Raw genomic sequence first — 97,921 nt, forward strand, 5'->3', positions numbered from 1 at the left:
CGCGGATCGCGTCCTCGCCGACGGAGAATTCCTTCGGCTGCAGGGCATGGTCGCGGATCACCTTGGGCATCAGGTGACGCTTGGCGATCTCGATCTTCTCGTCCTCGGTGTAGCCGGCGATACGGATGATCTCCATGCGGTCCATCAGGGGCGCAGGGATGTTCAGCGTGTTCGCCGTCGTCACGAACATCACGCTCGACAGGTCGTATTCGACCTCGAGGTAATGGTCCATGAACGTCGAGTTCTGCTCGGGATCGAGCACCTCGAGCAAGGCCGATGACGGATCGCCGCGGAAGTCCTGGCCCATCTTGTCGATCTCGTCGAGCAGGAAGAGCGGGTTGGACTTCTTGGCCTTCTTCATCGACTGGATGACCTTGCCGGGCATCGAACCGATATAGGTGCGGCGGTGGCCACGGATCTCGGCCTCGTCACGGACGCCGCCAAGCGCCATGCGGATGAATTCGCGGCCGGTCGCCTTGGCGATCGATTTGCCGAGCGAGGTCTTGCCGACGCCGGGAGGGCCGACGAGGCACAGGATCGGCCCCTTCAGCTTCTTCTGGCGGCTTTGCACGGCGAGATACTCGACGATGCGGTCCTTGACCTTGTCGAGGCCGAAATGATCGGTGTCGAGCACGTTCTGCGCAAACGCCAGGTCCTGCTTGACCTTGGAGTTCTTGCCCCACGGGATCGACAGGATCCAGTCGAGGTAGTTGCGCACCACGGTCGATTCCGCCGACATCGGCGACATCGTCCGCAGCTTCTTCAACTCGGCTTCCGCCTTTTCGCGGGCCTCCTTGGAGAGCTTGGTCTTCTTGATGCGCGCCTCGATCTCGGCGGCCTCGTCGCGGCCGTCCTCGCCTTCGCCGAGCTCCTTCTGGATCGCCTTCATCTGCTCGTTGAGGTAGTATTCGCGCTGCGTCTTCTCCATCTGGCGCTTGACGCGCGAGCGGATGCGCTTCTCCACCTGCAGGACGGAGATTTCGGCCTCCATGAAGCCCATCGCCTTTTCCAGCCGTTCCTTGACGGACAGCGTGGCAAGCATCTCCTGCTTCTCGGGGATCTTGATGGCGAGGTGCGAAGCAACCGTATCGGCGAGCTTGGAATAGTCGTCGATCTGGCTGGCGGCGCCCACCACTTCAGGCGAGATCTTCTTGTTCAGCTTGACGTAGTTTTCGAAGTCGGTGACGACCGAACGGGCGAGCGCCTCGACCTCGACCTCTTCCTCCTCCGGCTCGACCAGCGCCGTGGCGGTAGCTTCGTGGAAGTCCGGACGGTCGGTGAACGAGACGATCTTGGCACGCGAAGCGCCTTCGACCAGCACCTTGACGGTGCCGTCTGGCAGCTTCAGCAATTGCAGCACATTGGCGAGCGTGCCGATGTCGAAGATCGCATCGGGCTCGGGATCGTCATCGGCGGCATTCATCTGGGTGGCAAGCAGGATCTGCTTTTCCTGACCCATAACCTCTTCCAGCGCCTTGATCGACTTTTCACGCCCGACAAAGAGCGGAACGATCATGTGCGGGAACACCACGATGTCGCGCAGTGGGAGGACTGCGAAGACGCCGTCGCTGGGAGCCTTGGATATTTTGGCCATTGTCCAACCTTTCATGTCGCGGCCGCTAATCGAGCCAACCGCGAATCTCATATTAACGACCGGGGATCGTTCCGCCTACCACCGTTTGTGACGGGAGTTTTACAGCACAGAATTCGGCACCACGGCCTTCCGATGTTAGTTGGATGCACGAGGGGCAAAGATCAAGGGTCGACACGTTCGTTCATCCACTCCGTCACAAGGATCGGTACCTCACCACAGCAAAACGGCGCCCCGCGGGCGCCGTTCCATAAAAAGGTTAGGCCAGATGCCAGATCAGGCGCTGACGTTGCCCTTCTTTTCCTTCTGCTCGGAATAGATGTAGAGCGGCCGGGCGCTGCCGGTCACCACTTCTTCCGAAATCACCACTTCGCGCACGCCTTCCAGAGCGGGCAGTTCGAACATGGTGTCGAGCAGGATCGCTTCCATGATCGAGCGCAGGCCACGGGCGCCGGTCTTGCGCTCGATGGCGCGCTTGGCGATCGCCGACAGCGCATTCTCATGGAAGGTCAGGTCGACACTCTCCATCTCGAACAGCCGCTGATACTGCTTGACCAGCGCGTTCTTCGGCTCGGTCAGGATCTGGATCAGCGCCGGCTCGTCGAGGTCTTCAAGCGTCGCCAGGACCGGCAGACGGCCGACAAACTCGGGGATGAGGCCGAACTTCAAGAGATCCTCGGGCTCGACCAGGCGGAACACGTCGCCGGTGCGACGATCCTCGGGCGAAGCCACGATGGCGCCGAAGCCGATGGAAGTCTTCCTGCCGCGATCCGAGATGATCTTGTCCAGCCCGGCGAAGGCGCCGCCGCAGATGAACAGGATATTGGCGGTGTCGACCTGCAGGAACTCCTGCTGCGGATGCTTGCGGCCGCCCTGCGGCGGCACGGAGGCAACGGTGCCTTCCATGATCTTCAGAAGCGCCTGCTGCACACCCTCGCCCGACACGTCGCGGGTGATCGATGGGTTGTCGGACTTGCGCGAAATCTTGTCGATTTCATCGATGTAGACGATGCCGCGCTGGGCGCGCTCGACATTGTAGTCGGCCGACTGCAGCAGCTTCAGGATGATGTTTTCGACGTCCTCGCCGACGTAACCGGCTTCGGTCAGCGTCGTCGCGTCGGCCATGGTGAAGGGCACGTCGATGATGCGGGCCAGCGTCTGGGCAAGCAGCGTCTTGCCGCAGCCGGTCGGGCCGATCAGCAGGATGTTGGACTTCGCCAATTCGACGTCGTTGTTCTTGCCGGCATGCGCCAGGCGCTTGTAGTGGTTGTGGACAGCCACCGACAGCACGCGCTTGGCGTAGGGCTGGCCGATGACATAGTCGTCGAGAACCTTCAGGATCTCCTGCGGGGTCGGCACGCCCTCGCGCGACTTCACCATCGAGGTCTTGTTCTCCTCGCGGATGATGTCCATGCATAGCTCGACGCACTCGTCGCAGATGAACACCGTTGGGCCGGCGATCAGCTTGCGCACCTCGTGCTGGCTTTTGCCGCAAAACGAGCAATAAAGCGTGTTCTTCGAATCACCGCTGTTGTTGCCGACTTTGCTCATTTTCCTGTCCTTTCATGGCCGCCCGCCGATGGTCTGGCTGAAAGGGCGCATATTCTATCTATCGCGGGAATTCGCCGCCGCCAGTGTCCCGGCTCCCGCAACGCATTCCGTACGAAACACAAATCAGAAAACGTCGCAATGATTCGCGCCAACCCTGCACAAAGCTAAGCCGTCGAAAATCAACATAGCCTTAACGTAGGCAATCCCATCCACCGAGGGAACAGCCAATTGTGGCCGAAATGCCGCAAATCCCAGCAAAAGCGCGTTATCCAGCCACGCAACTGCCATGCAGCGCTTATGCCGCAGCGCCTTCGACCGGCTCGCGCGACGAAATGACCTTGTCGATGAGGCCGAAATCCTTGGCTTCGTCGGCTGTCATGAAATGGTCGCGGTCAAGCGTCTTTTCAATGTCTTCGTAGCTCTTACCGGTGTGTTTGACGTAGACCTCGTTGAGGCGGCGCTTCAGCTTGATGATGTCCTGCGCGTGCCGCTCGATGTCGGAGGCCTGGCCCTGGAAACCGCCGGAAGGCTGGTGAACCATGATACGGGCGTTCGGCGTGGCAAAACGCATGTCCTTGTGGCCGGCGGTCAGAAGCAGCGAGCCCATCGACGCCGCCTGGCCGATGCACAGCGTCGACACCGCCGGCTTGATGAACTGCATGGTGTCGTAGATCGCCATGCCCGAGGTCACCACGCCGCCCGGCGAGTTGATGTAGAGATTGATCTCTTTCTTCGGGTTCTCGGCCTCGAGGAACAAAAGCTGTGCACAAACCAGCGTCGCCATACCGTCTTCGACCGGGCCGGTGATGAAAATGATGCGCTCTTTCAGCAGGCGCGAGAAAATGTCGTAGGCCCGCTCGCCGCGATTGGTCTGCTCGACCACCATCGGAACGAGGTTCATGTAGGTTTCGACGGGGTTCTTCATGGACTACCCTTTTTGGAGATGGGGATTCCGGCGCCGGGAAATCGGGCAGAATCGGTTCTTGATGGTTAGAATGTAAATAGGATGCCGGCTCACCCTAGCGCAAGGCCGCCTCTCCTAGCCATCTGGTTAAGTCGAATCAAGGTTTCCGCGCAAGGGAAGCCCGAAGGCGGCCAACGGCGTTTTTGCGGTGTAGCAATTCCTTAACCCCGTCGCTTAACGAAACGCGGCGAAACCGCTTTCCCCCGGAGAACCATCCCCTACAGTTCAACGTTGAACCTCACCTTCTCGCGTTCAAACAGGGGGAGTGCCATGATCAGGAAAACTGTTTGCCTCGCCATTTCCGGCCTTGCCGGTCTCGGCATGGTGTCCGATGCGGTTGCCGACGGCCGGGCCGCCGAATGCTATGAGCCGGTGCACAGGCCGGCGCTCTATGACACCGTCTATGAAGACGTCATGGTCAGTCCCGGCGGGCAGTTGGTCGACTATGATCCGCCGATCTATGGCACCATGGAGCGCGTCGAGCAGATCGCGCCGCCCCGAGTCACCTATGACATCGTACCGGCGAGAACCCGCACCGTTTACCGCACGGTCCAGGTCGACGATGGCGGCTATGCCTGGGAATGGCGCGTCATCCACGGCCGCAAGGTGCTGTGCAAGGTGTGGCGCAAGGCCCGCTACGCGCGTGTGGCCGAAACGGTGGTGGTTGAACCGGAGCGCACCCGCCGGGTTGTGCTGCCGGCCGAATATGAGAGCGTCGCCCATGAAGTGCTGGTGCGGCCCGAGCGGCGGCACGTCACCCAGATAGCGCCGTCATACCAGAGGATGGCGCGCCGGGTGGTGGTGCAGGAAGGCTCGACCAGCTGGCGCCGCGTGCATATTGCCAGGCATTGCGAGGATTAGACTTCGGTACTTCGCCGAGGTCCGCCTCGGTTGGCTCAATCCATAGGGCCGTCGGGTGCCAACATCCGGTCTGGCACCAAGCCGGCAAGCCGCGGTAATGGTCTGGCATGACCACATCCATGCCGCCCTACCTCGCCTTTGATCCAGCCACGCGCCGCCTGCGGCTCGATCCGCACGAACCGGCGTTTTTCCAGAACCCCTACGACGCCTATGCCGTCCTGCATGGCGCATCGAATGCCTTCTTCTGGGAGGAATTCGGCTTCTGGTGCTTTGGCGGCTTCGACGACGTCAACCGGCTGTTGCGCGACCGCCGCTTCGGCCGCCAGAACCCGGCCGGCATTCCCGACAGCCGCGGCATCGGCGAGGATCGCTCGCATTTGGCCGCTTTCGACGGCATCGAGAGCAATTCGATGCTGGAGCTGGAGCCGCCGGTGCACACCAGGCTCAGAACCCTGGTCAACCGCGCCTTCGTCTCGCGCCAGGTCGAGCGGCTGCGGCCGCGCGTGGAGGCGCTGGCCAATGAGCTGATCGACCGTTTCGAGCCGCGCCAGGTTGATCTATTGCCCAGCTTCGCCGCACCTTTTCCGATCACCATCATTGCCGAAATGCTCGGTGTGCCGGTCGAAATGGGGCCGCAACTGCTCGACTGGTCGCACCGGATGGTGGCCATGTACATGCATGGCCGGACGCGCGAGACCGAGGAAGCGGCCAATCGCGCCGCGCGCGATTTTTCCGACTTTTTGCGCGGCTATGTCACCGAGCGGCGCAAGAAGCCTAGCGACGACCTGCTGTCGCTGCTGATCGCGGCGCAGGAGGATGGCCAAAAGCTGTCGGAAGCCGAGTTGGTCTCGTCCGCCATCCTGTTGCTCAATGCCGGCCACGAGGCGACCGTCCATCAAACCGGCAACGCCGTGCGCACGTTGCTGGCGCAAGGCGGCGACCCCGGCCGTTTCTTCACCTCGCCGGAAGCAACCGCTGCGACGGTCGAGGAGTGCCTGCGCTTCGACGCGCCGCTGCACATGTTCACCCGCTACGCCTATCAGGAGGTCGAGGTGACATCCGGGGTTGTCGTACAACCGGGCGAGACGGTCGGCCTGCTGCTCGGCATGGCCAATCATGATCCGCTTGCCTTTGCCGAACCTGGCGCCTTCCGGCCCGGCCGACCAGACCAGAAGAATGTCTCGTTCGGCGCCGGTATCCATTTCTGTATTGGTGCGCCGCTGGCGCGGCTGGAATTGCAGGTGTCGCTGAAAACCCTGTTCGAGCGGCAGCCGCAACTCCATCTTGCGGAGCAGCCGCGCTTCCGCGACACCTATCATTTTCATGGGCTGGAAAAGCTCATTGTGAGCTTGTGAGGACGGCGGAGCCGACGCATGCCCGAGAAAATGAGATTCGCCTTTCTACAGGAACCACCCTTCTGCTTTATCGACGGATCGGGACGTCTGGGCGGCAGCGATGCCCACTGGCCAAGAGGGTCTGCCTGACGCTCGGGCTGGAACTTTTGCCCATCGAGACCGAGTTTGCCGAGCTGCTGCCTGGGTTTGCCGAAGATCGGTGGGACATAACCACCGGCCTGTTCATTTCCGACGACCGCCGGAAGCTGGTCGACTTCACAAGGCCGATCTGGATGCTGGCGAATGGATTGCTGGTCGCGAAAGACAATCCCCGCGCCTTCGATGGCTATCGGTCCGTCGCCAATGATCGGACGGCGCTGATCGGCGTCATATCGGGCCAGATCCAGCACCGGACGGCCCTGCAAAACGCTATTCAGCCCGAACGGCTAAGGATATTTGCCACTCAGGCCGAAGCAGCTAACGCCGTCGCGGCCGGCGTGGTGCATGCCTATGCGAGTGCAGCGCTCGCGCATCGCGGCTATCTGAGCCGGCGACCCGACGCGCCTCTCGACGTCGTCGACGTCCCGGCAGTCGAAAAACAGCCAGCGCCCGGCGCTTTCGCTCTCGCCAAAGGCAGTGCCACCCTGCTCCAGCGCGTCGATTCATGTCTCAGTGATTTGCTTGGAAGTCCCTGGCACAGGGAGATGATGAGCGGATACGGCTTTTCCGACACTGACATCGATCGGCTTTTGTGAAGTCCAAGCGCGCCGCGAGCGTCAGAGCTTGATCACATACTCCTTGCGGGTCGTTTCAAGCACTTCCCAGCTGCCCCTGAAGCCTGGCCTGAGCACGAAGCTGTCGCCGGCGCGCACCGTGCGCGCCTCGCCGCCATCCTCGGCAACCACCGAGACGCCGGACAGGATGTGGCAGAACTCCCATTCGTCATATTCGATGCGCCATTTGCCCGGCGTCGCTTCCCAGATGCCGGCATAGAGGCGGCCATCGCGCTCCTCGACATTCCAGGTGCGGAACTTCGGATCGCCCGCAATCAGACGATTCGGCGCCGGGGCGCCAATCTCGGCGTCGACGCTGTCGGTCGATATGGCCAGGTAATGCGCGGACAGGGTTTGCCTCCAACAGGTTAGTGAGTAGTGAGTAGTGAGCGGAAAGCGCTCCCTCGAACGGGTGGCTAATCACTAATCACTGCTAACTAGTGAATACCGACCACTACTCACTACTCACTACAAAAAATCAAACCTTGGCCAAAGCCTGTTCCAGATCGGCGACGATGTCGTTGACATCCTCGATGCCGACGGAAAGCCGGACCGTGTCCGGTCCCGCACCCGCCTTGACCTTCTGCTCGTCGGAAAGCTGGCGATGCGTGGTCGATGCCGGATGGATGACCAGCGACTTGGTGTCGCCGACATTGGCGAGGTGCGAGAACAGTTCGAGCGCCTCGACGAACTTGATGCCGGCCTCGTAGCCGCCCTTCAGGCCGAAGGTGAAGACAGCACCGGCGCCTTGCGGCGAGTATTTCTTCTGCAGCGCGTTGTTCTTGTCGCTGGGCAGGCCGGGATAGTTGACCCAGGCGACCTTGGGGTGGTTGGACAGCCAGCCGGCTACGGTGATCGCATTGTCGCAATGGCGTTGCATCCTGAGCGGCAAGGTCTCCAGCCCGGTCAGGATCAGGAAGGCATTGAACGGCGAAATCGCCGGGCCGATGTCACGCAGGCCAAGCACGCGCGCGGCGATGGCGAAGGCGAAATTGCCGAAGGTTTCGTGCAGGACAAGGCCGCCATATTCGGGGCGCGGCTCCGACAGCATCGGATATTTGCCGGATTTCGACCAGTCGAACGTGCCGCCATCGACGATGGCGCCGCCGATCGAATTGCCGTGGCCGCCGATGAACTTGGTCAGCGAATGGACGACGATGTCGGCGCCATGCTCGATCGGCCGCACCAGATAGGGCGAGGCCAGCGTGTTGTCGACAATGAGCGGCAAGCCGTGCTTGCGGGCGATGTCGCCGATCTTCTCGATGTCGACGAAGGTGCCGCCGGGATTGGCCAGGCTCTCGATGAAGATCGCCTTGGTCTTGCCATCGATCTGGCTTTCGAAAGTGGAGATGTCGTTGGTGTCGGCCCAACGCACCTCCCAGCCGAAATTCTTGAAGGCATGGCCGAACTGATTGATCGAACCACCGTAAAGCCTTGTGGCGGCGACGAAATTATCGCCAGGCCGCATGAGATTGTGGAACACGATCACCTGTGCGGCATGGCCGGAAGCAACGGCAAGTGCAGCCGTGCCGCCTTCGAGCGCCGCGATCCGCTCTTCCAGCACCGCCTGGGTCGGGTTCATGATGCGGGTGTAGATGTTGCCGAAGGCCTTCAGCCCGAACAGCGAGGCGGCATGGTCGGCATCGTCGAACACAAAGGAGGTCGTCTGGTAGATCGGCGTGGCGCGTGCGCCCGTCGCCGGGTCGGGCTTGGCGCCGGCATGGACGGCGAGCGTGTTGAAACCGGGCGTGCGGGTCATCGAAAACCTCTCTGAGCGGTAAACGTGTGAATGATGAAATGGTCAATGGTGAGCGATGAATGGTGGTCGCAAAGTCGGCCAGTCCCACCTTGATTGCAAGCCGCTCATATGCGGCTTTACCCGGCTTCCAGGAAAATCCTTCTATTCACCATTCACCATTCACTGCCTTACTTCTGGCGCACACCGAAACTCTGGAATCCCGACCGCATCAGCGGCTTCTTCGACGAAAGCACACCGGAGTTGACGCCGGTCCAGCCGATCTCGCCCGACAGCTTGCCATATTCGATCTTCGGGCAGCGGTTCATCACCACCTTGATACCGGCCGCCTCGGCACGCGTCGCCGCCTCGTCATCGCGCACGCCAAGCTGCATCCAGACGACTTTCGGCAAGGGGTCGAGCTTCAGCACCTCATCGACAATGCCGGGCACCGCTGCGGAGGCGCGAAAGATGTCGACCATGTCGACCGGTTCAGGCAGATCGGCAAGGCTGGCATAGGTCATGCGGCCGAGGATTTCCTTGCCGGCCTGCCCCGGATTGATCGGAAACACCGAAAAGCCCTTGGCCAGCAGGTATTTCAGCACGAAAAAGCTTGGCCTGACATCATTCGCCGATGCGCCGACCATGGCGATGGTCTTCACCGAATTGAGGATGCCGCCGATATAGGCATTGTCGTAGCTATCGTGGTTCACTCGTCGGTCTCCCTCAGTGCTTCCTCCATAAAGGACTGCGGGTCCGTGCAGAAGTCGCGCATCATGCGAAAATGATCGGTATCGCTGAAATCTGTGGGGTCGAGGCCGAAGCGGCTGATGCGAAACAGCCGCGCGCCGGGACAAGCCATCAGCAGCGGCGAATGCGTCGCCATGATCACTTGCGCCGTGCCTGACTGGTCCATGCGCCGCAGCATCTTCAACAATTCGATCTGCCGCGACGGCGACAGCGCGCTTTCGGGCTCATCGAGGATGTAGATGCCTTGCCGGCGGCAGCGCTCCTCGAAAAAGCGAATGAACCCTTCGCCATGCGACCAGGACAGGAAGTCCGGCGGCGGCGGTCCGAACGGGTCTTCGAGTGCCGCCTGGTCGAGATAGCGCGCGACCGAGTAAAAAGATTCGGCACGAAAGAACCAGCCGGCGGTGACTTTTGGCAGCCAGTGGCCGCGGAATGTATTCGCCAGTGCCGCACCGCTCTTGTCGATGGCGATGGAATGATCGACCGGACGATAGCCCTTGCCGCCGCCGGCCTCGTCGTAACCGGCCAGCGCGCCGATGGCTTCCAGCAGTGTCGATTTGCCGGTGCCGTTTTCACCGACAATGATGGTGATCGGCGTGGTGAATTCGAGCTCGAATTCACGGCCGCGAAACAGCGGCAGGTTCCATGGATATTTTTCCCAATCTTCCACGCGCTCGGGGTCAATCAGGATGCGCTTGAGATAGGGCGCCTTCAGCCGCGTCAGTTGCTTGCGGTACGCCATCCGGGTCAGTCGGGCAGCGAGATCGAGCCGTCTTCCGTGATCGGAAAGGCCGGATTGTGTGCGACTTCCCAGACATGGCCGTCGGCATCGGCGAAATATCCATACCAGCCGCCCCAGAAGGCGCGGCTTGCCGGCTTGACGATCCTGCCGCCGGCCTTCTCGGCGGCCGCCAGCACGTCGTCGACTTCGGCATCGGAGCGGGTGTTGTAGGCGAGGTAGACCGCCGACGGTGCTGCGGCGAAGGCAATGCCTGAATCCTCCTCGGCGCTTGGCCTCGGGAACAGGCCGAGAATGGCGCCGCCCATCTGGAAGAAGGCGACGCCATCGGTGATGCCGGCGTGGCGCTTCAAGCCCATGCCTTCGTAAAAGCGCACGGCGCGCTCGAGATCGTCGGTGGCGATGGTGATGATGGAGATGCGCGGTTCCATGGATCGAAAACCTATTCGTCCGTCCATTCCGGTTTGCGCTTGCCGATGAAGGCGCCGATGCCTTCCTCGGCGTCGCGGGCCAGCATGTTCTCGACCATGACGCGGCCGGTATAGGCATACGCGTCCGCCAACCCCATCTCGGCCTGCGCGTAAAAGGCTTCCTTGCCGGTCTTGACCACCAGAGATGATCTGGAGGCAATGGTTTGCGCGTATTTGGTGACGATCTGATTCAGGTATTCGCGCGGCACGACGCGGTTGACCAGGCCGAATTCCTTGGCGGTTGCGGCATCGATGGTCTCGCCGGTGAGCAGCATTTCCATGGCGTGCTTGTGAGACACGTTGCGTGACAGCGCCACCATCGGCGTCGAACAAAACAGGCCGATATTGACGCCCGGCGTGCAGAAGGTCGCTTCATGCGAGGCAATGGCGAGGTCGCAACTGCAAACCAGTTGCAGCCCCGCAGCGGTGGCTAGGCCATCGACTTCGGCGATGATCGGGAGCGGATGGCGCACGATCTGCTGCATCAACGCCGCGCAAGCCGAAAATGTCTGCTCGAAAAACCCCTTGCCCTTGTCGGCGTCGGCGCGGCGCGCGGTCATTTCCTTGAGATCGTGGCCGGCGCAAAAGACTTTCGCGGCGGCCGCCAGGACGATGACGCGGACCGATTTGTTGACCTTGGCATGGTCGAGCTCGGCGCTCAGTGCCGCCATGACGGAAAGCGACAAGGCATTGGCGGGCGGATTGGCGAGCGTCAGGCGCAGCACGCCCTTGTCCAGCCTGGCGATGACCGGCCCGTCTATGGCAACAGGTTTGATAGAAAGGATTTCGGCCATGACAAGGTCTCCGCGATTCCGCCGGCGCGCCAGACTATCTAATATCGGATCGAGTTTCATCAACACCCATCGCTTGCGCCAGAGGTGTTGCCAGAAGCGCATCATTGCGTTCATACAGGCCCGGCATTGAACGAGAGACCGACATGCCCGCCCAGGATAATCTCAAGCCGGTGCTGACGGCGGCTGAAGTCAATGCGCTGATGGCCAGCGTCTACCCGCAGCTCAACGACGAGTTCACGTCGTATGAGGCGCTCGATGTGTTTCCGGGCGGCTGCACGGTGCGGCTCAACGCCAGCGAACGGCATTTGCGTCCCGGCGGCACGGTGTCCGGGCCCTCGCTGTTCACGCTGGCCGACATTGGCGGCTATGTCTGCGTGCTCAGCCACGCAGGACCGGATGCGCTTTCGGTTACGGTCAACCTCAACATCAATTTTGTCCGCAAGGCCGAAGCCGGGCCGATCGACGGCCATTGCCGCATCCTGAAGCTGGGCAAGAGCCTGATGGTGTTCGATATCGACATCGTTGCCGGACCGAAGGGACACACGGTAGCGCATGCGACCGGCACCTATTCGATCCCGCCGAAGCGCGCCGCCGATGTGGTAAAATAATACCTTTTGGTCAAACCTTTGTTTTTATTACACTTTGCGAGCAGACGTGCGTTTCCTGCGCCTTGACGTGCCCACTCCCCTCGCCTATAAGCCGTCACGAAGCAGCGGCCCGCAAAGGCCGCCGTTTTGTTATTGGCGGCGGGCAAGTGCCTTGTCGCCAATCCAAGCAACAAGAAACGCCTTCTTCGGAAGGTCCTAACCGAAAGCAGAAAAATCCATGGCAACCTTTTCGCAGAAGCCTGCGGATGTGGTGAAGAAGTGGGTGCTGATCGACGCCGAGGGTCTCGTCGTCGGCCGTCTCGCCACTGTCATCGCCAATCATCTTCGCGGCAAGCACAAGCCCACCTTCACCCCGCATGTCGACGACGGCGACAACGTCATCGTCATCAATGCCGACAAGGTGGTGTTCACCGGCAAGAAGTTCACCGACAAGGTCTACTACTGGCACACCGGTCACCCCGGCGGCATCAAGGAGCGCACCGCGCGCCAGCTGCTCGAGGGCCGTTTCCCCGAGCGTGTCGTCGAGAAGGCCGTCGAACGCATGATCCCGCGCGGGCCGCTCGGCCGTCGCCAGATGAAGAACCTCCGCGTCTATGCAGGCACGGAACATCCGCATGTCGCCCAGCAGCCCGTCACCCTCGACGTCGGCGCGCTGAACGCCAAGAACAAGAAGGTTGCATAAGATGGCTGAGCTTTCCTCGCTCGCAGAATTGGGCGCCGCCACCGGCAACACCAACACCCAGCCGGCAGCACCCGTGCATGTCCAGAAGCTCGACAAGTCGGGCCGCGCCTACGCCACCGGCAAGCGCAAGAACGCCATTGCGCGCGTCTGGGTGAAGCCGGGTTCCGGCAAGATCGTCGTCAACGACAAGGAATTCGCGACCTATTTCGCGCGTCCGGTCCTGCAGATGATCCTCAACCAGCCGATCATCGCTTCCAACCGCGCCGGCCAGTACGACATCGTCGCCACCGTCATCGGCGGCGGCCTCTCCGGCCAAGCCGGTGCCGTTCGTCACGGCATTTCCAAGGCGCTGACCTACTACGAGCCGGCACTGCGCGCCGTGCTCAAGAAGGGCGGCTTCCTGACCCGCGACAGCCGCGTCGTCGAGCGCAAGAAGTACGGCAAGGCGAAGGCCCGTCGTTCCTTCCAGTTCTCGAAGCGCTAAGCGCTGCGATGTTCCAGACATCGAAAGGCCGCCTCCGGGCGGCTTTTTTGTTTGGGTCACGGCAGTCACCCCGCCCGCGTCTTCGGCGCGACCTCCCCATCGAGGGGGGTAGGGGTCACGGCAGTTTTGCCGCCCTGAACAATCCACGGGGGCTCGGCTGACACCAAAACCCGGCCATAAGAGCGCGACGCCCTACCTCTCCTCGATGGGGAGGTCGGCGCGAAGCGCCGGGTGGGGTGATGGCGCCGGCCTCGGTTCAAGTCTCAGAACTTGCCGGCCTTGATATAATCGATAAACGCCCGTAGCGGCGCCGGAACCAGACGCCGTCCGGGATAGTACAGAAATGGCCCGGGAAAGCTCTGCCACCACGGTTCGAGCACGGGCTCCAGGTCACCGCTTTCGAAGTGAGGGCGAAGCCACCCTTCAAAGAGAGCGACGATGCCGCTGCCGGCAATCGCCGCATGGACGGCAAGATCGCTCGCCCCGCCGATGCGCACGATCAACGGCCCCGTCGTGTCGACCCGCACCACCTCGCCGTCGCGCTCGAATTCCCACGGCAGCATCGCACCGCTGGCAAAACGACCGCGCAGACAAGCATGGCCAAGCAGGTCGCTCGGGTGCTGCGGCCGCCCATGGCGCTCGAGATAGGCGGGGCTGGCGCCAGTGGCGAAGCGCTGGACGCGCGGTCCGATCGGCACCGCGATCATGTCCTGCTCCAGTCGCTCGTCATAGCGGATGCCGGCGTCGCAGCCGGCCGCCAACACGTCGACGAAGTTCTCATCGGCGATGACCTCCAGCCGAATGCCGGGATAGGCGGCGAGGAAGCCCGGAACGATGTCGGGCAATATCAGCCGCGCGGCGCTGACCGGGACGTTGAGGCGCAGCGAACCGGCCGGCCTGTCGCGAAAGCCATTGACCACGTCGAGGGCCGCCTCCACCTCCGACAGCGCCGGGCCAAGCCTTCCCAAGAGGCTGAGGCCTGCGTCGGTTGGAACAACGCTGCGTGTGGTGCGGTTGAACAGCCTGACGCCGAGCTGCGTCTCCAGGCGGCGCACCGCTTCGCTCAGGCCCGACGCGCTGCCGCCGCCGGCGCGAGCCCCTTCGCGAAAACCGCCGGCACGCGCCACCGTCACGAAAGCATTCAGATCGCCAAGATCCATCATTGTTCGCCATTCCGCACAAGCTGTACGGATTGTACCTTATTATCCCAAGGTTGAGCAGCGTCTATCTTCGCCTCCTCAAAGGAGATCGACCATGTCCACCATCCAAAAATCCGGCACATTCACCCTCGGCAGCCACACCGTGAAACGGCTCGGCTACGGCGCCATGCAACTTGCCGGCCCGCACGTTTTCGGTCCGCCGAAAGATCGGGACGCGGCCATTGCTGTGCTGCGCGAAGCGGTGGCGTCCGGGGTCAACCACATCGACACCAGCGACTATTATGGCCCGCATGTCACCAACCAGCTGATCCGCGAAGCGCTGGCGCCCTATCCGCAAGACCTCGTCATCGTCACCAAGATCGGGGCGCGGCGCGGCAGCGACGGCTCCTGGCTGCCTGCCTATTCCGCCAAGGAACTAGAGCAGGCCGTGCACGACAATCTCAGGAATCTCGGCCTTGAGGTGCTGGATGTCGTCAATCTGCGCATCATGTTCGGGGTGATGGGTCCGGCCGAGGGCTCGATCGAGGCGCAGTTGACCGCGCTTGCCGAACTGCAGCGCAAGGGCCTGGTGCGCCATATCGGCCTGAGCAACGTCACCCCAGCGCAGGTCGAGGAAGGCCGTGGGATCGCCGAGATCGTCTGTGTGCAGAACCAGTACAATCTGGCGCATCGCGACGACGACGCGTTGATCGATGAACTGGCGCGCGCCGGTATCGCCTACACGCCGTTCTTCCCGCTCGGCGGTTTCAGCCCGCTGCAGTCGTCGACCTTGTCGGATGTGGCCGCGCGGCTCGGCGCCACACCCTTGCAGGTCGCGCTCGCCTGGCTGCTGCGCCGCTCGCCGAACATCCTGCTGATCCCGGGGACGTCGTCGGTCGGGCATTTGAGAGAGAACCTGGCGGCGGCGGAACTGGAGCTGTCGGCTGATGTGCTGAGGGAATTGGATGGGGTGGCGAAAGCGGCGTGAAGATTTTGCGGGCGGCGCTGTCACCCCACCCGCGCCTTCGGCGCGACCTCCCCATCGAGGGGAGGTAGGAGGTCGCGGCAGCCTTGCATGCCTCGCAATCGCTACGACTGTCGGAATCTAAAGCGCCAACGCCCTACCTCCCCTCGATGGGGAGGTCGGCGCGCAGCGCCGGGTGATGTGATGGCGCCGACGTACGATTTCTAATTGATACTCGCCGTATTCGCGGCTCGGCCGGCTTCGCCTCATCCACATAAGGCACCCGAAACACATTGGCCCCCAGCCAGCCAATCGCAGCCTTCGGTTCGTCGGTCTGGATGATGGTGGCGCCGCGTTCGGCCCAGAAACCGTGATCTCGGCCGAAATGCCGGCCTGCACCGCCAGTTCATCGCCGCAGCCGCCGGAGAGGAAGCCGCCGGGCCTTGCGCCTTGGCTATACAAGTCCTTCGCCAAGCTGTGACTGGCATCTTGCGTGCCGGTTCTATAGTTGTGGCAGCCCGATGAACAAAGAAGGACCCGTAATGGCGAACCAGACCATCGACAACGCGTTCACCGCCCGCTCCAAGACGGGGCCTTCCTTCGAGCCGACCTATGCCGGCGCGCTGTCGTTCATGCGGCGCAAATACACCAAGGATGCAAAGGGCGCGGACGCCGTCGTGTGGGGCATTCCGTTCGATGCCGCCGTCACCAACCGGCCGGGCGCGCGCTTCGGGCCGCAGGCGATCCGCCGCGCCTCGGCGATCCTCGACAACGACCCGCAATATCCGTTCTCGCGCGACCTGTTCGAGCATCTCGCTGTCATCGACTATGGCGATTGCCTGCTCGATTCGGGCAATCACCAGAAGACACCAGGCACGATCGAGCGCGAGGCGGCGAAGATCCTGAAATCGGGTGCCTTCCTGTTGTCGCTCGGCGGCGATCATTTCGTCACCTGGCCGCTGCTCAAGGCACATGCCGCCATCCACGGGCCGCTGGCGCTGGTGCAGTTCGATGCGCACCAGGACACCTGGCCCGACGATGGCAAGCGCATCGACCATGGTTCGTTCGTCGGCCGCGCCGTCAATGAAGGCATCATCGACCCCGACCGCTCGATCCAGATCGGCATCCGCACGCATGCCCCCGATACGTTCGGCATCAAGATCCTTTACGGTCACGAGATCGAGGAGATGCGGGCTTCCGACATCGCCTATGCGATCGTCGACCGCACCGGCGGCAGGAAGACCTATCTCACCTTCGACATCGACTGCCTCGACCCGGCCTTTGCGCCCGGCACCGGCACGCCGGTTGCCGGCGGACCGTCCTCGGCGAAAATCCTGTCGACGCTGCGCCAGCTCGGCCAAGTCGATATTGTCGGCGCCGACGTCGTCGAGGTTGCGCCGGCCTATGATCACGCCGATATAACGGCGATCGCCGGCTCGATGGTGGCCATGCACTATCTCGGCCTGGTGGCCGAGCGAAAAGCGCGGGCGGAAGAGCTGAACAGCGGCAACCATGGCGCGGCAAACCATGGCCAGGGCATATAGGCCTGAATTAGCAGGGAATTGACGGGCACATGAAACCGAAAATCTTCATCGATGGCGAACACGGCACCACCGGCCTGCAGATCCGGGCGCTGCTGGCCGAGCGCGGCGACCTCGAGATCATCTCGATCCCGGCCGAGCGCCGCAAGGAAACGGCGGCGCGCGCCGAGTTCCTCAATGCAGCCGATGTCGCCATCCTGTGCCTGCCGGATGCGGCTGCCAAGGAAAGCGTATCGCTGATTGCCAACGACACCACCAAGGTGATCGACGCCTCCACGGCGCATCGCGTAGCCGAGGGCTGGGAATATGGCTTTGCCGAGATGGAAAAGGGCCAGGCCAAGATCATCGCCAATGCAAAACGCGTCGCCAATCCCGGCTGCTGGCCGCAAGGACCGATCGCGACACTGCGGCCGCTGGTCGCCGCCGGCCTGCTGCCGGCGGATTTCCCGATCACCGTCAATGGCATTTCGGGCTATTCGGGCGGCGGCCGGCCGATGATCGAGGACTATGTCGCCAAGGGCGAGGATGCCTCTGAATTCCAGGTCTATGGGCTGACCCTGCAGCACAAGCATGTGCCGGAGCTGCGCACCTATGCGAAGCTGTCGCACGATCCGATCATGCAGCCGGCGGTCGGCAATTTCGCCCAAGGCATGATCACAGTGGTGCCGCTGCAGCTCGGCGGGCTCGACCATGTGCCGGTCGGCGCCGAACTGCACGCGGCAATCGCCGACCATTTTGCCGCCATCAAGGGCGGCGTGGTCGAGGTAGCTCCTTACGAGCACGTGGAGCGCCTGCCCGAGATCAATCCCGAGGTCTATAACGGCACCAACCGCATGAAGGTCTATGTCTTTGCCAATGACGACAGGGCGCAGGCGCTGCTGATTGCGGTCTATGACAATCTCGGAAAGGGCGCCTCGGGTGCTGCCGTTCAGAACATGGATCTGATGCTCGGCCTTTAATTCAGTTGGAGAGAGCATGTTGCCCGAAAACCGCTTAACACTTTTCGGCATCACGCTCTGAATGGACGCGCCTGCATTTCCAAAGCGCTGGAAGATCAGCGCGCCCGAGCTCATTGCGGAGACGTTTTCGAGCCGCATCTGGAAGGTGCGGCGTGAGGACGGCTCGCCGGCCATCGTCAAGGCGCTCAAACCATTCGACGATGTCAAGGACGAGTTGCGCGGCGAGCACTATCTCGCATGGCGGCGCGGCGAAGGCGCGGTGCGGCTGCTTGGCCGGGACGGCCACCGCATGCTGCTCGAATATGCCGGCGACACCCTGCTTTCCGACGTTCTGGCCAAAGAAGGCGACAACGCCGCGACCGCAATCGCGGCCGAGTTGATGGGGAGACTGTTCTCGCCCTCAAGACGCCCTGCCCCGCCGGACCTGCAGCCGCTGCGGACACGGTTTGCCAGCCTGTTCAAAAAGGCCGGAGCCGATCGCGACGCCGGAGAGCACAGCCTCTATATCGAGGCCGCCGAAATCGCGGACCGGCTGCTCGATGCCCCGCATGCGGTCAAGCCGCTGCATGGCGACCTGCATCACGACAACATTTTGCACGGTGCGCGCGGCTGGCTGGCGATCGACCCGAAGGGCGTGCTCGGCGATCCCGGCTTCGACGCCGCCAATCTGTTCTACAACCCACTGGGGCGCGACGACCTCTGCCTCGATCCCGAGCGCATCGCGCATATGGCTGAGATCTTCGCCAGGACACTCGGCCAGACGCCGGCTGCCATTCTCGACCATGCCATCGCCTATGGCTGCCTGTCGGCCGCATGGCATCATGAGGACGAGAATGCGGTCGACGAGAACCGCGAGCTGTCGGTTGCGGGAGTGATCCGAAAGGTGCGGCTCAGCTTCTGACCGGCGCAGCCTCGCGCTTTAGACGTAGCGAGGCAGTTCGTTCGCGAAATAGATTATTGCGACGGCCAAGACACCGTAGACGATGTACCTGCGTTCATGGGCGGCCGCGTTGGCAGTGGATAGGCGCCCTTGTTGCCGCGCCAGTGGGCGGCGGCAAATCCCAGCAGGACCAGCGCGAAGGCCTGATGGGTCAGCGCCATGTGCAGCGGCACCTGCATCAGCAGCGTGCCGATGCCGATCGAGGCCTGCACCAGCACCAGCAGAAACAGCAGCGTTGCGCGGCGTGCGTGTGTCGTGCCCGGCAGCCGCCGGCGCGTCGCTATCATATGCCAGAGCGCGATGGCAAAGACCGTATAGGCGCCGAGCCGGTGGACGAACTGCACCGTCTTCGGGTTCTCGAAGAAATTGCGCCAGGCCGGTTCGAGCAGCAGCAGCTCGCCGGGGATGATCTTGCCGTCCATCAGCGGCCAGGTGTTGTAGCTCAGGCCGGCGTCGAGCCCTGCGACCAGCCCGCCGAGATAGATCTGGACCAGCGCCAGCAGCACGATGAAACCGGCCAGTCTTTGCGTCGACCGGCCGGCGGCAGGCTCCGAATGCGGCGCCAGCCCGCGCGCGACCACCATGGTGGCAGTGAAGATCAGGGCGGCAAGCGTCAAATGCGTCGCCAGCCGGTACTGGCTGACGGAGACGCGGTCGACCAGGCCGGAGGCCACCATCCACCAGCCGATGGCGCCTTGCAGGCCACCAAGCAGCAGAATACCGACCAGCTTTGGCCCAAGGCCGCGCTCGATGCGGCGCGTCGCCCACAAGACCAGCAACGGCAGGCCGAAGACCAGGCCGACACTGCGCGCCAGGATGCGGTGCGCCCATTCCCACCAGAAGATCGATTTGAAGGCGTCCAGGCTCATGCCCTTGTTGAGCTCGGCATATTGCGGAATCTTTTGATAAAGCTGGAATTCCTCCTGCCACTCCGCGTCATTGAGCGGCGGTATCACACCGTGGATCGGCTTCCACTCGGTGATCGACAGGCCGGAATTGGTGAGCCTGGTGGCGCCGCCGACCAGCACCAGCGCAAACAGCACCAGAAGCACGACATACAGCCAGCCGCGCACCAGCGCCCGATTTTTCAAGTCGCGATCGCGGTCAATGTAAGGCGCGGCGGCTGATATGGCGGCCATGGTTGGTCCCGGCAGGTTGACGTGGCGGATTGGTGAACCATCGCAACCCGGCTGACAAGACCGGACGGCGCGGCACGCCGTCGCGCCGCATCTCCCGGGTTGCACAGGCGCGCGGTTGGGCCTAAGCGGAGGCGATCAACGAGAACGCTCATGCCCATCCGCCTGAAAAAGCTGATCGGAACTTTCCTGCTGGTGGCGCTGGTCATCATCTATGCGCTGGTCGCGTCGATCATAGCGGTCGCGCAGCTGTCGCAATCCAGCCCGCTGGTGCACTTCCTGTTCTTCCTGTTCAGCGGCCTGTTCTGGGTGCTGCCTGCCATGGGCATCATCAAATGGCTGATCCTGGAGCCGCCGCCGAAAGGCTGAAGAGCCCGCCCCAGGTTAGATGGTGACCACCATTTTGCCGGCATTGGCCAGCGGCGTCGTTAAGCCCGACAACATGGTGCGGATATGGGCGACGCTCTGGTAGCGGCCGTTGATCGAAATGCGCGGCAGCGCGTGCAGGAAGCCGGCGTGCTCGGCGTGCAGCACGCCGTGGCGAGTGGTCACCGCCGAGGCGTAGCCGGCGTCGCGGGCAAAGCCCACTTCGCGGCAGCCGACAGCGCTGGCGTAACCATAGGGGTAAGCGAGATGACGTGGGTCTTCGCCGAGCTGCGCCTGCAGCTGGCGCCTGACGTCGACGATTTCATGGCGCGCATCGGCTTCGTCGAGCCGCTTCAGGTTGCGGTGGTTGACCGTATGCGCGCCGATCGTCACCAGCCTGTGCCCGGCCACGGCGCGGATATCGTCCCAAGTCATCAGCGTGCTTGGGCGCAAGCCATCGAGGTCGATGCCGTTCGAGTGCGCCAGATCGCGCAGCACGGCGCGCTGATCCTCCTCGCGCACCTCGAGCGTCAGATAGGCATGCAGACGCGCATTGGCGTGGAGTTTCTTGCCGTGGGTCGAGCAGTCTATGGTCACCGGCCCCTTCGGCGTCGCCAGCGTCAAACGCTCCCGCGCGTTGACGATATCCTCGACCACGTCCCACCATAAATCGGCGCTGCCGTCGATCAGACCCGGCGCGACATAGATGGTGATCGGCGCGTCGTGCTTTTCCAGCACTGGCAGCGCTTCGGTCATGTTGTCGCGATAGGCGTCGTCGGCGGTGATGGTGGCGAACTGGCCGTCCTTGCCGCCGGCCTTGATGCGCTCGATCGCCTCGTCAAGGGTGACGAAGGCATAGCCCCTCGACTTCATGTCGGCGACGAGAGCGTCGAGGAATCGCGGGGCGATGTTGAGGTGGCGGTTAACGCCGTCCGGCTTCTCCGGCGTGGCGGTGACCCGATGCAACATGAGGATGGCGCCAATGCCGCCGACGAACGGCTTGGCCAGCGGTGCAAGGCCGGTAAAGCGGGCGATATTAAGCGCCAGTTTCCGAACTGCCTCACCACCGTCGATCATTCATTCACCTTTTGCGCCTAGGCTCGATCCAAGCACGGAACGCGCCGACGCGAACTCCTGATCGCGACGAATACGCCTTAAGGATTGAGGTATGGTTGACGCCACCGCGTCATTTGACGGCAATCGGCTCGCCGCAAGCAAGGCGTCTGCGCGCACGCCGGCTGCCGACCAGACCAGTCTGTCGGTGTCGATCGCAGATGCTGCCGCGCTCGCCTCTTACGGCGAATTCTGCCGTTCGGCGCTGTTTGCGCCGGCGCAAAGCGCGGCCTGGGTTCGTGCCTGGACGGCGCAGGCCAATCCCGATGCCGTCATTGCCACGCTGACAATCGAGGACAGGCCGGTCTTTGCACTGGCACTGGAAATCACGCGAACTGGTCCATTCCGCGTCGCCCGCTTCATGGGCGGGCGCCATGCCAACGGCAATTTCGCCGCCGCCGATCCGGCATGGCTGGCAAAGGCCGATGCCGGGGGGATCCGCAGGCTGGTGACGGCGATCGGCAAGGCGCGCCCCGACATCGATCTCGTTGCCTTGGAAAGGCTGCTCCCCGACCTCGATGGCGTTGCCAATCCGCTGGCGGCGTTCTCCAACTTTCCGAGCCCAAACCTGTCGCTCGCCGTCAATCTCGACGGTGGTTTCGATGTGCTGCTGTCGCGTGTGGGCGGCAAGCGCAAGCGCAAGAAGCACCGTTCGCAGACACGCAAGTTCGAGGCGGTCGGCGTTCATCGCCGCATCGAGGCGCAGACACCGGAAGACGTGAACCGGCTGCTCGACGCTTTCTTCGAGATGAAGGAGTTCCGCTTCGCCAAGATGGGCATCGCCAATGTCTTCGGCGAGCCGGAGGTGCGGGCTTTCTTCCGTGCCCTCTTCGCCGGCGCGCTGGCCGAGGAGAAACCGGCCTTTGTGCTGCATGGGCTCGAAGTGGCCGGCAAGCTGCGCGCAATCACCGGCTCGAGCCGCTCGGGCAAACGCCTGATCTGCGAATTCGGCGCCATCGCCGAGGACGATCTCGGCCACACCAGCCCCGGCGATTTCCTTTTCTTCGACATCATCGAGGAAGCCTGCCAAACAGGCTTCGATGTCTATGATTTCTCGGTCGGCGACGAGCCCTACAAGCGGCTCTGGTGCGATATCGAGACCCAGCATTTCGAGGTGCTGGCGCCCCTGACGCTGAAGGGACGCGCCCTGGCGTCGGCGCTGCGGCAGGGCGCACGGGCGAAAGCCTTCATCAAGAACAACCCGACGGTCTGGAAACTGACCAAGATGCTGCGCCGCAAGGCCGCCGGACAGGCAGCGCCCGCTCCCACGGACGACGAAAACTAGCGTTCAGAAATTCAGCGCTTCGCGGAGCGCCGGGCCGGCCCTGACCCGCAGGTCGAGATCCGCCTCGATGTGGTCGATATGGTGCAGCATCAGCCGGCTCACCAACCCGCAATCGCCGCTCTCCAGCGCGCCGACCATTTCCGTGTGCTCACTGTGCCCGCAGGCCGACACGCCGGATCGTCCGTAAAGGGCGATCACCAGCGACGAACGCGCCACCAGCTCCTCCATGAAGCGCTGCAGGATGGCATTGCCGGCGACGGAGGCGAGCAGCAGATGGAAATCGCCCGACGCCTTGATTTCGGAGCGCCGCGCGGTTGGGCCGCGCTCGGCGATGAAGCGGCCTTCCTCGTCGAGCTGCGCGCGGAACGCAGCGATATCGGTGGCTGTGACCCGCCCACAGGCGGCAATGGCTATGCCCGGCTCGATCAGCCGGCGCGATGCGAACACCTGGCGCGCTTCCTCGGGCGAAGGGTTGGCGACGAAGGCGCCACGGTTGCGCTCGGTACGCACCAGCCCCTCGAAGGACAGCATCTGCAGCGCCGCGCGCGCGACGGTGCGCGAGACGTCGAACAGCGTGCCGACCTCGCCTTCCGACAGCTTGGTGCCGGGCGTCAGCCGACGGTCGACGATGGCGTCCCGCAGATTGTCGCGAATCGCCTGGGCGCGATCCTGGTTGGCGCTGTCGGCGGAATGGATCTGATCGGCAATGTTCATGGCGATGATGGTTCCCAGCCTCTTCTAGCGCAACTCGTCGCCTGCGCACGAGAGGCAAGTGGACACGAAGCCAAAAAAGATTGCATACGATTCTTGTGCAGATCGCGCACAATCGCCCATAATTTGTGCAATGCACAAGATAGCCTACCGGCTAGGCAGTGGGCAAGAACCCCGATTTTTCTGTCGATTCAAACGCTTGGACCGGTTGCCGCCGATTGGCACGCATAATGCATTGGGTAATGCGACCAAACGGGGAAGCCTGAATGTCCAAAGCCGCCGAGATCGACATCGTGTCCGTTTCGAAAGTGTACGGAACGACGACTGCCGTCGAGGCCATCAGCCTGAAAATACCGGCAGGCACCTATTGCTGCTTGCTTGGCCCCTCCGGCTGCGGCAAGACCTCGACGCTGCGCATGATCGCCGGCCACGAAAGCATTTCGTCGGGCGATGTCCGCCTCGGCAACATTGTCGTCACCGACCTGCCGCCGGCAAAGCGTGGCACGGCGATGATGTTCCAGTCCTATGCGCTGTTTCCGCATCTCGACCTTGTCGACAATGTCGCCTTCAGCCTGAAGATGAAGGGCGTCGACAAGGAGCAGCGCCGTGCCAAGGCGCTCGACATGCTCAAGCTGATGCAGATGGAGGCCTATGCGACGCGCCGGCCGGCGCAGCTTTCCGGTGGCCAGCAGCAGCGTGTTGCACTCGCCCGCGCTCTGATCACCGATCCCGAGGCGCTGCTGCTCGACGAGCCGCTGTCGGCACTCGACCCGTTCCTGAAGATACGCATGCGCGCCGAGCTGAAGAAATTGCAGACCTCGCTCGGCATCACCTTTGTCCACGTCACCCACAGTCAGGAGGAGGCCATGGCCTTGGCGGACCTGATCGTGGTGATGAATGACGGCCGCATCGAACAGGCGGCACCGCCACGAGATGTGTTCGAAAGGCCGGCCACCGCCTTCGTCGCGCGCTTCATGGGCGACCACAATGTCATCTCCGGCCGGGTCACCGGCGCGCGCGACGGCATGGTCGTCTTCGACGTCAATGGTGGCGCCTCGCTCGCCGCCCGCGGGCAAGGCCGGGAGGCGGGCCAGGAGGTGGGCACGCCGATCGACATCGCCATCCGCACCGACCATGTGCGCATCGGCGAAGCACCCTCTCCCGGCCTCGGCTTCACCGGCATCGTCTCCAACATCGAATATCGCGGCGCCACGGTGAAGCTGTCGGTCACCGGCGGCGGCATCGACGATTTCACGGTCATCATCGACGATTCCGACTTCTTCGCCAAACCCGTCGCCCTTGGCGACGCCGTACCGCTCGCCTGGGATTCCGAGGACGCCATCGTCCTCGGCCGCCTTCATTCATGAATTCAACGAAGCAAAACAAAACAGGGGAATAGGAATGACAAAAACAGTGGAAACAAAGACCGGAATTTCGCGCCGTTCGTTGCTCAAGACAGGTGCGGCCGCCGTCGGCCTCGCCGCAGGCTCGGGCGCCATTACAGGCTTCCCGACCATCTGGGCGCAGTCCAACATCACGCTGCGCCAGTTCGGCACCGGCGTGTCGAACCTGAACGCGATCGCCGACAAGTGCAAGGCCGACCTCGGCATCACGCTGGAAATGACGGCGACCGATTCGGACGCGGCCGCCCAGCGCGCCGTGACCCAGCCCGACAGCTATGACATCGCCGACATCGAATACTGGATCTGCAAGAAGGTGTTCCCGAGCGGCGTGCTGCAGCCGATGGATGTCAGTAAGCTGAAATACTACGACGAGCTGGTGCCGTTGTTCAAAACCGGCAAGCTGACGCCCGACAGCATCATTGCCCAGGGCACCGCGCCGCACACGGTCGGCTATGTCGAAGCGCAGGACTCAAAGACCTTCGCCAAGGCGCCGACCAAGTGGTTCACCATGGTGCCGACGATCTACAACGCCGATACGCTAGGCATCCGGCCCGACCTCGTCGGCCGCGACATCACCACCTGGGCCGACATCATGGACCCGGCCTTCAAGGGCAAGACCGCGATCCTCAACATCCCGTCCATCGGTATCATGGATGCGGCCATGATCATGGAGGCCACAGGCAGCATCAAATATGCCGACAAGGGCAACATGACCAAGGAAGAGATCGACAAGACGATCGACTTCCTCATCAAGGCCAAGCAGGCCGGCCAGTTCCGCGCCTTCTGGAAGTCGTTCGACGAGAGCGTCAACCTGATGGCATCGGGCGAAGTGGTCATCCAGTCGATGTGGTCGCCGGCCGTCGCTGCCGTGCGCTCCAAAGGCATCGCCTGCCGCTTCCAGCCGCTCAAGGAGGGCTACCGCTCATGGGGCGGCGGCCTTGGCCTTGCCGCCCATCTCAAGGGCGCCGAACTCGACGCGGCCTACGAATACATCAACTGGTATACGTCGGGCTGGGTCGGCGGCTATCTCAACCGCCAGGGCTACTATTCCGCCAATATGGTCTCGGCCAAGAAGTTCATGTCCGACGACGAATGGGGCTACTGGATCGAAGGCAAGCCGGCCAAGGGCGAGATCAAGGCGCCGGACGGCACCGTCATGGAAAAGGCCGGCGCCGTGCGCGACGGCGGCTCGTTCGAAGAGCGCATGGGCAAGGTCGCCTGCTGGAACTCGGTCATGGACGAGGACCGCTACATGGTGAAGCGCTGGAACGAGTTCATCGCGGCGTAGAGCGGACGCGTTCACTGTGATGTTGCGATCCTTCGCGCCCCCCTCTGTCCTGCCGGACATCTCCCCCACTTGGGGGGAGATTGGCAGCGTCATGGCTGGCTCTTCGTTAGCAACGTTGGAGTTTGGCGAAGGCCGTTATGAGAGTTCGATCTCCCCCCTCGTGGGGGAGATGTCCGGCAGGACAGAGGGGGGCGCGAAGGATCGCAAGTCATCGCGATCACGCGGAGGATTTTCCCAATGACAGTCGCGCTCGAACGCCCCGCCATCGCAGCAGCCAAGCCCGCCAGACGCCGGCGCTTCTCCATCAGTGCCGTCACGCCCTACCTCCAATCGGCGCCGCTGGCGCTCATCCTCGGTGCGTTCCTGCTCTTGCCAATCATCATGATCGTCGTCGTCTCCTTCTGGGATTATGACTTCGCCGCCATGTATCCGGATTTCCTGACGACGAACTATTCCGACGTGCTGGGATCGTGGGTCACCTGGAAGACCTATCTCAACACCATCAAATTCGCTGCCATCGTCTGGGCGCTGACCTTGTTCATCGGCTTCTGGGTGGCCTATTTCCTCGCCTTCCATATCCGCACCACGGCCATGCAGATGGTGCTGTTCCTTGTCTGCACCGTGCCGTTCCTGACCTCCAACATCATCCGCATGATCTCGTGGATCCCGGTGCTGGGCCGCAACGGGTTGATCAACTCGACGCTGGTGCAAGTGGGGCTGGTGCCAAAACCCATCGAATGGCTGCTCTATTCGGAATTCGCCGTGGTGCTGGCCATGGTGCATCTCTACACGCTGTTCATGGTAACGCCGATCTTCAACACGCTGATGCGCATCGACCGCTCGCTGGTCGAGGCCGCGCGCGATGCCGGCGCGTCCGCCTGGCAGGTCTTGTGGAACGTCGTCATCCCGCTGGCCAAGCCCGGCATGGCGATCGGCACCATCTTCGTCGTCACGCTGGTGATGGCCGATTTCTCCACCGTGCAGGTGATGTCGGGCGGCCAGAGCGCGTCGGTCGCACTGATGATGAAGAACCAGATGTCGCTGCTGCAGTATCCCGCAGCCGCCGCCAATGCCGTAGTGTTGCTGGTGTTGGTACTGTTGATGGTCGCGGGCATCCTGCGCATCGTCGACATCCGCAAGGAGCTTTGAGGTGAGCCACGAAAAACGCACCCTCGAATTCTATGTGCTTGCGGTCTTCTTCACTCTGTTCGTGCTGTTCCTCTACGGCCCGCTGTCGGCGATCCTGATCCTTTCTTTCCAAGGCGAGACCGGCGGCCTCACCTTCCCGCTCAATGGCGTGTCGCTGCACTGGTTCGCCAATCTGTTCGAGCGCCAGGCGGTCGGCGATTTCGGCGGCAGCTTCAAGCGCTCGCTCGTGCTCGGCCTCATGGTGATGATCGTCACCGTCGTCGTGTCGCTGCTGGCAGGGCTCGCTTTCCGGCAAAAATTTCGTGGCGCCACCGCTTTGTTCTACCTGGCGGTCGCCAGCCTCGTAGTGCCCTCGATCATCATTTCGCTCGGCATCGGCGTCGTTTTCCAGCAGGTCGGCTTCCGCCCGGCCTGGTACACGTCCGCCTTCGGCGCGCACCTGACCTGGACCTTGCCCTTCGGCGTGCTCATCATGTTCGCCGTCTTCAACCGCTTCTCGCCCGCCTATGAGGAAGCCGCGCGTGACCTGGGCGCCAACTCCTGGCAGACCTTCGCCCATGTCGTGCTGCCGATGATCGCGCCGAGCCTGATCGGCGTCGGCCTGTTCGGCTTCACGCTGTCCTATGACGAGTTCGCCCGCACGCTGATGACGTCGGGCACCTTCAACACGCTGCCGCTCGAGATCTACGGCATGACCACCAATGTCACGACGCCGGTGCTCTACGCGCTGGGCACGGTGACCACCGTGTTCTCCTTCCTGGTGATCCTGGCCACACTGGGCGCCATCCTCTATGTTGGCCGCAGGCGGGCCAGGGTTTGATTGTGCAGATACTGGTGGTGAACCCCAACACAACGGCGAGCATGACCGAGACGATCGCGGCGGCGGCGCGCGGCGTTGCCGGCGCCGGGACCGAGGTGATCGCGGTCACCTCCTCGATGGGCCCGGCCTCGATCGAGGGCTATTATGACGAGGCATTGGCCGTGCCCGGCCTCTTGATGGAGATCGCCGCCGGCGAACGTGCCGGGGCTCAGGCCGCCATCATCGCCTGCTTCGACGATACCGGCCTGGATGCGGCACGCGCCATGGCCTCCATTCCGGTCATCGGCATCTGCGAGGCCGCACTCGGTGTCGCCTCCTACATTGCCCAGCGCTTCACAGTGGTGACGACCACCGAACGCTCGCGTGTCCCTGTCGAGGGGCTGGTGCAGCGCTACGGCATGGCCGGGCGCGCGCGCGTGCGCGCCGCCGACATTCCCGTACTCTCGCTTGAAGACGCTGCTTCCGGCGCTGTCGAGAAACTGCGCGCCGAGATCGCCCGCGCCATAGCGGAAGACCGCGCCGAGGCCATCGTGCTCGGCTGCGCCGGCATGGCCGACCTGGCACACCGGTTGCAGCAAGAGTTCGACCTGCCCGTCATCGACGGCGTCGGCGCCGCCCTCAAACAGGCCGAGGCGCTGATCGCATTGGGCCTGTCGACCTCGAAGCGCGGCGCCTATGCCAGTCCGCTGGCCAAGCCCTATCGCGGCGTGCTGAAATCCTTCTCGCCGGGGGTGATCGCCGCGGAGTGAACGCTATGAAGCCTACCGTCCGCGCATTGTCTCCGCCGGAACTGACCGTTCTCATCGACTGGGCGGCGGCTGAAGGCTGGAACCCTGGCCTTGACGATGCCGCCGCGTTCCGGCCAACCGATCCTGAAGGGTTCATCGGCGCTTTTGTCGACAACGAGATGACCGCCGCCATCTCGGCTGTCGCCTATGGCGGCAATTTCGGTTTCATCGGTCTCTACATCTGCCGACCAGACATGCGCGGCAAAGGCCATGGCAAAGCAGTCTGGAATGCGGGCATGGCCAGGCTGGCCGGCCGAACGGTCGGCCTCGACGGCGTCGCCGCGCAGCTGGCGAATTATCGCCGCACCGGTTTTAACTCGGCATACGAAACCATCCGCTTCAGCGGCCGTATCGCGACCCCGCCCGTCCGAAGCGAAGGGGTGCGCATGATAACCACGCAACTCGTGCCCGACATCATCGCCTATGACGCCCGCTGTTTCCCCGCGCCTCGACGAGCCTTCCTGCACCGCTGGGCGCAGCCGCCGCATTGCGGGTTCGCCGCGATCAGTTCACTCGGCACCATAGGCTACGCCGTGGCTCGTCCCTGCCGTTCGGGTTACAAGATCGGCCCGCTGTTTGCCCACGACACCGAGACGGCGATGCAGCTCATGGGCAGTCTGGCTGCCGCATGCGAAGGTGGCGACCTGCATATCGACGTTCCTGCCGAAAATTTCGATTTCACCAAGGCGCTTGCAGCGATTGGTTTCAGGCCGACCTTCACCACCACGCGCATGTACAAGGGCCCGCCTCCGAAGGTCGACTCGCGCCGAATATTTGGCGTGACGACCCTGGAGTTGGGGTAGATCCCGGCGCCGACTGACAGGCTTGGTTTTTCGGGAGCCGGCGGCGATGGACGAGCCGATCCGTAGTAGCGCCGCCTAAGTTGAATTGTCTGATGTCTCAGGCGGCGCTACGTCGTCCCGGCACGGGGTTACCCGGCGTCTCGTGGCCGATCGGCGTCACCAGAGTGAGGTCGGGATAGCCGCTTTCGATCAGCTCGACGGCGGCCTGCGCCACCTCATCGTCCGCCTGCAGCATGGACATGAAGACCTCGGTGCTGTCGCCGACCAGTCGGCTGATGCCTTGCGCATCGGCCGGTCCGCATTCGACGATGACCAGATCATAGGCGGTGGTCAGCGACTGCATGATGATCGGCAGCCGGTCGGCGGCGCGCATGGCGCGAACCGGATCGGCGGTGCCGACGGGAACGACATGGCAGTCGGAATAGAGGTCGGCGTGAATGACGTCGCTGAACTGCGCCTCGGAAGCGAGCAGATTGGTGATGCCGGGGAAAAGTCCGCTGTCCAGCATCGGCCGCGACGCCGCGCCCGATGCGGTCAGGTCGAGCAGCAACACGCGCAGGCCGGCGTCGGAGACTTCGCGCGCTACCAGCACTGCCGAGGCCGCGGCCTCATCGCCTTCGGGCGAGACGAAGATGGCGCGCGCAGCACCGCTGGCGATCAGCTTCTCCGCCGCCTTCTCGACATCGATCTCGCCAAGGCTGGAGCGGACAGGTTCAGGTTCGGCTTGCGGTTCGGAACCGGCGATCGCTGCGTCCTCCTGCACTGCAGGAGCCGGCTCGGGCTTTGGCGCCAGTTCAGACTCCACGGTCGTCGGCTGATCGTCCACTTCCACGACCTCAGGAGCCGGTTCCGGGTCGACTACCGGCGCCGACATTGCCGGCATCGCAACCTGCTCGATACGCTCGAAGCGCGCCCCTGGGGCCGGACGCATGGCGCGGCCCGAAAACAGCTCCTGCAGCAGCGTGATGACCGACATCAGAACCAGCGAGCCGACGAAGGCGGCGCCGACGATCGGCACGAGCTTGGGGAAATAGGGTTCCGACGGCACGCGCGCCTCGGAAAACACGCTGGCATCGACCGGCAGATAGTTTTTGCGCGAGGACACTTCGCGGAAGCTCGCCATATAGGATTCAAGCTGCTGGCGCCGGACGTTCGCCTCACGCTGCAGCGCATCCAGCTGGACTTGCTCCTCGCCGGCGCGCGACGACGCCGCTTTCAGCTTGTTGACGTCCGATATCAGCTGGTTTTCGCGCGCCTGGGCGGTCTGCGCCTGCGTCAGCAACCCGCGCATGATCTTTTGCGCCTCGTTGCGGATCTGACCGTCGAGATCGGCTAGCTGCGACCTCATCGCCCGCAGGCGCGGATGGTTGTCGAGCAAAGTGGTGGAAAGATCGGCGATGTTGGTTCTGAGCTCGATCTGACGCTCGCGCAGCCGCTGGATCAGATCGGAAGACAGCACTTCGGGTACAGCGTCCAGCGAACCGCCATTCTGCAGGGCCTGGCGCACCCTTTCGGCCGTCGCCTCGGCCGAGGCGCGGCTGGCGCGCACACGCGACAGTTCGGTCGATAGCTCGGACAATTGCTGCGTCGCCAGCACCGAATTGTTGCCAGCCATCAACAGGTCCGACTGGGCGGAGCGGAAGGCCGCGACCTTGGCCTCTGCATCCCTGACCTGCTTCTGCAGATCGTCGATTTCCGGCCCGAGGAAGGCGGTCGCGGCGGCGTTCGACTTGGTCTTGGCATCCGCCTGGTAGGCCAGGTAGGCCTTGGCAATGGCGTTCGGAATGTCGGCGGCAAGCTGGGGATCTTCAGAGGAAAATTCGACGGCGATGACGCGGGTCTTTTCCACGCCATAAACATTGAGCTTGTCGCGCATCTTCGTCAGCACGCGCTCTTCGAGCGGAATTTCTTCCGGATCGCTCTTCAGCCCGGCAATGACCAGGAGCCGGGTGACCGGCGACATGCCGAGCGCATAGTTGAACTCGGGCTTGTCGCCCAGCTTAAGGTCGGCAGCCACCTGCTTGAGAATGTCGGACGAGGAAATGACCTGAACCTCGGTTGCTACACCTTCCGCATCGAGCACAGGTTTGTCGTCTTCATTGGTGCCGGCAGGCCGCGTATAGGCCGATTCGCTCAACTGGATTTTCAGCTGCGTCGTGGCCTTATAATGCGGCGTGGCAAGCCACGCGAACGCGAAGGCGAGACCAGTGACGAGAAGCGTGATCACAAGAATGCGCAGCCAGTTCCGCGCCAGGCTGGCGAAGAGCTGTCTCAGGTCGACATCGACATCTGCGGCCGCGGACTGGTCGGACATGCATTCCTGCTCCGGACATGAGGCTAGATGGTAGCGTAAACAACTATGGTAACTCAGCCGTTAAGATCGCGGTAAGCAGCTGTTAGGGTTTGCTGACATCCGGTAAACAAAGCCAGCAAAACTATACGGCTTTTTGTCGATTGCCGCCAAATCGGCCGCGTCCCTTTACCGGCCATTAACCCTAACAGGATGATAACGAACCCAGATCCTTAAGGTTTGCCGCCGTGTCCTGGCGGCCATAGCGACGAAGGTGTGTGTCCGATCATGAAAAGCGCTGCTGGTCTGTTTCGCGCTCTGCTGGCCGTGTCGATGCTCGCCGGCTGCTCCAGCTACCGGCCGACGCCGGCGGCCTTCCACGAGGTACTCGACCAGCCCTATCGGCTCGGCGCCGGCGACCGTGTCCGCGTCACCGTGTTCGAACAGGACGGTCTGACCAACACCTACAGTGTCGATCAGTCCGGCTACATGTCCTTCCCGCTGGTCGGCGCGGTGCCGGCGCGCGGCCACACGGCCCAGCAGCTGGAAAAAGCGCTCGCCGACAAACTGCGCCAAGGCTATCTGCGCGACCCCGACGTGTCGGTCGAGATCGATCGCTACCGGCCGATCTTCGTCATGGGCGAAGTGGGCGCCGCCGGCCAGTATTCCTACGTGCCGGGCCTCACCGTGCAGAAGGCCATCGCGATTGCCGGCGGTTTCTCGCCGCGCGCCAACCAGGAAAGCGTCGACATCACCCGCGACATCAACGGCAAGGTGATGACAGGCCGGGTGGTTACCTCCGATCCGCTGCTGCCGGGCGACACGGTCTACGTTCGCGAACGCCTGTTCTGACATCAACGTGGCGGACCAGCTCAGGATCGTCCACTGCTTTCGCTCACCCGTCGGCGGGATCTTCCGGCATGTGCGCGACCTGACGGAGGCCCAGCTCGCCGCCGGACATGTTGTCGGCATCGTCTGCGATTCGACCACCGGCGGCGAATACGAGGAACGCCTGTTCGACCAGATGAAGGACAGCCTGGCGCTCGGCATCCATCGCACGCCGATGCAGCGCCATGTCGGGCCGGGCGACTTCGCCTCGGCCTGGCGTACCTATCGAATCATCAAGGAATTGCGGCCGGACGTGTTGCACGGGCACGGCGCCAAAGGTGGCGCCTATGCCCGTCTGTTCGGCTCATTGTTGCGGGTATCTAGGTCTCGCGTAGCCCGCCTCTATTCGCCGCATGGCGGCTCCCTCCACTATGACGAAACGACGACGACCGGGAAGCTGTTCTTCGCGCTCGAGCGCTTCATGGCGCGCTTCACCGACTGCCTGCTGTTCGTCTCCGACTATGAGCGGCGCACCTATCGCAAGAAGGTCGGCGAACCGCCTATCCCGAACACGCTGGTCTATAACGGCCTGCGCGCCGCCGAGTTCGAACCGGTGGTCGCACAGCCCGACGCAGCCGACCTGCTCTACATCGGCATGATGCGCGACCTCAAAGGGCCTGACATTTTCATCGAGGCGCTGGTGCTGGCCGGGTCCCAGCTTGAGCGCCGCTTGACCGCGGTCATGGTCGGCGATGGCGACGACCTGCCGCGCTACCATGCGCAGGTGAAACGGCTGGGCCTCGAAAAACAGGTCCGCTTCTTGCCGCCTATGCCAGCCAGGGAGGCATTTTCGCTGGCCGATCTGGTCGTCGTCCCCTCCCGCGCGGAAGCCATGCCCTATATCGTTCTGGAGACGCTAGCGGCCGGCAGGCCGATGATCGCCACGGCCGTCGGCGGCATTCCCGAAATCTTCGGTGAGGGATCCCCTGCCCTGATCCGTCCCGATCCGCGCCAACTCGGCGACAAGGTGGGTGAAGCGCTGCGCGATCTCGACGCCTACCGGCGCGTCATGCCCGATACGGCCAGCCTCAAGGCGCGATTCGGCGCCGATGTGATGGCCGCCGAAATCGAAAAGGCCTATTTCGCCGCGCTTAACAGATAGACGACCCTCCAAAACCACAAGTTGTCTCAAGGTTTTTTTAGCTCTCTTTCTGCTATCGTCATCGCGGAAGCTTGTGGGAAACCCGATGAACGAGACCGACCCCACGCGCCGCTTTTCGGCCGATGCGGTGCGCAAATTCGACAGTCCTGCCGAGAGCCCCACGCCCGGCGGCATGAACAGTGTTGCCCGCCAGGTCGCCTCGCAATACCGGCGCGATACGATGTCGCCGGTCATGGTCAGCGGCGTATTGCGCATAGGCGAATTCGGCTTGCTGTTCCTGTCGGGGCTCGCGCTCTACTTCCACTTTGTCGGCTTCTTCAACTATCTCGCCTGGCAATATCCGCTGACCATTGCCGCGGCGTCATTCGTGGCCGTGGTGCTGCTCGACGTCAGCGATTGCTACCAGATCTCCGCCTTGATGCGACCGATCTCCAATCTCGGCCGCGTGCTGATGGTCTGGGCCGGCACCTTCGCGCTGATGGCGCTGACGGCCTTCATCATGAAAATGTCGGAGGATTATTCGCGTCTGCTGTTCGGCACCTGGTTTGTCGTCGGCCTGCTTCTGCTGTTCGGCCTCAGGCTGGTGATGTCGAAGCTGATCCGGCGCTGGGCGCGCAACGGCCGCATGGAACGCCGCGCCGTCATCGTCGGCGGCGGCAAGGCGGCCGAGATGCTGATCCGCTCGGTCGAGAAGCAGCCAGACAACGACATCCGTATCTGCGGCATCTTCGATGACCGCGGCGACAAGCGCTCGCCGCCGATCGTGGCCGGCTATCCCAAGCTCGGCACCATTTCGGAGCTGATGGAATTCGCCCGCATCGCGCGCATCGACATGCTGATCGTGTCGCTGCCGCTGACTGCCGAAACGCGCGTGCTGCAACTGCTGAAGAAGCTGTGGGTGCTGCCGGTCGACATCCGGCTCTCGGCGCATTCCAACGCGCTGCAGTTTCGCCCGCGCGCCTATTCCTACATCGGCTCGGTGCCGATGCTCGACATCTTCGACAGGCCGATCAACGACTGGGATTCGGTCGCCAAGCGCGCCTTCGACATCGTCTTCTCGCTGATCGGCATCATCCTGTTTTCACCGGTGATGCTGGCGACTGCCATCGCCATCAAGCTCGACAGCAAGGGTCCGGTGCTGTTCAAGCAGAAGCGGCACGGCTTCAACAATGAGATCGTCGAAGTCTACAAATTCCGCTCCATGTATACCGACCGCTCCGACCCGACCGCCAAGCAGACGGTGACCAAGAACGATCCGCGCGTCACCCGCGTCGGCCGCTTCATCCGCAAGAGCTCGATCGACGAGCTGCCGCAGTTCTTCAACTCGCTGTTCGGCACGCTGTCACTGGTCGGTCCGCGCCCGCATGCGATTGCCGCGCAGTCGCACAACCTTCTCTACAATGAGGTGGTCGACGGCTATTTCGCCCGGCACAAGGTCAAGCCCGGCGTTACCGGCTGGGCGCAGATCAATGGCTGGCGCGGCGAGATGGACACCAATGAGAAGATCCGCATGCGCACGGAATACGACCTCTATTACATCGAGAACTGGTCGATGCTGTTCGATCTGCGCATCCTGCTCATGACGCCGCTGCGGCTGCTCAACACGGAAAACGCCTATTGAGCGCGATTTCCCATGATGTGCCGCAGGCTGCGGTCAATGCCAAGCTGATCGGGCTGATATCCTCCGGCGCGGTGTTTTTCGGCGTCTTCCTGTCAGGCTTCGTCATCGACGAACCGGCGCCCTACGATCTTTTCATGCTCGGGCTGATCGGGGTGTGGGTGCTGTTTGGCCTGCGCATATCGCGCGCCGCCGTGCCGCTGCTCGTGCTGCTGATCACGATGAACATCGGCGGCATGATTGCCATGACGCAGATGGCCGATCTCGCCAACACACCGCTCTATCTCGCCGTCTCGCTGTTTCTCGCGTTCACCGCGGTGTTCTTCTCGTCGGTGACGGCGGTGCAGCCCGGCCTCTACCGGCTGATCTTCATCGCCTATGTCGTCTCCGCGGTGGTGACCTCGCTGCTCGGCATCGCCGGCTATTTCCACGCTTTCCCGGGCGCTGAAATCTTCACCAGATACGACCGCGCCCAGGGCGCCTTCCAGGATCCGAACGTGTTCGGGCCGTTCCTGGTGCTGCCCGGCATCTATCTGCTCTATCTCCTGTTGACCGGCTCGATCGCGCGCATGCCGCTTCTGGCGGTGCCGCTGCTGATCATCACCGCGGGCATCTTCTTTTCGTTCTCGCGCGGCGCCTGGGGCATGTTCGCCGTCTCGGCCATCCTGCTCACCGGCGCCCTGTTCCTGCAAAGCAACAGCGGCAAGTTCCGGCTGCGCGTCATCGTCATGACCATTGCCGCCGTCACCCTGCTGGTGGTCGCCATGATCGTCATCCTGCAGCTGCCCGGCGTCGGCGAGATGTTTTCCAGCCGCGCCCAGCTGGAACAGAGCTACGACACGGCGCGCCTTGGCCGCTTTGCCCGCTACACGATCGGCTTCGAGATGGCGCTCGAACATCCGCTCGGCATCGGCCCGCTGGTGTTCGGCACCATTTTCGGCGAAGACACGCACGACATCTGGCTGAAGACGCTGATGGATTATGGCTGGCTCGGCTTCGTCTCGTTCCTGTCGCTGACGCTGTGGACGATCGCGGCCGGCTTCCGCATCCTTTTGCGCGACCGGCCATGGCAGCCCTATCTGCTCTGCGCCTACGTCGCTTTCATCGGCAATATCGGGCTCGGCACCTTCATCGACATCGACCACTGGCGCCATGTCTACCTGCTGCTCGGCCTGATCTGGGGCGCGATCGCGCTGGAATACAGGCATCAGCGCGGGTTGCGGGCGGTGGCGGCAATCCGAACGGATGGGAAAGCCGCCGAGTTCGGATGACTTCGCCCTTGGGACGAATTGCGACCGACGATTTCGTCTATCTCGCGATACCGGTCACCCGCTCGGGATACTGAACTGCCAGCATCGACTTGTCGGCGTGATCGGCGAAGATGGCGCTGACCTTTTCGGCGTCGAATCTCGCCCTGCGTTTGCGCTCTCGTCGTTCAACAAGATGCCGCTGATGGCATCGAACTTGCGGCCAAAATTCTTCATCAACCCTCTCTTGACCGGCCAACTGCGGCTGAAGCGTCCGGCCCAGGGGGTGCCTTTCGCCAGGTCGCGATAGACCGCCATGGCGTCGACCTCGACACCGACTGGCCGAGGCTCCCAAGGTTTGCCCCACGCGAAGTGCCGCGCATAACACCTGCTGAAAGGGATCTGGCTGCTGTAGTTGGTCATCACGTTCCAGAACGGGTGCATCGTCTGCCATCGGCCTTCGAAGGCCACGTTCAATGCGCCCTGATCCATTCCGTAGACATGCTCGGACGCCAGCTGCCGCGTACGCTCCAGAAGCCCCTCAGCCCTGAGCAGGGGCATGTTGAAGAGAAGAACGCCGGCGTTGAATTTCGGCGCTCCAGGCTGCATCGGCAGATGTTGCCTGTACTTTGCATCGAAGTAACTCTGCTCGTCGTGAGCGGCCAGCAACGGTGCATTGAGCGGGGTCTTGCAGAGATCGGCTATCGATCGGTTGAAAAGCACGTCGGCGTCTGAATAGGCGATGCGGTCGTATGGCTCGAATTCAGGCAATTGATCGGCAAACAGCCTGATGTAGGTCGCAAGGGTGGGATGCGTTCCACGGTTGAAGTTCGTGGCCTCCATGAATTTCGTCACGTCGATGATGCCGATCCTCGCGTCGAGCAAACGCTCACCGGCAGACCGGTCGTCACTGGGAATGACGCCGGTGTGCAAAATAAAGCCGTCGACGGCGCCGGACAAATCCAACACACGGCGCGCCGCCAAGCAGGTGTACGGAAAATACCTTTGATCGGCGGCGAAAAAGAAGCATGGCTTTTGCGACACAGTCTAATTCTCCCGTCCTTGCCTTACGATCAAAGTCGCGAATATCTCAAGCGAAACCACCGAGTACTTCCGGAAACTGCACAGCCATCGCCCCGGCGTCAGCATGCTCGGCATATATCTTATGCACCTTGCTGCCGTCGTACCGTGCGCGCCGCCGATACCGATCGTTGTTCGGCAACATCCCCATGATACCGTCGAACCTGCGGGCGAACCGCCTCATGACGCCCCGCTCGAAGGGAATACGCTGCCGGAAGGGCTCAAGCCATGGCGTATCCCTTGCCAGATCGCGCCAGACGGCAAGCGCCTCGAGTTCCACGTCGACATGGCTTCCCCAGGGCTTGCCGCCGGCGAAATGCCGCGCATAGGCTTGGGCGAAGCGGAATTCCTTCGTATCGTTGGACATCAAATTCCAGTTCGGGTGCATCGTCTGCCACTTGCCCTCGAAGACGATGTTCAGCGCGTTCTGATCGTTCATCTGCCCGGCAACGGCGACATCCCTGGCGCGGTGCAAAAGTCCCTGTTGACGCACCGGCGGCATGTTGAAGACGATGATCCCGGCGTTGAAATAAGGCGCCCCCGGCTGCATCGACAGTTTGTTCCGATAGCCCGGGCGGAAATACATGTAATCGTCGTGAGCGGCCAACACCGGAGCATGAAGTGTCTGGCCCACCAGGTCGGCGATATCTCGATTGAACAGAACATCGCAATCGACATGGGCGATGCGGTCATAGTCCGCGAACTGAGGCAGTTGGTCGGCGAAGAGCCGAACAAAAGTGCCGACATTGCTTGGCCGGAAAGTGTAGCCAGCCTGGGCAAACAGCGCCGAAACGTCCATTATGCGAAGACGGTTCTTGAGCAGGCGTTCAGCAACACGCATATCGGCATCACGTGCGCCGACATGCAGGATGAAGCCTGGCGTTGCGTCTCCTGAAACATCCAGAATTCTGCGCGCCGCCAAGCATGCATACGGAAAATAGTTGGCGTCGGCCGCCAGAAAAAAACAGGAATTTGCCACACGCAATCCTTCGTATCGATATTGGGCGAGCCTTATGGCCCGAGCCATATCGCCTTGGCGTTGCGGCGACAAGGCCGAATGCCTGGCGACTTTCAGGTCCGGCGCGCCGTTTTAGCGCTTGCACCATACCCCTTGAAAATATATGGCTTTGCGCGGTCCGGAGTGTAGCGCAGCCCGGTAGCGCACTTGACTGGGGGTCAAGGGGTCGTCGGTTCGAATCCGGCCACTCCGACCAAACAAATAGTTGGCCGCTTCCCCCAAGGTGGCTACCGTCTTTTCGATTTCCCGCAAACAAGATGCATTCTTAAGCCGTCATGCTGGCGTGCCGCTCGATAAAGAGTTCGATGGGACCTGTAAGAAAAGCAGCCTCCCGCTTGATCTTCTCGTCGCTCCATTCCCACCACCGGATCGCCAGCAATTTCGCAATAACATCCTGTGAAAAGCGATACCGGATAAGCTTGGCCGGGACCCCGCCGACGATCGCGTATGGCGGCACATCCCTGGTGACAATGGCGCCGGCCGCAACGATAGCGCCATCCGCGATGTGGACGCCTGGCATGATCAGCGCTTGGCGGCCGATCCAGACATCATTGGCGATGGTAATGCCGACGGGTTTGCCGCCGTGCGCATTGAGATCGGTCGTGTCCATCATGCGGCTGTGGATCGGAAAAGTGGTTGCAGCCCAAGGCACGTGGCTTCCCCCGGAACATTCAAAGCTCACGTTGCCGGCGACCGAACAGAACGCCCCAAGGGCCAACGGAGTAGCGGCAGACGCTCCAAGCACCTTCTTCCGGCTCACCCCATAGGTGTGACGTCCAACGGTCACGCTTGGGGGCAGCTTGGATCGAAACAGATTCCTCATGCGCAGCCACCCCGTCGCAGTGACCTCTTAAGCTTCTGGAGCAAGAGATCCGCGGGAGTCCGCCATAGACGATATCGACTGGCCTTTGCAACCTGCTGGCCGACTGGCGCCATGCCGTACGTGTTAAAGAACGCATGAACACGCGGCTCAGCGAACTGCTTTTTGCCTCGGGTATTGTAGTGTCGGATCGGCAAGCTATGAGGGCTTATGGTTCGGCCGTTTTGAGAAAGGGCTACCCCGAGGCAGAACTGCTCGGGCGCCCAAGTGTCGGTCACCTCATGAACGGCCTTGATGGCGGCGAAGGCGTCCACCATGGCTGTGAGGTTGTGCCGGTGGATCCCGACGATGCCGCTGTTCCACATTGGTTCTTGGCCGGTCAGGACCTGGCCGCCGACGCTGATGTTCTTGCCCGGTAGCGCGTTCTGATAGATGCGATGCGGCCCTTCGCACAGGCGCATAGAGGAATGGGTCGCAGAGATCGAGCGGAAGCCCTTCGACGGGTCACCCACCGGGTACATGTCGGTGTCCATGAAAAGGAGCCGATCTGCTCGCTGCAAAAGCTCACGCATAGCCCCGGCCTTGATACCGAAATGGTAGCTTCCGCCGAAAGACCACTGGTCTTTCTGTTCGGCCGTTATGAGCATTGTCTCAACAGGATAAGCGCGAAAGAGGTCAGTCCTGTCCGTTGCGACGACTATTCTGGCGGTCGGGCAATGGTGCAAAAGCTTGAGGGCGCTGAGTAGCGCGCCGCGATGGTAAAGCTCGTTCTCACCATAGGCGATGTAACCAAAAACGTCGTTCATTCCGCCAAGTATAACGGGTCGTTCAATCTTCTACTAGCTGCGCTCGCAGTCGTTTTGCTCCCAGAAATCTCCTGCTGAAATCAGCCGACGATTCGCTACTGGCAGACGTCGACCCATTCGGCGCCGACAATCTGTGCCATGCGCTGCGGGCTGAGCCTTACAGCGGCGTTGGTGGCGCCGGCGGCGGGCACGACTTCATCGAAGGCGCGCAGCGAGACGTCGCAATAGACCGGCAGCGGCGCCGGCAGGCCGAATGGGCAGACGCCGCCGACGGGATGGCTGGTAATCGCGACAACCTCGTCGGCGTCAAGCATGCGCGGCTTGCCGCCGAGACGGTCCTTGAATTTGCGGTTGTCGAGCCTCGACATGCCGCCGGCCACGATCAGCATGGTCTCACCGCCGACGCGCAGGCAGATGGTCTTGGCGATCTGCGCCGGCTCCACGCCATGCGCCTCAGCCGCCAGCGCCACCGTCGCGGAACTCGCTTCGGTGACGAGCACTTCGACATCGGGCGCATGGGCAGCCAGGAAGGCGCGCACGGATTCAAGGCTCATCTCGGCATTGTCCCATTCGAAAACGGTTAGCGTTCACACTGGATAGCTTCACGCTCGGTCGGCGGCAACCTCCCCGCCCCTCGACGGCTGCAGCGATACCAGGCCAGGCGGGTCGCGCCGCATGTCAGCAACGCAAGGCGCATCCCCCGTGCGGGAGATGTGTTCGGGCTGCTGCCTTGGTAGGTCGCAATGGATCAGGGCCGGCGCTGATGCTGTGCTCCCACGACCAACCGGAGAGATCATCATGCTCAAGCTCGCCTCGGCTCTGGCGCTGCTGCTTATCGGGACGGCGCCGCTGCTTGCCGACGACATGCCGATAAACGCGGACGCCATCAAATGGGGCCCTGCTCCTGCTGTCTTGCCCGCCGGCGCGGACATGGCTGTCATCGCCGGGGACCCCTCGAAGGATGGCATCTACGTGCTGCGGTTGAAGCTGCCGGCCGGCTACAGGATTGCCGCGCACAACCATCCCACCTCGGAATATGTGACGGTGATTTCCGGCAATTTTCATATCGGCATGGGCGACAAGCTCGACGAGACCAAGGGCATCGAACTGACCGCCGGCGGCTTCGGCGTAGCCCCACAGGGAATGAACCATTACGCTTGGACGACAAGCGCTACGATCGTCCAGGTTCATGGCGAGGGGCCGTTCGCGATCACCTACGTCAACCCGGCGGACGATCCGAGCAAGAAGTGACATTCGCCGTTGGGCGAATGCAACAAGCCCGCCAGGGCAAACCATGGCGGGCTTGTTGAACGACGCTTGGCCGTTGTTTATGAAACGGACCGGTTTTCCACAGGCGCCGTGGGCGCCGGGGCATCGATCAGGGCCGTTTCCGGCAATTGCAATGCTGCGGCGATCCGGCGAAGTTTCGTCGGATCGGTGTCCTTGCCGCTCTCTATGTCGGCAATCTCGCTGGTCGACAGACCGCAGGTCAGGGAAAGCTCTTCAATACTGTATCCCTTTGTCTCCCGGATGGCTTTGAGGCCGGGGTGCTCGAGCGCAACGTCGGCCGCCAGCCTGGAGAAGGGTTCGTGTTTTGCAGTTTGGGGCATTGGCAACTCCATGGGGCTAAAGAGTTTTGGATCAAATGATAGGGTGTTGCCTGAGAGCCGGGACAATGCCCGCTTGACGGCGATTTGCCAAGGCCCAAACCGAACGTCACAGCATCGTGAACCGGCGTCAAAACCGCAGGCGCCAGGGCACATATAGGATCTCCGCCCCGATCTCCCAATCAAGTTCTTTTGAAGGGCCGCAGGCCGAAGTGTTCAGCGGTTTTGCGCCGCTCGCGCGTTAGCCTGATGTTGCTGGCAGCCGCATCGGGCCAGCTTTTCCCAAGAGGATCAGATCCATGACATTCAAGACATCAGCCATCGTGCTCGCCACGATTTCAGGCCTCGCTGGCGCGAGCATGGTCGCGGCGCAAGCCGCCGAGGCCGTGCGCATTCGCGGCACGGTGACCGCCTTTGCCGGAGCGACGCTGACGGTGAAGACCCGCGAAGGCGCTACCGACGCCATCGCGCTGGCTGAAGGGTGGAAGATTTCCGGCGTCGCCAAGGCGGATGCCGGGGATATCAAGCAAGGCGATTTCCTCGGCATTGCCTCTGTTTCGAAGGCCGATGGCGGCAGCGGCGCGCTCGAGGTGGTGATCTTCCCGGCCGCGCTGAAGGGCGCCGGCGAAGGCGACCGCCCGTGGGATCTCGAGCCCAACAGCCGGATGACCAACGGCACGGTCGCCGATGTCACCGAGATTGCAGGTCGCACGGTGACGCTGACCTACGACAATGGCCAGAAAAAGCAGATCGCGATCCCGCAGACGACGCCGGTGGTGACCTTCGCGCCGGCGACGCCCGCCGACCTCAAGCCTGGCGCTGTGGTGTTCGTCAACGCCGAGCGCGGCAGTGACGGCAAGCTGACCGCGGGCCGGGTCGTTGTCGGCACAAACGGCGTCATTCCGCCGATGTAAGTTGCCGACGAAGCCGCCAGACACAATCCAGAAACAAAATTCTACAGTCCGGAAAAACTGTCGAAAAGTTCGGAGGCGATAGTCATGACTGCGGGGTTCACCGGCACCGATCTTGCTCGGTGACGGCCAAATTCAGCCCGCGCAGAAAAGGAAACGAAGTCATGAAGAAGTCCCTCCTGTCGGCTCTCGGGCTGGCTTTTGCCCTGGCTGTCTCTCTGCCGCTCATCGGCGCCAGCAGCGCCGACGCAGCACCGCTGCACAAGAAGCATCACCACCATCATCATCATCACAACAAGCATCACCGCCATCACCATCACCACCACCACCACCACCACCACAAGAAGGTGGAGGCCAAGAAGGCCTGACACGGCCGACTTGCCCAACGGGAAGGCTGGCCCTGGAGTCCTCGCCAAGGCCGCCTTCCCGTTGGTTTTTGCCAGGCGACACGTGGAAAAGCTGAAGGCAGGATTCGATGGCGCCGATGCGCCAGAACGCGAGCAACCACAGCGCACCCCAACGAACGTATCAGGCGCAAGGCCGACAACACAGCGGTTGCCAGTTGCAGGACACCACGGGTCTCTCAATGCTGTCGGAACCCGCTAGGACGGCGCCGCGAACGCGAGCACTATTGCGATCAAAATCAAAAGCGGTCCCATCCATTTGAAATGCTTCGCGACCTGCAGCCACCATGGCTGCTGACCTTTCTGGGCCTGAAAAGGACTTTGGAGCAGCCCAAAACCAACGCCTGTCATCCACAGCCCAGCGCAGAACATGATGAACTCGTCGATGTAATTTGCGACCACGCCCGTCTCCTCCGCCGGTACCTTTGGACTGGCGTTATAGTCGCAGCCGGGAGTGGCAGAAAGCGCGGTGCCAAGTGGCGGCAATGACTGCTGCCGCTACCTGACAAGAGCCGGGCGCGGACTAGGTCTTGGCCGGCCATTTGGGCACGCCACGGTGTGACCTTCGCATGGGATGCCGCGCCGCTACCTCAGCGGCCTTCACGCGAAAATGCATGATCGATGCCGGCCCCGCCAGGCGCCGTCCGTTGGCGAAGGCTAAAAATCGACGTCGCGAAAAAACGCGAAGAAAATTCGAACCACGCATGAACCTTTGCTTTGGAGGCCGCACTAACCGGCATGGACGCCGAGAAGGCGATCCCAACACAGAAGGACGCCATGGTGGCGATCCTCGATCCAGAGAAGGAAATGCTCAAATGACCAACTTCAAGCGCATCACGCTCGCCGCGGCCCTCATCGTCTCGGCCTTCGGTTCGGCTTCCGTTCCGACCTCGGCTTTCGCCAACGGCACGCATCCCACGGGCGACGGCGGCGCGGTTTGCAAGGGCTCCGGTCATTGCCTGGTGCTCTCGATCGAGTGCAAAGGCACCTATACCGACGCCACGGACAAGAATGGCACTGTCTATGGCAAGTGCAGCCAGACCGCGCAGGTTTCGCCGCAGGCCAAGATCAAGCTCGCCAAGTAATCGGCCGCAGATCAGGGAAATGGCAGTCGTCCGCGGGACGGCCGCCATTTTCTTTTTGTTTTCGTGAATTGTTTTAGCGCCGGCTGAGCAACAAGCTGGCGAGAAGGCCGACCACGACCAACCCAACAGCAGCGGCTGTTGCCGGACGATCGCGCGCCGTCTTTTCGATCGCCCTGCCCTGCTTCCTGATCGCCGGCAGCGCATCGCTGACAAGGTCGGCAAGCTGCCCATAATAGTCCGAAGCGGCATCGCGCCCGTCCTCGTAGTAAGCACCGCCGCGTTTGGCCACGACTTTGCGCAAGGCGGCGAGCTCTTTGGAAAGGGTCGCGACCTGCTTTTCGAGATCGAGATCGGAGAGGGTCGAAAGCGATGCCATGATTGTTTTCCTTCTTTTTGAGAGAAGGCCAAACGCATGGCCGCAGAACCGGTTCCGGTCTGCTTGCCCGAGGCAGCGGAAAGGTTAGCGCACCTGGTCGAGCAGGCGCTTGCACTCCAGGAGGTCAAACAGCGCCTCCTGCAGCAAGGCCCGGTTGTCGCGCGACAGTTTCGATGCGCCGGGCTGGACCGGACCTTCCTCCTCGGTCTTGCCCAGGCCGAAAAAGCGGCGGCTGGGTTTTACCTTGGGCTGGCCGACCAGCATCTCGTCATCCATGCCGCGCGGCTGGGCGGCTGGCGTCAGCGGCACCTGATCGGCCTGCCTGCGCTGCGAGATCGCTTCGACGGCAGCCATGTCGCCATTTCCGATGGCGACCAGGAAATGGTTGCCGTTCTCGCGCAGCAGTTTCTGCACGCCCTTGATCGTGTAACCCTGGTCGTAGAGCATGTGGCGGATGCCCTTGATCAGTTCGACATCCTGTGGCCGGTAGTAGCGGCGGCCGCCGCCGCGCTTCATCGGCTTGATCTGGTTGAAACGGGTTTCCCAGAAGCGCAGCACGTGCTGCGGCAGATCGAGATCCTCCGCGACCTCGCTGATGGTGCGGAAAGCGTCGGGGCTCTTGTCCATGGGCGAAATCCTCACGCTGGACGGCGATCCGGCCCAGTCTGCCGAATCGGGTATCATTTCAGCGGTTTATGAAACAATATTCAAGCCCGGCGTCAAAACGGCCCGGCGTTTTCAACCGAAGCCTGCGGCAGAACCTATTTGCCGCCCTTGGCCTTGCTGTTCTGGTGCGAGCGCAGGATACGGCTTTTCAGCACGTTCGACGACTTGAAGGTCATCACCCGGCGCGGCAGGATCGGCACTTCCTCGCCGGTCTTGGGATTGCGGCCGATGCGTTCGTTCTTGGAACGGACGTGGAAGGTGGCGAAGGACGACAGCTTCACCGTCTCGCCGCGTACGATGGCTTCACAGATTTCGTCCAGCACCGCTTCGACGAGTTCTGCCGATTCAGTGCGTGACAAGCCGACCTTACGGTAAACAGCTTCGGCAAGGTCGGCGCGCGTAAGTGTCTTTCCCCCCATGCGACCGTCCCATCAGTTCAAAAAACATAAATCGATACAGGTAAAGGCAGAGCCTAAGTAATTGATCCGGCAAGGTCAAGGACCGAAACCGGACCGTTCGGCACTTACCAGCGAACGAGAACCGCGCCCCAGGTGAAGCCGCCGCCCATCGCTTCCAGGAGCACGAGATCACCCTTCTTGATGCGACCGTCGGCGACAGCCACCGAAAGCGCCAGCGGCACGGAAGCAGCCGAGGTGTTACCGTGCAAATCGACGGTGACCACCACCTTTTGCTCAGCAATCCCGAGCTTCTTGGCCGAAGCGTCAATAATGCGTTTATTGGCCTGATGCGGCACGAACCAGTCGAGGTCGTCGGCGGTTATGCCGGCCTGCGAAAACGTCGCCTCGATGACGTCGGTGATCATGCCGACGGCGTGCTTGAACACCTCGCGGCCCTCCATCCTGAGATGGCCGACGGTGCCGGTGGTCGAGGGACCGCCATCGACGAAAAGCTTGTCCTTGTGGGCGCCGTCGGAGCGCAGGCTCATCGCCAGCACGCCACGGTCGGCAATGCCGCCGGTGCCCTCATCCGCTTCCAGCACCAGCGCGCCGGCGCCGTCGCCGAACAAGACGCAGGTCGAGCGGTCGCTCCAGTCGAGGATGCGGGAAAAGGTCTCCGCGCCGATCACCAGCACGCGCTTGGCGAGGCCGCCTCTGATGTAGAGGTCGGCGGTGGTCACCGCATAGACGAAGCCCGAGCACACCGCCTGCAGGTCGAAGGCAAAGCCGTGATGCATGCCGAGCCGGTTCTGGATCTCGACGGCGGTCGCCGGAAAGGTGTTGTTGGGCGTCGAGGTCGCCAGCACGATCAGGTCGATGTCGGCAGGCGTAAGACCAGCATTGTCGAGCGCTGCGCGCGCCGCCGCCTCGCCCAGGGATGCCGTCGTCTCGTCATCGGCGGAGATATGACGCTGGCGGATGCCGGTTCGCTGGGCGATCCACTCGTCCGAGGTCTCGACCATGCCTTCGAAATCGGCATTCTTCATGATGCGGCGGGGCAGCGCAGCACCGGTGCCGCGCACGACTGATCTGATCAAAGCTCTTTCCTATTCCTTTTCGTCGACGGTGGCGTCGGATTTCCTGCTTGCCTGGGCATGCGGGTTGCGCGCATGGAACAGGTCGAGATCGGCCTCTATGCGGTCGATCAGATTGTTGCGCACCATGTCGTAGCCAAGCTCGATGGCCGCCGCGAAACCGTCCGAATCGGCGCCGCCATGGCTCTTTACCACGATGCCGTTCAGCCCCAGGAAAACACCGCCATTGGAGCGGCCCGGATCGAGCTTTTCGCGCAGGCGGTCAAAAGCGCCCTTGGCGAAGACATAGCCGATCCTGGCCATCAGCGTGCGGTTCATCGCGGCGCGCAGATAGCCTGAGATCTGGCGCACAGTGCCTTCTGCCGTCTTGAGCGCGATGTTGCCGGCAAAGCCCTCGGTGACGACCACGTCGACCGTGCCCTTGCCGATGTCGTCACCCTCGACGAAGCCATGATAATTCATCGAGGCCATGTTGGCCTCGCGCAGCATGCGCCCGGCTTCCTTGACCTCTTCCTGTCCCTTGATCTCCTCGACGCCGACATTGAGCAGGCCGACTTTCGGCCGGTCGATGCCGAACACCGAGCGCGCCATGCCGGTGCCGAGAATGGCAAAGTCGATCAGCTGGTGCGCATCGGCGCCGATGGTGGCGCCGACATCCAGCACCACGCTCTCGCCGCGCATCGTGGGCCAGATCGCCGCGATCGCCGGACGGTCGATGGTCGCCATCGTGCGCAGGCAGAATTTCGACATCGCCATCAGCGCGCCGGTGTTGCCGGCCGAAATGCAGGCCTGCGCGCTGCCACTCTTGACTGCTTCGACAGCCTTCCACATCGACGACTTCCAGCGGCCGTGGCGCAGCGCCTGGCTCGGCTTGTCGTCCATCCTGACCGCGACTTCACAATGGTGGAACTCGCTGACCTCGGCCAGTTTGGGGAATTTGGCGAGTTCGGGGCGCACCAATTCCTCGCGCCCATATATGACGAAGCGGATGTCGGGACGCCTGACGGCGACCGTCATGAGTGCCGGGATGACCACGTTTGGCCCGTGATCGCCACCCATGGCATCGATGGAAATCCTGATCACGCGGTCTTTATCTCACTAGCTTGGGCCAGGGCACATGGCCCGCGAAAGAAATACGAAACTCGCGAAATTCAGGGGCTCGCGAAGGTTCGGCGAAAATAGCGGTTTTGGGCTGCCGCACAACCGGCTTTTCTCCGATCGCTTCGTGTTTTAGGATTTTCCAAGCAAGGATCGCAGCTTTTGCTGGAATTCATTCTCGACGGGCTCGTTCGGGCCGGCGGCATCGAGCGAGGCGCCTGCCTTGCGCGGATAGGGATCGATCGCCAGCCCGAAGAACTGTTCGGCGAGCGCGCCGACGTCGATCGTGTCGCCGGAGAAAGTTTCCGGGCTGTCCGGCCCTTCGGCGTCGAGCAGGATTTCGCCACCGCCTTCGAAACCTTGCCGTCCGAGTTTGGATTGTTCGGGCAGGAACAGCGCCTCGACCTCTTCGTCGATATGGGCCGCGACCGGCTCAAGGGTGACGATGCAGGCCTGGGTGATATCAGCCTCGACGCGGCCGCTGACCTTGACGCCATTGCGCTTCCACGGCGCCACCAAAAGCTCAGCACGGTAGTTTTCGACCGAAAGCAGCTCGTGCTCGCGCGCAAGCATTGCGCGCTGCGCGGCGTCGGCGTCGATCACCACCTGCAAACCTTTGTGCGGCAGGCGGCCGACATTGGCCGCAAATGAGACCGGGCTAGGCGTGTCCACATGTTTCATCTTGGTCTCCCCTCCTCACTCCGCTTTCGCGACGGGAAACGCCACGGCACCGGAAACGATCGATTCGGACGGCTGTGCTTCAAGCTGCCTTGCGGCATCGATTACATAGGACGCCAGCGGCAAGGCTTGCGGCCAGGCGCCGGCATCGGGTCTGACATTGCGCGCCAGGGCGGCAGCAAGCGCGTCGCGGTCGCTGCGTTCCAGCGCGTCGTCATAGGCGGCGGTACGGCCGTAGAACATTTTGGCCAGCCTCTTCATGCGCTTGGGCACGCCGACATCGCCAACGCCCAGTTCCCGCAGCGAATGCTCGACATCGAGAAAGAACTCGTCGATCAGCACCTGCGCGACCTCATGCGCGACGCCCTCTTCGCCGCGGAGCCGGTGCTGAAACAGGAACATATGCAGCGACAGCATCTCGAAACGGCCGAGCGGCGTATCCGGCACATTCCAGTGGGAATAAAACACGGTCTGCCGCGCCGCCGCCACGATTTGTGCGTAAAGCGCCTCGGTGATAGCGCGGTTGGCGTTGCGTTCGCGGCCAAAAAGGCGCTGGAACATTGAGGGTGGTCTCCTGGGGACCGATTGTTTGAATGGGCCTTGTTGCATCGGCAAGCAAGCTGGTTTACCGGTTTTGCCGCCCAGCGCAAGTTGCGGCCAGCTAATGGAGTTGTTGTTGCGCGCGCTGAAATTCAAGTCGACTTTTCTGCCTGGGGCCACCGCCGCGGTTTCGCTGGTGCTGGTGGCTTCCGCGCTGTCGGGCTGCAATTCGTCCAAGATGTTCGGCGACCTTAACCCTAGCGAGACGCTGACGCAGGGCTATGTTATCGACCAGCAGGCGGTCGATTCGGTGCCGGTGGGCTCCAGCCGCGAACAGGTGCTTCTGGCGCTCGGCACGCCATCGACGAAAGCCACCTTCGACAATGAGGCGTTCTATTACATTTCGCAGACGCGCAAGCGCTATGTCGCTTTCGACAAGCCGCGCCTGGTCGACCAGAAAGTGCTCGCGGTCTATTTTGGCGAGGACGGGCGCGTCACCCAGATTGCCAATTACGGTCTGAAGGACGGCAAGATTTTCGACTTCATCTCGCGCACCACGCCGACCGGCGGCAAGGACCAGAACTTCCTCAGCCAGATCATCAAAGGCGCCAGCAAGCTGGCGCCCCCCATTCCTGGCGGCGGCGCCTAAGAAGCGACCGCCTTCCTCAGATTTTTGCTTCCCCCGAAGCGACACCTTCTCAGGCGACCAAAAGCCCGCGGGAGCGATCCTGCGGGCTTTTGTTTTGAGGTCATGCGGCCGCAACACCCGTCGCGCTTTGCCGCGCGTGGCCTGTTCGGCCGCCGGGCTCCAGCGAGGCGCGGTGCACAGCCGCACTCTGCCGCGCTTCCGAAGGCGTCATGCCGAAATGCCGGCGGAAGGCGTGGTTGAAGGTCGAGAGATCGCCGAAGCCGGCGTCGAAGGCGATGGCGCCGATGGTGCGGTGTGCCAGGCGCAGGTCGGATAGCTTGCTGCAAACCAGCGCCAGCCGCCGGCCAAGCACGAACTGCGACAGCGAGGTCCCCTCACCCTCGAACAGCTTTCTGATATAGCGCGCGCTGACGCGGTGGCGCCCGGCCAGCGCGTCGGACCCGACATCGCCGGAAGCCAGATTGCTTTCGATATCGGCTTTGATGGCGCGCAGCCGCGCGGCGCGTATGCCGCGGCCTGCGGCGACCTCGGTGGCGTCCTGCGTTGCCCCGACCACGACCGCGACAAGGTCCTGTATGTGCTTGGCGGCAAGCCAGCGCAATTCGGACGCGGCCAGGTTCGGCTCCTGCATCAGCAGACGGACATAGCTGGTCAGCAGCAAGAACTTTTCGCCCACGCATGACATCGGCGTCATCAGGGCGGCATCCGCATTCGCAGCCATGGGCCCGAGCGCTGCCTTGGGGATGGTGATGAAGAGATGATGCGACATCGCCCGCTCGATCACATGCGGATCAGAGGAGGACAGAAGGATTGCCTGGCCGGCCTCGATGCTGGCCTCGCGGCCGAGATGCGAGAAGGTGGCAGCGCCCTCCAGACACATGAAGAAAATGTAATCATCGGTCCCCTTGGCCACGGCGCGGGAACGGATGGTGCGGAAGGCGGTGGTCCTCGAATCGGCAATGCCGACGCCCGGCAGCCGCAGGATGGTCGCGTCGACGGAGAGCTTTTCCTCCGTGACGTTAAAATCCATGTCGGTCACCATCCGGCGCAACAGGTCGCAATAGACGTTTCGCCATTCCGCTTGCGGCCACATGGCTGTCGAAAAGCGCGCATGCGCAAACTCGGGGGGTCGAATAGTCATGGGGTACTCCCAAGCGATTGTCTTCATTTCACTGTCGTTCGTAAGTCGAGGCTCGTTCCATGAACGGCCTCTCATCCGACGGCGGCAATCGGGGGGCAGTGGATGGCTACAATGATTTGCGCACTTGGACAAAAGACTATTTACGAAGCTATGGATGAGCTTTGTTCATTCATGCTAAGGAACCCATGGGCGGGATCGGGTAACGGCAAATGACAAGACGGCTTCCACAACTGGAATCCATTCGTGCTTTCGAGGTCATTGCCCGGCTGGGCAGCTTCAAGCGCGCCGGCGATGAGCTGAATGTTACGCCAAGCGCGCTCAGCCACCGCATCGCCGATCTCGAAGCCGATCTCGGCGTGCTTCTGTTCACCCGCCATGTCCGCCGCGTCGAACTAACGCTTGAAGGCGAACGATTGTCCGCGGGCGTGCGACGCGCATTGCTGGAAATTCAGAGCACGGTCGCGAGTGTCGCGCGCAACGAGCGCACGAGGCTGAGGGTCACTGCCATTCCTTCGCATGCCGTACGCTGGCTGGCCCCGCGCCTGCACAGATTTCGCAAAAAGCATCCCGAAACAGAGATCGACATCAATGCGGATCTTGCAGTCGTCGACCTTTCGCAGCGAACAGTCGACATCGCATTGCGCTTCGGCGGCGGACACTATCCGGCCGTCGAGACCGAATGGCTGATGGCAGATGCGATCTTTCCTGTCGTCAGTCCCGACTATCTCGCCGCCAACGGCCCGGTCAGAGACCAGCACGATGTGCTGCGACTGTTCCGCATCCTCGACACGACGGCCGAAAATGACGAGAGTGGCGCCAATTGGCGCCACTGGTTCGAGAGAAACAATCTGCCGCTGGATACGGTTGGCGACGGCATGAATCTGAATGGCACCTTGTTGGCGGTCGAAGCGGCGGCCAGCGGACTGGGCGTCGCCATCGCGAGGAAGTCGCTGGTCGAAAGCGATTTGCGCACCGGCAGGCTCGTGCGCCTCCTGACAACGGACATACCGACGAACTGGAACCACTACGTCGTCGTCCACCCGTCCATCTCCGCCTGGGAGCCTGCCAGATCGTTCATCAACTGGCTGAAGGCGGAAGCCGGCGACAGCGCCGGCGCCGGTTGACCTCGGCGGCCGTTTGGGAACTCTCCTCGGGAGGTCAGCAGAAGGCGCCCCCCGGTGCTCAAGGACTCATTGCACCGGCTGGTTGCTCATCCTTGCGGCCCGACTGGTTCGCGGCCTTGGCGGCAAGCGCTGCCGCCATCTGGCTCTCCAGCTCGCGCAGCTTGGCGTCGAGTGTCGCCATGCCACCCCAGCCGAATGTCGCGCGGTACAGCGGTGCGATCTCGGGCGTCAGGAATTCGACGAGGGTTTCGTCCTCGACCCAGACCTTGAGCACCTTGAACAGGCGCGCATCGATCAGCTCGCTATGCCAGCCCCATGCGGGCGGCAATGCCCTGGATGGTTTCGGTCGAATTGGGCGTGCTGAGCAGCACATGCGAGCCGGAGCGCAGGCGCATATTCGGATCGAAGCCGATGCCGAGCGGCGCTTGCTGATCCAGAACCGTGCCGCACGGCAGGATTTCGATCAGCGAGCCGAAATCGTCGCCGAGGCAGACGAACCATGCGCCCTGCGGGAATGGCGGCGACGGCGCACGAACCGCAGTGGCGACAAGCATTTCGGCAAGGACGCTGGCGACGGCCTGCGGATCGCGGGCGTTGAATGAAGCGTGGTGCAGCATGGCAATACTCCTGTTTTCAACGGCGGCGGCCGGCAGAAGTGCCGACCCATGGGGTGGCGTTCCGCAAAAACTGAATCATCGGCTGAGCGTCAGGATGACCGCGGCAAACAGGCAGGCGTATTCGGCCAGTCCAAGCACAAGGCGCAGATTGTGGTTGGCCGCCCAGTTATCGCGGGTCTGCGCCCAATCATCGGGGATGGTCACCGGCGTCCAGCTCTGCACCTGTTTGTTGAGCGGCACCTGAGTGCTGACGGTGAAGCCAATGTCGATCACCACCAGCGCCGCGGCGACGATGGTCAGGATGCGCGGCAGGCCGGCATCGACCGCAAACATCGCCATGGCCGCGATCAGCACCAGCGTCGTCAGCCTGACGACCGGCATCACCCGGGTAAACGTCCGGTCGCGCATCTGATGCATGGCCATGTACTGGCCGGCGGTAAGATCATCGATGCGAAAATCGTGGATTACGCCCGAGACGTAGATGCCGGCAATAATTCCAGCCAGCGCAAGCGAAGCCGCCATCAAGAAAATGTCCATGTCTTTTCCCTGCCCGAATGTCGTTTCCCTGGCCAAAATCGCCGCAGAGGCGAGCCCGACACCGCGTCGATCGCAATGTCCTGGCCAATGGCCGGGGTATTAAAGCAGGCGAACGGTCCGGGCTTGGGTAGGATGGAACGATGTTTTGGGCAATGCGGCCCTCCGATTGCGTCGGAAACATCAAGTGCCGTGAGATCGAAGCCTATCAGCAAACCTTGACGCGTACTTGCCAGCGACCGGTCAAATTCGTATCAGACCGTGCTGGCCAATGGCGCATCACGCTGAATTGGGAGGAGCATCCGTGCCGGAAAAAACCCGGACAAAACCGACAGGCTGGATGGCGACCGGAACGGCTGACGGCCAGGTGGTCACGCCTGACTGGATGCCCATCGAGCCGGTGGCGATCGATGGCGTGAGGGTCAAGGAGATCAGGCCGGTCGCAACCTCCACCGGCTATCTGACCGAGATCTTTCGCGAGGAGTGGGAGCTCGATTCGGAGCCGGTCGGCCAGGTCTTCCAACGGACCTTGTATGCCGGCGCGGTGACTGGCTGGCATGCACACGCGGTGACCACCGACCGGCTGTTCTGCTGCGTCGGCAGCGTTCGCATTTCGCTGTTTGACGGACGCAAGGCCTCGCCGACCTTCGGCGCCGTCTGGCACAAGATTATCGGCCCGTTGCGCCCGGCGGTCGTCATCATTCCACCCGGAATATGGCACGGTGTTGTTTCGCTCGGAGCGGAGACGGCGGTGCTGCTCAACCTCGTCGACAAGGCCTATGCCTACGATCAGCCCGACCATTGGCGCCTGCCGCCAGACACCGACCACATTCCCTACAGACTGGTGTAGCGTGGAAGCATCGGCGCAGCGCGATCAGGCCGGCGGCGAACCGCTGGTTTCGATCGTGATCGCGACGCACAACCGGCCGGCAGCACTGCGGCAGGCATTGACCAGCGTCATGCGCCAGACGTTGCAAGGCTGGGAAGCCTTGGTCATCGGCGACGATTGCAGGCCGGATACGGCGGCCGTTGTCGCTGAATTTGACGATGCCCGCATCGTCTACATCGATCTTCCTGTCAATTTCGGCGAACAGTCCGGTCCCAACAATATCGGCTTTGCCAGGGCGCGTGGCCGCTTCGTCGCCTTGCTCAACCACGACGATCTGTGGTTTCCCGACCATTTGGCGGCGATGACCGGCTGGATCGACGCCTCGGGCGCCGACGTGGTGCTGGCGCGCGGCGCCGTCATTGGGCCGCCATCGGCGGCAGGCGATCTCGTCAATTCGATCTTCGGGTCCGGCAAGGATGGTTTTTACGACCCCGTCACGACGGAAGGATTTGGCTCGGCACACATGTTTCGCCGCGCTTCGTTCAGCCTGCTCGGACCTTGGCGACCCGCCAGCCAGTGCTTTTGCGAAAGCTCGCAGGACTGGCTGTTTCGGGCATGGCGAAAGGGCGCGGTGATCGCGACGATGCCGCACCTCACGGTGATCAAGTTGCATTCCGGCATACGCAAGGGTTCCTATCTCGGCGACAATGCGCAGGAACAGAAGGATCTTCTGGACGCCATGCAGACGCCGGACGCCTTGCGCGTGAAAATCCTTGGCTGCGCGGGCGAACCCATTCGCCTGGCGGCATCGAGTTATCTCAGGCGCAGGCTGATGACGGCTCTTGGCATCCATCCCCGCGCCCGCGCCTTCCGCCGCAAGTATAAGCGAGGCGCCTTCCTTGCCAAGCTGCGGCGCCTGCGTGGCCTGGCGCCGATGCCTGAGCGCGAACCTGGCGTGAGCGAATTGCTCGATCGCTACAGCAAGCGCGGCGATGCCGGCACCGAGCCGGATGAGGGTTGACTGCCACCAGCGTAAATCTCAAACAAAAACCCGCGGGATCGCTCCCGCGGGTTTGTTCCTGAAGCAGTGGCGTTGCCTTAGCCGTGCGCGAGCACGGCCAGCAGCAGAAGCGCCACGATGTTGGTGATCTTGATTGCCGGGTTGACCGCCGGGCCGGCGGTGTCCTTGTAGGGATCGCCAACCGTGTCGCCGGTGACCGAAGCCTTGTGCGCTTCGGACCCCTTGAGGTGCTTGACGCCGTCCTTGTCGACAAAACCGTCCTCGAACGACTTCTTGGCATTGTCCCAGGCGCCGCCGCCCGAAGTCATCGAGATGGCGACGAAAAGGCCGTTGACGATGACGCCGAGCAACGAGGCGCCGAGCGCCGCAAAGGCGGACGCCTTGGAGCCCGAGATCAGCTGCACGCCGAAATAGACGACGAGCGGCGCCAGCACCGGCAGCAGCGAGGGGATGATCATTTCGCGGATCGCCGCCTTGGTCAGAAGGTCGACGGCGCGGGCATAGTTTGGCTTGGAGGTGCCGGCCATGATGCCCGGATCCTCGCGGAACTGCTTGCGCACTTCCTCGACGATGGCGCCGGCCGCACGGCCGACGGCCGTCATGGCGATGCCGCCGAACAGATACGGGATCAGACCGCCGAAGATCAGGCCGGCTACGACGTAGGGATTGGAGAGGTCGAAGGAGACATCGCCCATGCCCTGGAAGTACGGATATTTGTCGCCATTGGCGGCAAAGAACTTCAAATCGTTCGAATAGGCCGCAAACAGCACCAGCGCGCCGAGGCCGGCCGAACCGATGGCATAGCCCTTGGTCACCGCCTTGGTGGTGTTGCCGACCGCGTCGAGCGCGTCGGTGGAGTGGCGCACTTCCTTGGGCAGGCCGGCCATTTCCGCAATGCCGCCGGCATTGTCGGTGACCGGGCCGAAGGCGTCGAGGGCGACGATCATGCCGGCAAGGCCGAGCATGGTGGTGACCGCGATCGCCGTGCCGAACAGGCCGGCGAGCTGGTAGGTCGAGATGATGCCGCCGACGATGACGATTGCCGGCAGTGCGGTCGATTCGAGCGACACCGCAAGTCCCTGGATGACGTTGGTGCCGTGACCGGTCACCGAGGCCTGGGCGATGGAGTTCACCGGGCGCTTGTTGGTGCCGGTATAGTATTCGGTGATCACCACGATAAGACCGGTCACAACGAGACCGATCAGGCCGCAGATGAACAGGTTCTTGCCGATGATGGTCATGCCGGCGACGGTGCCGACCTCGCCCCAGCCGACGGTTGCCGAGGTAGCGACACCGAGACCGACGATCGACAGCAGGCCGGTGACGATCAGGCCTTTGTAGAGGGCGCCCATGATCGAGCCGTTGGAACCGAGCTTGACGAAGAAGGTGCCGACGATCGAGGTCAGGATACAGGCGCCGCAGATGGCGAGCGGATAGAGCATCGCCGCACCCAGAGCGGCGGTGCCGCCGAAGAAGATGGCGGCCAGCACCATGGTGGCAACGACGGTCACCGCATAGGTTTCGAAGAGGTCGGCGGCCATGCCGGCGCAGTCGCCGACATTATCGCCGACATTGTCGGCGATGGTGGCCGGGTTGCGCGGATCGTCTTCGGGAATACCGGCTTCGACCTTGCCCACGAGATCGCCGCCGACGTCGGCGCCCTTGGTGAAGATGCCGCCGCCCAGACGGGCGAAGATCGAGATCAGCGAAGCGCCGAAGCCGAGCGAAACCAGCGCATCGATGACGATGCGGTCATTGGGCTGCAGGCCCATCGGGCCGGTCAGGATATAGTAGTAAATCGACACGCCGAGCAGCGCGAGGCCAGCCACCAGCATACCGGTGATGGCGCCCGACTTGAAGGCGATGTCGAGACCGGCGGCGAGGCTGTTGGACGCCGCCTGCGCGGTGCGCACATTGGCGCGCACGGAGACGTGCATACCAATGAAACCGGCGGCGCCCGAGAGCACGGCGCCGATCAGGAAGCCGACCGCGGCGGTGATCGAGAGCAGCCACCAGGCGAGCACGAGCACGACCACGCCGACGATGGCGATGGTGGTGTACTGGCGCGCCAGATAGGCTTGCGCGCCTTCGCGGATGGCGGCGGAGATTTCCTGCATGCGTGCGTTGCCCTGATCGGCTGCAAGAACCGATCGTGTCGCCCAGATGGCGTAAAGGATTGAAAGCAAGCCGCAGGCGATGACGGCAGAAATGATGGTCATTGCCGAATTTTCCTCGATTGATGGCCCAAAAGAACCCCTCCCTGGGCCGTTGGTGCGGGGAGCGGATAAAGCCTAGGCGGAATCCGTCCTTCGCAGCGGTGTATGCGAAACAGGGCTCGGAACGTCAAGATATTGTTCGGTTTTTGCCCCGCTTTCAGCCAAAAGTTTAGGCCAGAACATTCCCGTGGCCGATGCCTTGCTATTAGATCGGTTGAAATGACGCTGCGTCAGTCAATGCTTTGCCCGCAGTCCAGCGAAGGTCAGTCGCCAGTCTCCTGCCCCATCTTGCGCGCCGTGTAGCGTTCGATCGCCGAAAGGCCGTCATAGATCAGCACCGCAAGGGCAGCGACGATCAGGCCGCCTTGCAGGACGAAGGCGAGATTGTTGGACAGCAGGCCGGCGATGATCACCTCGCCCAGCGTCTTGGCGGCAACCGTCGAACCGATCGTCGCCGTGGCCAGGCTGATCACCACCGACAGCCTTATGCCGCCCAGAATGATCGGCGCGCTCAGCGGCAATTCGACCTTGATCAGCCTTTGCCAGCCCGTCATGCCGGCGCCGCGCGCGGCCTCCATGATGTTGCCGGGCAGTGTCGTGAGGCCGGTCAGCGCGTTCTCGAAGATCGGCAGCAGGCCGTAGAGAAACAGCGCAATCAGCGTCGGCTTCTCGCCGAAACCGACGGCGGGCACCGCCAGCGCCAGCACCGCCACCGGCGGAAAGGTCTGGCCGATATTGACCAGACTGCGCGACAGCGGCAGGAATTCGGCGCCCGCCGGCCTGGTCACCAGGATGGCAAGCGCCACGGCAACGATGGTTGCGGCGAGCGTAGCGATCAGCACGGTCCTGAGATGCAGCAGGGTCAGCGTCAGCAGGCTGCCCTGATTGTAGATCGCCGACGCATTGTTTTCGGTCAGCGGCTTCAACAGCGGCTCGAACCAGCCGGGATTGGTAACGAAGGCTATGAGAAGCACCACCAGGGCAAGCCTGAGCAGCGAAGGCAGCCAGGCTTTTAGACCGGCCCCTTTCATGCCGGTCTCGCCGCGCGCTTCACCAGCCCGTCGACGGTGACGCGGCCGAGAGGCTTGCCGTCTTCGCCCTTGACCGGCAGCGCCGGCCGGCCCGACCACAGAAGCTCGGCCAGCGCGTCGCGCTGGCTGGCGTCGCCTGGGATCGCCTCGCCTTCGGCAGACCCCTTTTCCACGGCGTCGCGCACGCGGCCGAGCGACAAGAGCCGGAACGGCTTTTCGCTGGCGCCGACCAGGGTTTCGACGAAGGCGTTCGCCGGCCACGCCAGGATCTCTTCCGGCTTGGCGTATTGCACCAGCTTTCCGGCATCCATGACGGCGATCTTGTCGCCCATATGGACCGCCTCCTCCATGTCGTGGGTGACGAGGATGATGGTGGTGCCGAAGCGCTTCTGGATCGCCAGCAGATCTTCCTGCGCCTTGGTGCGGATGATCGGGTCGAGTGCGCCGAACGGCTCGTCCATCAGAAGCACATTGGGCTCGGCGGCGAGCGCGCGCGCGACGCCGACACGCTGCTGTTGCCCGCCGGACAGTTCGTGCGGGTAGCGCTGGCCATAGGCCTCGGGGTCGAGCTGGTAGAGTGTCATCAACTCATCGACGCGGGCCTTGATGCGGTCCTTGTCCCAGCCCAGCAGGACCGGCACGGTGGCGATGTTCTGCGCAACGGTGCGGTGCGGGAACAGGCCGTGGCCCTGGATGGCGTAGCCGATGCTGCGGCGCAGTTCGTAGCCGGGCAGCGAGCGGTTGTCGTTGCCGTCGAGCTTGATGACGCCGGCGGTCGGCTCGACCAGCCGGTTGATCATTCGCAGCAGCGTCGTCTTGCCGGAACCGGAGGTACCGACAATGACGCAAACCGTGCGCGGCTCGACGACCATGGACACGTCGTCGACCACGGTCGTCGCGTCATAGCGCTTGGTAATGCCTTCGATCTCGATCATGCCGTTTCAACCCTGCGCCTGGTGGCGGTCATTTCGATCACTGCGTCGAGGATGATGGCCGCGGCGAAGGCCAGCGCCACCGTCGGCACGGCGCCGAGCAGCACCAGGTCCATTGCGGTCTGGCCGACGCCCTGGAAGACGAAGACGCCAAAGCCGCCGCCGCCGATCAGTGCGGCGATGGTGGCCAGGCCGATGTTCTGCACCAGCACGATGCGGATGCCGGTGAGGATCACCGGAAAGGCCAACGGAAACTCGACGCCGAACAGGCGCTGGCCATCGGTCATGCCCATGCCGCGCGCTGCATCATTGGCCGCGCGGGGTACGCCAGCAAGCCCGACCACGGTGTTGGCCACCACCGGCAGCAGCGAATAGAGGAACAAGGCAACGAAGGCCGGCGCGGTGCCGATGCCTCTGACACCGAGCGCTGCGGCACCCGGAACATGCGCGGCGGCCCAGCCGAGCGGCGCGATCAGCAGGCCGAACAGCGCGATCGAGGGTATGGTCTGGACGATGTTGAGCACATTGAGCACGCCGGCCCGCAACCGTTCGACGCGGTGGCACAGGATGCCGAGCGGCAGGCCGACGATCACCGCCGCCGCCAGCGACCCCAGCGCCAGTGTGATGTGCTTGGAGCCTTCGGCCCAGAAACTATCGGCGCGGTTTGCATATTCCTTGAGGATCGACAGGCTGTCCCACTGCCCCGATATCAGCAACAAGCCGATGGCCAGCGCCGCGACGACGAGCACGCCGACGCGGGCCGGTGGCGACAGGTTGAGCCTGGTCAGCACGTCGGCGAGCAACAATGTGAAGGCAAAGATCAACAGCCAGAACCCGGAAGCCGGCGAGATGCGGGCGAAGGTGTTGCCGGCCGGCATCAGGAAGGTGCCGGCGACACCGATCAGGATGGCAAGGGCGGCGAGCGCCACGACGCTTGCGGCCAGGCGCAGGACAAGCGGGGTTTTCAGCAAGGCAACAATTGCGGCCACGACGACGATCGCCAGCAGTAGCGGCCCGACTGTGGCCGGCAGCGCCTCCAGGATCGAGCGCGCCTGACCGGGAACGATACGATTGGCGCGGAAGGTGGCGAACGGAGCCAGAAACGCCGCATAGGCAACGATCGCCGCGATAACCATGCCGAGCTTGTCGAAACGCAGGGTCATGGATGCCCCTCATGAGGAGCGATTTTCCACGTTGCGCAGACTACGCTGGTGATCGGCGCAAGCCGACGCGAAGTCCGATCTCCCCCCTTGCGGGGGAGATGGCCGGCAGGCCAGAGGGGGGTGTGAAGGATCGTCAGCTTTCGAGCGTCGGCCTGTTCGGAAGCAACCCTGTCGAGGCACGCACCTGCTACCGGTTGTGAGGTCGGCGGGACAGCACCCCCCTCTGCCCTGCCGGACATCTCCCCCGCAAGGGGGGAGATCAGCAGCTTCCAGAGAGGGGTGTCTCGCACCAGCGTCACGATCAGCTATGCGCTGACTACTTCAAAAACCCGTTCTTCTTCAAAAAGTCCTCGGCGACACCCTTGACCGGCTCGCCGCCGACCTGGACGCGGCCGTTGAGTTCCTGCAGCGTGACGAGGTCGAGCTTGGCGAACACCGGCTTCAACAGCGTCTCGATCTCCGGATGCTCTTTCAGCACCGCTTCGCGGATGATCGGCGCCGGCTGGTAGACCGGCTGCACGCCCTTGTCGTCGGCGAGCACGACCAGGCCGGACGGCGCGATGCCGCCGTCGGTGCCGTAGACCATGGCGGCGTTGGCGCCGTTGGTCTGGTTGGCGGCAGCACCGATTGTCGCGGCGGTGTCGCCGCCCGAAAGCGTGATCAACTGCTCCGGCTTCAGCGTGAAGCCGTAAGTGGTCTGGAACGCCGGCAGGGCTGCCGCCGAATTGACGAACTCAGCCGACGCCGCCAAAACCACCGTGCCGCCGCCGGCGACGTATTTGCCGAAGTCGGTCAGGGTCGCCAGCTTGTTGGTCTCGGCAACCTCCTTGCGCAGCGCGATCGCCCAGGTGTTGTTGGCCGGTGACGGCGACAGCCAGACGATCTTGTTGGCGTCATAGTCGAGCTTCTTGGCGGTCTCATAGGCCTTGGCGGCATCCTTCCAGACCGGATCGTCGGCCTTCTCGAAGAAGAAAGCGGCATTGCCGGTGTACTCGGGATAGATGTCGATCTCGCCGGCGGTGATCGCCTTGCGTACCACCGGCGTGCCGCCGAGCTGGATGCGGTCGGTGGTCTTGATGTTGTTGGCGTTGAGCACAAGCTGGATGATGTTGCCGAGCACGCCGCCCTCGGTGTCGATCTTCGAGGAGACGACCACCTGGGCATTGGCGGAGGCGGCCGTGATGCCGAGCGCCAACGCCGCGCCGGCCAGAATCTTGACTGAAAACATCGTGAAAACCCCTTGCTTTGGACCGAAATGCGGTGGCCGCATATGAGCATGGCTTCAACGCCCCGTCGGGGCACACGGTTTCATAACAATGGGTACAGACGCAATAATTTTGTTCGGTCGCCGCGATTTCGGCCGGCGCCATGCTGACAGGTCGTGCCAAGCCAAACATAGAACCGATCAGGCGCGGGCTTTGCGCAATGCGGTCAGCTTGAGGGCGCCAAGCGCCACAAAGCAGAGGGCGACGACCGGGAAGACCAGCCAGTTCAGCATCTCCCAGCCCCAGGCATTGTAGATGGCGCCCGACATCAGCGAGGCGAAAGCGACCGAGCCGAACAGGACGAAGTCGTGGAAGCCCTGCACCTTGCTCTTTTCGGACGGATGGTAGCTGTCGGCGACCATGGAGGTGGCCCCGATGAAGGCAAAATTCCAGCCGAGGCCAAGCAGGATCAGCGCCGTCCAGAACTGCCACAAATGCAGGCCGGACAATGCCACCGCGGCGCAGCCGATGAGCAGGACCAGGCCGGTTGCGACGATGCGTTCGGCGCCGAAGCGATGGATCAGCGATCCGGTGAAGAAGCTCGGCGCAAACATCGCCATCACATGCCAGGAAATGCCGAGCGTGGCGTCGTCCGTCGACAGGCCGCAGCCGACCATGGCCAGCGGCGCGCCGGTCATGACGAAACTCATCAGCGCATAGCTGCCGACGGCGCAAAACAGTGCCGCGACGAAACGCGGCCGGGTGACGATCTCGGACAGCGGCCGGGCGTCGCTTGACGCGACTTCCGCGTGGCCGGGAGCCTTGGCCGGGATGCGCAGGAATGACAGGATGATGGCGCCGGCCGCCGCCAGAACCGGAATGGCCACGAACGAGCCGGCAAACATCACCGGCGCCAGCAATTCGCGGGTGAAGATGACGATCTGCGGCCCGAGAATCGCGGTGATGACGCCGCCGGCCAGCACGAAGGAAATGGCGCGCGCCTTGAATTCGGGCGGAGCATTATCGGCGGCGGCGAAGCGGAACTGCTGGACGAAGGCGCCGCCGACGCCGATCACCAGCAGCGCGAAAGCGAACAGCCAGAAGCTGGCGTGGAACAGAGCCAACGTGGAGATGACGCCGCCAAGCGCGGTGACGATGGTGCCGGCCATGAAACCGCCGCGCTGGCCGAGCCAACGGATGATGGCCGCGGCCGGCAACGCGCCGAGCGCCACGCCGATGTTGAAGCCGGTGATTGGCGCCGTTGCCAGCGACTTATCGGGGCCAAGCAGATATTGCCCGGCCAGCCCGCCCATGGAAATGGCAATCGGCGCGGCCGAACCGATAATCGCCTGCGACGTCGCCAGGATGATCGCCGTGCGGCGCGCGTCCCGTGCTGCGCCGGCGACGGTGCCGGTCACAATGCGTCCTTGCCGCGCCCCTCGCCCCGCACCCGGCGCGACACACGGTCGAGCACGGCGTTGGTCAGCTTCGGCTCGTCTTCCTCGTAGAAGGCCTTGGCGATGTCGACATATTCCGAAACGATGACGGCCACCGGCACGTCGTCGCGCTTCATCAGTTCGTAGACGCCAGCGCGCAGGATGGCGCGCAACGTCGAATCGAGTCTGGACAGCGGCCAGTCTTCCGTCAGCGCCTGGCGTATGATCGGATCGATGGTCGTCTGGTTCTCGACGACGCCGGCCAGGATGGCGCGGAACCACTGCGCGTCGGCCTCCCGATAAAGCGCGCCGTCGACTTCCTTGCCGAGCCGGAACGCCTCGTATTCGGCGGTGATCTCGAAGACGCCGCTGCCGGCCACGTCCATCTGGTAAAGCGCCTGCACGGCGGCCAGACGGGCGGCGCCACGCTTATTGGCATGGCGTGTCGCGGGCTGGCCGGGCGAAGCGGGTTCGCTCACGATTGCGCTCCCAGCTTCTCCTTGAGCGCGATCATGGTCAGCGCCGCGCGCGCGGCAAAGCCGCCCTTGTCGCCCTCCGAGCGCTTGGCGCGCGTCCAGGCCTGCGCGTCGTTCTCGGTGGTCAGGATGCCGTTGCCGATCGCAATCGCTTCCTGCACCGAGAGATCCATCAGCGCGCGGCTCGATTCATTGGCGACGATGTCGAAATGATAAGTGTCGCCACGAATGATGGTGCCGAGCGCGACAAAACCATCATAGTCCTTGCCGCCCTCGCCCATGCCGTCGAGCGCAAAAGTGATCACTGCTGGAATTTCCAGCGAACCGGGAACGGTGATGACGTCATAGGTCGCGCCGGCTTCGTCGAGCGCGCTCGTCGCGCCGTCGAGCAGCGCGTCGGCAAGATCGTCATGAAAGCGCGCCTCGATAATCAGAAGGTGGGCCTTCTTCTTCGGGCGAATGAACGCTTTGCCGTGTTGGGATGTGCCTGCCATGAATGTCTCCGGGGGTACCGGTGACTTAGGCTGAAGCGGTCACATTCGCAAGCTTTGTCCGACGCTCAGGCCCGGTCTAATTTCCCAGGGGGGCTCAAAGCCCCTCTTTCACCGCCTCGACCAGTCGCGCGGCGTAGCGGGCCATGGTGTCGATCTCGAGGTTGACCTTGTCGCCCACCTTGCGCTCGCCCCAGGTCGTCACGGTCAGCGAATGGTGGATCAACAGCACGTCGAAACGGGCGCCTTCGACCTTGTTGACGGTAAGCGAGGTGCCGTCGAGTGCGACGGAGCCTTTTGGGGCAATGAATTTTGCCAGTTCGCGCGGCGCCTCCAGCGTGAAGCGCACGGCATCGCCCTCGTCCTTGCGCTCGACGATTTCGGCCATGCCATCGACATGGCCCGACACGATGTGGCCGCCGAGCTCGTCGCCGATCTTCAGTGCCCGCTCGAGATTGACCCTGGTGCCTGATTTCCAGCCCGACGCCGTGGTCAGCCTCAGTGCCTCTTCCCAGGCTTCGACCTCGAACCAGCGCGCGTTCGAGCCGCCATCTGGCAGCGCCGTCACCGTCAGGCAGACGCCGCCGCAGGAAATCGAGGCGCCAATAGCGATGGTCGCGGGATCATAGGCAGTGTCGATGCGCAGGCCGACGCCTTCGCTCAGCGGCTTAATGGCCGCGACAGTGCCGATATCGGTGACAATTCCGGTAAACATCGATGCTGATCCCTAGAGGTCCCTTATCCATTCCGCATAGACATCTTCCCCGAAGCGCATCTCGCGCAATTTGCGGAAGCCTGCCGGGATATGGTTTGCGTCGACGGGCGATACAATGCCGCCCTCGCCGATCGCTTCCGGTCCCTGGAACAGCACGATGCGGTCGACCAGTCCTTCGGCGAGGAAGGCGCTGGCCACCTTGGCGCCGCCTTCGACCAGAACGCTGGCCATGCCGAGCGCGCCGAGATCCTCGAGCAGTTCCGGCAAGGCAATGCCGCCTTCATGGGTTTCGGTGCCGATGAAGCGCACACCGGCACGCTCCAGCACCGACCGCCGCAGCGGGTCGGCCTCCAGGCTCGCGGCGATATAGAGCGGCACCCGGTCGATGCCGGAGACCAGCTTCGAGGCTTCGGGCAGCCTGATCTGGCGGTCGAGCACGATGCGCGCCGGCGAGCGGTTCTCCAGCCCCGGCAGCCGCACGGTGAGCGCGGGATCATCCTCCAGCGCCGTGCCGATGCCGACCAGTATGCCATCGGCTTCGGCGCGCATCAGATAGACTTCGCGGCGGGCGACATCGCCGGTGATCGCAACCTGGCCGGCGCCATGCCTGCCGATCTTGCCGTCGCTGGAAAGCGCAAGCTTCAGAGTCACTTCCGGGCGCTTTTTCATGGATCGAATCAAATAGCCGGCCATCTGCTCGGCGGCTTCCTCGACCAGCACCTTTTCGACCACTTCGATGCCGGCGGCGCGCAGGATGGCATAGCCTTTGCCGGAGACGCGCGGATCGGGATCGCTGGCGGCGCCGACGACCCGCGCGACTCCGGCATAGACCAGCGCGTTGGCGCAAGGCGGGGTGCGGCCATGGTGGGCGCAGGGCTCCAGCGTGACATAGGCCGTGGCGCCGCGCGCCAACTCGCTGGCTTCAGCCAACGCCTCGGTCTCGGCATGCGGCCGGCCGCCAACAGCGGTGACCCCTGTGCCGACGATCATCGGGCCGGCGCCATCGTCGCGAACGATTATGGTGCCGACGGAAGGGTTGGTCGAGGTGCGGCCGGCATTTCTGCGCGAGAGCCTCAGCGCCGCGGCCATGAAGCGGCGATCGAGGGCCTGCTGATCGGCCTTCCCTGACGTTTGGCTTGCCATGCTCAGCCGGCGTCCTCTTCGCTCTTCAGCTCGTCGCCTTTGAGTTCGTCACCTTTGAGCTCACCCAGCACGTCGTGAAAGTCCTTGGCCTCACGGAAATTGCGATAGACCGAGGCGAAGCGGACATAGGCGACGTCGTCGAGCGACTTCAGCGCTTCCATGACGAGCCGGCCGACCTCGCCCGAGGCGATTTCAGTCTCGCCGGAGCTTTCGAGCTGGCGCACGATGCCGGTGACGGCGCGGTCGATGCGCTCGGGATCGACATTGCGCTTGCGCACCGCGATCTCCACCGAACGCAAGAGCTTGTCGCGGTCGAACGGCACCTTTCTGCCGGACTTCTTCACCACCACGAGGTCGCGCAACTGGACGCGCTCGAAAGTGGTGAAACGGCCACCGCAATCGGGACAGACGCGCCGCCGGCGGATCGCCGCGCCATCCTCGGCGGGGCGCGAATCCTTCACCTGCGTATCTTCGGACTGGCAATAGGGACAGCGCATGGAGAGCCTTCAGGTTGGCGATTCTGGCGGAACGATAGGCTTAGAGGTTTTTGCCGGGACGGCAAAGGTTCGGCAACGGCCGCTCGCGCCCTCAGAGATAGCGAGGCGGGAGGAAAATTGCCAGCCGCGCCAGATATGTCAGGGCGCGACGTCCTTGGTCGGGAAGCCGCAGGACGTTCCGAGGTTGCGGTAGGCCTTGGTGAAGCCGTCCATAGGGATGCTGGCGACGGCTTGCTTGCCGAACGTCACGTCGAGCGAGATGACCTGGCGCATGGCCCGCAACAAAGCGAGACTGGTCTTGGCCTGGTTGTCGACGGTCCAGCTCGGGCGGCCGGCATCATTGGAATAGACGGTCGCGGAAACCTTGACGCCGGGGTCACCGAAGGTCGCGGCGATCTTCTTGCCGGTCGGCAGCTCCTTGTTGGCGATCGTGAACATGATCGCGGGATAGGCATCGGGCGGCAGCGCGTCGCCGGTCGAGATCGAAAGCGTCAGCGTGCCGGCATTGCCGCCGCCATCGACAAAGGCCGTGGAGGCAGCGCAGGTCTTGTGGGAATCCTGGCCGGTGTCGAGCGCATCGATGATGGTGGTCCACCTGCCAAAGGTGTTTGTGGCGGGGATATCCGTGCCCGGCTGCGTCTGCTCCTGGGCGATCGCGCCCGACACGGCGACAGCGGCAAGCGAGCCGAGGGAGGCCAGAACGGCAGGATGGAACATGCGCATCGTCAAATCTCCAACAGGCCGCGCCGCCCGGACAGCAAGCGGCGCAGAGCGCGGGATAAAAGACGAAGCGCCGCTGGTGGTCAACCGAGATAGGGATAGAGCGGGAAACGATCGGTCAGCGCCACGACCTTTGCCTTCACCGCCGCCTCGACCGCCGCATTGCCTTCGTCGGAATTGGCGACCTTCAGCCCGTCCAGCACTTCGGCGATCAGCTTGCCGATCTCGCGGAACTCGGCCTGGCCGAAGCCGCGCGTGGTGCCGGCCGGCGTGCCCAGACGCACGCCAGAGGTGACGAAAGGCTTTTCCGGATCGAACGGGATGCCGTTCTTGTTGCAGGTGATGTTGGCGCGGCCGAGCGCTGCCTCGGCGCGCTTGCCGGTGGCGTTCTTGGGCCTGAGATCGACCAGCATCAGATGGTTGTCGGTGCCGCCGGACACGATGTCGAGGCCGGTTTCCTTGAGGCTCGACGCCAGCACCTTGGCGTTGGCGGCGACGCTCTCGGCATAGAGCTTGAAGCTCGGCTTCAGCGCCTCGCCGAAGGCGACAGCCTTGGCGGCGATGACATGCATCAGCGGCCCGCCCTGCAGGCCGGGGAAAACCGCCGAGTTCATCTTCTTGGCGATGTCCTCGTCATTGCACAGGATCATGCCGCCGCGCGGGCCGCGCAGCGATTTGTGCGTGGTCGTGGTCACGACATGGGCGTGCGGCAGCGGTGACGGATGCACGCCGCCGGCGACGAGGCCGGCGATATGGGCCATGTCGACCATCAGATAGGCGCCGACCGCATCGGCGATCTCGCGAAAGCGCTTCCAGTCCCAGATGCGCGAATAGGCGGTGCCGCCGGCCAGGATCAGCTTCGGCTTGGTCTCATGCGCGGTCTTTTCGATCGCGTCCATGTCGAGCAGATGGTCGTCCTTGCGCACGCCGTAGGAAACGACCTTGAACCATTTGCCGCTCATGTTGACGGGCGAGCCGTGCGTCAGGTGGCCGCCGGAGTTCAGATCGAGGCCCATGAAGGTATCGCCGGGCTGCAGCAACGCCAGGAAGACCGCCTGGTTCATCTGGCTGCCGGAATTCGGCTGGACGTTGGCGAAGTTGCAGCCGAACAGCTTTTTGGCGCGCTCGATGGCGAGTTCCTCGGCGACGTCGACGAACTGGCAGCCGCCATAATAGCGCTTGCCCGGATAACCCTCGGCGTATTTGTTGGTCATGATCGAGCCCTGCGCTTCGAGCACGGCGCGCGAAACGATGTTTTCCGAGGCGATCAGCTCGATCTCGTGACGCTGGCGGCCAAGCTCGTTGCGGATCGAGCCGAAGATCTCCGGATCGGCATCTTCCAGCGTGGTTTCGAAGAAGGATTCGAATTTGTTCGACGCTGCCGCTGCAGTTGCCATGGCCTGAAATCCTTCGGTTCGGGGCATTTATCTATGCATATCGTTGCCCCGAAACCGCTGCGCAGTTCCGGGCGACATGCATTGCCGCGCCATTAACACAGTTGTTTTCGCCTCGCCACGTTTGCAGCGAAATTTGCTGGCCGGATTGCGCCAGAGCGGCCCTGAACCGCTATTTTCGCTCCTGCCGCCCCTGCAGCAAGGCTTCGGTGAGCGTGATCTCGGTAAACAGCGCCCGCGCCGTATGGTCGTTGATCGCGCCGCTGCTTAACATGTCGCGCACGGCGGTGCGCTCGGCCTCGATGCCGGCGAGCCGCATTTCGAGCTCCAGCCGCCCGGCTCGCGGGCCTCTGCCCGGGCGTCATCGGCCTCGTCCGAAGTGGCGATCCGGCGCCGGTAGCCGGCGACGATGTTTTCGGCGGCGGCAAGCCTGGCGCCGGGCACCTCGCCCTGGTCGTCGTCGCTGGCGCCCGCCATGCTTTCGACGCGGGCGATGGCCGCCTTGGCGGCGCCGATGCGGGCGAGACGCTCCTCGATGGCGCTGCCATCCTCGCCCGCCTCGACCAGTCCGTGCGCTATCTTCGGCAGCGCCACGCTGGCGATGGCGAGCGAACAGATGATGACGGCGGCGGCCAGGAAGATCACCAGGTCGCGCGCCGGAAAAGACGAGCCGTCCGGCATGGCAACCGGCAGCGACAGGATGCCGGCCAGCGTGATCGCGCCGCGCACGCCCGCCACCGAGCCGGCAAGCCGCACACGCATGCCAAACGGCTCGGCCTTGCGCTTTCCCCATTTTGCCTTGAGGCCTGCCGCGATATCGCCGACCCAGATCCAGAGGAAGCGCAGCGCGATCAGGCACAGCGTCAGCGCTATCACCGTCGCGACCGGCTGGATGATCGGGTATTGGCCGGTCAGTTCAGGCGGCACGCGGCGAATGATTTCGGGAAGCTGCATGCCGAGCACGATGAACAGCGCGCCATTGTAGACGAAGGACAAGGTCATCCACAGCGAGATCGTCTGCATGCGCGCCGAGACGCCGAGGAAGCGGAAGACGCCGGAGCCGCCGGTCAAAGCCCGGCGGTGACCGCCGCCAGAATGCCTGAGGCATGCAGATGTTCGGCGACGAGATAGGCAATGAAGGGCAGCAGGACCATGACCAGAACCTGCGCCTCGGCCGGAACGCCGCCGATGCGATTCAGAAGCTGCAGCAGCCTGGCGGCGATGAACAACGCGGCGATGCCGGCCAGGATGCCGATGGCGACGGCATAAACGAAGCTCAGCGATGCATCGGCGAAGGAAAAGCTGCCAGTCACGGCGGCGGCGACGGCGAAGCGGAACATGACCAGGCCCGAGGCGTCGTTGAGCAGCGCCTCGCCTTCCAGAATATGCATCAGCCGCGCCGGCACCAGGCTTCTGTCGACGATCGAGGACACCGCCACGGCGTCGGTCGGGGACAGCACGGCGGCGAGCGCGAAGGCGACGACCAGCGGGATGCTCGGCACCAACCAGTGCAAGGCATAACCGAAGCCGACAATGGTAAAGAAGACCAGCCCGATGGCCAGATCGAGGATCGGTCCGCGCAGCGCGATCAGCTCGCGTTTGGGCGCTCCATAGGCATCGCCGAACAAAAGCGGCGGGATGAACACCAGCAGGAAGAGTTCGGGGTCGATCTCGACATGGATGCCTTTCACCGGCCAGGCGAGCGCGGAGCCGATGGCAATCTGCAGCACCGGCAGCGGCACCCGAACCAACCGCACCAGTGCGCCGGAAAGAGCGACGAAGACCAGCACGGTGAGGATGAAGATTGCGACCTGCATGGCGCGATTCCGGCTGTTTTGAGGACCATGCGCAATTGCCGTTAGTCCGTCCAGATGGGCCTGCGGCGCAACGTCCGGCAGTGTTCATGGCCTGCATGGCTGGCGGCCACCAGTCTTCTTCTGTTGGGATGTCGAACGGAAAAGGCCACCTTGCGGTGGCCTTTTCTAATTGAGATCAGCGGCTTAGAGCGAAGAGGTGATCTGCAGTTCGCTGGCGCCATCGAGCGCGTAGACGTCGTCGCGGAACTGCACGACGCCCGGACCCGTCGACCAGGCCGACACATAGAGGAAGTGGACGGGAACCGGGTTGACGACCTGCACCGGCGTGTTCTCGCCGGTCTTGATGGTCGCCTCGAAATGCTGGCGATCCCAGCCGGGTGTGTCGCGCAGGATCCATGTGACGAGGTCGCGCACGTTCTGGACACGCACGCAGCCCGAGGAATCGAAGCGCATCATCTTGCCAAACAGGCTCTGCTGCGGCGTGTCGTGCATGTAGACGCCGTCGGGGCTGGGGAAGTTGATCTTCACCGAGGCCATGGCGTTGCCGGAACCCGGATCCTGGCGGAAGCGGTATTTTGCAGCATCATCCGTCGACCAATCGACAGTCATCGGATCGACTTCGCTGCCATCAGGCGCAAACAGCCGGATGTGGCTGTCCTTGAGATAGTCGGGGTTCTTCCGCATCAGCGGAATGATGTCCTTGCGCACGATCGAGACCGGCGCGTTCCAGTAAGGATTGACGATGATCTCGTTGATCTTGGAATTGACCACCGGGGTCTGGCGGTCGATCTTGCCGACGATTGCGGTGTGGCGCAGCACGACGCGATCGTTCTCGACCGCCTCGATCTGTGCCGCCGGGATATCGACCAGCACATAACGGCTGCCCAGCGTGCCGGCCTTTTCGCGCAGGCGCTCCAGATTGGTCTGCAGCTGACCGAGGCGGATCTGCGCCGAAACGTTCATCGCCGCATAGGTGTATTTGCCCATGGCGCCGTCGGCCGGCAGGCCATGGCGCGCCTGGAAGCGCTTGACCGCGGCGTCGACATAGGAATCGAACGACGTCGAAATGCCGGCGCTCTGCGCCAGGTCGCCCGAAACCATCAGCCGCTTGCGCAGCGGCACCACGTCCGGATCGTCGACGCCAAGCTGCAGCTTCTTTGTCGCCGGCACCTCGCCCCAGCCGCCCTGGGCGACGATGTTCTGATACTGCGCCACAGCCTGTTCGGTGAAGGCGACCGTCTGTAGGCTGAAGATCGGCAGCGTCGAGGCGACCTTGCCGCCTTCGGAGGCGCGGGCGTCGAACTGGTCGTCCCAATTGCCACGGTTCGAAGACTTCAGGACGTCGTCGATCACATCCTGCGCGCTGGCGGCATTGGCAACCATGGCAACGGCGAGCGCGGAAGCTCCGGAAAGGAAAAAGCGGCGGCTGGTTCTCATGGACGTTCCAGACATTCCTGTCGTGTTTGGCTTGTAGCGTTTGGCTGTTGCAGCGTTCGGCTACGTGCTCGATCTTGGGCGATATCGCCCGCACTCTAAAGTTGGCACTGTTAACAATTAGCCAACCATGACCTGCATCACTTAGCCGTGAAAAGCGGACCGCAATGCGACATTACAGGCGCGCCTATGGCTTTCGCCGCCGCATCACCCGCACCCTCGCTTCCACCGCGAATATGGCGGCAACGTGGCTTTGCGCCGAATTTGGACGCGCAGGCGATCTGAAATGGAGTGACCTGTGCTTTTCGGCACCGGCTCGCCTCCAACGATCTCCGCCAGCGCTTACCCACTAGCTGTTAGAGCCCAGGGCTTTGCGTTGGGACCAGAGCCTCTACCTTCGTTAAACGTAGACAGTTTTATGCCGCAGCAGCAATCTGCAGTCACTTTCTGTAGCGGGGGGCGTACATGGAAAAGCTAATCACCGAGCTTTTGGTGGATTCATTCGACCATCTTGGCAAGCTGGGCGTACCGGTCGCATGGTCAATCGGCTCTATCGATGTGATGCCGGGAACTACACAGAAGAGTTACGCCCAAATCAACATCCCGAACCTTCAACGGGTCCTTTATAAAACCGAAGAATTCCCTCCGTTTTTAGCTTTTGCTAAAGCGCTGCAGCAATATGAGCCCTACACCACCCTATTTGCCGAAGCCCCCGACGAGAACGAGAAATTCCTACTTGATCCAATCTACATCGCCTACGAGGTTCTACGCAGCCATATGGAGGCTTATTCCCAGAGGGGCATCGAGATAGCTCTGGCGTCGCAAATCGCGGCTAACCTTGATGACTGCATTAAGCGAAAGATTTTCGTCATTCGCGGTTGGAGTCCGCTGGCAGGGTTTACCTCGACCCAGGACGAAATCGACTGTGGCAATGGACTAGTCATACGTCGTTACAGCGAAATTGATGCCTACAGAATCGGCAGAGTTTTTGAGGATGGCTCCCTCGATATGTTCAATATCCCGCCATATGCGCTTGAGTGGAACAAGGAGTATTCGTTCGTTGGCAACAAGTCCGACGAAAGTTCCTGGCAGAACCATATCTACCCAACTGTTCGGGCTCTGCGTGTTCTCAGCCCCGGCAAAGTCGCGGTTTCATTTACGAAGATAATCCGCGCTGGGCCGGGTCGCCTTTCACCTCACGGCGGAGGCTCAGTACCGGGCTTTGTTCCCCACATCTTCGAGACCAACTATGAACTCGCAGAAGCGGACTATGAGACGTTGCAGGCCCTCATTAAAGTGGTTGCCCGAACAGACCTTCCGAATCCCGTCAGAATTGCGCTGGATAGGGTTCATACGGCGGTTGAGCGCCCAAGTTTGGAAGATGAGTTCATCGACCACATTGTGGCTCTTGAGGCTATGTATGGCGACAACCTCGGCGGGTTGCCGGGTGGACTGTCCCACAAGATCGGCGTCAGGCTGGCGATGTTCCTGTACGCCAGCGTTGCCGACCGAAAGCTGGCTTTCCGCAAGATGTTGGACGCTCTCACCGCGCGAGGGGGTCTTGTCCACGGCTCTAACACCCTCGCCAATCTGAAACCGCGATACCGGGATGCGGTAGTATGGGCCGGTGACGCTGCCCGCGCATCAGTCCGCAAGGCTCTGCTTGAGGACGTGCAGTTGGAAAAGGACTACTTCGAGAACCTGATTTTCTCAGCCAATATACCTACGCCTAGTGTGAAGAAACCCGCCAAAACCAAGGGGTCGGCCTAATACCCCCACCGGGTAGTGATATCAAACCGCAAACTCACTTCGGTTCTGTCCTTCGGCTTCATAGGCGGCCAGCCACTTCGGCGAAGCGCCCCTGCCGGTCCAGGTACCCGCACAAAACGTCAATCAACTTCCCATGACCCAAAGATGAGCCACGACTCATCCGAGATAGAAGGCCAATTGATCGATGGTCAGGATGTACTGCAATGCTCTCGCGAGGGTATACGCCTCTGCTTTTGCATTGCCATGCCCGACTGGGTGTCGGCCAGCGGCCGCACTGGCGCCGGTTTTCGGGTCAAATGGGGCATAAATATATTCCCCGAGATATTGGCCGAACTGATTGGGGAACATTAGCGTATCGTCGCCTTCCGCCTTCGTCACGCCCGCGACTTTGGCGAATTCGCTCAGACTATCGATTTTCGCACCCTTGCCGTGGATCGTGATATGCGCCTCCTGCAAGATCCCCTCGATTTCAGAAGAAAGGGTTTTGATAGCGGCGACGGCATCGCCTCGCAGAAAACTGTCGAGACCCGACTTGAGGATTGCCATTTTGTCTTTTAGTACGGGTACAGCTCTCCAGCGCTCTTCCAGAAATTCTAATCGCTCCCTGTCGAACGCCTTTATGGTTTTTCCTTCAATCTCGGCCATATCAAAACCAGCGGTCAAGTGGTTCATTATTTCTCGAAATTCCGCAGTGATTATCTCAGCGAACGGAAACCAGCCGGCCTTAAATAGATTTGCCACAAACGCTTCGTTGCCAAGCGCATCGTACAGATAATCATATCGCAGAGCCCTAAAAAGCGCTCCGAGCGTGCGCCCCATCTCCTTCTCGTCAAAAGCGCCATTGTCTCTCGACAAATCAAAATAGAGCGCAAACTTCCAACCTTCGCGGAAGCAGACAAGCACACCATCGTCCGGCTTAAATTCAACACCGATGAATCCCATGGCACGAACGTCGGTGATATCCCTTTCAAATACCGGACTACCGGCTTGCACCGAGCGCTTCACCCTCATCTCTACACGGATGCCTGTGGTGTCCACGTAAAGGTCGGCTGATTGATCGGCATGGCACACGAGCAATACCGTATTTGCTCGCGCTAGATTAACGGCTGCGCCAATCTGAGCGGCTTCATGGGTTAGGCCACCATTCAGTCCAGCTACCAGCGTATGGAATAGAGGGGCGTCGGAGGTTGTTGCCAATTTTACGAAAATCGGGATCGTATCACCTTCGCGCCCTGCCCCCGCTGAGAATCCAGCGAACCTATACACCGGCAACTTGATTGACTTGGCAGGCGCTGACTTGACCAGACCCTGACTATCGATAGTGGTGGGCGGAGCTTCTTCCGGTTTGGCTTCGTCAACACTCATCTCAACATCCCCTATTGCCTTCGCCTGACTTAGCACGTGTTGGTGGGCTGTGTCGGCGTGGTGAGGATACCAGGCGAAGAAGGTCGCCGGGAGTGACTTCCCTCCCGACGATTACTTTTCAGAGCGGTAGTTCGAGTTGTGCCGGCGGCACGCTGCCGAACCGTTCGCCGGTGTTTATCTCGCTCACGCGGCCCTGATTGACGCCGAGCATCGTGGCGATGTCTTGCTGGCTATATCCAAGACCCAGGAGAGCTTTGGCCTTGGCTGCCATCTCGTCCGACATCCGCGGCGACGAGCGCCTGGGAGCGAGTGGTATCGGTGGAAAGGGTTTCATGTATGTTCTCCAAAGGTGCGGAGATCGCACTTGCTCCAGAGAAGGCTTATCGGTTATATCCGACACGTCAGGGACGGATATTTCCGCTTCCTTTCTCCAGTGACCTGCGTGCGACTCCAATCAAATTGCAGGTCATTCGATTCTGAGGCTGGCTGGGTGTGCTAGACCCATTGCTGGCCTCAGGACGCTGCGAATCAGCGCACCCCTCAAAATATTGGAATTGGCAAGGCACGACGACCCCTATCTGCGTTCGTACCGGTTTCCACAGGTTATTCACAGACATAGAAAAAGGGCGGCAGAGACATGCTCTACCGCCCAACTGGAATTTGGGGTGCTACGCAAGTGCAACGCTACTCCTGGAACACAGTACGCCTATTGGCGCCTTCTCGTGCCCTTACGTTGCACCCAGCAAGCTTTCGCACCCTAATAAAATCAATCACATACGATATGCAATCGTGTCGTTCCAGAAGCGATCCAGGCGCTGCAGCGCGCGGTTCATCTGCTTGAACTCTTCGCTGTTGATGCCGCCGACCTGTTCGATCGAGCCGACATGGCGCTCATAGAGACCGGCGACGACTTCCGCCACTTCATTGCCCTTCGGCGTCAGCGAAACGCGGACCGAACGGCGGTCGATGCGCGAGCGCTGGTGGTTGATGAAGCCGAGATCGACCAGCTTCTTCAGATTGTAGGAGACGTTCGAGCCGAGATAGTAGCCACGCGAGCGCAGCTCGCCGGCGGTCAGTTCGGAATTGCCGATATTGAACAGAAGCAGCGCCTGGATGGCATTGATGTCGGAACGGCCGTTGCGGTCGAACTCGTCCTTGATCACGTCAAGCAGACGGCGATGCAAACGCTCCACCAGCTGAAGCGATTCCATGTAAAGCGAACGGATAGCCTCGCGGCGATCGTCGGATACGTTGGCGGTCTTCGCCGCCGGACGCGAATTGATCATTGTCTTTGCCTCTCGTTTGTCGCCCTGGTGATTTTTTGTTTTTCACCTTGATTGCGACACTATCGAATACTCATAAAATTCGACTTAAACGCTAGGGCTAACAAGAGCTTACCGGTAATAGGTTTCGCAAGACGCTTAACGAACGGTCACCCGAGCAAGGATAATTAACCTAAAGATTTAGCCAATGGCTGCGGGGCGGCGTTTCAGGCGCGCGCAGGGCGCTTGCGCATCCAGATGACGACGCGGAAGGCGATGTAGAGCAGCGCGACCGCGGCATGCGAGAAGACGATCAGCGGCCGGTGGCCGTAGAGATCGGGGAAGCCGGCATACATGATGGCCTCGGTGACAGCACAGATGAACCAGATCACCGGGCCCCACGACGCCAGCATCCACAGGCCGGCGGCGGCGAAGGGGAAGAACACGGCCAGCATCACCGCCACTACCTGCCAGTGCACCGGCATCAGGTCGAAGCGCCACAGCGGGCCGGGATAAAAACCGATCAGCCGGATCCAGTACAGGATGCCGAACAGCAGGCAATAGCCCGCTATGACGCGCTGGAACCAGGCGAAGATGATCTCGACGCCCGAGGGCTGCAGCACGATGCGCCGCGACGTGACCTCGCTCACAGTTCGAGCTCCCGTTCGAGCGGCGCGAAATAGGCGTCCACCGAAGCAGCGTCGACCTCGGCCAGGCTTGCCGGCCGCCACTGCGGCGTCGAACCCTTGTCGACGAGGACGGCGCGGATGCCTTCATAGAAGTCGTGCCCGGCCAGCATGCGGTTGAGGATGCGGAACTCCATCTTCATGCAGGCTTCCATCGACAGCGTCAGCCCGGCGCTGATCTGGCGCCACGCGACATTGAGGCTGGTCGGCGAGCGGGTGCGGATGGTGGCCAGCGTCTTGGCGGCAAACTCGTCGGCGCCTGCCGCCCGCTCCAGGCTCTCGAGGATTTCGGCGAGCGACGGTTGGGAAAAATGCCGGGCGATGGCTTCCAGCACCGGCTGGGCGGTTTCGCGCCGGGCCGGCACGAAGAAGCCGCGCAGCACCGATTCCGGATCGCCATTGGCGCAGAGCCGGTCGAGAAAGGCAGCCTGGTCGGCGGCCTTGATGGTGTGGGTGGCCAGGCCCGACCACAGCGCATCGCCATAGCGAATGCGGTTGCCGGTCAGCGCCAGATACATGCCGAAGCTGCCGCCAAGGTCGGGCAGCAGATGGCTGCCGCCCACGTCGGGGAAGAAACCGATGCCGACTTCGGGCATGGCGAACTGGGCGTTCTCGGTCAGCACGCGCTGCGAGCCGTGGAAAGAGATGCCGACGCCCCCGCCCATCACGATCCCGTCGATCAGCGCGACATAGGGCTTTTTGTAACTGTTGATGCGGGCGTTGAGCCGGTATTCGTCGGCGAAGAACTCGACCGGCGGCTTCCCGGCGCGGGCCTCGTAGACGTGCATGATGTCGCCGCCGGCGCAAAACGCTCTGCCCTCGGCCTTGACGACGACGACATCGACGCCGGTATCGCGTTCAAAAGCGTCGAGCGCCTTGTCCAGCGCCTTGATCATGCGATGTGTCAGCGCATTGAGCGCCTGCGGCCGCGTCAGCGTGACGACGCCTGCCTTGCCCAACCGTTCGAAGCGGATCTCGTCGCCGCCGCCAAAGTCCATCGTCAGAGAATCCCTCCCCGCGCCTGCGGGACTGAAGTGCTAAAGGTGGCGCATGGGTGCGTCAACCGGCGGGCGCGGTTTGGATTTTCGCAAGGCAACGCGACCGTGCTTTGCCCCCGACAGAAATGCGCGCAAAATTGCCGGGCAAACAGCCTTTCTTCTGATGCAGGGACAAACGCATGACGCTTGAAACCGCAGCGCCGAGCCATGGCTGGGAGATGCCGAAAAAGTTCGACCCGGATGATGTTCTCAGCCGCCCGCTGATGGCCAATCTGGCGACCGTGACCGCTGACGGCGCGCCGCGCAACGCGCCGATGTGGTTCATCTGGGAGGACGCTGCGATCTGGCTACTCGGCTCGACCGGCGCAAGTGCTGTCAAACACCTCGAACGTGACCCGCGCTGCGCCGTGGAGATCGTCCATTTCGACAATGAGGCCGGCATCCTGCTGCATCTCGGCCTGCGCGGCGTCGCCACCATAGAAGCGATGGCGCCGAACCGCTTCAAACGGCTGCTGCACAAATATCTCGGCCCGGAGGCGACCTGGAACCGCTGGTTCATCGACAATGTCGCCGACATCGGCCATCCGGACGGGCGCCTGATCCGGCTCGCCCCGGAGAGCATCTTCACCAACAATGTGTCGTTCTTCAAAACCGGCCCCGAGCTGGCGTGGCCGCCGAAGCCGTAAGCAGCGCGTTATCGACTGGCACAATCGTGTCGCATTGGTCAGCGGCAAGGCCTCGTGGTAAAAGCCGCCCCGACCCGGAGTTTTTGCGATGAACAAATTCACCCCCGCGACGAGCAACAAATTCGCACCGGCAAAGCCCGCCGGTGCGCGCAGCGTCGACGAGATCACCGGCAGCCGCCGCTTGCGGCGCATGCGCAAGGCCGACTGGTCGCGCCGCCTGGTGCAGGAAAACCGGCTTACGGTGAACGATCTGATCTGGCCGATGTTCGTCATCGACGGCAAGAACACGCGCGAGCCGATCGCCGCCATGCCCGGCGTATTCCGCCTGTCGCTGGACCTCGCCGTCAAGGAGGCCGAGCGGGCCGCTAAGCTCGGCATTCCGGCGATCGCCACCTTCCCCAATGTTGAACTCAGCCTGCGCGACCAGACGGGATCGCACATCCTCGACCCGGAAAACATCATCAACCGCGCCACCCGCGCCATCAAGGACGCGGTGCCGGAGATCGGCATCATCACCGATGCGGCGCTCGACCCGTTCACCTCGCACGGCCATGACGGCATCTTGCGCGACGGCATCATCGTCAATGACGAGACAGTGGAACAGGTGACCGCCGCGGCCGTCATCCAGGCAGCGGCCGGCGCCGACATCATCGCGCCGTCCGACATGATGGACGGCCGCATCGGCGCCATCCGCGACGCACTCGACGCCAACGGTTTTTCGGATGTGGCGATCATGTCCTATGCGACGAAATTCGCCTCCGCCTTCTACGGCCCCTACCGCGAGGCGGTCGGCACCGCGGGCCTGCTCAAGGGCGACAAGAAGACCTACTATCTCGACCACGCCAATTCCGACGAAGCGGTGCGCGAGGCCGAGCAGGACATCGCCGAGGGCGCCGACATGCTGATGGTCAAGCCCGGCCTGCCCTATCTCGACATCATCCGCCGGCTGAAGGACGAGTTCCAGATGCCGACCTTCGCCTACCAGGTGTCAGGCGAATATTCGATGATCAAGGCGGCGGCCGCCAATGGCTGGATCGACGGCGAAAAGGCAATGCTGGAGAGCCTGCTCGCCTTCAAGCGCGCCGGCTGCGACGGCATCCTGACTTACTTCGCGCCGGAAGTGGCGCAGCTGCTGAAGGGTTAGCCGGAACCTGGATGCTCCGGGTTCCGGCTTTTCCTCACGCCTTTGGCAAATAAGGAATCGTTCCGGCGAGATCGGTATCGTCGATCAGTTGAAAGCGGCTGTCGCTGCCCTTCCGGCGCTCCGCCACAAACGGAGCGTATTGCGGATCGTTGGTGAAGGCTTCGGCTGCCTTTGCCGATGGAAACGCCATGATGGCGATCAGGCTGGTGTCGAGCGGCTTGCCCTCCAGCGTCTTCACATTGCCGCTGCGGGCGAGATACTTGCCGCCATGCTTGTGGACGAGGTCATGCACCGAAGCGGCATAGGCCGGCACCCATTTGTCATCCTTCACCTTGATGTCTGCGATCACGTAAGCGGTCATTGTCCAACTCCTCATGGATCGGCACCGGACTGCCCGGTGACGTGACCGCTGCCTCGCATGGCGGCGCCGGACCGCTCCAGTCACAGAACTGTACCGGGGGTGCCAGTACAGCTTCTGTACTGGCTGAACTCAGGTTTTCTGAATAAGGTCCGGCAACATCTTTTGGAGCTCACCACATGACACAAGCCGGTTACAAGCAATTCTGCCCGCTCTCCATGGCCGCCGAGCTGCTCTGCACACGCTGGACCATGGTGCTGCTGCGCGAACTGGTGGCGGGATCGACCCGCTTCAACGATTTGCGCCGCGGCGTGCCGAAAATGTCGCCAACCCTTCTGTCGCAACGGCTCAAGGACCTCGAGGCCGGCGGCATCGTCGAGCGGACCGAGATCGCGACCGAGAAGGGCGTGTTCGAATACCGGCTGACCGAGGCGGGCCGGGATTTGCGCCCGGTTGTCGAGGCGATGGGGTTTTGGGGCCAGAAATGGGTCGAGGCTAGGCTGTCGCTCAAAAACCTCGATCCGTCGCTGCTGATGTGGGACATGCGGCGCAATCTGAACCCCAGTCCGCTGCCGGACGGGCGCACCGTGATACAATTCCTGTACCATGACCTGCCGGCGTCAAAACGATCGTGGTGGCTGATCGTCGAAAAGCAGGGCGAGGTCGATCTTTGCTGGTACGATCCGGGCTTCGACGTCGATCTCTACGTCTCGACCGATCTGTGCACCATGACCTCGATCTGGATGGGGCTGACGACAGTTCACAAGGAACGCGACAAGATCAGCCTGACCGGCGATCTCGACGTCGCCGGCAAGATGCAGATCTGGCTTGGGCTCAGCCCGTTTGCGGTGATGCCGAAGCGCGTGGCGGCTTGAGGTCCCTGCGCATTCCACAGATCGGCTTGCCTCTAAAAATACAAAATGCAATCAGTTTGAATACTGATTGCAAATCACAACTGGTCACCGAAAGGGAGTCTCCATGTCCAAACTTCGCGTCAATGCCTTCACCTTGTCGCTCGACGGTTTCGGCGCCGGTCCTGACCAGGACCTGCAAAATCCGCTCGGCGTTGGTGGCGAATATCTGCACAAATGGATGACCGGCACCCGCACCTTCCATGAGATGGTCGGCAAGGATGGCGGCACCACCGATGTGGACGACCGGTTCACTGTCCGCAGCTTCGACAATGTCGGGGCCTGGATCCTCGGCCGCAACATGTTCGGCCCAATCCGCGGCGAATGGCTAGACGAGAGCTGGAAAGGCTGGTGGGGCGACAACCCGCCCTATCACGTGCCGACCTTCGTGCTGACCCACTACAAGCGCGACCCCATTGTGATGGAAGGCGGCACCGTTTTCCACTTCGTTGCCGGCGGCATCCACGCCGCGCTCGAACAAGCAAAGGCCGCGGCCGGCGGCAAGGATGTCCGCGTCGGCGGCGGCGTTTCCACCATCCGGCAATATCTGCAAGAGAAGCTCATCGACGAGTTGCATCTGGCGGTGTCGCCGGTGTTGCTCGGGAGGGGCGAGAGCCTGTTTGCCGGGCTGGATATGCTGAAGCTGGGTTACCAGTGCACCGAGCAGGTGGCGACAGCGCTCGCCACGCATGTGACGATCAAGCGGGTGTAGTGGCGAAGTGATAGGCGCAGGCTTCTTTCTCCCCGTTCTACGGGGAGAAATGCCCGGCAGGCAATGAGGGGCAGCGCTGCTTTTGGAGGTTAGCAGCGTCCGACGACTGTGAATTCGTCGATGCCGGCGCTGCCCCTCATCCGCCCTTCGGGCACCTTCTCCCCGTGAAACGGGGAGAAGGAAAAGTGCTCAATACTTCTCCGGCACGTAAAGCTCGCGCGGCAGGACCTGGCGCTCGTACTCCGGGTTGAACACCCGCTCGGGCAGCGTGATTTCTTCGTGCGGCACGTCCTCATAGGGCAGCTGTTTGAGGAGATGGTCGATGCAGTTCAGCCGCGCCCGCTTCTTGTCGTTGCCTTCGACGATGTACCACGGTGCCTCTGGGATGTTGGTGCGGGCAAACGTCTCTTCCTTGGCCTTGGTGTACTGCTCCCAGCGCACGCGCGACTGCAGGTCCATCGGCGACAGCTTCCACTGCTTCATCGGATCGTGGATGCGCATCATGAAGCGCATCTGCTGTTCCTCGTCGGTGATCGAGAACCAGTATTTGACCAGCGTGACGCCGGAGCGGACCAGCATGCGCTCGAACTCCGGCACGTCGCGGAAGAACTCTTCGACCTGATCGGGTTCGGCAAAGCCCATCACCCGCTCGACGCCGGAGCGGTTGTACCAGGAGCGGTCGAACAGCACGATCTCGCCGCCGGCCGGCAGATGCGGCACGTAGCGCTGGAAATACCATTGTGACTTTTCGCGCTCGGTCGGCGCCGGCAGCGCCACGACGCGGCAGATGCGCGGGTTGAGGCGCTGGGTGATGCGCTTGATGACGCCGCCCTTGCCGGCGGAATCACGGCCCTCGAAAACCACCACTAGCTTCTTCTTGTGGTAGGCAACCCAGGACTGCAGCTTGATCAGTTCCGACTGCAAGCCGATCAGGTCGCGGAAATACTGCATGCGATCGATCGACGGCGGATGGGCGTTCTTGTAGATCTTGGCGATCTCCAACGACAGCGCCGGCTCCGAGATTTCCAGCTCATAGTCCTCGTCGAGCGTGTCGGCGAGTTCGGCTTCCAGCCAATCCCTGGCCGCAGAATTCTGCTTTAGCTCATTCATTTCCACTGCTCCGCTTGCCGGCTGACATGAAACCCTGAGCCGACTTGATATAGGCCGGCAATGACGGTTTTATTGCAAGCCGCCGGCCAGCCGGTCTTCACTGCAAAGCAGCGAGGCATTGCCGATCCAGCGCCCTGGCATGGCGACAAGCCGCTCAAATTGTCCTACAAATAGCGGACCCGTTCGGGCTTCCCCGCCCTTTCCTGCTAAAACCGCCTCCCCACCAAAACTACGAGGATCAGACATGGAATACCGCACGCTTGGCCGTTCCGGCTTGAAAGTTTCGGCGCTGACCTTGGGAACCATGACCTTCGGCGGCAGCGGGCCGTTCGCTGCCGTCGGCAATTCCGATCTCGCGGAGGCCTCGCGCATCATCGACACTTGCATCGATGCCGGCATCAATCTCATCGACACCGCCAATGTCTATTCCAACGGTCTGTCGGAAGAGATCATCGGCGAGGCGCTCGGCGGCAAGCGCAAGAACGACGTGCTGATCGCCTCCAAAGCGCGCATGCGGATCGGCAAGGGCCCCAATGACGAAGGCCTGTCGCGCCATCATCTGATCCGCGAATGCGAGAAGAGCCTGAAGCGCCTCAGGACCGATGTCATCGACATCTATTTCCTGCACGAATGGGACGGCGCGACGCCGCTCGAGGAAACCATCGCCGCGCTCGACACGCTGGTTGCCCAGGGCAAGATCCGCTATGTCGGCTGCTCCAACTATTCCGGCTGGCAGGTCATGAAGGCGCTCGGCATCAGCGACAGCCAGCACCAGCCGCGCTTCGTCACCCAGCAGATCCACTACACGCTGGAAGCACGCGAGGCCGAGTATGAGCTCTTGCCGATCTCGGTCGACCAGGGCCTTGGCGTTTTGGTGTGGAGCCCGCTCGCCGGCGGCCTGCTGTCGGGAAAATACCGCCGCGACAGTCCGACGGCGCGCCAGATCGGCGGCTGGTCGGAACCCCCGATCCGCGACGAGGATCGGCTGTGGCGGATTGTCGACGTGCTGGTCGATATCGGTGCGGCACGCGGCGTTTCGGCGGCCCAGGTGGCGCTGGCCTGGCTGCTTGGCCGGCCGGCCGTCAGCTCGCTGGTGATCGGGGCGCGCAACGAAGCCCAGTTGAAAGACAATCTCGCCGCGGCGAGCCTGACGCTGTCCTTTGATGAACGCCAGCGTCTCGATGCCGTCAGCCGGCCTCCGGTGCTCTATCCCTACTGGCACCAGCAGTTTACGGCGAAGGACCGCTTCGGCCCGGCCGATCTGGTTATGGACCGCAGCGTCATCTGACTTAAGGGCGCCGGAAGCCGCTAGCCCGCGATAAACCGCCAGACCTGCGGATCGGGCTCGATCTGGCCGCTGAGCACGAAATATTTGTAGAGCACGAGCAGGCAGATCGCCTGCTCGGCCCGCTCGTCGGCGAATTTGCGGCAATAGGCGTTGGCCGCCGCAACGATGCGCTGGGCCTCGGCCGGATGCTGCTCGAGATGATGCACCCGCTCGGCCAGATCGCTGAAGTCGGGCGCCAGCGGCACATAATGGACATCGGGCTCGAGCTGCCCCTCGGCGAACCAGGTCTCGTAAGTCGGCGGCGGCATCAGGCAGAGCGAGTTCGAGCTCATGATCCATTTCAGATTGGTCGCGACATCATTGCCTTCGAGCGAGATGATGTAGCGGTAGCGGCGCTGCTGATCGATGCTGAGATAGGGCTTGCGGTATTCCGCAGGTGCTGTCGCCCTCGGCGTGCCGACATCGCAGAACGGCAGATTGCGGGCTGCATCCAGCAACAAGGTGCGGATCGGATTGTTGAGTTCGCCGCGCCAAACGACGAGCGGATGCTTGTCGGCGAAGGCGACATCGTCGGCCGGCATGTAGAAATGACGGAACTTGTTCAGCTTGAACAGGACGCCGTTGCCGTTGTCGCCCGCTATCGGCCGGTCCTTGACGATCGACGGCATCTTCGGCACTTCGATGACGTCGCCGAATTCCAGGTCGATGCGCAGATCTGGGTCGAAATAACGGGTGAACTCCTTCAGATCGTAATAGTACATGCTGCGGTCCGACGGCAGCCGGCTGACCGGCACGGCCTCGGGGCTGGGGCTAAAAGGCTCCCGCAGCGTGTTGTAGTAATTGAGCCGCTGGCGGACCGATGCGTCGGAAAGCCTGGCCTGATCGAGCAGCCGGCCGAGCCGGCGCCGGAAAAGAACCGGCGGCGCGATGTCGCGCATGGCGTTGCGCGCATAGTAGATCAGCTTCTGTGCGTTTCTTTGAAGCGTGGCCATCGGTCGTTTTGATTCGAAATCGGTCGGCGGCGGCTCCAGCAACTGTCCCGCAGCCTTTTCTAAACCATTGTGTTCGCCATCACGCAAGTCCAGAACCGCTGGCATCTGCCCTCGCGGCGCTGTTGTGTTTGCCGGCCAATGCTTCTAGGCAGGATCAGGCACAGCGAAAGGAAACGATATGGCTCGACCACCGAATTACGGTCAGGAACGCAAAGAGCGCGACCGGCAGAAGGCCGCCAAGAAGGCGGAGAAGCTCGCCGCCAAGGTCGCGGCCAAGGAGCGCGCCGAGCCTGAGAACGAGGCAAGTTCCAAAACCGACACCGAGACAGAAAAATAGGCAAGACAGGATCACCGGCCCGCGAAACGGGCCGGATCCTGGCAAAATGCCGGTCTGATCAGGCCGATGTGATCAGGCCGGGGCCTTGTCGCTGACGAAGACGTTGACCTCGCGCGCGGCGGCGATGAAGGCGCGTCTTGCAATCATCGCCGGCTTGTCGCCGGCCAGCGCGTCATGGCAGGCCTGCAGCGCTTCGCGATGCTTGGGGCTGCGCTTGCCGGGCCAGCTGTTGAGCAGGTAATCGGAAGCCTCACGCACCGTACGCAAGAGCTGAGTGCTTCCCTCCGTGCCCGACTTAACGGTCACGGGTGTTTCAAATCGGTTGTTTTCCATGGCCGCCTCTTACGCCATCGGTGTCCGCGAAGCGAGGCCGAAAGCGGATGGCGTCGGCGTTCTTTCGTTTTCGTGACCGGTATCAAGCGTCGACGACAGCAAAACCCCTGGCGCGCAGGCCGCGCCGGTCATTGTGCAACGACGTCACCAGGCGGGCGCGGCTGCCGGCTATATGGGCGGAAAGTCGCGCCGCCGCCGCATCGGCATCGCCGGCCCGCACCGCTGCCAGAATGGCGTGATGCTCGCTCCAGGCGCGGCCAAGGGCCGCCTCGTCGCGCACCTCCAGCCAGCGCGCCCGCGACAGCCGCGTCATGGCATCGCGCACGGCCCGAAACAGGAACTCGTTGCCGGAGAGCCGCGCCAGTTCGATATGGAAATCCATGCCGACGCGGTGCCATTCCTCGCGCGGCGTGGCAGTGTCGCAGGAGTCCAGCATCGCCTTGATGACATCGGCTGCGCTCCTGTCGGCCAGCGCCGAAGTCAGCCTGACCGCCGCGACCTCGACGGCTTCGCGGTACACCGCGATCTGTTCCAGTTCGGCAAGGTTGATCGGCGACACGGTCCAACCGCGCCCGTCGCGGCAGATCAGCCCTTCCGTCTCCAGCCGCAGCAGGGCTGCCCTGACCGGCGTGCGCGAGGCGCCGAAGCGGCTCTCGATCCAGCGCTCCGTCAGCCGCTCGCCAGGACCGACCTCGAGGCCAAGGATCATCTCGCGAAGCGCTTTTTCGACGATGTGCATCTGCGACATAGTTGCTTCCATTGCTGGCGATCGGCCTTGCCCGTTGGTCTTGCCGATCACATTGAGAGCGCCTGATTGACAGCAGCCGGGCTTTGCGTCCATGAGGGTACCAAGTTGGTATCCCAAAATGGTATCCGCAGCAAGCGGACAGGACAGGACATGCCGCAGGACAGTGCAGCGCGGGCCGCCGAAGTGCCTTCCACCTACAACATTCATTGGCGGCGCAACCTGTTCGTGTGCTTTGCCGGATCGTTCAGCACGCTTGTGGCGATGACGTTGCTGCTGCCGTTCCTGCCGCTCTATGTCGAACAGCTGGGCGCCGTGGGCCACGCGGCGATCGTGCAATGGTCCGGCATCGCTTTCGGCGCCACCTTCCTTGCCGCCGCCCTTGTCGCGCCACTGTGGGGACGGCTGGGTGACCGTTATGGCCGCAAGGTGATGCTGGTGCGCGCCAGTTTCGGCATGGCGATCTGCATGTCGCTGACCGGCATGGTGCAGACCGTCTGGCAATTGGTGCTTTTGCGCCTGTTGATCGGCTTTGCCGGCGGTTATTCCTCAGGCTCGACGATCCTTGTCGCCATGCAGACGCCGAAGGAGCGCTCCGGCTGGGCGCTTGGCGTGCTGTCGGCCGGCATCACCGCAGGCTCCCTGGTCGGCCCGTTGCTTGGCGGCGCGCTGCCGCCATTGATCGGTATTCGCGCCACCTTCCTCATCGCGGGCGGCGTCATTTTCCTGGCGGCGCTGGCGACGACGTTCCTGATAAAGGAGATGCCTCGCCCGCCAGTACAGGCAAAACGCGAGGAGAAACCAAAGGGAAGTTGGGCGCAGATCCCCGACAAACGCCCTGTCGTGGCCATGCTGGCGACCGGCATGCTGTTCACCTTCGCCAACATGTCGATCGAGCCGATCATCACCGTCTACGTCCAGCAACTGGTCGCGGACGCAAGCCGGGTGACCCTGGTCTCAGGTGTCGTCATGTCGGCGGCCGCACTCGGCGCCATCCTGTCGGCGTCACGGTTGGGCAAACTCGCCGACCGCATCGGCCACTGGAACGTCATCGTCGCATCGCTGGCCGTCTCGGCTCTGCTGTTGATACCGCAGGCCTTCGTCACCGAGAGCTGGCAGTTGGTCGGGCTGCGGTTCCTTATGGGTCTGGTGCTGGGCGGGCTGTTGCCCTGCATCACCAGCGTCATCCGCCACAATGTTCCCGATGGGGTCGGCGGCAATGTGCTGGGCCTGGCAATCTCGGCGCAATATGTCGGCCAGGTTGCGGGGCCGCTGCTGGGCGGCTTCGTCGGCGGCCATTTCGGCATGCGCGCGGTGTTTCTCGGCACGTCGTTGCTGATGGCGGGCGGTGCCGCGTATAATTGGCTGGCCCAGGCGCGCCGCACGCGCGACATGCTGGCGATATCGGAAAAATCCTGACAGACAGGTCGCGCCGCCTATCGTCAATCACGGAGCCCGAGACATGAGCATCGCCGAGTCAGCACCAGCAAACAGCGCGCGCATCCTCGTTTTCGCCGGCGGCATTGCCGGCGCGGCGGGCGTGGCGCTGTCGGCGGCTTCAGCGCATCTCGGCGGCGCGTTCGTCGGCACGGCCGCATCCTTCCTGCTCATGCATGCGCCGGTGTTTTTGGCCGTCGGCCTCGCCGGCGCAAACCGGATCTTGCGGATCGGCAGCCTGGTGCTGCTCGTCGGGCTTGTTCTGTTCTGCGGCGATCTGCTGGCACGGGATTTCGTGGGATCGCGGCTGTTCCCAATGTCGGCGCCGATCGGCGGCACCTTGCTCATCGCGGGCTGGCTGGTGATCGCGGCCTCGGCGCTCGTGCGGCAACGGTCCTGACGAGCCAAGAACCCTGCCCCATCAGATATCACACGAGGCTTAATCCTGCCGGTTTTGCGGCAGCAGGTCGCGGTTGCGCTTGGCAGACTTGGTCGGCCGCCGCCTTTCCGGCTGCTCCGTGGCAGGCGAGATACCCCAGTAGTTGCGATAAATGTCTTCGAACAGATGCTTCACGGGATGCATGTTCGTCTCCTCTTTAAGCACTTGAATCGATCCAATCAGCTGGCACGAAAATGCCGGGGCCGATCAGCTGCGCTTGCGTTTCACAAGGTATTGCAGGTCACGCCTCCACGGCCCGACCTTGTCGCGGCGCTTGCGGGTGGCGGCGTCGGAGACTATGCCCCAATCATTGCCATAGATGTCTTCGAACAGATAATTCACGGGATGCATGGCACCCTCCTCTTGAATCGATCCAAGTTGTACTTGGTGAATCCCTTGGATCGATTCAAATATAGACTCTCTCCGCCGTCCGATCAAGGGAAAATTTGAACCGATCCAACGAAAGTGCTAAACAGGCTCCGGTTCAGGAGACGAAAATGACGGCATTGACCTCCGGCAAGACGAGACCAGTGCGGCTTGCCGACATCGCCAAGGCGGCCGGGGTCTCGCACGGTACCGCGTCCAACGTGTTCGCTCGCCCGGAAATCGTGCGCGAAGAGGTCCGCGAGCGGGTCAAGGCGGCGGCGGAAGCGATGGGCTATGCCGGCCCGGATCCCAAGGGCCGGCTGCTGCGCGCCGGCAAGGTCAACGCCATCGGCGTGGCAACGGCAGAACCATTGTCCTATTTCTTCGACGATCCCTTTGCCCGCGTCATGATGGCTAGCATTTCGCAGGCCTGCGACGCCACCGGCGCCGGAATTTCGCTGGTCTCGGCCGCCAACAGCGAGCAGCTCGCCTGGAACATCCAGAGCGCCCTGGTCGACGGCTTCATCGTGTTCTGCATCGAGGGTGGGTCGCGGCTGGTCGAACTGGCGCGCGAACGCAAACTGCCTTTCGTGGCGCTTGATCTCGATTCGGAAAATGAGGCGGTCGCTGCGATCGGCGTCGACAACGTCGCCGGCGCGGGTCTGGCGGCGCGCCATCTGGCCGAGTTCGGCCATCGCAGCTTTGCCGTACTCGCCCTGGAATCTGCCGACGCTGGCTTTGGTCCCGTCACGCAGGAGCAAGTCGAGACGACATCCCTCTACTCGGGCACACGCGACCGTCTGCGTGGCTATTTCGGCGAGCTCTCCCGCTTCGGCATCGACGTCTCGCAAGTGCCAATCTACGAAACCCTCAATGACGAGGCGAGCGTTCGGGCCGGCCTCGATCATATTTTCGCGCTGCCGCAGACGCCGACGGCAATCCTGGCCATGTCGGACAAGATCGCGCTGCATGCGCTCGACTGGCTGCGCGAGCGTAACATTGCCGTGCCGGGCGATGTGTCAATCGTCGGCTTCGACGGCGTGCCGGAAGGCGCCGACTCCGAGCCGCCACTAACCACTGTCGCCCAGCCGATCGCCGAGATGGGCCGGCTGGCCGTCGAGGCGATCCTCGAAAATGACGGCTCGCAGCACCGGCAATTGCTGCCGGTCGATCTTGTGGTGCGGGGGTCGTCCGGCCCCTCGCCTGCTAGCTAGGCGGCTGATGTGGGATCATCGGCTTAGCCTTGGCATCGCGGGCATGCCGAAGGTCTGGTGAACGGCTGGCGCTTCTTTGCGAACCGGCTTTTTGCCCAAGCCGATGCCGGACAGCCACTCAAGATAGAAGGCGAGCGCGAATTGCATGGCGATGCCGGCCGAAATCAGCAAGACGTCATAGGCAAAGCCGCCCGGATTGATCAGCTTCATCACCTGCGCCGCCATGGCGATCAGCGTGCCGGCGAGGAACACCGGCAAGGAGCGCTTGCCGAGCAGGGCAAGCGGATGGTCCGGGCTGAGACGGAACAGGTTCGAGAAAGCCGGCAGGGCGACGATCAGATAGCTCACCGCCAATATGTGCAGGAGCCGCGGCAGCGACAGGAACGTCTTGTCGAAGCCGCCGATCACCACGGGCAGGTTAAACCACGTTATCTCGCCCCAGAGCGGGCTGTGCACCCAGACCGCCGCTGCCGCGACATAGGTCGCCGCGGCGCCCACCAGCCAACGATTGACGGGAATTGTGCCGCCGCGCCTGACATGCAGCATGCCGGCAAGGCCGATGTTGAACAGGAATTGCCAGGACAGCGGGTTGAGGAACCAGAAGCCGGGCTCGGGATAGTTCGGCGGCGCGATCTGCCAGAGGCCGGCGACGAGCCACAGCGCGCCGGAAAAGACCAGCGCCGGCAGCGGCCGGTAGCTGACGAAGAGCAGGAAGAGCGGCGCCATCAACAGCAGCGCCGCATAGACCGGCAGGATGTTGTTGTAGCCAAGCTGGTGGCCGAGCGTGACAATGCCGATCATGACCTCCGGCGTGTTCTTCATCAGCGGCTCGATGTTGATCAGCTTGAGCAGTTCCGGCCGCCGGCCGAACACCGCCGCGGCGCAGAACAACGCCATCACAACCATGGTGGTGACGATGTGGGCGCTGTAAAGCACGCCGGCCCGGCGCCACATCTTCAACATCGCCAGCAGCCGGCCGCCCGGCTGGAACTTGGTGCCATATGCGAGTGCGACCGACATGCCGGAAATCAGCACGAAGGCTTCCGCCGCGTCCGAGAATCCGAAATTCTTGTAGGTCAGCGTTTCGAAGACGGTGCCCGGCACGTGGTCGATATAGATGGTCAGGAGTGCGAGCGCACGGAACACGTCAACGCGCGTGTCGCGATCGGGGATACGCGGAGCGCGATCGGCGATACGCGGGGCGCGATCGGGCGGAACTGGCAGGGTCATTGACAAAAGGCCTCAAAGGAGAGCAAGGGTGCTCGCGTTGTTCATGCCGGGATGCGACCATCGGCGCACACCGCTTCGATTCCTCCCGCAGGGAGCGTATCGGCGCAGAAACGGTCTGAAATGAGCCTGTTGCAATCACATTTCGCGGAGCGTGAAAATATTCCGTTTTGAAGCTGGCAAAGGACCAATGTCTCCGTGAAATCAATGAGATATGAGCGTGCATCGATATAGCGACGAGAACGCCTTTCTGCATCAGGATCTGGCGTTTCCCTACCGCCTCCTCAAGCCGGAGAATGCCGGCGGCGAGAGCCTGTTTTTACTGCACGGATCGGGTGTCGACGAAACGACGATGGTGCCGATTGCGAGGCAGATCGCTCCCAACGCCACGCTGGTCGCGGTGCGTGGCCGCATCCGCCAAGAAGACGGCTTCCGCTGGTTCGAGCGGATCACGCCGACCAGTTTTGAACAGGCGAGCATCCGTGCCGAAACATCGTACTTTGCCGCCTTCGCAAGCGAGGCCGCAAAGCGCCACGGGCTCGACCTCGCCCGGGCGACTTTCGTCGGCTATTCCAACGGCGCCAATCTGGTTTCCAGCCTGATGCTGCTCAACTCTGACCTAGTCCGAAAAGCAGTGCTGCTGAGAGCTATGCCCGTGCTTGACGATGCGCCGGCAACCGATCTGACCGGAACGCGCGTCCTGATTGTCGCCGGTGCCGCCGACGAGACCTACGGGCCGTTTGCGCCGCCACTGGTGAGGCTGCTCAACAAACATGGCGCCGAGGTCGATGCGCGCATCGTGCCTTCAGGTCACGAAATCGGCGACCCGGATGCCGCCATCGTCCGGCAATGGTTGGCGGGACCAGCATTGGTCGCACGCCAGGCAGGCTAGGAGACCTTGGTAGACCGCATCGGCGCCCGGCGGAACAGCTGAGCAGATGCTCGTCGCCTAGCCCTGTCCCATCCGGTTCCAGGCATCGAGCCCGGCGATCTTGTAGGCTTCGGCCAGCGTCGGATAGTTGAAGGTGTTGTTGACGAAGAAATCAACCGTGCCGCCGAGGTTGATCACCGCCTGGCCGATATGGATCAGTTCGGTGGCGCCTTCGCCGACGATGTGGGCGCCGAGCAGGCGGCGCGTTTCGACCGAGAACAGCAGCTTCAGAAAGCCGGAGTTGACGCCCATGATGTGGCCGCGCGAGGTTTCGCGGAACCGCGCCAGACCGACTTCATAAGCAGCGCCGCTCTCGCGCACCTGCTCCTCCGACTGACCAACGGTGGAGATTTCCGGCACGGCGTAGATGCCATAGGGGAAGGTTTCCGGCGGCGGTGGCAGTTGCACGCCGAAGGCGTGGCAGGCGGCCACCCTGCCCTGCTCCATCGATGTCGAGGCAAGGCTGGGGAAACCGATGACGTCGCCGGTGGCATAGATGTTGGGCGCACTGGTCTGGAAGGTCTGCGGATCGACCTTGATGCGGCCCCGGGAATCGGCCTCGATGCCGACCACGTCGAGGCCGAGGCTGCCGAGATTGCCGCTGCGGCCGGCGGCGTAAAGCACGATCTCGGAGCGGATGGTGCGGCCATCGGCGAGCGTCACTTCGGCATAGTCGGGTTTTGAGACGATTTCCTTGACCGTACTGCCGAGGCGAATGGTCATGCCGCGGTCGCGCATCTGGTGGATGAAGTCGTCGACGATCTCGCGGTCGACGAAATCGAGGATGGTGTTGCGCGGCTCCACCAGCGTCACCGGCACGTCGAGCGCCGAAAAGATCGTCGCATATTCAACGCCGATGACGCCGGCGCCGATCACCGTCAGCGTGCGCGGCAGATGGTCGAGTTCCAGCATCTCGTCGCTGTCGAAGACGCGGATCTTGTCGAAGGGCACGTCGCGCGGCCGGTGCGGCCTGGTGCCGACCGCGATCAGCGCATTGGTGAAACCAACCTCCGAGTAGTCGCCATTGTCTGCCGTCAGGCTGACCTTGTTTGGGCCGACGAATTTCGCCATGGCGCGCACGCTTTTGACGGCGTTGCGCATAAACTGGTGCTGCAGCACCTCGACCTCGTGGTCGAGCGTCTTGTGCAGCCGCTCGACCAGGTCGGCGATGGAGATGTCCTGCTTGACCCGGTAGCCTCGGCCGTAAAAGCCCCGCTCGCGCCAGCCGGACAGGTTCAGCACCGTCTCGCGCAGCGTCTTCGACGGGATGGTGCCGGTGTGCACCGAGACGCCGCCGAGGCGCCGGCCCCTGTCGACCACCAGCACCGATTTGCCGAGCTTGGCCGATTGCACCGCGGCGCGGCGCCCGGAAGGGCCGCTGCCGATGACCAGCATGTCGTAATCCATGTAACCCCGTCCCCTCGGCGTCTTGTTGCGCCGCAGCAAGCTAACGCCATCCGTCCACCAAATTCAATCGGCTCAACCTCGTCACACTGCCGAGCCGGACCGATGGACGAACCGATCTTGATTCCGCCCGCGGTCTTCACCATTTCAGTGGCGGCGCACCCTAGCGTGGCGCCTGTTACGAGGACATGACATGAACGCGCGCGTACTTGACGGCGAAATCATCACCAGCAGGCTCGACGACGTCAGGGCCTATGACGGTGTGCGCACGCGGCGCATCCTGGCCTTCATCATCGACTATTGCATCGTGGCGCTGCTCACCATTCCGTTCGCGATCCTGGTGGCCGTGCTTGGCCTTTTGACATTCGGTCTTGGCTGGGCGCTGTATTCCATCCTCGTGCCGGCGGTCGCCATTCTCTACATCTGGAACACGCTGGGCGGTCGCAACCAGGCCACATCAGGCATGAAGATGATGGGCATTCGGCTCGATCGTCTCGACGGCAGCCGTATCGACGGCCTCACCGCCGTTGTCCATTCGGTGCTGTTCTGGGCGAGCACGGTCATCCTGACGCCGCTCGTCCTCCTGGTGACGCTGTTTTCCGATCGCAAGCGCACACTGCACGACCTGCTGCTTGGCACCGTCGTCAGCCGCAGCGACCGTTGAACCGGCGTTCAACCGACGCCAACAGGCATTTGTGCGCAAATGTGAAGGGGTCCGTTCAACCCCGCCTTCACAATCCTGTTGAATTTTTCGCCAGCCAAGCCAAAGGTAGAGCGATTCGCAGGAGTGTTCCCAAGGTTCGATGACGCACCATCCGACCCAGTCGCCGCAGTTCTTCCTGACCGCGCCATCGCCGTGCCCGTATCTCGAGGGCCAGTTCGAACGCAAGGTGTTCACGCATCTGGTCGGCGACAAGGCGCCGGAGATGAACGATCTGTTGACGCAAGGCGGTTTCCGGCGCTCGCAGAACATCGCTTACCGTCCCGCCTGCGAGACCTGCCGCGCCTGCGTCTCGGTGCGTATCCTGGCGCAGGAGTTCACCGCCAGCCGCAACATGAAGCGGGTGATCCAGCGCAATTCCGATCTGATCGGCGCCATGCACGACGCGCAGCCGTCGACCGAGCAGTATTCGCTGTTTCGCGGCTATCTCGACGCTCGCCATCGCCGCGGCGGCATGTCCGACATGACGGTGCTCGACTACGCCATGATGGTCGAGGATACCCATGTCGACACCAAGGTGATCGAATACCGGCGCCGCGGCCCCGACACATTCATCACCGGCAAGGGCCAGGGCGAGCTGATCGCCGTGGCGCTGACCGACAAGATGGCCGATGGCCTGTCGATGGTCTATTCCTACTTCAATCCCGAGTTCGAGGACCGTTCGCTCGGCACCTTCATGATCCTCGACCATATCGCCCGCGCCCGGGCCATGGGCTTGCCCCATGTCTATCTCGGCTACTGGGTCAACGGCTCGCGCAAGATGAACTATAAAATGCGCTTCATGCCGCAGGAGCATCTCGGCCCGAAGGGCTGGGAACGCTACGACCACGAAGCGGTCACGCGCTGATTTTTCTTCTTACCAGATCCTGATCTAAACATTTTCAGCCGAGACGATGCTGGTCTTCCGCCCGTTGGCGGGGCGATTGCGCCGACCGGCATCTGCTCAAATCATTGCGAAAGCCGTTGCATGTCCTCTCACAATGCCCACACCAAAGGACTCCTGCTCACCGCGCTTGGCGGGCTGGCGCTGACCATCGACATTCCCCTGATCCGGCTCGCCCATGGCGAAGCCTGGACGATCCTTTTGCTGCGCACCGGCTGCACCTTCGTGGCAGGGCTGATCGTATGGGCCATCTGGCGCTCGTTCAGCAAGAATGCTCCGCAGCTGATACCCGGCTGGTCGGGGCTCGTGGTCGCCACACTCTACGGGCTCGGCGCAATCGCCTTCATCACTGCCGTCTACAACACCTCGACCGCCAATCTGGTTTTCATCCTGGCCTTCTCCACCATGTTCTCGGCGCTGCTGTCGTGGCTGTTTCTGAAGGAGCGACCGCAGCCGCTGACGCTTGCGGCAATGGCGCTGATGATCGTCGGCATCGCGATCATCGTCGGCGATTCCGTCGGCACGGGATATCTGTTCGGCGATGTGATGGCGCTGTGTTCGGCCTTGGCGATTGCCTGCGCCATCACCGTTTCACGCGCCAGCGGCAGGGATATGGGATTCACCGCGCTGACCGGCGTCCTGCTGCCGTTCGGGCTGGCGGCGCTCATGGTCTCCAAGACCGGTTTTCAGGTGGAGGCGCCATGGTGGATCGTTTTCAACGGCGCCGTCATCATGCCGTTCGCCTTCTTCTGCCTCGCCAACGGGCCGAAATACATTTCAGGCCCGGAAGTGGCGATGTTCTATCTCCTGGAAACGGTTCTGGCGCCGGTCTGGATATGGATGATCTTTGCCGAGACGCCGTCGCGCAACAGCTTGATCGGCGGCGTGATCCTGATCGTCACGCTGGTTGCCCATTCCCTGTGGCAGTTGCGTGAAGGGCGCAAGCGCCGGGCAGCGCTCGCCGTCGCTTACCCAGCCTGACTTTTCTTCGCCGGGCCGGCGACAATCTCGATCTGCGGCGGCCCGCCTTCGAGCTCGGCCGCCGCGTCGGGAACGGTGTCTTCGGCCAGTTCCACCTCGCGCAGCCATTCGCGCCATATCGCCACCAGCAGTGCCATCAGCACGGGGCCGATGAACAGGCCGAGAAAGCCCATCGTCTTGACGCCGCCGATCAGGCCGAAAAAGGTGGGCAGGAAGGGCAATTTGATCGGTCCGCCGACCAGCTTCGGGCGCAAGGTCTTGTCGACGATGAACAGTTCCACCGCGCCCCAGATGAACAGCGCCAGACCCGCCATCGGCGAGCCGCTGGCGGCGAGGTAGATCGATACCAGCGTAAACGACAGCGGCGCGCCACCGGGGATCAGCGCCATGACGCCGGTGAGCGCGCCGAGCGTCACCGGCGAGGGCACCCCGGCCAGCCAGTAGGCGATGCCCAGCACCAGCCCCTCGCCGATGGCGATCACGGTCATTCCGGTAACGGTCGAGGAAATGGTCGCCGGCACGACGCGCGAAATCCGCTCCCAGCGCGTCGGCAGGATGCGTTCGCCGAGCCGGTCGATCTGGCTGGCAAAGTGTTCGCCGTCGCGGTAGGCGAAGAACAGCGCGATCATCATGAACAGCAGCGTCAGCAACAGGCCGAAGGCGCTGCCGCCGGCAGCCAGCACGCCGCGATAGATGCTGCCGATATTGGCGCCGCTGACCAGCTGGATCAGCTCGCCGATGCCGCCGGGATGGCCGAAATTGTCGATCCACTGTTCGTTCAGCCACTCGCCGACGACAGGCAGCGAGGTGATCCAGTGCGGTGTGACCGCGCCGTGCCTGTTGGTCTCGATCGCCCAGCCCACCCATTCGCGGACCTCGTTGATGGCGTAGGTGCCGGCGAGCGCTATCGGCACCACCAGGAAGGCGAGGATGAACAGGATGGCGAGCGTCGCGGCGACGGTGCGGTTACCGCCGACACCGGCAAGCAGCCGGCGGTAGAGGGGCCAGCTGGCAAAAGCAATGACGAGGGCTGCCAGCACGGGAAACAGGAACCCGTGGAAGAAATAGACGCCGGCGGCGACGATCAGCACCAACAGCCAGCGCGCAGCCGACAGCGGCGGAATGACGGCGGATCGCAACGGTGTCGACAGGCCGAACAGGCGCTGCTGACGTTCCGGCTTCTGGATCTTCGCTTCCTTCAAACGGTCAATTCTCCCCAGCCTACACAGCGTTTATGCACTGTTATAGTGCCGCAATAGTGACGATAGTCCAAATGGTTGGTGAAGCTGCCAATCTCCCCCCTTGTGGGGGAGATGTCCGGCAGGACAGAGGGGGGCGCGAAGGATCGCCAGCCTGGCACCCGACATTGAAGACCCAAGAGTTGCGACCGAGTGGCGAGCCATGACCATTCGATGCGCTGGCGGGACAGCGCCCCCCTCTGGCCTGCCGGCCATCTCCCCCACTTGGGGGGAGATCAGCAGCTTCAACCAAATTTCCCCGTCCGCGGGAATCCCTTCGGCACCATGCGACCGGCCGACGCTCTCGCGCCGATCCATTCCGCCAGCTCCT

At 62.7% G+C, this 97,921-nt stretch carries 106 protein-coding genes, 1 tRNA gene and 2 pseudogenes (1 of these 109 only partly in view); 45 read left to right on the forward strand and 64 right to left on the reverse strand.

Going from position 1 to position 97,921, the window contains the following annotated elements:
• From lon to clpP, 3 genes are all read right to left on the reverse strand, one after another.
• Positions 1 to 1,594, reverse strand: the 5' portion of a protein-coding gene (gene lon, locus NKH54_RS18565; RefSeq protein WP_023682304.1) for an endopeptidase La. Its footprint begins 818 nt before the window's first position; only the first 1,594 of its 2,412 coding nucleotides appear in the window; it begins with the start codon at positions 1,592 to 1,594; its stop codon lies beyond the left edge, outside the window.
• A gap of 273 nt (positions 1,595 to 1,867) precedes the next feature.
• The gene (gene clpX, locus NKH54_RS18570) at positions 1,868 to 3,142 is read right to left on the reverse strand and encodes an ATP-dependent Clp protease ATP-binding subunit ClpX (protein WP_023682305.1); all 1,275 of its coding nucleotides are present in this window, start codon (positions 3,140 to 3,142) and stop codon (positions 1,868 to 1,870) included.
• 295 nt (positions 3,143 to 3,437) lie between these two features.
• Complete coding sequence (clpP, locus tag NKH54_RS18575) at positions 3,438 to 4,067, reverse strand: ATP-dependent Clp endopeptidase proteolytic subunit ClpP (RefSeq protein ID WP_023682306.1); 630 nt, start codon at positions 4,065 to 4,067, stop codon at positions 3,438 to 3,440.
• A gap of 309 nt (positions 4,068 to 4,376) precedes the next feature.
• Here clpP and NKH54_RS18580 point away from each other — a divergent pair, with 309 nt between their 5' ends.
• The 3 genes from NKH54_RS18580 (at position 4,377) to NKH54_RS18590 (ending at position 7,056) form a co-directional block, all read left to right on the forward strand.
• Positions 4,377 to 4,967: a hypothetical protein gene (locus NKH54_RS18580; protein ID WP_023730886.1), complete on the forward strand. Its 591-nt coding sequence runs from the start codon at positions 4,377 to 4,379 to the stop codon at positions 4,965 to 4,967.
• 107 nt (positions 4,968 to 5,074) lie between these two features.
• Positions 5,075 to 6,322, forward strand: coding sequence for a cytochrome P450 (locus tag NKH54_RS18585; RefSeq protein WP_353028698.1), 1,248 nt, complete (start codon positions 5,075 to 5,077; stop codon positions 6,320 to 6,322).
• The gene (locus tag NKH54_RS18590; RefSeq protein ID WP_023734123.1) at positions 6,319 to 7,056 is read left to right on the forward strand and encodes a transporter substrate-binding domain-containing protein; all 738 of its coding nucleotides are present in this window, start codon (positions 6,319 to 6,321) and stop codon (positions 7,054 to 7,056) included. Before NKH54_RS18585 ends, NKH54_RS18590 begins: the two co-directional genes overlap by 4 nt.
• Before the next feature lie 21 nt (positions 7,057 to 7,077).
• Here NKH54_RS18590 and NKH54_RS18595 read toward each other — a convergent pair whose 3' ends face one another.
• The 6 genes from NKH54_RS18595 to NKH54_RS18620 form a co-directional block, all read right to left on the reverse strand.
• Positions 7,078 to 7,425: a cupin domain-containing protein gene (locus tag NKH54_RS18595; RefSeq protein WP_023734124.1), complete on the reverse strand. Its 348-nt coding sequence runs from the start codon at positions 7,423 to 7,425 to the stop codon at positions 7,078 to 7,080.
• 127 nt (positions 7,426 to 7,552) lie between these two features.
• Positions 7,553 to 8,833, reverse strand: a complete 1,281-nt coding sequence (locus tag NKH54_RS18600; protein WP_023711524.1) for an O-acetylhomoserine aminocarboxypropyltransferase — start codon at positions 8,831 to 8,833, stop codon at positions 7,553 to 7,555.
• 167 nt (positions 8,834 to 9,000) lie between these two features.
• Entirely contained in the window at positions 9,001 to 9,522 is a 522-nt protein-coding gene (locus tag NKH54_RS18605; RefSeq protein WP_023705040.1) for a CoA-binding protein, read from the reverse strand.
• On the reverse strand, positions 9,519 to 10,301 hold the full coding sequence (locus NKH54_RS18610) for an AAA family ATPase (RefSeq protein WP_352802517.1): 783 nt from the start codon (positions 10,299 to 10,301) through the stop codon (positions 9,519 to 9,521). Before NKH54_RS18610 ends, NKH54_RS18605 begins: the two co-directional genes overlap by 4 nt.
• Positions 10,302 to 10,306: 5 nt before the next feature.
• Positions 10,307 to 10,729 (reverse strand): VOC family protein, encoded by a 423-nt coding sequence (locus NKH54_RS18615; RefSeq protein ID WP_352802514.1) that lies wholly within the window; start codon positions 10,727 to 10,729, stop codon positions 10,307 to 10,309.
• Between the two features lie 11 nt (positions 10,730 to 10,740).
• Complete coding sequence (locus NKH54_RS18620) at positions 10,741 to 11,562, reverse strand: enoyl-CoA hydratase (RefSeq protein ID WP_352802511.1); 822 nt, start codon at positions 11,560 to 11,562, stop codon at positions 10,741 to 10,743.
• Positions 11,563 to 11,705: 143 nt separating this feature from the next.
• Between NKH54_RS18620 and NKH54_RS18625 the strand changes: the two genes are divergently transcribed.
• From NKH54_RS18625 to rpsI, 3 genes are all read left to right on the forward strand, one after another.
• Positions 11,706 to 12,170: a PaaI family thioesterase gene (locus NKH54_RS18625; RefSeq protein WP_023693292.1), complete on the forward strand. Its 465-nt coding sequence runs from the start codon at positions 11,706 to 11,708 to the stop codon at positions 12,168 to 12,170.
• Between the two features lie 217 nt (positions 12,171 to 12,387).
• Positions 12,388 to 12,852 carry a 50S ribosomal protein L13 gene (gene rplM, locus NKH54_RS18630; protein ID WP_023669409.1) on the forward strand — a complete coding sequence of 155 codons (465 nt, stop codon included), beginning with the start codon at positions 12,388 to 12,390 and terminating at the stop codon, positions 12,850 to 12,852.
• Position 12,853: 1 nt separating this feature from the next.
• The gene (rpsI, locus tag NKH54_RS18635; protein ID WP_023669408.1) at positions 12,854 to 13,336 is read left to right on the forward strand and encodes a 30S ribosomal protein S9; all 483 of its coding nucleotides are present in this window, start codon (positions 12,854 to 12,856) and stop codon (positions 13,334 to 13,336) included.
• Positions 13,337 to 13,599: 263 nt separating this feature from the next.
• Here the strand turns inward: rpsI and NKH54_RS18640 are convergent, their stop codons facing one another.
• Positions 13,600 to 14,499, reverse strand: coding sequence for a LysR family transcriptional regulator (locus NKH54_RS18640; protein ID WP_353028699.1), 900 nt, complete (start codon positions 14,497 to 14,499; stop codon positions 13,600 to 13,602).
• 91 nt (positions 14,500 to 14,590) lie between these two features.
• Here NKH54_RS18640 and NKH54_RS18645 point away from each other — a divergent pair, with 91 nt between their 5' ends.
• The gene (locus tag NKH54_RS18645) at positions 14,591 to 15,463 is read left to right on the forward strand and encodes an aldo/keto reductase family oxidoreductase (RefSeq protein WP_352462917.1); all 873 of its coding nucleotides are present in this window, start codon (positions 14,591 to 14,593) and stop codon (positions 15,461 to 15,463) included.
• Positions 15,464 to 15,663: 200 nt separating this feature from the next.
• Here the strand turns inward: NKH54_RS18645 and NKH54_RS18650 are convergent.
• Positions 15,664 to 15,883: pseudogene (locus tag NKH54_RS18650) on the reverse strand (glycerophosphodiester phosphodiesterase family protein); the annotation flags it as partial.
• A gap of 98 nt (positions 15,884 to 15,981) precedes the next feature.
• Between NKH54_RS18650 and speB the strand changes: the two are divergent.
• The 3 genes from speB to NKH54_RS18665 all read left to right on the forward strand — a co-directional run bounded on the left by speB (position 15,982) and on the right by NKH54_RS18665 (position 18,840).
• Complete coding sequence (gene speB / locus NKH54_RS18655; RefSeq protein ID WP_023669405.1) at positions 15,982 to 16,983, forward strand: agmatinase; 1,002 nt, start codon at positions 15,982 to 15,984, stop codon at positions 16,981 to 16,983.
• A 29-nt stretch (positions 16,984 to 17,012) separates the two neighbouring features.
• Positions 17,013 to 17,939 (forward strand): N-acetyl-gamma-glutamyl-phosphate reductase, encoded by a 927-nt coding sequence (gene argC, locus NKH54_RS18660; RefSeq protein ID WP_023700521.1) that lies wholly within the window; start codon positions 17,013 to 17,015, stop codon positions 17,937 to 17,939.
• A gap of 61 nt (positions 17,940 to 18,000) precedes the next feature.
• The gene (locus tag NKH54_RS18665; protein ID WP_353028700.1) at positions 18,001 to 18,840 is read left to right on the forward strand and encodes an aminoglycoside phosphotransferase family protein; all 840 of its coding nucleotides are present in this window, start codon (positions 18,001 to 18,003) and stop codon (positions 18,838 to 18,840) included.
• Positions 18,841 to 18,893: 53 nt separating this feature from the next.
• On the opposite strand, the gene NKH54_RS18670 is transcribed toward NKH54_RS18665, so the two are convergent.
• Positions 18,894 to 20,018: a COX15/CtaA family protein gene (locus NKH54_RS18670; RefSeq protein WP_023669402.1), complete on the reverse strand. Its 1,125-nt coding sequence runs from the start codon at positions 20,016 to 20,018 to the stop codon at positions 18,894 to 18,896.
• Positions 20,019 to 20,168: 150 nt separating this feature from the next.
• On the opposite strand from NKH54_RS18670, the gene NKH54_RS18675 reads away from it, so the two are divergent.
• The gene (locus tag NKH54_RS18675) at positions 20,169 to 20,384 is read left to right on the forward strand and encodes a DUF2842 domain-containing protein (protein WP_023669401.1); all 216 of its coding nucleotides are present in this window, start codon (positions 20,169 to 20,171) and stop codon (positions 20,382 to 20,384) included.
• 15 nt (positions 20,385 to 20,399) lie between these two features.
• On the opposite strand, the gene NKH54_RS18680 is transcribed toward NKH54_RS18675, so the two are convergent.
• Positions 20,400 to 21,458: a polysaccharide deacetylase family protein gene (locus tag NKH54_RS18680; protein WP_023693288.1), complete on the reverse strand. Its 1,059-nt coding sequence runs from the start codon at positions 21,456 to 21,458 to the stop codon at positions 20,400 to 20,402.
• A 91-nt stretch (positions 21,459 to 21,549) separates the two neighbouring features.
• Here NKH54_RS18680 and NKH54_RS18685 point away from each other — a divergent pair, with 91 nt between their 5' ends.
• Complete coding sequence (locus NKH54_RS18685) at positions 21,550 to 22,779, forward strand: GNAT family N-acetyltransferase (protein ID WP_353028701.1); 1,230 nt, start codon at positions 21,550 to 21,552, stop codon at positions 22,777 to 22,779.
• Between the two features lie 3 nt (positions 22,780 to 22,782).
• On the opposite strand, the gene NKH54_RS18690 is transcribed toward NKH54_RS18685, so the two are convergent.
• A complete protein-coding gene (locus NKH54_RS18690) occupies positions 22,783 to 23,493 on the reverse strand; it encodes a GntR family transcriptional regulator (RefSeq protein ID WP_023669398.1) in 711 nt (236 codons plus the stop codon).
• A 263-nt stretch (positions 23,494 to 23,756) separates the two neighbouring features.
• On the opposite strand from NKH54_RS18690, the gene NKH54_RS18695 reads away from it, so the two are divergent.
• The 6 genes from NKH54_RS18695 to NKH54_RS18720 all read left to right on the forward strand — a co-directional run bounded on the left by NKH54_RS18695 (position 23,757) and on the right by NKH54_RS18720 (position 29,741).
• Positions 23,757 to 24,857: an ABC transporter ATP-binding protein gene (locus tag NKH54_RS18695; protein ID WP_023689478.1), complete on the forward strand. Its 1,101-nt coding sequence runs from the start codon at positions 23,757 to 23,759 to the stop codon at positions 24,855 to 24,857.
• Positions 24,858 to 24,891: 34 nt separating this feature from the next.
• A complete protein-coding gene (locus NKH54_RS18700) occupies positions 24,892 to 26,181 on the forward strand; it encodes an ABC transporter substrate-binding protein (protein WP_023715413.1) in 1,290 nt (429 codons plus the stop codon).
• A 237-nt stretch (positions 26,182 to 26,418) separates the two neighbouring features.
• Entirely contained in the window at positions 26,419 to 27,330 is a 912-nt protein-coding gene (locus NKH54_RS18705; RefSeq protein WP_023815643.1) for an ABC transporter permease, read from the forward strand.
• A gap of 1 nt (position 27,331) precedes the next feature.
• A complete protein-coding gene (locus NKH54_RS18710; protein ID WP_023669394.1) occupies positions 27,332 to 28,150 on the forward strand; it encodes an ABC transporter permease in 819 nt (272 codons plus the stop codon).
• 2 nt (positions 28,151 to 28,152) lie between these two features.
• Positions 28,153 to 28,899, forward strand: a complete 747-nt coding sequence (locus NKH54_RS18715; RefSeq protein ID WP_023815644.1) for an aspartate/glutamate racemase family protein — start codon at positions 28,153 to 28,155, stop codon at positions 28,897 to 28,899.
• A gap of 5 nt (positions 28,900 to 28,904) precedes the next feature.
• Positions 28,905 to 29,741, forward strand: a complete 837-nt coding sequence (locus NKH54_RS18720; protein ID WP_050594092.1) for a GNAT family N-acetyltransferase — start codon at positions 28,905 to 28,907, stop codon at positions 29,739 to 29,741.
• A 97-nt stretch (positions 29,742 to 29,838) separates the two neighbouring features.
• Here the strand turns inward: NKH54_RS18720 and NKH54_RS18725 are convergent, their stop codons facing one another.
• Positions 29,839 to 32,055: a GumC family protein gene (locus NKH54_RS18725; protein WP_353028702.1), complete on the reverse strand. Its 2,217-nt coding sequence runs from the start codon at positions 32,053 to 32,055 to the stop codon at positions 29,839 to 29,841.
• 264 nt (positions 32,056 to 32,319) lie between these two features.
• Here NKH54_RS18725 and NKH54_RS18730 point away from each other — a divergent pair, with 264 nt between their 5' ends.
• The 4 genes from NKH54_RS18730 to NKH54_RS18745 all read left to right on the forward strand — a co-directional run bounded on the left by NKH54_RS18730 (position 32,320) and on the right by NKH54_RS18745 (position 36,910).
• Positions 32,320 to 32,883: a polysaccharide biosynthesis/export family protein gene (locus NKH54_RS18730; protein WP_023669390.1), complete on the forward strand. Its 564-nt coding sequence runs from the start codon at positions 32,320 to 32,322 to the stop codon at positions 32,881 to 32,883.
• Positions 32,884 to 32,890: 7 nt separating this feature from the next.
• The gene (locus NKH54_RS18735; RefSeq protein WP_023669389.1) at positions 32,891 to 34,021 is read left to right on the forward strand and encodes a glycosyltransferase; all 1,131 of its coding nucleotides are present in this window, start codon (positions 32,891 to 32,893) and stop codon (positions 34,019 to 34,021) included.
• Positions 34,022 to 34,106: 85 nt separating this feature from the next.
• Positions 34,107 to 35,642, forward strand: coding sequence for an undecaprenyl-phosphate glucose phosphotransferase (locus NKH54_RS18740; protein ID WP_023669388.1), 1,536 nt, complete (start codon positions 34,107 to 34,109; stop codon positions 35,640 to 35,642).
• Positions 35,639 to 36,910 carry an O-antigen ligase family protein gene (locus tag NKH54_RS18745; protein WP_353028703.1) on the forward strand — a complete coding sequence of 424 codons (1,272 nt, stop codon included), beginning with the start codon at positions 35,639 to 35,641 and terminating at the stop codon, positions 36,908 to 36,910. The genes NKH54_RS18740 and NKH54_RS18745 overlap by 4 nt, the downstream gene beginning before the upstream one ends.
• 54 nt (positions 36,911 to 36,964) lie before the next feature.
• Here the strand turns inward: NKH54_RS18745 and NKH54_RS18750 are convergent, their stop codons facing one another.
• On the reverse strand, positions 36,965 to 37,930 hold the full coding sequence (locus NKH54_RS18750) for a glycosyltransferase family 8 protein (protein WP_353028704.1): 966 nt from the start codon (positions 37,928 to 37,930) through the stop codon (positions 36,965 to 36,967).
• 46 nt (positions 37,931 to 37,976) lie between these two features.
• On the reverse strand, positions 37,977 to 39,017 hold the full coding sequence (locus tag NKH54_RS18755) for a glycosyltransferase family 8 protein (RefSeq protein WP_353028705.1): 1,041 nt from the start codon (positions 39,015 to 39,017) through the stop codon (positions 37,977 to 37,979).
• Positions 39,018 to 39,103: 86 nt separating this feature from the next.
• Here NKH54_RS18755 and NKH54_RS18760 point away from each other — a divergent pair.
• A tRNA-Pro gene (locus NKH54_RS18760) sits at positions 39,104 to 39,180 on the forward strand.
• A gap of 69 nt (positions 39,181 to 39,249) precedes the next feature.
• Here the strand turns inward: NKH54_RS18760 and NKH54_RS32510 are convergent.
• The 3 genes from NKH54_RS32510 to NKH54_RS18775 all read right to left on the reverse strand — a co-directional run bounded on the left by NKH54_RS32510 (position 39,250) and on the right by NKH54_RS18775 (position 41,164).
• Positions 39,250 to 39,807: a CatB-related O-acetyltransferase gene (locus tag NKH54_RS32510; RefSeq protein WP_502907550.1), complete on the reverse strand. Its 558-nt coding sequence runs from the start codon at positions 39,805 to 39,807 to the stop codon at positions 39,250 to 39,252.
• The gene (locus NKH54_RS18770; RefSeq protein WP_353028706.1) at positions 39,804 to 40,610 is read right to left on the reverse strand and encodes a hypothetical protein; all 807 of its coding nucleotides are present in this window, start codon (positions 40,608 to 40,610) and stop codon (positions 39,804 to 39,806) included. Before NKH54_RS18770 ends, NKH54_RS32510 begins: the two co-directional genes overlap by 4 nt.
• A gap of 95 nt (positions 40,611 to 40,705) precedes the next feature.
• Positions 40,706 to 41,164, reverse strand: coding sequence for a YbaK/EbsC family protein (locus NKH54_RS18775; protein ID WP_353028707.1), 459 nt, complete (start codon positions 41,162 to 41,164; stop codon positions 40,706 to 40,708).
• Between the two features lie 244 nt (positions 41,165 to 41,408).
• Here NKH54_RS18775 and NKH54_RS18780 point away from each other — a divergent pair, with 244 nt between their 5' ends.
• Positions 41,409 to 41,861 (forward strand): cupin domain-containing protein, encoded by a 453-nt coding sequence (locus NKH54_RS18780; protein ID WP_023730864.1) that lies wholly within the window; start codon positions 41,409 to 41,411, stop codon positions 41,859 to 41,861.
• Positions 41,862 to 41,938: 77 nt separating this feature from the next.
• Here the strand turns inward: NKH54_RS18780 and NKH54_RS18785 are convergent, their stop codons facing one another.
• A complete protein-coding gene (locus tag NKH54_RS18785) occupies positions 41,939 to 42,220 on the reverse strand; it encodes a helix-turn-helix domain-containing protein (RefSeq protein WP_023689492.1) in 282 nt (93 codons plus the stop codon).
• Positions 42,221 to 42,516: 296 nt separating this feature from the next.
• Between NKH54_RS18785 and NKH54_RS18790 the strand changes: the two genes are divergently transcribed.
• Entirely contained in the window at positions 42,517 to 43,131 is a 615-nt protein-coding gene (locus tag NKH54_RS18790; protein WP_023669379.1) for a hypothetical protein, read from the forward strand.
• A 161-nt stretch (positions 43,132 to 43,292) separates the two neighbouring features.
• Positions 43,293 to 43,496, forward strand: a complete 204-nt coding sequence (locus NKH54_RS18795; protein WP_081731016.1) for a hypothetical protein — start codon at positions 43,293 to 43,295, stop codon at positions 43,494 to 43,496.
• A 234-nt stretch (positions 43,497 to 43,730) separates the two neighbouring features.
• On the opposite strand, the gene NKH54_RS18800 is transcribed toward NKH54_RS18795, so the two are convergent.
• Entirely contained in the window at positions 43,731 to 43,934 is a 204-nt protein-coding gene (locus NKH54_RS18800; RefSeq protein ID WP_023669377.1) for a hypothetical protein, read from the reverse strand.
• Positions 43,935 to 44,347: 413 nt separating this feature from the next.
• On the opposite strand from NKH54_RS18800, the gene NKH54_RS18805 reads away from it, so the two are divergent.
• Complete coding sequence (locus NKH54_RS18805; RefSeq protein WP_023669376.1) at positions 44,348 to 44,617, forward strand: hypothetical protein; 270 nt, start codon at positions 44,348 to 44,350, stop codon at positions 44,615 to 44,617.
• Positions 44,618 to 44,690: 73 nt separating this feature from the next.
• On the opposite strand, the gene NKH54_RS18810 is transcribed toward NKH54_RS18805, so the two are convergent.
• From NKH54_RS18810 to NKH54_RS18840, 7 genes are all read right to left on the reverse strand, one after another.
• The gene (locus NKH54_RS18810) at positions 44,691 to 44,993 is read right to left on the reverse strand and encodes a hypothetical protein (protein ID WP_023705060.1); all 303 of its coding nucleotides are present in this window, start codon (positions 44,991 to 44,993) and stop codon (positions 44,691 to 44,693) included.
• 84 nt (positions 44,994 to 45,077) lie between these two features.
• Positions 45,078 to 45,620 carry a MerR family transcriptional regulator gene (locus NKH54_RS18815; protein ID WP_023669374.1) on the reverse strand — a complete coding sequence of 181 codons (543 nt, stop codon included), beginning with the start codon at positions 45,618 to 45,620 and terminating at the stop codon, positions 45,078 to 45,080.
• 134 nt (positions 45,621 to 45,754) lie between these two features.
• A complete protein-coding gene (locus NKH54_RS18820) occupies positions 45,755 to 46,078 on the reverse strand; it encodes an integration host factor subunit alpha (RefSeq protein WP_006201891.1) in 324 nt (107 codons plus the stop codon).
• A 104-nt stretch (positions 46,079 to 46,182) separates the two neighbouring features.
• Complete coding sequence (locus NKH54_RS18825; RefSeq protein ID WP_023669373.1) at positions 46,183 to 47,154, reverse strand: beta-ketoacyl-ACP synthase III; 972 nt, start codon at positions 47,152 to 47,154, stop codon at positions 46,183 to 46,185.
• Between the two features lie 9 nt (positions 47,155 to 47,163).
• On the reverse strand, positions 47,164 to 48,234 hold the full coding sequence (plsX, locus tag NKH54_RS18830) for a phosphate acyltransferase PlsX (RefSeq protein WP_023700539.1): 1,071 nt from the start codon (positions 48,232 to 48,234) through the stop codon (positions 47,164 to 47,166).
• Positions 48,235 to 48,381: 147 nt separating this feature from the next.
• Complete coding sequence (locus NKH54_RS18835) at positions 48,382 to 48,930, reverse strand: YceD family protein (protein ID WP_023715400.1); 549 nt, start codon at positions 48,928 to 48,930, stop codon at positions 48,382 to 48,384.
• A 15-nt stretch (positions 48,931 to 48,945) separates the two neighbouring features.
• Positions 48,946 to 49,488 (reverse strand): ubiquinol-cytochrome C chaperone family protein, encoded by a 543-nt coding sequence (locus NKH54_RS18840; RefSeq protein WP_023669369.1) that lies wholly within the window; start codon positions 49,486 to 49,488, stop codon positions 48,946 to 48,948.
• Between the two features lie 115 nt (positions 49,489 to 49,603).
• Between NKH54_RS18840 and NKH54_RS18845 the strand changes: the two genes are divergently transcribed.
• Positions 49,604 to 50,116, forward strand: a complete 513-nt coding sequence (locus tag NKH54_RS18845) for an outer membrane protein assembly factor BamE (protein WP_023669368.1) — start codon at positions 49,604 to 49,606, stop codon at positions 50,114 to 50,116.
• Positions 50,117 to 50,216: 100 nt separating this feature from the next.
• On the opposite strand, the gene NKH54_RS18850 is transcribed toward NKH54_RS18845, so the two are convergent.
• Positions 50,217 to 51,257, reverse strand: a complete 1,041-nt coding sequence (locus NKH54_RS18850) for a helix-turn-helix domain-containing protein (protein ID WP_353028708.1) — start codon at positions 51,255 to 51,257, stop codon at positions 50,217 to 50,219.
• Between the two features lie 209 nt (positions 51,258 to 51,466).
• On the opposite strand from NKH54_RS18850, the gene NKH54_RS18855 reads away from it, so the two are divergent.
• Positions 51,467 to 52,381, forward strand: a complete 915-nt coding sequence (locus NKH54_RS18855; RefSeq protein ID WP_023753646.1) for a LysR substrate-binding domain-containing protein — start codon at positions 51,467 to 51,469, stop codon at positions 52,379 to 52,381.
• Between the two features lie 58 nt (positions 52,382 to 52,439).
• Here NKH54_RS18855 and NKH54_RS18860 read toward each other — a convergent pair whose 3' ends face one another.
• The 3 genes from NKH54_RS18860 to NKH54_RS18870 form a co-directional block, all read right to left on the reverse strand.
• Positions 52,440 to 52,709 carry a hypothetical protein gene (locus NKH54_RS18860; RefSeq protein WP_353028709.1) on the reverse strand — a complete coding sequence of 90 codons (270 nt, stop codon included), beginning with the start codon at positions 52,707 to 52,709 and terminating at the stop codon, positions 52,440 to 52,442.
• Positions 52,684 to 52,998 (reverse strand): hypothetical protein, encoded by a 315-nt coding sequence (locus NKH54_RS18865; RefSeq protein WP_353028710.1) that lies wholly within the window; start codon positions 52,996 to 52,998, stop codon positions 52,684 to 52,686. Before NKH54_RS18865 ends, NKH54_RS18860 begins: the two co-directional genes overlap by 26 nt.
• A gap of 75 nt (positions 52,999 to 53,073) precedes the next feature.
• Entirely contained in the window at positions 53,074 to 53,535 is a 462-nt protein-coding gene (locus tag NKH54_RS18870) for an anthrone oxygenase family protein (protein WP_023747589.1), read from the reverse strand.
• A 301-nt stretch (positions 53,536 to 53,836) separates the two neighbouring features.
• On the opposite strand from NKH54_RS18870, the gene NKH54_RS18875 reads away from it, so the two are divergent.
• Together NKH54_RS18875 and NKH54_RS18880 are read left to right on the forward strand one after the other, a co-directional pair.
• Complete coding sequence (locus tag NKH54_RS18875) at positions 53,837 to 54,382, forward strand: dTDP-4-dehydrorhamnose 3,5-epimerase family protein (protein ID WP_353028711.1); 546 nt, start codon at positions 53,837 to 53,839, stop codon at positions 54,380 to 54,382.
• 1 nt (position 54,383) lies between these two features.
• On the forward strand, positions 54,384 to 55,382 hold the full coding sequence (locus NKH54_RS18880; RefSeq protein ID WP_353028712.1) for a glycosyltransferase family 2 protein: 999 nt from the start codon (positions 54,384 to 54,386) through the stop codon (positions 55,380 to 55,382).
• Positions 55,383 to 55,459: 77 nt separating this feature from the next.
• Here NKH54_RS18880 and NKH54_RS18885 read toward each other — a convergent pair whose 3' ends face one another.
• The 15 genes and pseudogenes from NKH54_RS18885 to NKH54_RS18955 form a co-directional block, all read right to left on the reverse strand.
• Positions 55,460 to 57,601: a sodium-translocating pyrophosphatase gene (locus NKH54_RS18885; protein WP_023689501.1), complete on the reverse strand. Its 2,142-nt coding sequence runs from the start codon at positions 57,599 to 57,601 to the stop codon at positions 55,460 to 55,462.
• 260 nt (positions 57,602 to 57,861) lie between these two features.
• Positions 57,862 to 58,629 carry an ABC transporter permease gene (locus tag NKH54_RS18890; RefSeq protein ID WP_353028713.1) on the reverse strand — a complete coding sequence of 256 codons (768 nt, stop codon included), beginning with the start codon at positions 58,627 to 58,629 and terminating at the stop codon, positions 57,862 to 57,864.
• Positions 58,626 to 59,564 carry an ABC transporter ATP-binding protein gene (locus NKH54_RS18895; protein ID WP_352511368.1) on the reverse strand — a complete coding sequence of 313 codons (939 nt, stop codon included), beginning with the start codon at positions 59,562 to 59,564 and terminating at the stop codon, positions 58,626 to 58,628. The genes NKH54_RS18890 and NKH54_RS18895 overlap by 4 nt, the downstream gene beginning before the upstream one ends.
• Positions 59,561 to 60,724, reverse strand: a complete 1,164-nt coding sequence (locus NKH54_RS18900; protein WP_353028714.1) for an ABC transporter permease — start codon at positions 60,722 to 60,724, stop codon at positions 59,561 to 59,563. Before NKH54_RS18900 ends, NKH54_RS18895 begins: the two co-directional genes overlap by 4 nt.
• A 316-nt stretch (positions 60,725 to 61,040) precedes the next feature.
• A complete protein-coding gene (gene osmF, locus NKH54_RS18905) occupies positions 61,041 to 61,952 on the reverse strand; it encodes a glycine betaine ABC transporter substrate-binding protein OsmF (protein WP_023689505.1) in 912 nt (303 codons plus the stop codon).
• A gap of 177 nt (positions 61,953 to 62,129) precedes the next feature.
• Positions 62,130 to 63,347 (reverse strand): MFS transporter, encoded by a 1,218-nt coding sequence (locus NKH54_RS18910; protein WP_353028715.1) that lies wholly within the window; start codon positions 63,345 to 63,347, stop codon positions 62,130 to 62,132.
• Complete coding sequence (nusB, locus tag NKH54_RS18915) at positions 63,344 to 63,844, reverse strand: transcription antitermination factor NusB (RefSeq protein ID WP_023669355.1); 501 nt, start codon at positions 63,842 to 63,844, stop codon at positions 63,344 to 63,346. Before nusB ends, NKH54_RS18910 begins: the two co-directional genes overlap by 4 nt.
• Positions 63,841 to 64,335: a 6,7-dimethyl-8-ribityllumazine synthase gene (gene ribH, locus NKH54_RS18920; protein ID WP_023669354.1), complete on the reverse strand. Its 495-nt coding sequence runs from the start codon at positions 64,333 to 64,335 to the stop codon at positions 63,841 to 63,843. The genes nusB and ribH overlap by 4 nt, the downstream gene beginning before the upstream one ends.
• Positions 64,336 to 64,429: 94 nt before the next feature.
• Entirely contained in the window at positions 64,430 to 65,047 is a 618-nt protein-coding gene (locus tag NKH54_RS18925; RefSeq protein WP_353028716.1) for a riboflavin synthase, read from the reverse strand.
• A gap of 12 nt (positions 65,048 to 65,059) precedes the next feature.
• Positions 65,060 to 66,190: a bifunctional diaminohydroxyphosphoribosylaminopyrimidine deaminase/5-amino-6-(5-phosphoribosylamino)uracil reductase RibD gene (gene ribD, locus NKH54_RS18930; protein WP_353028717.1), complete on the reverse strand. Its 1,131-nt coding sequence runs from the start codon at positions 66,188 to 66,190 to the stop codon at positions 65,060 to 65,062.
• A 2-nt stretch (positions 66,191 to 66,192) separates the two neighbouring features.
• Positions 66,193 to 66,687, reverse strand: a complete 495-nt coding sequence (gene nrdR, locus NKH54_RS18935; protein ID WP_023669351.1) for a transcriptional regulator NrdR — start codon at positions 66,685 to 66,687, stop codon at positions 66,193 to 66,195.
• Positions 66,688 to 66,825: 138 nt separating this feature from the next.
• Complete coding sequence (locus NKH54_RS18940; protein ID WP_023815666.1) at positions 66,826 to 67,410, reverse strand: invasion associated locus B family protein; 585 nt, start codon at positions 67,408 to 67,410, stop codon at positions 66,826 to 66,828.
• Positions 67,411 to 67,490: 80 nt separating this feature from the next.
• Positions 67,491 to 68,804: a serine hydroxymethyltransferase gene (glyA, locus tag NKH54_RS18945; RefSeq protein ID WP_353028718.1), complete on the reverse strand. Its 1,314-nt coding sequence runs from the start codon at positions 68,802 to 68,804 to the stop codon at positions 67,491 to 67,493.
• 169 nt (positions 68,805 to 68,973) lie between these two features.
• Positions 68,974 to 70,618: pseudogene (locus NKH54_RS18950) on the reverse strand (Na+/H+ antiporter).
• Positions 70,619 to 70,801: 183 nt separating this feature from the next.
• The gene (locus tag NKH54_RS18955; RefSeq protein ID WP_353028719.1) at positions 70,802 to 72,055 is read right to left on the reverse strand and encodes a L,D-transpeptidase family protein; all 1,254 of its coding nucleotides are present in this window, start codon (positions 72,053 to 72,055) and stop codon (positions 70,802 to 70,804) included.
• Between the two features lie 462 nt (positions 72,056 to 72,517).
• Between NKH54_RS18955 and NKH54_RS18960 the strand changes: the two genes are divergently transcribed.
• The gene (locus NKH54_RS18960; RefSeq protein WP_023805098.1) at positions 72,518 to 73,822 is read left to right on the forward strand and encodes a HEPN domain-containing protein; all 1,305 of its coding nucleotides are present in this window, start codon (positions 72,518 to 72,520) and stop codon (positions 73,820 to 73,822) included.
• A 21-nt stretch (positions 73,823 to 73,843) separates the two neighbouring features.
• On the opposite strand, the gene NKH54_RS18965 is transcribed toward NKH54_RS18960, so the two are convergent.
• From NKH54_RS18965 to NKH54_RS18990, 6 genes are all read right to left on the reverse strand, one after another.
• Positions 73,844 to 73,945 (reverse strand): H-NS family nucleoid-associated regulatory protein, encoded by a 102-nt coding sequence (locus tag NKH54_RS18965; protein WP_156940986.1) that lies wholly within the window; start codon positions 73,943 to 73,945, stop codon positions 73,844 to 73,846.
• Between the two features lie 33 nt (positions 73,946 to 73,978).
• Positions 73,979 to 75,187 (reverse strand): hypothetical protein, encoded by a 1,209-nt coding sequence (locus tag NKH54_RS18970; RefSeq protein WP_156940985.1) that lies wholly within the window; start codon positions 75,185 to 75,187, stop codon positions 73,979 to 73,981.
• A 118-nt stretch (positions 75,188 to 75,305) separates the two neighbouring features.
• A complete protein-coding gene (locus tag NKH54_RS18975) occupies positions 75,306 to 75,521 on the reverse strand; it encodes a helix-turn-helix domain-containing protein (RefSeq protein WP_286456709.1) in 216 nt (71 codons plus the stop codon).
• Positions 75,522 to 75,957: 436 nt separating this feature from the next.
• Positions 75,958 to 76,473, reverse strand: coding sequence for a transcriptional regulator LdtR (gene ldtR / locus NKH54_RS18980; RefSeq protein WP_023672997.1), 516 nt, complete (start codon positions 76,471 to 76,473; stop codon positions 75,958 to 75,960).
• Between the two features lie 203 nt (positions 76,474 to 76,676).
• Positions 76,677 to 77,099, reverse strand: coding sequence for a DUF6163 family protein (locus tag NKH54_RS18985; protein ID WP_353028720.1), 423 nt, complete (start codon positions 77,097 to 77,099; stop codon positions 76,677 to 76,679).
• Positions 77,096 to 78,133, reverse strand: a complete 1,038-nt coding sequence (locus tag NKH54_RS18990) for an enoyl-CoA hydratase/isomerase family protein (protein WP_023689512.1) — start codon at positions 78,131 to 78,133, stop codon at positions 77,096 to 77,098. Before NKH54_RS18990 ends, NKH54_RS18985 begins: the two co-directional genes overlap by 4 nt.
• A 179-nt stretch (positions 78,134 to 78,312) precedes the next feature.
• Here NKH54_RS18990 and NKH54_RS18995 point away from each other — a divergent pair, with 179 nt between their 5' ends.
• Both NKH54_RS18995 and hemB read left to right on the forward strand, forming a co-directional pair.
• Positions 78,313 to 78,819, forward strand: a complete 507-nt coding sequence (locus NKH54_RS18995; protein WP_353028721.1) for a pyridoxamine 5'-phosphate oxidase family protein — start codon at positions 78,313 to 78,315, stop codon at positions 78,817 to 78,819.
• Between the two features lie 88 nt (positions 78,820 to 78,907).
• The gene (hemB, locus tag NKH54_RS19000; RefSeq protein ID WP_353028722.1) at positions 78,908 to 79,963 is read left to right on the forward strand and encodes a porphobilinogen synthase; all 1,056 of its coding nucleotides are present in this window, start codon (positions 78,908 to 78,910) and stop codon (positions 79,961 to 79,963) included.
• A gap of 34 nt (positions 79,964 to 79,997) precedes the next feature.
• Here the strand turns inward: hemB and NKH54_RS19005 are convergent, their stop codons facing one another.
• Positions 79,998 to 80,324, reverse strand: a complete 327-nt coding sequence (locus tag NKH54_RS19005) for a DUF1330 domain-containing protein (protein ID WP_023673003.1) — start codon at positions 80,322 to 80,324, stop codon at positions 79,998 to 80,000.
• A 176-nt stretch (positions 80,325 to 80,500) separates the two neighbouring features.
• On the opposite strand from NKH54_RS19005, the gene NKH54_RS19010 reads away from it, so the two are divergent.
• Both NKH54_RS19010 and NKH54_RS19015 read left to right on the forward strand, forming a co-directional pair.
• The gene (locus NKH54_RS19010; protein ID WP_023682403.1) at positions 80,501 to 81,196 is read left to right on the forward strand and encodes a winged helix-turn-helix transcriptional regulator; all 696 of its coding nucleotides are present in this window, start codon (positions 80,501 to 80,503) and stop codon (positions 81,194 to 81,196) included.
• 103 nt (positions 81,197 to 81,299) lie between these two features.
• Positions 81,300 to 81,944 carry a dihydrofolate reductase family protein gene (locus NKH54_RS19015; protein WP_353028723.1) on the forward strand — a complete coding sequence of 215 codons (645 nt, stop codon included), beginning with the start codon at positions 81,300 to 81,302 and terminating at the stop codon, positions 81,942 to 81,944.
• A gap of 189 nt (positions 81,945 to 82,133) precedes the next feature.
• On the opposite strand, the gene ppk2 is transcribed toward NKH54_RS19015, so the two are convergent.
• Positions 82,134 to 83,054 carry a polyphosphate kinase 2 gene (ppk2, locus tag NKH54_RS19020; protein WP_023689516.1) on the reverse strand — a complete coding sequence of 307 codons (921 nt, stop codon included), beginning with the start codon at positions 83,052 to 83,054 and terminating at the stop codon, positions 82,134 to 82,136.
• 244 nt (positions 83,055 to 83,298) lie between these two features.
• Between ppk2 and NKH54_RS19025 the strand changes: the two genes are divergently transcribed.
• A complete protein-coding gene (locus NKH54_RS19025) occupies positions 83,299 to 84,342 on the forward strand; it encodes an aldo/keto reductase (RefSeq protein ID WP_023730846.1) in 1,044 nt (347 codons plus the stop codon).
• A gap of 20 nt (positions 84,343 to 84,362) precedes the next feature.
• On the opposite strand, the gene NKH54_RS19030 is transcribed toward NKH54_RS19025, so the two are convergent.
• Positions 84,363 to 85,334 (reverse strand): glycosyl transferase family 90, encoded by a 972-nt coding sequence (locus NKH54_RS19030; protein WP_023700560.1) that lies wholly within the window; start codon positions 85,332 to 85,334, stop codon positions 84,363 to 84,365.
• A gap of 178 nt (positions 85,335 to 85,512) precedes the next feature.
• Here NKH54_RS19030 and NKH54_RS19035 point away from each other — a divergent pair, with 178 nt between their 5' ends.
• Complete coding sequence (locus NKH54_RS19035; RefSeq protein WP_023673009.1) at positions 85,513 to 85,671, forward strand: hypothetical protein; 159 nt, start codon at positions 85,513 to 85,515, stop codon at positions 85,669 to 85,671.
• Positions 85,672 to 85,743: 72 nt separating this feature from the next.
• Here the strand turns inward: NKH54_RS19035 and NKH54_RS19040 are convergent, their stop codons facing one another.
• Positions 85,744 to 85,977, reverse strand: a complete 234-nt coding sequence (locus NKH54_RS19040) for a DUF982 domain-containing protein (protein WP_245259900.1) — start codon at positions 85,975 to 85,977, stop codon at positions 85,744 to 85,746.
• Between the two features lie 109 nt (positions 85,978 to 86,086).
• The gene (locus tag NKH54_RS19045; protein ID WP_353028724.1) at positions 86,087 to 86,752 is read right to left on the reverse strand and encodes a GntR family transcriptional regulator; all 666 of its coding nucleotides are present in this window, start codon (positions 86,750 to 86,752) and stop codon (positions 86,087 to 86,089) included.
• Positions 86,753 to 86,902: 150 nt separating this feature from the next.
• On the opposite strand from NKH54_RS19045, the gene NKH54_RS19050 reads away from it, so the two are divergent.
• On the forward strand, positions 86,903 to 88,168 hold the full coding sequence (locus NKH54_RS19050; RefSeq protein WP_027049607.1) for a multidrug efflux MFS transporter: 1,266 nt from the start codon (positions 86,903 to 86,905) through the stop codon (positions 88,166 to 88,168).
• Positions 88,169 to 88,211: 43 nt separating this feature from the next.
• Positions 88,212 to 88,586 (forward strand): DUF423 domain-containing protein, encoded by a 375-nt coding sequence (locus NKH54_RS19055; RefSeq protein ID WP_023673013.1) that lies wholly within the window; start codon positions 88,212 to 88,214, stop codon positions 88,584 to 88,586.
• Positions 88,587 to 88,625: 39 nt separating this feature from the next.
• Here the strand turns inward: NKH54_RS19055 and NKH54_RS19060 are convergent, their stop codons facing one another.
• Entirely contained in the window at positions 88,626 to 88,769 is a 144-nt protein-coding gene (locus NKH54_RS19060; RefSeq protein WP_023673014.1) for a hypothetical protein, read from the reverse strand.
• 63 nt (positions 88,770 to 88,832) lie between these two features.
• Positions 88,833 to 88,976, reverse strand: coding sequence for a hypothetical protein (locus tag NKH54_RS19065; RefSeq protein WP_023705079.1), 144 nt, complete (start codon positions 88,974 to 88,976; stop codon positions 88,833 to 88,835).
• Positions 88,977 to 89,122: 146 nt separating this feature from the next.
• On the opposite strand from NKH54_RS19065, the gene NKH54_RS19070 reads away from it, so the two are divergent.
• On the forward strand, positions 89,123 to 90,205 hold the full coding sequence (locus NKH54_RS19070; protein WP_353028725.1) for a LacI family DNA-binding transcriptional regulator: 1,083 nt from the start codon (positions 89,123 to 89,125) through the stop codon (positions 90,203 to 90,205).
• A 15-nt stretch (positions 90,206 to 90,220) separates the two neighbouring features.
• On the opposite strand, the gene NKH54_RS19075 is transcribed toward NKH54_RS19070, so the two are convergent.
• Positions 90,221 to 91,435 carry an OpgC family protein gene (locus NKH54_RS19075; protein ID WP_352911040.1) on the reverse strand — a complete coding sequence of 405 codons (1,215 nt, stop codon included), beginning with the start codon at positions 91,433 to 91,435 and terminating at the stop codon, positions 90,221 to 90,223.
• A 217-nt stretch (positions 91,436 to 91,652) separates the two neighbouring features.
• Between NKH54_RS19075 and NKH54_RS19080 the strand changes: the two genes are divergently transcribed.
• Complete coding sequence (locus tag NKH54_RS19080; protein ID WP_352460107.1) at positions 91,653 to 92,324, forward strand: alpha/beta hydrolase; 672 nt, start codon at positions 91,653 to 91,655, stop codon at positions 92,322 to 92,324.
• 57 nt (positions 92,325 to 92,381) lie between these two features.
• Here the strand turns inward: NKH54_RS19080 and sthA are convergent, their stop codons facing one another.
• Positions 92,382 to 93,770: a Si-specific NAD(P)(+) transhydrogenase gene (sthA, locus tag NKH54_RS19085; protein WP_023682415.1), complete on the reverse strand. Its 1,389-nt coding sequence runs from the start codon at positions 93,768 to 93,770 to the stop codon at positions 92,382 to 92,384.
• Between the two features lie 190 nt (positions 93,771 to 93,960).
• Between sthA and NKH54_RS19090 the strand changes: the two genes are divergently transcribed.
• From NKH54_RS19090 to NKH54_RS19100, 3 genes are all read left to right on the forward strand, one after another.
• Positions 93,961 to 94,431, forward strand: a complete 471-nt coding sequence (locus NKH54_RS19090; protein ID WP_023673020.1) for an RDD family protein — start codon at positions 93,961 to 93,963, stop codon at positions 94,429 to 94,431.
• Between the two features lie 139 nt (positions 94,432 to 94,570).
• Positions 94,571 to 95,335 carry an arginyltransferase gene (locus NKH54_RS19095; RefSeq protein ID WP_023682417.1) on the forward strand — a complete coding sequence of 255 codons (765 nt, stop codon included), beginning with the start codon at positions 94,571 to 94,573 and terminating at the stop codon, positions 95,333 to 95,335.
• 120 nt (positions 95,336 to 95,455) lie between these two features.
• The gene (locus tag NKH54_RS19100; RefSeq protein ID WP_023826084.1) at positions 95,456 to 96,352 is read left to right on the forward strand and encodes a DMT family transporter; all 897 of its coding nucleotides are present in this window, start codon (positions 95,456 to 95,458) and stop codon (positions 96,350 to 96,352) included.
• Here the strand turns inward: NKH54_RS19100 and NKH54_RS19105 are convergent.
• Positions 96,340 to 97,554: an AI-2E family transporter gene (locus NKH54_RS19105; protein ID WP_023682419.1), complete on the reverse strand. Its 1,215-nt coding sequence runs from the start codon at positions 97,552 to 97,554 to the stop codon at positions 96,340 to 96,342. The genes NKH54_RS19100 and NKH54_RS19105 overlap by 13 nt on opposite strands.
• Between the last annotated feature and the right edge of the window lie 367 nt (positions 97,555 to 97,921).

This window comes from Mesorhizobium sp. M1004 (assembly GCF_040318795.1).
Lineage (GTDB): Bacteria > Pseudomonadota > Alphaproteobacteria > Rhizobiales > Rhizobiaceae > Mesorhizobium.

Bases quoted from the DNA above. Each gene is read 5' to 3' on its own strand.
- clpX (WP_023682305.1), bottom strand. From the start codon at position 3,142: ATGAGCAAAGTCGGCAACAACAGCGGTGATTCGAAGAACACGCTTTAT.
- clpP (WP_023682306.1), bottom strand. From the start codon at position 4,067: ATGAAGAACCCCGTCGAAACCTACATGAACCTCGTTCCGATGGTGGTC.
- NKH54_RS18580 (WP_023730886.1), top strand. From the start codon at position 4,377: ATGATCAGGAAAACTGTTTGCCTCGCCATTTCCGGCCTTGCCGGTCTC.
- NKH54_RS18585 (WP_353028698.1), top strand. From the start codon at position 5,075: ATGACCACATCCATGCCGCCCTACCTCGCCTTTGATCCAGCCACGCGC.
- NKH54_RS18600 (WP_023711524.1), bottom strand. From the start codon at position 8,833: ATGACCCGCACGCCCGGTTTCAACACGCTCGCCGTCCATGCCGGCGCC.
- NKH54_RS18610 (WP_352802517.1), bottom strand. From the start codon at position 10,301: ATGGCGTACCGCAAGCAACTGACGCGGCTGAAGGCGCCCTATCTCAAG.
- NKH54_RS18615 (WP_352802514.1), bottom strand. From the start codon at position 10,729: ATGGAACCGCGCATCTCCATCATCACCATCGCCACCGACGATCTCGAG.
- NKH54_RS18620 (WP_352802511.1), bottom strand. From the start codon at position 11,562: ATGGCCGAAATCCTTTCTATCAAACCTGTTGCCATAGACGGGCCGGTC.
- NKH54_RS18625 (WP_023693292.1), top strand. From the start codon at position 11,706: ATGCCCGCCCAGGATAATCTCAAGCCGGTGCTGACGGCGGCTGAAGTC.
- rplM (WP_023669409.1), top strand. From the start codon at position 12,388: ATGGCAACCTTTTCGCAGAAGCCTGCGGATGTGGTGAAGAAGTGGGTG.
- rpsI (WP_023669408.1), top strand. From the start codon at position 12,854: ATGGCTGAGCTTTCCTCGCTCGCAGAATTGGGCGCCGCCACCGGCAAC.
- NKH54_RS18640 (WP_353028699.1), bottom strand. From the start codon at position 14,499: ATGATGGATCTTGGCGATCTGAATGCTTTCGTGACGGTGGCGCGTGCC.
- NKH54_RS18645 (WP_352462917.1), top strand. From the start codon at position 14,591: ATGTCCACCATCCAAAAATCCGGCACATTCACCCTCGGCAGCCACACC.
- speB (WP_023669405.1), top strand. From the start codon at position 15,982: ATGGCGAACCAGACCATCGACAACGCGTTCACCGCCCGCTCCAAGACG.
- argC (WP_023700521.1), top strand. From the start codon at position 17,013: ATGAAACCGAAAATCTTCATCGATGGCGAACACGGCACCACCGGCCTG.
- NKH54_RS18665 (WP_353028700.1), top strand. From the start codon at position 18,001: ATGGACGCGCCTGCATTTCCAAAGCGCTGGAAGATCAGCGCGCCCGAG.
- NKH54_RS18670 (WP_023669402.1), bottom strand. From the start codon at position 20,018: ATGGCCGCCATATCAGCCGCCGCGCCTTACATTGACCGCGATCGCGAC.
- NKH54_RS18675 (WP_023669401.1), top strand. From the start codon at position 20,169: ATGCCCATCCGCCTGAAAAAGCTGATCGGAACTTTCCTGCTGGTGGCG.
- NKH54_RS18680 (WP_023693288.1), bottom strand. From the start codon at position 21,458: ATGATCGACGGTGGTGAGGCAGTTCGGAAACTGGCGCTTAATATCGCC.
- NKH54_RS18685 (WP_353028701.1), top strand. From the start codon at position 21,550: ATGGTTGACGCCACCGCGTCATTTGACGGCAATCGGCTCGCCGCAAGC.
- NKH54_RS18690 (WP_023669398.1), bottom strand. From the start codon at position 23,493: ATGAACATTGCCGATCAGATCCATTCCGCCGACAGCGCCAACCAGGAT.
- NKH54_RS18695 (WP_023689478.1), top strand. From the start codon at position 23,757: ATGTCCAAAGCCGCCGAGATCGACATCGTGTCCGTTTCGAAAGTGTAC.
- NKH54_RS18700 (WP_023715413.1), top strand. From the start codon at position 24,892: ATGACAAAAACAGTGGAAACAAAGACCGGAATTTCGCGCCGTTCGTTG.
- NKH54_RS18705 (WP_023815643.1), top strand. From the start codon at position 26,419: ATGACAGTCGCGCTCGAACGCCCCGCCATCGCAGCAGCCAAGCCCGCC.
- NKH54_RS18720 (WP_050594092.1), top strand. From the start codon at position 28,905: ATGAAGCCTACCGTCCGCGCATTGTCTCCGCCGGAACTGACCGTTCTC.
- NKH54_RS18725 (WP_353028702.1), bottom strand. From the start codon at position 32,055: ATGTCCGACCAGTCCGCGGCCGCAGATGTCGATGTCGACCTGAGACAG.
- NKH54_RS18730 (WP_023669390.1), top strand. From the start codon at position 32,320: ATGAAAAGCGCTGCTGGTCTGTTTCGCGCTCTGCTGGCCGTGTCGATG.
- NKH54_RS18740 (WP_023669388.1), top strand. From the start codon at position 34,107: ATGAACGAGACCGACCCCACGCGCCGCTTTTCGGCCGATGCGGTGCGC.
- NKH54_RS32510 (WP_502907550.1), bottom strand. From the start codon at position 39,807: ATGAGGAATCTGTTTCGATCCAAGCTGCCCCCAAGCGTGACCGTTGGA.
- NKH54_RS18770 (WP_353028706.1), bottom strand. From the start codon at position 40,610: ATGAACGACGTTTTTGGTTACATCGCCTATGGTGAGAACGAGCTTTAC.
- NKH54_RS18775 (WP_353028707.1), bottom strand. From the start codon at position 41,164: ATGAGCCTTGAATCCGTGCGCGCCTTCCTGGCTGCCCATGCGCCCGAT.
- NKH54_RS18780 (WP_023730864.1), top strand. From the start codon at position 41,409: ATGCTCAAGCTCGCCTCGGCTCTGGCGCTGCTGCTTATCGGGACGGCG.
- NKH54_RS18785 (WP_023689492.1), bottom strand. From the start codon at position 42,220: ATGCCCCAAACTGCAAAACACGAACCCTTCTCCAGGCTGGCGGCCGAC.
- NKH54_RS18790 (WP_023669379.1), top strand. From the start codon at position 42,517: ATGACATTCAAGACATCAGCCATCGTGCTCGCCACGATTTCAGGCCTC.
- NKH54_RS18795 (WP_081731016.1), top strand. From the start codon at position 43,293: ATGAAGAAGTCCCTCCTGTCGGCTCTCGGGCTGGCTTTTGCCCTGGCT.
- NKH54_RS18805 (WP_023669376.1), top strand. From the start codon at position 44,348: ATGACCAACTTCAAGCGCATCACGCTCGCCGCGGCCCTCATCGTCTCG.
- NKH54_RS18810 (WP_023705060.1), bottom strand. From the start codon at position 44,993: ATGGCATCGCTTTCGACCCTCTCCGATCTCGATCTCGAAAAGCAGGTC.
- NKH54_RS18815 (WP_023669374.1), bottom strand. From the start codon at position 45,620: ATGGACAAGAGCCCCGACGCTTTCCGCACCATCAGCGAGGTCGCGGAG.
- NKH54_RS18820 (WP_006201891.1), bottom strand. From the start codon at position 46,078: ATGGGGGGAAAGACACTTACGCGCGCCGACCTTGCCGAAGCTGTTTAC.
- NKH54_RS18835 (WP_023715400.1), bottom strand. From the start codon at position 48,930: ATGAAACATGTGGACACGCCTAGCCCGGTCTCATTTGCGGCCAATGTC.
- NKH54_RS18840 (WP_023669369.1), bottom strand. From the start codon at position 49,488: ATGTTCCAGCGCCTTTTTGGCCGCGAACGCAACGCCAACCGCGCTATC.
- NKH54_RS18850 (WP_353028708.1), bottom strand. From the start codon at position 51,257: ATGACTATTCGACCCCCCGAGTTTGCGCATGCGCGCTTTTCGACAGCC.
- NKH54_RS18855 (WP_023753646.1), top strand. From the start codon at position 51,467: ATGACAAGACGGCTTCCACAACTGGAATCCATTCGTGCTTTCGAGGTC.
- NKH54_RS18865 (WP_353028710.1), bottom strand. From the start codon at position 52,998: ATGCTGCACCACGCTTCATTCAACGCCCGCGATCCGCAGGCCGTCGCC.
- NKH54_RS18870 (WP_023747589.1), bottom strand. From the start codon at position 53,535: ATGGACATTTTCTTGATGGCGGCTTCGCTTGCGCTGGCTGGAATTATT.
- NKH54_RS18885 (WP_023689501.1), bottom strand. From the start codon at position 57,601: ATGACCATCATTTCTGCCGTCATCGCCTGCGGCTTGCTTTCAATCCTT.
- NKH54_RS18890 (WP_353028713.1), bottom strand. From the start codon at position 58,629: ATGAAAGGGGCCGGTCTAAAAGCCTGGCTGCCTTCGCTGCTCAGGCTT.
- NKH54_RS18895 (WP_352511368.1), bottom strand. From the start codon at position 59,564: ATGATCGAGATCGAAGGCATTACCAAGCGCTATGACGCGACGACCGTG.
- NKH54_RS18900 (WP_353028714.1), bottom strand. From the start codon at position 60,724: ATGACCCTGCGTTTCGACAAGCTCGGCATGGTTATCGCGGCGATCGTT.
- osmF (WP_023689505.1), bottom strand. From the start codon at position 61,952: ATGTTTTCAGTCAAGATTCTGGCCGGCGCGGCGTTGGCGCTCGGCATC.
- ribH (WP_023669354.1), bottom strand. From the start codon at position 64,335: ATGGCAGGCACATCCCAACACGGCAAAGCGTTCATTCGCCCGAAGAAG.
- NKH54_RS18925 (WP_353028716.1), bottom strand. From the start codon at position 65,047: ATGTTTACCGGAATTGTCACCGATATCGGCACTGTCGCGGCCATTAAG.
- ribD (WP_353028717.1), bottom strand. From the start codon at position 66,190: ATGGCAAGCCAAACGTCAGGGAAGGCCGATCAGCAGGCCCTCGATCGC.
- nrdR (WP_023669351.1), bottom strand. From the start codon at position 66,687: ATGCGCTGTCCCTATTGCCAGTCCGAAGATACGCAGGTGAAGGATTCG.
- NKH54_RS18940 (WP_023815666.1), bottom strand. From the start codon at position 67,410: ATGCGCATGTTCCATCCTGCCGTTCTGGCCTCCCTCGGCTCGCTTGCC.
- glyA (WP_353028718.1), bottom strand. From the start codon at position 68,804: ATGGCAACTGCAGCGGCAGCGTCGAACAAATTCGAATCCTTCTTCGAA.
- NKH54_RS18955 (WP_353028719.1), bottom strand. From the start codon at position 72,055: ATGAGAACCAGCCGCCGCTTTTTCCTTTCCGGAGCTTCCGCGCTCGCC.
- NKH54_RS18960 (WP_023805098.1), top strand. From the start codon at position 72,518: ATGGAAAAGCTAATCACCGAGCTTTTGGTGGATTCATTCGACCATCTT.
- NKH54_RS18970 (WP_156940985.1), bottom strand. From the start codon at position 75,187: ATGAGTGTTGACGAAGCCAAACCGGAAGAAGCTCCGCCCACCACTATC.
- NKH54_RS18975 (WP_286456709.1), bottom strand. From the start codon at position 75,521: ATGAAACCCTTTCCACCGATACCACTCGCTCCCAGGCGCTCGTCGCCG.
- ldtR (WP_023672997.1), bottom strand. From the start codon at position 76,473: ATGATCAATTCGCGTCCGGCGGCGAAGACCGCCAACGTATCCGACGAT.
- NKH54_RS18990 (WP_023689512.1), bottom strand. From the start codon at position 78,133: ATGGACTTTGGCGGCGGCGACGAGATCCGCTTCGAACGGTTGGGCAAG.
- NKH54_RS18995 (WP_353028721.1), top strand. From the start codon at position 78,313: ATGACGCTTGAAACCGCAGCGCCGAGCCATGGCTGGGAGATGCCGAAA.
- hemB (WP_353028722.1), top strand. From the start codon at position 78,908: ATGAACAAATTCACCCCCGCGACGAGCAACAAATTCGCACCGGCAAAG.
- NKH54_RS19005 (WP_023673003.1), bottom strand. From the start codon at position 80,324: ATGACCGCTTACGTGATCGCAGACATCAAGGTGAAGGATGACAAATGG.
- NKH54_RS19010 (WP_023682403.1), top strand. From the start codon at position 80,501: ATGACACAAGCCGGTTACAAGCAATTCTGCCCGCTCTCCATGGCCGCC.
- NKH54_RS19015 (WP_353028723.1), top strand. From the start codon at position 81,300: ATGTCCAAACTTCGCGTCAATGCCTTCACCTTGTCGCTCGACGGTTTC.
- ppk2 (WP_023689516.1), bottom strand. From the start codon at position 83,054: ATGAATGAGCTAAAGCAGAATTCTGCGGCCAGGGATTGGCTGGAAGCC.
- NKH54_RS19025 (WP_023730846.1), top strand. From the start codon at position 83,299: ATGGAATACCGCACGCTTGGCCGTTCCGGCTTGAAAGTTTCGGCGCTG.
- NKH54_RS19030 (WP_023700560.1), bottom strand. From the start codon at position 85,334: ATGGCCACGCTTCAAAGAAACGCACAGAAGCTGATCTACTATGCGCGC.
- NKH54_RS19035 (WP_023673009.1), top strand. From the start codon at position 85,513: ATGGCTCGACCACCGAATTACGGTCAGGAACGCAAAGAGCGCGACCGG.
- NKH54_RS19045 (WP_353028724.1), bottom strand. From the start codon at position 86,752: ATGTCGCAGATGCACATCGTCGAAAAAGCGCTTCGCGAGATGATCCTT.
- NKH54_RS19050 (WP_027049607.1), top strand. From the start codon at position 86,903: ATGCCGCAGGACAGTGCAGCGCGGGCCGCCGAAGTGCCTTCCACCTAC.
- NKH54_RS19055 (WP_023673013.1), top strand. From the start codon at position 88,212: ATGAGCATCGCCGAGTCAGCACCAGCAAACAGCGCGCGCATCCTCGTT.
- NKH54_RS19060 (WP_023673014.1), bottom strand. From the start codon at position 88,769: ATGCATCCCGTGAAGCATCTGTTCGAAGACATTTATCGCAACTACTGG.
- NKH54_RS19065 (WP_023705079.1), bottom strand. From the start codon at position 88,976: ATGCATCCCGTGAATTATCTGTTCGAAGACATCTATGGCAATGATTGG.
- NKH54_RS19070 (WP_353028725.1), top strand. From the start codon at position 89,123: ATGACGGCATTGACCTCCGGCAAGACGAGACCAGTGCGGCTTGCCGAC.
- NKH54_RS19075 (WP_352911040.1), bottom strand. From the start codon at position 91,435: ATGACCCTGCCAGTTCCGCCCGATCGCGCCCCGCGTATCGCCGATCGC.
- sthA (WP_023682415.1), bottom strand. From the start codon at position 93,770: ATGGATTACGACATGCTGGTCATCGGCAGCGGCCCTTCCGGGCGCCGC.
- NKH54_RS19090 (WP_023673020.1), top strand. From the start codon at position 93,961: ATGAACGCGCGCGTACTTGACGGCGAAATCATCACCAGCAGGCTCGAC.
- NKH54_RS19095 (WP_023682417.1), top strand. From the start codon at position 94,571: ATGACGCACCATCCGACCCAGTCGCCGCAGTTCTTCCTGACCGCGCCA.
- NKH54_RS19100 (WP_023826084.1), top strand. From the start codon at position 95,456: ATGTCCTCTCACAATGCCCACACCAAAGGACTCCTGCTCACCGCGCTT.